Source organism: Chitinophagales bacterium, from assembly GCA_041392475.1.
Taxonomy (GTDB): Bacteria; Bacteroidota; Bacteroidia; order Chitinophagales; family UBA2359; genus JAUHXA01.
Map to the genome: position 1 here is coordinate 1 of JAWKLZ010000002.1, position 115343 is coordinate 115343.

Annotated in this window: 96 protein-coding genes and 2 tRNA genes (1 of these 98 running past the window's edge); 59 read left to right on the plus strand and 39 right to left on the minus strand. The window is 38.1% G+C overall.

The window, feature by feature from the left end:
* The coding region (locus tag R3E32_13530; protein MEZ4885749.1) for a glycosyltransferase family 39 protein at positions 1-1439 on the minus strand (1439 nt) is incomplete at its 3' end.
* A 237-nt stretch (positions 1440-1676) separates the two neighbouring features.
* Here R3E32_13530 and R3E32_13535 point away from each other — a divergent pair.
* A complete protein-coding gene (locus R3E32_13535; protein MEZ4885750.1) occupies positions 1677-2387 on the plus strand; it encodes a PepSY-like domain-containing protein in 711 nt (236 codons plus the stop codon).
* Between the two features lie 125 nt (positions 2388-2512).
* On the opposite strand, the gene R3E32_13540 is transcribed toward R3E32_13535, so the two are convergent.
* Positions 2513-3406 (minus strand): ROK family protein, encoded by an 894-nt coding sequence (locus R3E32_13540; GenBank protein ID MEZ4885751.1) that lies wholly within the window; start codon positions 3404-3406, stop codon positions 2513-2515.
* A 64-nt stretch (positions 3407-3470) separates the two neighbouring features.
* Entirely contained in the window at positions 3471-4823 is a 1353-nt protein-coding gene (hemN, locus tag R3E32_13545; protein ID MEZ4885752.1) for an oxygen-independent coproporphyrinogen III oxidase, read from the minus strand.
* A gap of 371 nt (positions 4824-5194) precedes the next feature.
* Between hemN and R3E32_13550 the strand changes: the two genes are divergently transcribed.
* From R3E32_13550 to R3E32_13570, 5 genes are all read left to right on the plus strand, one after another.
* Positions 5195-5698, plus strand: coding sequence for an Hsp20/alpha crystallin family protein (locus R3E32_13550; protein MEZ4885753.1), 504 nt, complete (start codon positions 5195-5197; stop codon positions 5696-5698).
* A 224-nt stretch (positions 5699-5922) separates the two neighbouring features.
* Entirely contained in the window at positions 5923-7380 is a 1458-nt protein-coding gene (locus tag R3E32_13555) for an arginine deiminase family protein (protein ID MEZ4885754.1), read from the plus strand.
* Between the two features lie 62 nt (positions 7381-7442).
* Positions 7443-9389 (plus strand): arginine--tRNA ligase, encoded by a 1947-nt coding sequence (gene argS, locus R3E32_13560; GenBank protein ID MEZ4885755.1) that lies wholly within the window; start codon positions 7443-7445, stop codon positions 9387-9389.
* A 333-nt stretch (positions 9390-9722) separates the two neighbouring features.
* On the plus strand, positions 9723-10898 hold the full coding sequence (locus tag R3E32_13565) for a hypothetical protein (GenBank protein ID MEZ4885756.1): 1176 nt from the start codon (positions 9723-9725) through the stop codon (positions 10896-10898).
* A gap of 185 nt (positions 10899-11083) precedes the next feature.
* On the plus strand, positions 11084-12805 hold the full coding sequence (locus tag R3E32_13570; protein MEZ4885757.1) for an FG-GAP-like repeat-containing protein: 1722 nt from the start codon (positions 11084-11086) through the stop codon (positions 12803-12805).
* 266 nt (positions 12806-13071) lie between these two features.
* On the opposite strand, the gene R3E32_13575 is transcribed toward R3E32_13570, so the two are convergent.
* The 3 genes from R3E32_13575 to R3E32_13585 form a co-directional block, all read right to left on the minus strand.
* On the minus strand, positions 13072-14406 hold the full coding sequence (locus R3E32_13575) for a discoidin domain-containing protein (GenBank protein MEZ4885758.1): 1335 nt from the start codon (positions 14404-14406) through the stop codon (positions 13072-13074).
* 146 nt (positions 14407-14552) lie between these two features.
* Entirely contained in the window at positions 14553-16736 is a 2184-nt protein-coding gene (locus R3E32_13580) for a CHAT domain-containing protein (protein ID MEZ4885759.1), read from the minus strand.
* Positions 16726-17532, minus strand: coding sequence for a tetratricopeptide repeat protein (locus R3E32_13585; protein ID MEZ4885760.1), 807 nt, complete (start codon positions 17530-17532; stop codon positions 16726-16728). Before R3E32_13585 ends, R3E32_13580 begins: the two co-directional genes overlap by 11 nt.
* Before the next feature lie 214 nt (positions 17533-17746).
* On the opposite strand from R3E32_13585, the gene R3E32_13590 reads away from it, so the two are divergent.
* Positions 17747-18430 carry a hypothetical protein gene (locus tag R3E32_13590; protein MEZ4885761.1) on the plus strand — a complete coding sequence of 228 codons (684 nt, stop codon included), beginning with the start codon at positions 17747-17749 and terminating at the stop codon, positions 18428-18430.
* 213 nt (positions 18431-18643) lie between these two features.
* Here R3E32_13590 and R3E32_13595 read toward each other — a convergent pair whose 3' ends face one another.
* A complete protein-coding gene (locus R3E32_13595) occupies positions 18644-19027 on the minus strand; it encodes a type II toxin-antitoxin system VapC family toxin (protein ID MEZ4885762.1) in 384 nt (127 codons plus the stop codon).
* 2 nt (positions 19028-19029) lie between these two features.
* The gene (locus tag R3E32_13600; protein MEZ4885763.1) at positions 19030-19263 is read right to left on the minus strand and encodes a DUF2281 domain-containing protein; all 234 of its coding nucleotides are present in this window, start codon (positions 19261-19263) and stop codon (positions 19030-19032) included.
* Between the two features lie 485 nt (positions 19264-19748).
* Between R3E32_13600 and R3E32_13605 the strand changes: the two genes are divergently transcribed.
* From R3E32_13605 to R3E32_13620, 4 genes are all read left to right on the plus strand, one after another.
* Positions 19749-21347, plus strand: a complete 1599-nt coding sequence (locus tag R3E32_13605) for an AAA family ATPase (protein MEZ4885764.1) — start codon at positions 19749-19751, stop codon at positions 21345-21347.
* Between the two features lie 192 nt (positions 21348-21539).
* On the plus strand, positions 21540-27947 hold the full coding sequence (locus R3E32_13610) for a gliding motility-associated C-terminal domain-containing protein (protein MEZ4885765.1): 6408 nt from the start codon (positions 21540-21542) through the stop codon (positions 27945-27947).
* Between the two features lie 130 nt (positions 27948-28077).
* Positions 28078-29220 (plus strand): amidohydrolase, encoded by a 1143-nt coding sequence (locus R3E32_13615; GenBank protein ID MEZ4885766.1) that lies wholly within the window; start codon positions 28078-28080, stop codon positions 29218-29220.
* A 65-nt stretch (positions 29221-29285) separates the two neighbouring features.
* The gene (locus R3E32_13620) at positions 29286-29555 is read left to right on the plus strand and encodes a hypothetical protein (GenBank protein MEZ4885767.1); all 270 of its coding nucleotides are present in this window, start codon (positions 29286-29288) and stop codon (positions 29553-29555) included.
* On the opposite strand, the gene R3E32_13625 is transcribed toward R3E32_13620, so the two are convergent.
* The 5 genes from R3E32_13625 to R3E32_13645 all read right to left on the minus strand — a co-directional run bounded on the left by R3E32_13625 (position 29506) and on the right by R3E32_13645 (position 34212).
* A complete protein-coding gene (locus R3E32_13625) occupies positions 29506-30039 on the minus strand; it encodes an AbfB domain-containing protein (GenBank protein MEZ4885768.1) in 534 nt (177 codons plus the stop codon). The two genes, R3E32_13620 and R3E32_13625, sit on opposite strands and share 50 nt — an antisense overlap.
* Entirely contained in the window at positions 30036-31166 is a 1131-nt protein-coding gene (locus R3E32_13630) for a tectonin domain-containing protein (protein MEZ4885769.1), read from the minus strand. The genes R3E32_13625 and R3E32_13630 overlap by 4 nt, the downstream gene beginning before the upstream one ends.
* A 533-nt stretch (positions 31167-31699) precedes the next feature.
* Positions 31700-32395, minus strand: a complete 696-nt coding sequence (locus R3E32_13635) for an AbfB domain-containing protein (GenBank protein ID MEZ4885770.1) — start codon at positions 32393-32395, stop codon at positions 31700-31702.
* Positions 32361-32537 carry a hypothetical protein gene (locus R3E32_13640; protein MEZ4885771.1) on the minus strand — a complete coding sequence of 59 codons (177 nt, stop codon included), beginning with the start codon at positions 32535-32537 and terminating at the stop codon, positions 32361-32363. Before R3E32_13640 ends, R3E32_13635 begins: the two co-directional genes overlap by 35 nt.
* 88 nt (positions 32538-32625) lie before the next feature.
* The gene (locus R3E32_13645) at positions 32626-34212 is read right to left on the minus strand and encodes a methylmalonyl-CoA mutase family protein (protein MEZ4885772.1); all 1587 of its coding nucleotides are present in this window, start codon (positions 34210-34212) and stop codon (positions 32626-32628) included.
* 213 nt (positions 34213-34425) lie between these two features.
* Between R3E32_13645 and R3E32_13650 the strand changes: the two genes are divergently transcribed.
* The gene (locus R3E32_13650) at positions 34426-34626 is read left to right on the plus strand and encodes a hypothetical protein (GenBank protein MEZ4885773.1); all 201 of its coding nucleotides are present in this window, start codon (positions 34426-34428) and stop codon (positions 34624-34626) included.
* A 374-nt stretch (positions 34627-35000) separates the two neighbouring features.
* Complete coding sequence (locus R3E32_13655) at positions 35001-37130, plus strand: tetratricopeptide repeat protein (GenBank protein ID MEZ4885774.1); 2130 nt, start codon at positions 35001-35003, stop codon at positions 37128-37130.
* 15 nt (positions 37131-37145) lie between these two features.
* Here the strand turns inward: R3E32_13655 and R3E32_13660 are convergent, their stop codons facing one another.
* Both R3E32_13660 and R3E32_13665 read right to left on the minus strand, forming a co-directional pair.
* A complete protein-coding gene (locus R3E32_13660) occupies positions 37146-37787 on the minus strand; it encodes a chloramphenicol acetyltransferase (GenBank protein ID MEZ4885775.1) in 642 nt (213 codons plus the stop codon).
* A 139-nt stretch (positions 37788-37926) separates the two neighbouring features.
* Positions 37927-39351 (minus strand): lipase family protein, encoded by a 1425-nt coding sequence (locus R3E32_13665; GenBank protein MEZ4885776.1) that lies wholly within the window; start codon positions 39349-39351, stop codon positions 37927-37929.
* Between the two features lie 214 nt (positions 39352-39565).
* Between R3E32_13665 and R3E32_13670 the strand changes: the two genes are divergently transcribed.
* From R3E32_13670 to R3E32_13745, 16 genes are all read left to right on the plus strand, one after another.
* A complete protein-coding gene (locus R3E32_13670; GenBank protein MEZ4885777.1) occupies positions 39566-40213 on the plus strand; it encodes a hypothetical protein in 648 nt (215 codons plus the stop codon).
* A gap of 112 nt (positions 40214-40325) precedes the next feature.
* A complete protein-coding gene (locus tag R3E32_13675; protein ID MEZ4885778.1) occupies positions 40326-40571 on the plus strand; it encodes an AbrB/MazE/SpoVT family DNA-binding domain-containing protein in 246 nt (81 codons plus the stop codon).
* Positions 40562-40891, plus strand: a complete 330-nt coding sequence (locus R3E32_13680; GenBank protein ID MEZ4885779.1) for a type II toxin-antitoxin system PemK/MazF family toxin — start codon at positions 40562-40564, stop codon at positions 40889-40891. Before R3E32_13675 ends, R3E32_13680 begins: the two co-directional genes overlap by 10 nt.
* A gap of 10 nt (positions 40892-40901) precedes the next feature.
* Entirely contained in the window at positions 40902-41366 is a 465-nt protein-coding gene (locus R3E32_13685) for an NUDIX domain-containing protein (protein ID MEZ4885780.1), read from the plus strand.
* A gap of 32 nt (positions 41367-41398) precedes the next feature.
* Positions 41399-41758, plus strand: a complete 360-nt coding sequence (locus tag R3E32_13690; protein ID MEZ4885781.1) for a cupin domain-containing protein — start codon at positions 41399-41401, stop codon at positions 41756-41758.
* The gene (locus R3E32_13695) at positions 41755-42093 is read left to right on the plus strand and encodes a hypothetical protein (GenBank protein MEZ4885782.1); all 339 of its coding nucleotides are present in this window, start codon (positions 41755-41757) and stop codon (positions 42091-42093) included. The genes R3E32_13690 and R3E32_13695 overlap by 4 nt, the downstream gene beginning before the upstream one ends.
* A 38-nt stretch (positions 42094-42131) precedes the next feature.
* Positions 42132-42773, plus strand: coding sequence for an MIP family channel protein (locus R3E32_13700; GenBank protein ID MEZ4885783.1), 642 nt, complete (start codon positions 42132-42134; stop codon positions 42771-42773).
* The gene (locus R3E32_13705; GenBank protein MEZ4885784.1) at positions 42770-44020 is read left to right on the plus strand and encodes an MFS transporter; all 1251 of its coding nucleotides are present in this window, start codon (positions 42770-42772) and stop codon (positions 44018-44020) included. Before R3E32_13700 ends, R3E32_13705 begins: the two co-directional genes overlap by 4 nt.
* A 49-nt stretch (positions 44021-44069) precedes the next feature.
* Complete coding sequence (locus tag R3E32_13710) at positions 44070-46745, plus strand: two-component regulator propeller domain-containing protein (GenBank protein ID MEZ4885785.1); 2676 nt, start codon at positions 44070-44072, stop codon at positions 46743-46745.
* 470 nt (positions 46746-47215) lie between these two features.
* A complete protein-coding gene (locus tag R3E32_13715; protein MEZ4885786.1) occupies positions 47216-47521 on the plus strand; it encodes an HU family DNA-binding protein in 306 nt (101 codons plus the stop codon).
* A 110-nt stretch (positions 47522-47631) separates the two neighbouring features.
* Entirely contained in the window at positions 47632-48504 is an 873-nt protein-coding gene (locus tag R3E32_13720; GenBank protein MEZ4885787.1) for a tetratricopeptide repeat protein, read from the plus strand.
* Positions 48505-48622: 118 nt separating this feature from the next.
* Positions 48623-50173 (plus strand): Rne/Rng family ribonuclease, encoded by a 1551-nt coding sequence (locus R3E32_13725; protein MEZ4885788.1) that lies wholly within the window; start codon positions 48623-48625, stop codon positions 50171-50173.
* Positions 50174-50483: 310 nt separating this feature from the next.
* Entirely contained in the window at positions 50484-53447 is a 2964-nt protein-coding gene (locus R3E32_13730; GenBank protein MEZ4885789.1) for a SusC/RagA family TonB-linked outer membrane protein, read from the plus strand.
* A gap of 142 nt (positions 53448-53589) precedes the next feature.
* Complete coding sequence (locus R3E32_13735; protein MEZ4885790.1) at positions 53590-55137, plus strand: RagB/SusD family nutrient uptake outer membrane protein; 1548 nt, start codon at positions 53590-53592, stop codon at positions 55135-55137.
* Between the two features lie 300 nt (positions 55138-55437).
* Entirely contained in the window at positions 55438-56937 is a 1500-nt protein-coding gene (locus R3E32_13740; protein MEZ4885791.1) for an ISNCY family transposase, read from the plus strand.
* A 410-nt stretch (positions 56938-57347) separates the two neighbouring features.
* Positions 57348-57614, plus strand: a complete 267-nt coding sequence (locus tag R3E32_13745; protein MEZ4885792.1) for a hypothetical protein — start codon at positions 57348-57350, stop codon at positions 57612-57614.
* Positions 57615-57723: 109 nt separating this feature from the next.
* Here the strand turns inward: R3E32_13745 and R3E32_13750 are convergent, their stop codons facing one another.
* The 5 genes from R3E32_13750 to R3E32_13770 all read right to left on the minus strand — a co-directional run bounded on the left by R3E32_13750 (position 57724) and on the right by R3E32_13770 (position 63807).
* A complete protein-coding gene (locus tag R3E32_13750) occupies positions 57724-58494 on the minus strand; it encodes a hypothetical protein (GenBank protein MEZ4885793.1) in 771 nt (256 codons plus the stop codon).
* Between the two features lie 98 nt (positions 58495-58592).
* Positions 58593-59657, minus strand: coding sequence for a 3-isopropylmalate dehydrogenase (leuB, locus tag R3E32_13755; protein ID MEZ4885794.1), 1065 nt, complete (start codon positions 59655-59657; stop codon positions 58593-58595).
* 39 nt (positions 59658-59696) lie between these two features.
* On the minus strand, positions 59697-62327 hold the full coding sequence (locus R3E32_13760; protein MEZ4885795.1) for a hypothetical protein: 2631 nt from the start codon (positions 62325-62327) through the stop codon (positions 59697-59699).
* Positions 62328-62831: 504 nt separating this feature from the next.
* The gene (gene msrA / locus R3E32_13765; GenBank protein ID MEZ4885796.1) at positions 62832-63392 is read right to left on the minus strand and encodes a peptide-methionine (S)-S-oxide reductase MsrA; all 561 of its coding nucleotides are present in this window, start codon (positions 63390-63392) and stop codon (positions 62832-62834) included.
* A gap of 22 nt (positions 63393-63414) precedes the next feature.
* Entirely contained in the window at positions 63415-63807 is a 393-nt protein-coding gene (locus tag R3E32_13770) for a methionine-R-sulfoxide reductase (protein MEZ4885797.1), read from the minus strand.
* A 116-nt stretch (positions 63808-63923) separates the two neighbouring features.
* On the opposite strand from R3E32_13770, the gene R3E32_13775 reads away from it, so the two are divergent.
* Positions 63924-64493 (plus strand): 3'-5' exonuclease, encoded by a 570-nt coding sequence (locus R3E32_13775; protein ID MEZ4885798.1) that lies wholly within the window; start codon positions 63924-63926, stop codon positions 64491-64493.
* Positions 64494-64595: 102 nt separating this feature from the next.
* Here R3E32_13775 and R3E32_13780 read toward each other — a convergent pair whose 3' ends face one another.
* A complete protein-coding gene (locus tag R3E32_13780) occupies positions 64596-66365 on the minus strand; it encodes a BatD family protein (GenBank protein MEZ4885799.1) in 1770 nt (589 codons plus the stop codon).
* Between the two features lie 201 nt (positions 66366-66566).
* On the opposite strand from R3E32_13780, the gene R3E32_13785 reads away from it, so the two are divergent.
* Both R3E32_13785 and R3E32_13790 read left to right on the plus strand, forming a co-directional pair.
* Positions 66567-67142 (plus strand): TMEM175 family protein, encoded by a 576-nt coding sequence (locus R3E32_13785; protein MEZ4885800.1) that lies wholly within the window; start codon positions 66567-66569, stop codon positions 67140-67142.
* Between the two features lie 37 nt (positions 67143-67179).
* On the plus strand, positions 67180-69804 hold the full coding sequence (locus R3E32_13790) for a family 20 glycosylhydrolase (protein ID MEZ4885801.1): 2625 nt from the start codon (positions 67180-67182) through the stop codon (positions 69802-69804).
* Between the two features lie 127 nt (positions 69805-69931).
* Here R3E32_13790 and R3E32_13795 read toward each other — a convergent pair whose 3' ends face one another.
* The 4 genes from R3E32_13795 to R3E32_13810 are packed head-to-tail and all read right to left on the minus strand — an operon-like array spanning position 69932 to position 77078.
* A complete protein-coding gene (locus R3E32_13795; GenBank protein MEZ4885802.1) occupies positions 69932-71101 on the minus strand; it encodes a hypothetical protein in 1170 nt (389 codons plus the stop codon).
* A gap of 10 nt (positions 71102-71111) precedes the next feature.
* The gene (locus R3E32_13800; protein MEZ4885803.1) at positions 71112-73022 is read right to left on the minus strand and encodes a hypothetical protein; all 1911 of its coding nucleotides are present in this window, start codon (positions 73020-73022) and stop codon (positions 71112-71114) included.
* Positions 73019-74617, minus strand: coding sequence for a restriction endonuclease subunit S (locus R3E32_13805; protein MEZ4885804.1), 1599 nt, complete (start codon positions 74615-74617; stop codon positions 73019-73021). Before R3E32_13805 ends, R3E32_13800 begins: the two co-directional genes overlap by 4 nt.
* Position 74618: 1 nt before the next feature.
* Positions 74619-77078, minus strand: a complete 2460-nt coding sequence (locus R3E32_13810) for an N-6 DNA methylase (GenBank protein ID MEZ4885805.1) — start codon at positions 77076-77078, stop codon at positions 74619-74621.
* 381 nt (positions 77079-77459) lie between these two features.
* On the opposite strand from R3E32_13810, the gene mqnE reads away from it, so the two are divergent.
* The 3 genes from mqnE (at position 77460) to R3E32_13825 (ending at position 80287) form a co-directional block, all read left to right on the plus strand.
* Complete coding sequence (gene mqnE, locus R3E32_13815; GenBank protein MEZ4885806.1) at positions 77460-78638, plus strand: aminofutalosine synthase MqnE; 1179 nt, start codon at positions 77460-77462, stop codon at positions 78636-78638.
* Positions 78639-78875: 237 nt separating this feature from the next.
* On the plus strand, positions 78876-79496 hold the full coding sequence (locus tag R3E32_13820; protein MEZ4885807.1) for a histidine phosphatase family protein: 621 nt from the start codon (positions 78876-78878) through the stop codon (positions 79494-79496).
* A 35-nt stretch (positions 79497-79531) separates the two neighbouring features.
* Positions 79532-80287: a menaquinone biosynthesis protein gene (locus R3E32_13825; GenBank protein MEZ4885808.1), complete on the plus strand. Its 756-nt coding sequence runs from the start codon at positions 79532-79534 to the stop codon at positions 80285-80287.
* 910 nt (positions 80288-81197) lie between these two features.
* On the opposite strand, the gene R3E32_13830 is transcribed toward R3E32_13825, so the two are convergent.
* Positions 81198-82544 carry an NAD(P)-binding domain-containing protein gene (locus R3E32_13830; protein ID MEZ4885809.1) on the minus strand — a complete coding sequence of 449 codons (1347 nt, stop codon included), beginning with the start codon at positions 82542-82544 and terminating at the stop codon, positions 81198-81200.
* A gap of 109 nt (positions 82545-82653) precedes the next feature.
* On the minus strand, positions 82654-82974 hold the full coding sequence (locus R3E32_13835; GenBank protein ID MEZ4885810.1) for a metalloregulator ArsR/SmtB family transcription factor: 321 nt from the start codon (positions 82972-82974) through the stop codon (positions 82654-82656).
* Between the two features lie 102 nt (positions 82975-83076).
* Between R3E32_13835 and R3E32_13840 the strand changes: the two genes are divergently transcribed.
* The 3 genes from R3E32_13840 (at position 83077) to R3E32_13850 (ending at position 89108) form a co-directional block, all read left to right on the plus strand.
* On the plus strand, positions 83077-84723 hold the full coding sequence (locus R3E32_13840; GenBank protein MEZ4885811.1) for a hypothetical protein: 1647 nt from the start codon (positions 83077-83079) through the stop codon (positions 84721-84723).
* A gap of 371 nt (positions 84724-85094) precedes the next feature.
* Positions 85095-87995 carry a TonB-dependent receptor gene (locus R3E32_13845; protein MEZ4885812.1) on the plus strand — a complete coding sequence of 967 codons (2901 nt, stop codon included), beginning with the start codon at positions 85095-85097 and terminating at the stop codon, positions 87993-87995.
* Positions 87996-88220: 225 nt separating this feature from the next.
* On the plus strand, positions 88221-89108 hold the full coding sequence (locus R3E32_13850; GenBank protein MEZ4885813.1) for a DCC1-like thiol-disulfide oxidoreductase family protein: 888 nt from the start codon (positions 88221-88223) through the stop codon (positions 89106-89108).
* A gap of 74 nt (positions 89109-89182) precedes the next feature.
* Here R3E32_13850 and R3E32_13855 read toward each other — a convergent pair whose 3' ends face one another.
* Both R3E32_13855 and R3E32_13860 read right to left on the minus strand, forming a co-directional pair.
* Positions 89183-89695 (minus strand): DNA topology modulation protein, encoded by a 513-nt coding sequence (locus tag R3E32_13855; protein MEZ4885814.1) that lies wholly within the window; start codon positions 89693-89695, stop codon positions 89183-89185.
* Between the two features lie 44 nt (positions 89696-89739).
* Positions 89740-90228, minus strand: coding sequence for an Lrp/AsnC ligand binding domain-containing protein (locus R3E32_13860; GenBank protein ID MEZ4885815.1), 489 nt, complete (start codon positions 90226-90228; stop codon positions 89740-89742).
* A 423-nt stretch (positions 90229-90651) separates the two neighbouring features.
* Between R3E32_13860 and R3E32_13865 the strand changes: the two genes are divergently transcribed.
* From R3E32_13865 to R3E32_13880, 4 genes are all read left to right on the plus strand, one after another.
* Positions 90652-90782, plus strand: a tRNA-Asp gene (locus tag R3E32_13865).
* A 54-nt stretch (positions 90783-90836) separates the two neighbouring features.
* A tRNA-Asp gene (locus tag R3E32_13870) sits at positions 90837-90967 on the plus strand.
* 201 nt (positions 90968-91168) lie between these two features.
* The gene (locus tag R3E32_13875; protein MEZ4885816.1) at positions 91169-91549 is read left to right on the plus strand and encodes a hypothetical protein; all 381 of its coding nucleotides are present in this window, start codon (positions 91169-91171) and stop codon (positions 91547-91549) included.
* A 269-nt stretch (positions 91550-91818) separates the two neighbouring features.
* Complete coding sequence (locus R3E32_13880; GenBank protein ID MEZ4885817.1) at positions 91819-92949, plus strand: hypothetical protein; 1131 nt, start codon at positions 91819-91821, stop codon at positions 92947-92949.
* Positions 92950-93173: 224 nt separating this feature from the next.
* Here R3E32_13880 and R3E32_13885 read toward each other — a convergent pair whose 3' ends face one another.
* The gene (locus tag R3E32_13885; protein ID MEZ4885818.1) at positions 93174-93926 is read right to left on the minus strand and encodes a CDP-alcohol phosphatidyltransferase family protein; all 753 of its coding nucleotides are present in this window, start codon (positions 93924-93926) and stop codon (positions 93174-93176) included.
* Between the two features lie 111 nt (positions 93927-94037).
* Positions 94038-95339 carry an aminopeptidase P N-terminal domain-containing protein gene (locus R3E32_13890; protein MEZ4885819.1) on the minus strand — a complete coding sequence of 434 codons (1302 nt, stop codon included), beginning with the start codon at positions 95337-95339 and terminating at the stop codon, positions 94038-94040.
* Between the two features lie 378 nt (positions 95340-95717).
* Between R3E32_13890 and R3E32_13895 the strand changes: the two genes are divergently transcribed.
* Positions 95718-96332: a PKD domain-containing protein gene (locus R3E32_13895; GenBank protein MEZ4885820.1), complete on the plus strand. Its 615-nt coding sequence runs from the start codon at positions 95718-95720 to the stop codon at positions 96330-96332.
* An 89-nt stretch (positions 96333-96421) separates the two neighbouring features.
* Here R3E32_13895 and R3E32_13900 read toward each other — a convergent pair whose 3' ends face one another.
* On the minus strand, positions 96422-96565 hold the full coding sequence (locus tag R3E32_13900; GenBank protein ID MEZ4885821.1) for a hypothetical protein: 144 nt from the start codon (positions 96563-96565) through the stop codon (positions 96422-96424).
* 5 nt (positions 96566-96570) lie between these two features.
* Here R3E32_13900 and R3E32_13905 point away from each other — a divergent pair, with 5 nt between their 5' ends.
* The 5 genes from R3E32_13905 to mnmD all read left to right on the plus strand — a co-directional run bounded on the left by R3E32_13905 (position 96571) and on the right by mnmD (position 99941).
* Positions 96571-96849: a transposase family protein gene (locus tag R3E32_13905; GenBank protein MEZ4885822.1), complete on the plus strand. Its 279-nt coding sequence runs from the start codon at positions 96571-96573 to the stop codon at positions 96847-96849.
* A gap of 139 nt (positions 96850-96988) precedes the next feature.
* Complete coding sequence (locus R3E32_13910; GenBank protein ID MEZ4885823.1) at positions 96989-97585, plus strand: transposase; 597 nt, start codon at positions 96989-96991, stop codon at positions 97583-97585.
* 316 nt (positions 97586-97901) lie between these two features.
* The gene (locus tag R3E32_13915) at positions 97902-98435 is read left to right on the plus strand and encodes an RNA methyltransferase (GenBank protein ID MEZ4885824.1); all 534 of its coding nucleotides are present in this window, start codon (positions 97902-97904) and stop codon (positions 98433-98435) included.
* Positions 98436-98538: 103 nt separating this feature from the next.
* The gene (locus R3E32_13920) at positions 98539-99237 is read left to right on the plus strand and encodes a methyltransferase domain-containing protein (protein MEZ4885825.1); all 699 of its coding nucleotides are present in this window, start codon (positions 98539-98541) and stop codon (positions 99235-99237) included.
* Positions 99238-99254: 17 nt separating this feature from the next.
* Positions 99255-99941, plus strand: a complete 687-nt coding sequence (gene mnmD, locus R3E32_13925; GenBank protein MEZ4885826.1) for a tRNA (5-methylaminomethyl-2-thiouridine)(34)-methyltransferase MnmD — start codon at positions 99255-99257, stop codon at positions 99939-99941.
* Positions 99942-100170: 229 nt separating this feature from the next.
* Here mnmD and R3E32_13930 read toward each other — a convergent pair whose 3' ends face one another.
* The 7 genes from R3E32_13930 to R3E32_13960 form a co-directional block, all read right to left on the minus strand.
* Positions 100171-100440 (minus strand): Txe/YoeB family addiction module toxin, encoded by a 270-nt coding sequence (locus tag R3E32_13930; GenBank protein MEZ4885827.1) that lies wholly within the window; start codon positions 100438-100440, stop codon positions 100171-100173.
* Between the two features lie 9 nt (positions 100441-100449).
* Positions 100450-101220, minus strand: coding sequence for a hypothetical protein (locus R3E32_13935; protein MEZ4885828.1), 771 nt, complete (start codon positions 101218-101220; stop codon positions 100450-100452).
* A gap of 103 nt (positions 101221-101323) precedes the next feature.
* A complete protein-coding gene (gene serS, locus R3E32_13940) occupies positions 101324-102598 on the minus strand; it encodes a serine--tRNA ligase (protein MEZ4885829.1) in 1275 nt (424 codons plus the stop codon).
* Positions 102599-102836: 238 nt separating this feature from the next.
* Positions 102837-103262: a globin family protein gene (locus R3E32_13945; GenBank protein MEZ4885830.1), complete on the minus strand. Its 426-nt coding sequence runs from the start codon at positions 103260-103262 to the stop codon at positions 102837-102839.
* A 466-nt stretch (positions 103263-103728) separates the two neighbouring features.
* Positions 103729-104976: a competence/damage-inducible protein A gene (locus R3E32_13950; protein ID MEZ4885831.1), complete on the minus strand. Its 1248-nt coding sequence runs from the start codon at positions 104974-104976 to the stop codon at positions 103729-103731.
* Between the two features lie 245 nt (positions 104977-105221).
* Positions 105222-106496: a CotH kinase family protein gene (locus tag R3E32_13955; protein MEZ4885832.1), complete on the minus strand. Its 1275-nt coding sequence runs from the start codon at positions 106494-106496 to the stop codon at positions 105222-105224.
* Positions 106497-106804: 308 nt separating this feature from the next.
* On the minus strand, positions 106805-106945 hold the full coding sequence (locus R3E32_13960) for a hypothetical protein (GenBank protein MEZ4885833.1): 141 nt from the start codon (positions 106943-106945) through the stop codon (positions 106805-106807).
* A gap of 571 nt (positions 106946-107516) precedes the next feature.
* On the opposite strand from R3E32_13960, the gene R3E32_13965 reads away from it, so the two are divergent.
* The 11 genes from R3E32_13965 to R3E32_14015 form a co-directional block, all read left to right on the plus strand.
* Complete coding sequence (locus R3E32_13965) at positions 107517-108242, plus strand: hypothetical protein (protein ID MEZ4885834.1); 726 nt, start codon at positions 107517-107519, stop codon at positions 108240-108242.
* Positions 108243-108260: 18 nt separating this feature from the next.
* Positions 108261-108668, plus strand: coding sequence for a lipocalin family protein (locus tag R3E32_13970; GenBank protein ID MEZ4885835.1), 408 nt, complete (start codon positions 108261-108263; stop codon positions 108666-108668).
* 82 nt (positions 108669-108750) lie between these two features.
* On the plus strand, positions 108751-110433 hold the full coding sequence (locus R3E32_13975) for a hypothetical protein (GenBank protein MEZ4885836.1): 1683 nt from the start codon (positions 108751-108753) through the stop codon (positions 110431-110433).
* 10 nt (positions 110434-110443) lie between these two features.
* The gene (locus tag R3E32_13980) at positions 110444-111208 is read left to right on the plus strand and encodes a hypothetical protein (GenBank protein ID MEZ4885837.1); all 765 of its coding nucleotides are present in this window, start codon (positions 110444-110446) and stop codon (positions 111206-111208) included.
* Between the two features lie 5 nt (positions 111209-111213).
* Positions 111214-111990, plus strand: a complete 777-nt coding sequence (locus R3E32_13985) for a hypothetical protein (protein MEZ4885838.1) — start codon at positions 111214-111216, stop codon at positions 111988-111990.
* A 129-nt stretch (positions 111991-112119) separates the two neighbouring features.
* Positions 112120-112479, plus strand: a complete 360-nt coding sequence (locus R3E32_13990) for a lipocalin family protein (GenBank protein ID MEZ4885839.1) — start codon at positions 112120-112122, stop codon at positions 112477-112479.
* The gene (locus R3E32_13995; protein ID MEZ4885840.1) at positions 112476-112715 is read left to right on the plus strand and encodes a hypothetical protein; all 240 of its coding nucleotides are present in this window, start codon (positions 112476-112478) and stop codon (positions 112713-112715) included. The genes R3E32_13990 and R3E32_13995 overlap by 4 nt, the downstream gene beginning before the upstream one ends.
* 1 nt (position 112716) lies before the next feature.
* Complete coding sequence (locus tag R3E32_14000; GenBank protein MEZ4885841.1) at positions 112717-113829, plus strand: hypothetical protein; 1113 nt, start codon at positions 112717-112719, stop codon at positions 113827-113829.
* A gap of 27 nt (positions 113830-113856) precedes the next feature.
* A complete protein-coding gene (locus tag R3E32_14005; GenBank protein MEZ4885842.1) occupies positions 113857-114270 on the plus strand; it encodes a lipocalin family protein in 414 nt (137 codons plus the stop codon).
* A gap of 92 nt (positions 114271-114362) precedes the next feature.
* Positions 114363-114758: a hypothetical protein gene (locus R3E32_14010; protein ID MEZ4885843.1), complete on the plus strand. Its 396-nt coding sequence runs from the start codon at positions 114363-114365 to the stop codon at positions 114756-114758.
* Between the two features lie 279 nt (positions 114759-115037).
* Positions 115038-115343: the 5' portion of a hypothetical protein gene (locus R3E32_14015; protein MEZ4885844.1), read on the plus strand. Its footprint extends 930 nt past the window's final position; the window shows 306 of its 1236 coding nt (coding positions 1-306); it begins with the start codon at positions 115038-115040; the stop codon falls past the right edge of the window.

Sequence of the window (115343 nt, forward strand, 5' to 3'; positions counted from 1 at the left end):
CGTACAAGTCTATTACCTGCAATACGCTCTTTTTGATATGTTTCTAATAGTGATTGCAGAGAGGGAGGTATTTTTTTTGCAGAATGAACTTCGTGGGTTCTCCAAGACCAAGTCCATACCAAAAGTGCATTTTTATTTTTACCAAAGGCATGTAGATTAACCATTGCATATTTCGGTTCTTGTACAATCACAACTGTTTCAGGGAATACCATACTGAGGTATCCTCCCAATAAAACCTCATCGGTAACAATGAGGTCAATATCGTTCTTTGCTATAATGGGCTGCAAATCTTCACAAAACTGCTCGTGTGGGAGGTTTAGGCGAATGGTTTTTTGGAAAAAGTAGGGAAATACTGCAATGCGCATCACAACAATGATGAGAATGGTAGCTGATGCTAAATAAGCCATTCGTTGAAACAGCTTCCAAGTTTTCGAGGGTATAGAGTAGGGGTAACACTTCAATAGACAGTATCCGGGGAAAAAGACAAAGAAGGGCTGCATCCATCTTTCATGAAAAATAGTGGCATTGAAGATAAGGACTGCAAAAACCAACTGTCCAATAACCAAGAGAAAAAAGTACTCAAAGAAAGCTATCCATTCGCTTTTGGTTTGGGATGCTGATTGAAGCCTACGGAAGTGGGTCAAACCAAAAGCGACTAAAAAAACAGATAAAAACGATAAGAGATTGACCAATAAAACTTGTAGCCCCAAGACTTTTGCCATCCACATAGAATCATTGCTGGTAGAGCCTAAATCAGAACTTACTCCACCTGCCAACTCCCATATATTTTGCCAAATCCATGTGAAATGTGGGCCAATTATTGAAGCTGTTATGAAAAGAGTTACTAATGTTTTTGATGTGATCAAGATGCTTCTACCTTTGGGCAGTAGTAATAAGGCAAGACAAACACTGGACATGAAAATCAAGAAATTGTATTTAGACAAAATACCCATAGCAAGTGTGAAACCCAATAAAACATAGTACTTCCATTGAGGCTTTTGCCAAATTCTTTCCAAATATACCATGCTCCAAATGCTTGCCACTGTGACCAATACGGTATGTGTATGCCGCAAGGATTCGGTTGAAAATTGGGCTAAGAACAGAGAAAAAATTACTGCTCCAAATCCTATTTTTTTGTTTTGGCTCATGCGACTGAAAATCAAAAACAGGCCATAATAGCTCATCAACATAAGCACCATTCTGAAAAAAACATACACCCAGTGATGGTTGCCAAAAACTTCAATCAAGGCAATGTTTGTCCAAGTATAGAGAGGTGGCTGGATGTCGTAACCCAATAACAACCATTGGGATAGATAGGATTGTTCTGATTCGTCGATTTCAATACCCGTTGAGAATAGAAGCCTCGTCAAACCCAAAAGCAGCACGAAAATACTGATTGAAATCAAAGCCGTTTTATTGTTAACATTTTCTCTTTTCATAGAAAAGATTTTTTGCCACAAAAGTATTTTTTTTTGAAGGGATGAAGCAACCTTTCCCACATTTTCTGCACCACTTTTGGTGATAAAAGTTTTTGATTTATCTGCAAAATCTGTGTTTTGCTTTACCAAACTTACCTTTATGTAAACATCTATTTTACTAAAAAACACTGTTTTAGTGCATACTTGGTCTGTATAACCAAGTATTTTATTCTATCACTTTCTAAATTTTTAGTACCGATGAAAAATATCATTTTTTTCGTATTGTCAATTGTATGTGTGGGTTTTATGACTTCTTGCGACAAAGAAGAGGTTTTGTCTGCAACCGATGAAACTGTAGAACAAATCATTGTGAGCAGCAACAAAACTACTTTGGAGGATGCCGACATTCCTATCGAAATCACCAACTATGTAGCTGCCAAATTTCCTAACAATTGGATTGAACAGGCACGATTGGCTTCAGGTTTGGGCTATGAAGTATGGTTAGACGACTATTCAGAAGTATTTTTTAGTACAGATGGCGAATTTTTGAGAGAAGGTGCGCCTCGTGGCAAACATGGCAGACGTGGCAATTTTGGAGAGTTGATTGCATTGGAGGATTTACCTACTACGATTACCGATTATGTGACAGCGAATTATTCTGATGCAACGATTGAACGAGCAAGATTGGGCGATAGAGGTTATTTGGTGGGTTTGGATACTGGCGTTTCTTTGTTGTTTGATACCGAAGGTAATTTTGAAGGTGAAAGAACCTGTGGTGGAGGTGATGGTGATAGAGGACACAATGTGGCAATTGAAGATTTACCAAGTGCCATTACTGACTATATTGCAGCCAATTATCCCGATACTGCCATTGAACGAGCCAAAACCTATCCCGATGGCTATAAAGTGAAGTTGGAGGATGGCACTAAGTTGGCATTTGATACAGAAGGGAATTTGTTGGAGTTATAAATATGGATATTATTTAAAATCATAGACTTCCAAAATTTTTGCTTTGAAGAAGAATTCCTACAGAAAAGTATGACCTACCTTCTAAGTATATATTTCGGAAGTCTTTTGTTTTTACAGTTTGTATTTTAAATCCCAATCAATGCCGCTCCAATCACCCCTGCCGAATCTCCCAAATGATGCTGCACAATCGGTGTTTCCAAACTATCACTAAAAACGTGCTGTCTGACCTGCTCCACACCCTCGGTATAAAGCTCAGGAATATTGGACACCCCGCCTCCAATAACAATGATGTCAGGATCCAAAATATTGATAAGGTTGCTCATGGCTCTGCCAAAGTTGACAAAAAACTGCTGCATAAATTCAACCGCTTTCGTTTCACTCAATCGATAATTAGCTACAATTTCTTTGAGTTTCAATTTTTGTTGATAAATGCTTTCGTACAATATTTCCGCACCACCACCACTGATATAGGACTCCGTACAACCTTTGTCACCACAATAACAAAGCGGCCCATTGGGGTCAATGCTCATGTGACCCCATTCTCCTCCAATGCTTTGCAGCCCCGTCAAAACTTTTTCGTCGAATACAATACCACCGCCACAGCCCGTTCCCATAATCACTCCAAAAACCAATTTGTTGCCTTTACCCGCTCCAAGTAGTGCTTCTGCCATCGCAAAGCAGTTGGCATCGTTTTGAATCGCTACCGAGTGTTGCAGCAATGCCTCCAAATCTTCCTTCAATGGCTGACCATTCATACAGACCGTATTGCTATTTTTGAGCAAACCCGTTTTTCGAGAAACTGCTCCCGGCGTACCAATGCCAAAAGTATGTGCTTGCTCTCCAATATGAGCGGTCATAGTCTGGTACATTTGATGAATGTTGCTCAAAATGTGCTGATAACCTTTTTCACGCTCAGTAGCTATGCGTTCCCGAAAGAGTTCTTGCCCGTTGCCATCCAAAATGATTCCTTCAATTTTAGTGCCTCCCAAATCAATGCCCAAACGGTATATATTCTCCATGCTATTTGTCTGTCATTTTTTGAAGGATAAAAATAAGAAAATTCTCTTGCTAAAAATTTCAATACTATACAACGTTACTAAAAAGCTGCTTATTCGGTTGTTTTGCCCAATATCTGCTATCCAATGCCATACAAATATTTCGGATAAAAGGCTTTCCGATTTGATTTACCTTCAATTGGAAATCGTCCGTTGAAAGCAAACCATCTTCTATCATGGGTTTCAATCGCTCCAAACCTTCGTACAGGGCATCACATTGAAGGTTTTCATCTAACCAATCTGTTTGATAGTTGCAAATCAAATTGAGAATATGCTGCCGCAAAACCTGGTCTTCCTTGTGAAGTAGATGCCCTTTTACAATCGGAAATTCACCCAATTCAACTCGTTTTTGATAGGCTTCAATGGTTTTTTCATTCTGCACAAAAGCAGTCCAACTATCACTAATCGAGGATGCGCCCAATGCCAAATTCAGCTTGGTATTGAAGGGGGTATAACCCATAAAATTTCTATGCAAAACCTCTGTCTTTGCAGCCTTGTAGAGGGCATCTGTTGGGAGGGCAAAGTGATCCAAACCTATTTCGCCATATCCCGAATCTTCCAACAATTTTTTTCCCAATTCGTATAAATCTCTTTTTGCCTGACCTGTCGGCAAATCTTTTTCGGAATAGGCTCTTTGGCTCGGACTGACCCACGGCACATGGGCATAACTGTAAAAAGCAATGCGGTCGGGACGCAGTGCGTTTACCTTCTCAAAAGTCGACAGAATGTGGGTAGGAGTTTGGAGAGGTAAGCCAAAAATCAAATCAAAATTGATAGAATCATAGCCTAGTTCCCTTGCTTCAATCACCACTCTTTCGACATCTTCGTAGGTCTGTTGACGGTTGATGATTTGGAGAATCTCGTTGTCAAAATCTTGTACGCCAATACTGATTCGGTTGAATCCACAGGCACGTAAGGTAGTAAGGTGTTGGAAAGTAGTGCTGGAAGGATGTGCTTCAAAACTAAAATGATGCGTGCTACTCAATTCTACTCCCTTCAAAATTTCTCCAATCAAATATTGAAGGTAGGTAGGCTGAAAAAAAGTGGGTGTTCCGCCTCCCAAATGGAGCTCCTTCAAAATGGGTTTTTGAGGAAAAATCGCCAAATATTGTTGCCATTCCTTCAATAGGCTCTCAATGTAAGGCTGTTCTACCTGGTGGTTTTTGGTGATGCGCTTATTGCAGCCACAGTAAGTACAGAGGCTTTCACAATAGGGTAGGTGAATGTACAAGCTGATTTCACTGTTTTCTACAAAAGAGTTTTGAACGCAGTTAATCCATTCTTTTTGGCTTGGTGGAGAGTCTTGCCAATAGGGAACGGTTGGATAACTTGTATATCTCGGAGCGGGTACATTGTATTTGGATAACAAATCTTGTTTCATTGCGACTAATTTTTCCTCAAATATAGTGGGACTTCCGTTGAGGAAAACTGATAATAATCAATTCAAAACATGATTTTATCCCAATGTTGTATGATAATGAATAGTATAGTTTTTTAAATGCTGCAAGACACCACGAATCGAGAATGGTTTGGAAAATAATTTTTTTTGCCATTGATTTTGAATGTATTAAAACTCACATCAGCCAGATTGTCACTTCTCTTTTTGCAATTTTCGCCATTCTGTCCTTGTTTTCCTTCTTCAATCCCAATGGTATAAAGTTTGACTAAGAATAATAGACCCATTGACAACATTGCAGCCGATATAACTGCTTGTAGTCATGTTTATTTAATTTTCCTTAAACAAACCGTAATATGATACACAAAGAATTTAAAGATCTTGGCGATATGATTGACCAAGTATTGAATGAGATTCCCAATTTTTTGGAGAAAACACATAAAGAAAGAAAAGAAGCCATGCGTGATTTCTTCAACAATGATTTTGACAAGCATTTTGATTTTCGCAACCGTAGCTCCAAGTATGGCAGAAGAGTTGCGAGAATGAATGTGGTAGAAAATGCCGAACATATTCAGATTGAACTATCTGCAGCAGGTCGCTCAAAAGCAGATTTTCAAATCAACCTTGAAGACAATCAAGTTTTGGTGATTAGTGCTGAAAGTGTGGAAGATGCGAAAGTAGAAGGAGCAACAACAATTCAAAAAGAATGGGGCTTTCCTGCCTTCAAACGGACTTACCCTATTCCTGATAATGTGGACACCAACCAAATTTCAGCCACATACGAAAACGGTGTTTTGACAGTCACGCTTCCTAAGAAGAAAGTAGAAAAGAAAGAAAGTATTCGCATTGAAGTTATCTAAGTGATTTCGTTTACTCATTGAAGGTAATCCAAAATTCAATTGGTTTTTATCTTCGGAAGAAGCCTAAAATAAATTCTTATTTTAGGCTTCTTCTATTTTACTGAACACCAAAGTGTTTTTTTTGATTTTGAAGTAAATTTTCATTTTGGTTTTCGTTTTGATTTGTTTTTTAAAGATTTACCTTTGCAGTTTTCCTAAAACAAACTAGAGAAAACATTTTTTATATGGAAACCAAACAGAAGGTTCAGGTTTCTTCCGAGATAGGAAGACTGCGGAGGTTGCTGGTACATAGCCCTGATGTAGGTATTGGGAAGGTGATTCCTAGTAAAATGCACAATTGGCTCTACGATGATATTGTGGATTTACACAAAATGCGCTTGGAGTACAATGAATACATACAAGTACTGCTGTGGCTGTTGGATCCAGAAAAAATTGAAGGAAAGAAAATCAATGCTGCTTTCTTTAAGCCTTCAAAGTCGACCTACTTCAATTCGGACAAAGTAGTGGAAATCGAGCATTTATTATTGAAGGTATTGACTAAAAGCGAAGAAATAAAAAATCAATTGGTTACGCATGTTTGTGCTGCTGAAAAATGCAGTTTTGCAACCATGCAAAAATTGATGAAATTACCCCTCGAAAAATTGGCGAGGGTATTGATTTCGGGGGTTATTCCCGATGAGGATATTTTTGTATTTCCACCTGTACCCAACCTTATTTTTACCCGTGATATTGCGATTACAATCAACGATCATTTGTTGCTCACCAAACCGGCAGAAAGAGCAAGAGAACGGGAAGCGATTTTGACGAAATACATGGCCTTTTATGCTTTGTTTGATAAAGTAGATGGCGATTTTTCGGATAAAATCATTGAACTTCAAGAAGATAAAAGTTTTTGGCTGGATGATCCTGACCAGAAAGCAACAGTGGAAGGTGGAGATGTGATGATGATCAGTCACGATCATTTGGTGATCGGATGTAGCGTGCGTTCTTCTCCTGAGGGGGTTAGAAAGGTCATCAAACAATTGTTTGAAAAAAACGTGGTAAGCAAGGTATCAGTAGTGACGATTCCTGCAAAGCGAGATTATATGCACATTGATACCGTATTTACACAGGTGAAACGCAATATGTGGGTGGTATTTGGCCAATTTCTGGAAAACAAAGAGAATGGTAGTGAAATAGATATTGTGAAAACGCTGAAAAGCAGTAAAAAACAGAAGCGAGATACCATTAAGGTCACTCAGTTTGTGCGTAAAAACACGGCAAAAGGATACAAGTTGAAGATAGATGGCTCCTTGTCTTCTCTCAAAGCTTTGTTGACTCAGATAAGTGTGGAAGATTTTGGTTGTAAAAAAGAGGAAGTTGACATTATCTTGTGCGCTGGTGGAAAGACTCCGTATGATGAGCGTGAACAATGGACAGATGCCTGCAATTTGTTGGTACTGAGGGAAGGTGTGGTAATTGGCTACGACCGCAATAAAAAAACAGAGGAGGAATTTGCGAAACGGGGTTTTCAGGTGATTCATGCACTGGATTTTATTGACTTAATGAATCTGGGCAAATCTGTGGACGAAGTTTTGCACAAGGACACTTTGATTGTTTTTTCTTCTTCGGAACTTTCCCGGGCAAGAGGTGGTTCGCATTGTATGAGTATGCCACTTTGGAGAGAGGAGGTGGAGATTTGAGGAGAAATCAAGTGTAAAATCTTAAACAATACAACAAAAAGCAATTTAACAATTAATTGGCAATGAGCAATTTTAGCATCGAACAACAACTAAAGGAAGCTACTGTAGAGGCAGTGAAGAATTTATTTGGCGTAGAAACAAGTACAGATCAAATAATTGTAAACGATACCCGCAAAGAATTTGCAGGAGATTTGACGGTAGTAGTGTTTCCTTTTGTGAGATTTGCTAAACGTTCTCCACAGCAAACGGGAGACGTAATTGGGACTTATTTGCAAGAAAAGTTTGACTTTATCACAGGCTTCAATACCATTCAGGGTTTTTTGAACTTGAGTATTGCAGATAGTCATTGGCTGCAAATCTTCAATGCGATGTGTAAAGAGATAGACTATGGTCAGCATCCTTCAACAGGCAAAAAGATTGTGCTGGAATATTGTGGCCCAAACACCAACAAGCCTTTGCATTTGGGGCATATCAGAAATATGTTGTTGGGTTATGCTACGGCAAATATTTTGATGGCAGCAGGTGATGAGGTGCATAAGGTGAATATCTACAACGATAGAGGAACGGCGATTTGTAAATCTATGTTGGGTTGGCAAAAGTATGCAAATGGTGCTACGCCTGATTCAACGGGGATGAAAGGAGATCATTTTGTAGGAAAATGGTATGTGAGGTATGCTACGGAGTTTGGCAAGGAATACCAAGCATGGCAACAAACAGCAGAAGGTCAACAGGTTTTTGAGGCTTGGAAACAAGATGAGAGGTTGGTTAGGAAGACTTTGAAGGAAATCGAGGCTGCTAAAAAGAAAGCGGAAAATGAAGGAAAGGAAATCAATGAGGCAGATTATGAACTTCAAAATTACTTCTTCAAAAAAATCTATGAGCAGACTTACTCCAATACGTATAGCAAATTGGGGGCGGAAATCGCCGAAATGTTGAGAAAATGGGAAGCAAACGACCCTGAGGTAAGACAACTTTGGGAAATGAACAATCAGTGGGTATATGAGGGTTTGGAAGAAACTTATAAAATAATAGGGGTTGATTTTGAGAAAGATTACATGGAATCAGAGAACTATTTGCAGGGCAAGCAAGTGGTTTTGAAGGGATTGAAGGAAGGTATTTTTTACCAAAAAGAAGATGGCTCTGTATGGATTGACTTGGAGGATATGAAGTTAGACCATAAGCTACTGTTGAGAAAAGATGGCACTTCGGTTTACATCACACAAGACATTGCAGTGGCAGAGAATCGCTATGCAGACTACCAAATGGATGACTCTATCTATGTAGTTGGTGACGCACAAGCCTATCATTTTCAGGTATTGAAGGGTGTATTGCAGAGAATGGGTAAACCCTATGCCGATGGTATTCACCATTTGGGCTATGGTATGGTGTTTTTGCCATCGGGTAAGATGAAGTCGAGAGAAGGACAAACGGTGGATGCGGATGATTTGATTGCTCAAATGATTGACATGGCAAGAGAACTTACGCAGGAACAGGGTAAGATTGCAGATTTGTCACCTGATGAGTTAGAAGGATTGTATAAAAAGTTGGGATTAGGAGCATTGAAGTATTTTATTTTGAGAATTGGGGCGAAAAAAAGCTTTGTTTTTAACCCAGAAGAATCCATTGATTTTCAAGGCGATACTGGCACTTACATTCAATACAACTATGCACGATCACAAGCCATTTTGAGAAAATATAATAAAGACGATTACCAACAAGACTTTTCGTTTGACAATGGCATTGAAGACTTGGAAAAGGAGATAATCATGTTGCAGTACAAATATCCATCGGTGGTATTGGAGGCGGCAACGAATTACGACCCTTCTATCATCACAGCTTATGCTTACAACCTAGCAAAAACGTACAGCAAGTTTTGGGCAGCACATTCTATATTGGGCAATGCAGACGAAAAAGTAACGGCTTTTAGAGTCGCTTTGACTGCCAACAATGCCCGCCTTATCAAATCTGCCATGAATCTTTTGGGCATTGAAGTACCGAACAGAATGTAATAAGAAAATAAAAATACCAAACAATCGTTTTTAATATGTGCAATCGGTCATAAGTTGAACAGCTATTTGCTAATCATCGCATTAGATCGCTTTATTACCAACGTAGCATACAAACAAAGCCCCATTAAACTTTGCTTCTATGCGTTTTGTCTAAACTAAATTGACCTTATGCCATCAAAGTTTAGGTTGTTTTATTGAAAAATAACTTGACTATTAAATTTTAAATCATATTTGAATTTTTCACCTCAAAATTATGTTGTACAGAAAAGAAATTCTACCTTAACCTTACGCATTGTATCAGTTCACCCAATTAAAAATTAGGAGGTAGTTATCATGTCAGAACCCAATGTCACAACCCCGACAGCAAGCGAAAAACCATTGACCACCCGAGATAAAATTCTTATCGGTGGATTGGGTGCGCTTACTCCAATTGTCATGAATTTATTGGTGATTGATTTGGAGAAATTATTGATCAACATCACTGCAATTGCAGTTATTGCCTATGTAATCAAAGTAGCAATTTTGTTTTATATCGGAGGAATTGTTGCCTACTTGAACAAAGATGAACACAAACCCATCAAACTCTTTCAGTTGGGGATCTATGCACCTGCCATGATTATTGCGTTTATGAACACAAATCCACTTCAAACGAATGTTGAAGACTTGCCACCAGAAGTAACCAATCCTATTGAAAAACAAATAGTTGTACCGCCAAAAAACAATGACGATGTAGATACTGTGAGTGCCATCATTGAAGATTCCCCCTCTAGAATTGTCTCTGCTTCTAACAAAAAAGAAATAGTATTGTCCGAAGCTGATAAGCAGCGAATTGCGAAAACAAGTTTTGCAGAGATTGTAAAAACCTCTTCAAACGTTGCAGCTTCAAATTTTAGAATAGCAAGCGATTTCGCACAACCTTTTATTCAGAAAGACAGCATGCCTGCTGCCTTAAGATTGAAGTTTTCCACGCTTTTAGATACACTCATCCGAAGTTTTCGGGTAAGTGATTCGGTTTTTGTTGCACCTGTTATCAAGGCCCTTGCCGAAAGAGATATGAAATACTATGATGAACTACTACAAGATATTAGCAACGAGAAACAAAAAATTGACCAAATAAAACTGCAAGACCCTTCTATCCATGAATTCAAATATCCCAAAGAAACAGTAAGTGAGCAGTTTTTCAGAGGTTTTTTTGGTTGGGAATCTGATCGTCTTTGGTTTGTCGTCACTGGAAAATTTGAAAAAAAATCAGATGCCATTCGTCATGCTAAAATATTGACCAAAGAAATGAATGAAGGTGGTCTGATGCCTGTCAATGAATCTCCAATAGATACATTGATGATTCCGAGAATTTACAAGCCTTATGGAAACATTGTTCCAGAATATTGTGTAGTCATGGGTAATAACCTCAACTTGGAAATGGCAAAGAGACTTAAATCTCGTTTGATCCGTAGAAAACTACCGTCATTGACAGAGGACAATGTGGAACTTTGGAAACTCCCCTACTAAACAAAATATTTGGACTCAATATAAAAACCCCTTTAATTTTAGAATTAAAGGGGTTTTTATATTTATTGAAGTCCTGAAATTTGCTAAATCTTTTTGACATTGGTAAGCTATATTGCACTATATTGTTACACACAGTCACGTCAAAGCTTAATTTTTGTATTTTTGATTTGTTAAAATTGAATAAAATGATGAAACAATTACTGTACTTTTTCTGTGCTTGTCTTTTTGTAAATGTTCTGGAAGCACAAGTTCCACCTGCTTATTTCACCGATATTTCTGAAATAGCTGGATTCCGCAATACGGGAAACAATCAAGGTGTTTCGATTGGAGATTATGATAATGATGGTGATGACGATATCTATGTATCGGTACGAGGCGGAGTGAACAAATTGTTTCAGAATATGGGAAACGAAAGATTCATGGATGTAGCCAAAACAGCAGGAGTAGCGGTTGAAGAGAGTACTTTGATGAGTGTTTGGGGGGATTTGGACAATGATGGATATTTGGATCTATTTGTCGGTAATTATAATCAACCCAATCGGCTGTTCCACAATATGGGAGATGGAACTTTTGAAGATATTAGTGTGACAGCAGGCATTGGAAATATCAATCGTTTGCAGGCAGTGACAATGGGTGACATAGACCGTGATGGCTGGCTCGATATTTATGTAGCCAATTTGTCTGAGCAAAATTTGATGTACAAAAACAAGGGCAATTTAACCTTCTCCAATGTGGTCAGTCAATCGAACACAATGGATATGCTGGTTGCGATGGGAACGATTTTCTTCGACTATGATAATGATGGCGACCTTGACCTCTACCTCACACACGATGCCAATCAAGCCTCTATTTTGTACGAAAATGATGGCACTGGTAAATTTACCGATGTCAGTGTGGTTTCGGGTACCAATGTAGCCATTCAGGGTATGGGTATTGATATTGCCGATTTTGACCACAATGGCTTTTTGGACATTTATGTTACCAATTTGGGGCCTAATGTACTTTTACTGAACAACGGCGACAAAACATTTACCAATATTGCCGAAAGTGCTAATGTCGACAATGCTGGAATGGGATGGGGAGTTTCTTGTTTGGACTATGACAATGATGGGTGGCAAGATATTTATACGGTGAACAACTATAATTTTGCGCCCTATCCAAATCGCTTGTACCACAACAATGGAGACAACACTTTTGAAGTAGTGAGTTATGACTCTCCATTGGAGGCGAAAAAAGTAAGTTATGGTACAGCCTGTGGCGACTTTGATGGTGATGGTTTTGTAGATATTGCGCTATCAAATTGGGGTGATGTGGGTTTGCAACTTTTTAGAAATGAAATGATTATGGGCAATTGGGTAAAAATCAAAACGACTGGCACAGAAAGTAACCGCTCTGCAATTGGTTCTCGCATACAGATTTACCACAATGGCAGTATGCAAATGGATGAAGTGATGGCGGGTAGCAGTTGGACTTCACAAAGCAGTGCTACTTTGCATTTTGGACTGGCAGAAGCTTCAATGATTGATTCTCTAATGATTCGTTGGCCAAATGGTTTGGAGGAAATGTACTACAATTTGGATGTGAATCAAAGCTATCACTTTACAGAAGCAGAAGGTGTTGTCACTACAATTGAAGAAAAACCGACTCCTATTGAATCCATTCACCTGTTCCCAAATCCTTTTAGCAATGCTTCAACCATTGAAGTGAATTTACTGCAATCGGCAACAATTACTTTGCGGCTGTATGATTTGAAGGGTCAGGAAATTGCAACTTTATTTGAAGGTGATTTGCAAGCAGGAAAACATGTTTTTGAAGTAAATAAACAAACATTAAAGGAAAACGGTGTCTATATTTTTCGCTTGGAAAGTGGGAGCGAAATAGTGACGAGAAAAGTGGTGAAATTTTAACCTGTTTTTTCGTTAAACAAATAAATTCGAGGTCGAAGATCTGAGAAAATTTCTTATTTATCAATTAATTACTTGTACTCGTTTGTAACGAGTGCCATACAAATGCATTGCAAATACGCAGGAGTTGACACACCTCCACCTCCAATCAAGACGATAAAATAATAACAGATTAGAAAACTTCCATTTCAAAGCTAAAACAAAGAAAGGGTAGTAAGCCTCAAAACTTACTACCCTTTCTTTTTCTTTATTCTTATCTAAATTCCCTATCAATTCAGTTTTGCAAATACTTGTTTGATTTCATACAAGGCACTTCGGTTGACGCTTACTTTTTTGGTATGTAAATCCAACTGTATTCTTGCGCCATCACTCTTGGTCATATAAACCGACCATTCATCTCGACCTGTTTCGGTGAACGTAGCATGTACACCACCACGTCCGCTTTTCATTTCTCTCCATGTTTTATCACCCGTTTGTTCAAATCTACCTGCTTCTCGTCCGCCATATTCCACATAATTCACATTGTAGCCATTGATAATGAACTTGGCTTCTGCAACGGTGTATAAAGGATTTCGATTGAAGGTGATTTTTTTGGTGTGTAAGTCCAATTGAAGTCTTGCCCCATCACTTTTAGTCAAATAAATCGACCATTCATCCCGTCCTGTTTCAGTGAAAGTAGCATGTGCTCTGCGGCTGCCTTTTTTGTATTCAATCCACTTATTGCCACCACTTTGTTCAAAACTACCCGATTCAGAACCTGTATAAGCGACATAGTTGGCACTATATCCATTTAGAACAAATTTTGCTTCTACAATTTGATACAGTGAACTCCGATTAAGGCTCACTTTTTTGGTGTGCAAGTCCAACTGTATGTTCGCACCATCGCTTTTTCTCAAATAAACAGACCATTCATCTCGCCCTGTTTCGGTGAAAGTAGCATGAGGATTGCGGCTACCTTTTTTGTATTCAATCCACTTATTACCACCACTTTGTTCAAAACTACCCGATTCAGAACCTGTATAAGCGACATAATTGACATTGTACCCTTTTATTATGTTGACTGATGGAATGGAAGTTGGGGTAGGCTCAGTTTTTTGTCCAGCATAAATCTCTACTTCTGCCAAAGATAGAGGTGCACCTGCTTGTCTAAAAATACGTACATAGCGACCCCGAGCATTTTTGTTGTGAACAATCGGATTGGCTTGACCTACTTTGAAGTCTTCGTGATAGGCATAATAATCACTGATTTTGTGTGCTTGCCAATCGGTTGCCATAATTGGGTTTTCAGATACCAAAATGTAGATGTCCTTCAATCTATCCATACAACAATCCGTGCGGTTGAAGATTTTAATAGTACCGATGTCATATACTTGACCCAAATCTACTTCCCACCATTGGTTTCGGTCATTTCTTTCGGTATGTGTAACAGAACCAGCATTGTAATTTCCATTTGTATTACCGTCCACTGCTCTTGATGCCAAACCACCATATCCTGTTGTTGATTGTCGTACTGTCTTTCCTTTGGCAAGGTTTTGAGCGAAAACATTGTTGTCAGCGAATAAGAAAACAAATAATGTGGCTAAAATAATTGTGAATTGTTTCATGATAAAAAATTATTCAGAAGTTATAATGAGATTTAATAATTGGCTGAACATCTATTCTTTCAACCTTTCGCCTCATTAGACGATACTTCAAAAGGGTTTCCGACAAATTGAATAATTTTTATTTCAGTTTTTTGAAATTCATTTTTTCACCCTCCAATCAACGCATACCCCGCCCAATCTTCAGGCGTTTTCAAACTTTGCTGAATCAAAGCCAACTTCGCTTTCCGCAAAGCACTCGCATAACTTTCTCCTTCAAGGATGTATTTGAACAAAGTCTTGACCAACTCTCCACTCGATTCGTCGGGAACATCAAAATGTGTGAAAACAATATTAGAAGCTCCTGCATATAAAAAACCTCGATTCATCGCCATCATGCCTTCTCCCTTCGCTATTTTCCCTACACCACTGCTGCAACTGCTCAATACGACTAAATCGGCATTCAATGGAAGGTGATAGGTTTCGGAGGTGTGCAAAATGTAGTTTTCTGTTGTGTTTATGTGTTCAGGTGTTTGTAGAGACGTTTTACTAAAACGTCTGTACGTATTATCTGCGATTTCCGATTCCTTAGTGTCTGTCCTCTTGCTTATCTCCTCTGACTTCTTTGGCGAAGCCAAATAAATACCCGATAAATTTTCATTTCCATCCTGCACATAGCCATGTGTAGCAATCAAAACATACTTGTGATTTTGTACATTTTCGAGCAAGTTTTGTTTGTTGGCGGAAGCATAGAGAAAAGCTTTGGCATCCAGAGCTTGGGCTTCAAAGAGATTGAATACATCTTTGACTTCGTTTTCGGTACTCGGTAGATTGTCCATTGCCACTTGTCCTGCCCGATTGGAGCGCAAAACCCTCGTTTTGCCTCGATTGGTCGCAATCGCCAACTCTGTTTGCTCACCTTCTCCACTTGTTTTTCCTTCAAAACTCACAGGCGCAAAGCCTATGAAACTCGGTGATTGTGTGGCAGTTTGGGCGTGTCGTTTGATGCTATTCAAGAGTAAAGTGGCGGAATAATGGTAGCTGATGTCGAAGTTTTTGATGACATAAGGCAGTGCCGAAAAGTCTCTTTTTTCCAGCACCATTTGCCATTCATTTTCCTGCAATTGTCGGCGGTCTATCAGCGCATCGAAGGGCAAAGTAGCGAGTAGGTCGTGGGGAATAATGGTCAGTTTTCCGTTGGTGTTGTTTGGATATTCCTTCAAAGCGGGCAGCAGCAATAGGTCAAATAAATTGCCTGCTGCTTCGATGTATTCTGCTATGTCGGCAAGGGTGATGGCATCTTGTAGATCTTCAATGAGTTGGGCTAAGTTGTCAGGGCGGTCGAGTTCGTGGATTTGGTAGGTAGTGGCTGTGATGTGGAAGAGGTAGATTTTTTTTGGGGTGAGATGGTAGGAGAGGATAGTTGGATTGTTAGATGGTTGAATTATTTTATTGCTATTCGTAGCCCACGAATTAATTCGTGGGTTATGGATGGTTTGAAGATGACTTTGAAGGTCTTGAGTAGTGGCAGTCTCCAATTGGTATTTGAGTTCGTAATATTCGGGATAGTCTTTCTCAAATTGTTCAATGAGTTGGTCATATTCTTGTTGGTAGTCAAAGTGTTGGCTTTGCCATTCTCTGATTTGGGTTTCGTCTTTTTGCTCATTTTTGAGTTCTTCCTGTTGGATGCGTTTGTCGAGATAGGTGAGTTCGATGCGGAGGTCGTATTCTTGCTGTAGGAGTTCTTCTGGAATGTTGGCGGTGGCTTTGGCTTCGGTGTCTTTGATACCTGAAAGTAAAAGTACAGCTTTGGATTGTTCGGAGTAGTGGAATGGGAGGTGAGAAATGGGAAATTGGGAAAAATTCCCCTTTTGAAGCGGGTTAGGGAGATGTTCGAGAATGTTTTGAGGCAAAGAGGATGTTTGGGCAGTTAGCAAAGCTGCTTCAATTGCTCCATCAAATAGGGTTGTGGCTTTTTCGGCTAAAACCAATTTGCTGCCTTCGGCTTTGTAGCCTTGTCGCATTTCGGCAATGAGTTCGGTGGCTAGGTGATAGGCGGATAGGGCGGCTTGTAGGTCTTTTGGGGTTTGGGTTTCTTCGGTGTAGTATTGAAGGAAGGTTTGGGCTTTGGATTGGAGAACTTCTAATAGAACGGGTTGGGAAAGGCAGTTTTGGAGTGTTGGATTTTGGTAGTAGTCGGTTTCATTGAAGTTGGGGAATAGGGATTGAAGGGCGAGTTGGTGGTGTTGGAAGGATTTGGGATAGTTTTTTTGGAGGTAAAAAACTTCAGCAAGACCTTTGAATATTTCTGCCGTAGTATGGTGTTTAATGCCTAGTGATTCCTTAGAATTCAATAAACTTACTATTTAAGTGTTGAAGCGATTTATTGTAATTTTTTATTTTTAAGTATGCAATACTTAGACCTATATGAGTATTTATAGTTCGTAGATGATTTTTACTGAATATATTTATTGTAATATCCAAACTTTTGCTTAATAGATATATTGCTTTTTTAAAAACGCTCTTTTTAGTGTAAGCATATCCTAAATTATTATAACTTTCTGCAATGTCTGGATGTTTTTCTCCAAACAACTCTAATCTAATATCTAAACTTTTTTGATAGTTTTTGATCGCAGTTTGATGATTCTCTATATAACTATAAACATTACCAAGTGCATTGTAGCAACCTGCAATGTGAGGATGTAACTCTTCCAATATTGAAAGCCGAATCTTTAAACTTTTTTGATAAAAACTGATAGCCTTTTGAGTATCTCTTAGCTGAAAATATACTAAGCCAATGTTATAATAACTAACTGCGATATTAGCATAATCCTCTATATCAATATAGATAAATAAACTTGCTTTATAAAACTCTATCGATTTCTTATAACCACCTTTAATCCAGTTGATAATACCTAAGTTAATATGGATAAAAGCTAATATTTTTGGTGCCTTATTCAGCTTGTTCATTACTATATTTAAAGATAAATTGGCTTTTTTTTCGGCTTCCTTAAGATTACCACTTCTCCACAATATACTACACCATTCATTCAAACACTCCACATACCCCTCCCAATCTTCCGCTTCCTCAAAAATTGGAGCGATTGCTTCCAATACTTCAATAGCATCGGCATATTTTCCATCTTGCATTCAAGTAACAAATGCAAATTTTAGGAGATACAAATAGGGAAAAAAATAAAGAGCCAAAAGGTTTGATTCTTTTAGCTCTCGAAGGTTAAAGATTCCTATTTCTTGTCTCGTCTAAAAGCATAAAATATGATTCATTTAACCGAGTACAAATATACACAATTAGTTTCAGCAAATCGGTGTGGGTAAGTTTGAATTTATTTTTGAGTTTTACTAAATGGATTTTTCGTTATCTTTACTCAATGCAGACATCTTTACAAAAAATCCTTATTGGCAAACCAACGGAATCGAACTAAAAGACCCTGATAATTTTGGACTTATCGTAAGCGTCAAACAAAAAGAGCTACAATCGGAGGACGCAACTACCCAACTTATCAAAGCAAAAGGAATCCATACTTGGGAACAGTTTCTCAACTATGTAAAGAACATCCCTTATGGAAGAAATTCGGATAGAACCGATTTTGAATTGGTGGTGAAAGAGAACAAAGGCACTTGCAGCTCGAAGCACGCACTGACAAAACAAGTAGCTGATTTAAACCAAATTGAAGGTGTTCAACTGATAATGGGAATTTATAAAATGACCCAATCCAACACCGAAGGAATCGGCAATCATTTGAAGGGAAATGCTTTGGAATACCTACCCGAAGCTCATTGTTATCTAAAAGTAAACGGCAAAAGGATAGACCTCACCAACCCTACATCCGACATCCAAAAAATACAAGCCGACATAATCGAAGAGCAGGAGATAGAACCTTTTCAAGTCGGAGCATACAAGGTGGATTTCCAAAAAGCATTTCTTAGAAATTGGCGGGAACAGTTTGGTTTGAGTCTTTCTTTTGATGAAATTTGGGAGGTGAGGGAGAGGTGTATTGGGGAATTGGGGGAAAATGGCTGTAATTGAGGAAGTCAGGTTGAAGTAGATTAGTGCTGAAAGGAAAAATTCGTTTTTGAAGAATACTTCATGGTTTTGATTTCTTATCGCAGAACAGGGTTTAAACCCTGTTCTGCGATAAGAAACAACAATTTTTATATAGTGTTTCATAAAATACAATTGCGAAAAACCACAAATTACATTTTGAACCTTAATAAAGTTTTCAAGTGTGAATTGTATCAACTACCACAATATTTTCACAGGATATGCCTCAAAATAAGAATCTTTTGTAATGACATGGATATCTTCTGTCATAGCTTGGGCAATAATCAACCTATCAAAAGGGTCTTTGTGGTGAAAAGGCAAAGTTAAAAGAGGCTTCAAATGTGCAAAATCAAAGTCCAATACTAGAATATTATGCCTTGCAAGCATAGATTCTAAATCTTTGAACTCTATGGAAATATCAAGCTTCTTCAAACTCAATTTGATAACCATTTCCCATAAACTTGCTTTGCTGACAAATACTTGATTGTTATCATTGTCAATAGCCTCAATTGCTTTGGATGATAATTGTCTATTGCCTTCAATGTACCAAATCAAGGCGTGTGTGTCTATCAATACATTCATTGCTACATATATTCTTTAAAGTCCTCCAAAGGTGCATCAAAATCATCTGATACATAAGTAAATGTGCCTTTTCCAAAACCAAATTTTCGTTTAGTGGTATTGGTTGTGGCTTGTTCTTTAGACTTTGGTAAGGCTGTCGAACTATCAATTATCACCTGCAATGCTGCCAACAAATCTACATCTTCAATTTGAGCGATTTTTTGATGAAGCACTGCTTTTAAGCTTAAAGTTGTCATACTTTATGTGTTTTAGTGAAGAAACAAAATAAGTTGTGGATTGGTTTCTTCTAAAACCCTAAAAAAGTAAAGGGCAAAAGGATAGACCTCACCCATCCTACATCTGACATCCGAAAAATACAAGCCGATATAATCGAAGAGAAGGAAATTGAACCTTTTCAAGTGGGCCCATACAAGGTGGATCTCCACAAAGCATTTCTTAGAAATTGGCGGAAAGAGTTTGATTTGAGTCTTTCGTTTGATGAAATTTGGGAGGTGAGGGAGAGGTGTATTGGGGAATTGGAGAAAAGGAATTGTAATTGAAGGGGGAAAGTTGAGAAGGCTTGATTGGAGGGGATTATCGTTGATAGAAAAATAAATCATGTTTTTGAATCTTTGAGTAACAATGATTTTAATTAAATGAATATTTATTGATAACTTTGCAATATTACTTTTGTTAATGTATAGAAATAATTATTCTTTCATTTTTTATCAGAAAATAAAATATGTCTTTCAACATAACATTTCCAAATAGAACAGGGACTAACGAAAATGAGATTCTTGAAACTGAAAACAACATTGTCTTAATAGGCTCAAATGGAGCAGGAAAATCTCGATTGGGTGTTTGGATAGAACAGCAACTTCAAAATCAAGTAACAGTCCACAGAATAAGTGCTCAAAAAGTTCTTAATATACCTGATTTTGCTCAATTAAAGAGTTTAGAGGAGGCAGAAAAAGGCTTACGATGGGGAAGGTTTGACCAAATTGCAGCTATTGGTAGGAAAATGGCTGACAGGTGGGGGGGTAAGCCCGCAACATTTCTATTAAATGATTACGATAAACTCTTATCGCTGCTATTCGCTAAAAATTCAGAGCGAAATAGGCAACATACTCAACAAACCCGTGAATCAGAAGGGTATATACCAGTTCCAGATTCGCCTATAGATGTAATTATTAGGATTTGGTCATTCATTATGCCACATAGACAAATTATTTTTGATGATAGTAAAGTCTTAGTGAAAAAAGAAGGAGGACCTGATTACCATGGTAAAGAAATGAGCGACGGAGAAAGAGTTGTACTCTATTTAATAGGTCAATGTTTATGCGCTCCTGAAAATTCAGTATTAATAATTGATGAGCCTGAAATTCACCTTCATAAATCGTTGGTTGATAAACTTTGGAATAAAATTGAAGAGCTATCACAAAACAAGCTACTTATTTACATTACACATGACTTAGACTTTGCTTCGTCAAGGGCAGATGCACATAAATTTTGGATTAAAAATTACAATGGTAATGACTTATGGGAATGGGATGATGTACCAACTGATGAAAATTTGCCTGATGGATTGATACTCGAAATTATAGGGAATAGAAAAAATGTAATCTTTACTGAAGGGGACAATGGCAGTTTGGATACTACTGTATATCAACTTGTATATCCTGAACATCACATTATACCAAGAGGTGGAGGTGAGAAAGTAATTGAATCGACAAAAGCACTTCGTGCTAATACAAGCATCCATCATTTAAATACATTCGGCTTAATTGATAGTGACTACAAGGAAGAAGAGGAAAAAGCAGCTTTATTAACACATGGAATATTTACAATACCCGTTGCAGAAATCGAAAGCCTTTTTTGTTTAGAGTCTATACTTAGAATAATGGCTGACCATTTAGAGTTGAATGCTGACCAAAAAGTAAATGAAGTCATTGATTTCTTATGCACTTCTCTCAATAACGAATTTGACACTCAAGTATCTTCAAAAGTTGAAAAAATAGTTGAGTATAAACTTGGTGCATATTCTAAAGAAAGTCATACCCAGCAGGGCATCGAGGACGGATTACAAACCACTTTAGGGAGAATAGATATTGCTTCAATCTACGCTGAAACTGAAACAGTTTACAGAGAAGCTATTAACCAGAGAGATATTCAAAAATTGCTCTTAATTTATAATAGAAAGAGTCTTCCCGACAGAATATCATCAATTTTTGGTTTAAGGAATGGGCAATATGGGAAACTACTAATTAGACTTTTAAAAGGCTCAAGAAAAACTGAATTGATTGAAGCACTAAAAGAAAAATTACCGATAATAAATGAATAATCCCATAGAGATTGAACATCAATAGAAATACCTCTGATATCACAGATGCTTATGAGTTTCATACTCATAAATTTGCTATTGATGTCCTTTTTAAATAACTATCATGTTTCAATAATTATCCAAAAAAAACTCCCCCCTCCCCAAAGGATTCCTCCAATTTAATTGTCTAAAGAAGAAATCAACTTCTAAAAAATGAAACAAATTTTACTTCTGTTGACAATTTGTCTTTGCTTTGTCCTATCTCAAACCGTTCATGCTCAAACCGTTTGCCCCGACCCCTTACCTGATAACTACAACACTACTACTCCAGGCTGTACAATTTGTGATTTTCCCTTCACAGGTAGTAATTATGATTACACTGTCTCAGGGGTAATAGCTAATGGAGATTATGGATGTGGAAACCTCATCTGGGACAACGACCAATTCTTTGTTTTCATCGCCAACGACCCTTGCGTTTCCTTCACCGTAGATGCCTACAACTGCAATGCCAATACAGTTCCTCCATTTTTGGTGGGATTGCAGGGATTTATCTTTGATTTGGCTCTGACAACTACCTACGACTGCCATTTAGGATGCTGTATGGGCGGACCTGGAGGGTCAGGCTGCGATGCCGATAGTCCAGCTTTTACGATTGCAACTTGTGGATTAACGGTCGGAACGGCCTATTACTTAATCATTGACGGATGTGCTGGCTCGGAATGTGATTATACCGTAAGTGCAACAGGAACACAAGGCGGAGATTTCGTCACCATTTCACCGACAGGCCCTTTCTGTACCGATGAAGGCATGGTGACATTGGAAGGAAGCCCTGCAACGGGTTCGACAGGAACAGGTGTTTGGACAGGAGATGTCAATGCCAATGGGGAGTTTGACGCAACTGCTTTGGGCGCAGGCAACTATTCCGCAACTTACACTTTCACGAATACCTATGGTTGTGAAGGAGACCAAACCCTGAATTTTGTGATTGGAGAACCTCCTGTGGTCAGCATTGACCCTGTCAATCCACTTTGCACCAACAGTCTTGCCTTCAATCTAAGCGCCTCACCAGTTGGAGGTACTTGGGGAGGAGTCACGACGGATGGCGTTTTCGCTCCTGCCATTATAGGTACTGGTAATCATAGCGTTACCTACACAGTAGTCGATGGAGGATGTGTGGTTACCGAAGAGATTTTTATCACCGTCAATGCAAATCCTATTGTAGATATTGGACCTCTTAGCAGTTTCATTTGCGCTCAAGACGAAGCAGTCGACCTCATAGCGACACCAGCAGGAGGGATTTGGAGTGGCAATGTAAATGCGAATGGAACCATCAACCCCGCTTTGGGAGAAGGCTCTTATTCGGCAACCTATACCTTTACCGATGCCAACAATTGCTCAGGTTCTGACATCATCAATTTTGACATATTCCCTGCTCCAACAGTAGAAATTCTTCCTCAAGCATCTCTTTGTCAAGGTGATACCATTACAGCTTTGATAGGTATTCCCGATGGAGGTATTTGGGCGGGAGATGTAAACGAAAACGGAGAAATTGACCCTGCCATTTTGGGCGAAGGAGATTTTGTTGCAATGTATGAGATTACAGACTCCAATGGTTGTACAGGTACTGCAAATCTGGACTTTACGATATTTCCTTTACCGATTGTAGAAATAACACCTCTTGATACCGTCTGCCAAAACGACCCAATAACTACTTTGACTGTCTCACTAGAAGGAGGTACTTGGAGTGGAAATGTAGATGAAAACGGAGGTTTTGACCCCGCCATTTTGGGCGCAGGAGATTTTACAGCCATCTATGAATACACCGATGAAAACGCTTGTAGCAACAGCGATACATTGGATTTTACCATTCAACCGATACCTATTGTTTCCATTGAAGCGGTTGGAATATTTTGTGAAGATGACGGAGTTGTTCTTTTGACCGCCAATCCCACAGGAGGCGTTTGGAAAGGTGCTATTTCGGAAACGGGCGAGTTCGACCCACAAATTGCAGGTATCGGCACACACACAATTACCTACACTTTTACCGATTCTTTTGGCTGCGCCGAAATGGACGAAATCAGTATTGAAGTATTTGCCAATCCTATTGTTACTTTTCTTTCGCCAAGCGAATATTGCCCAATAGATGAACTCCTTCAATTGGAGGCAGAACCCATTGGAGGAACTTGGAGTGGAGATGTGGACTCCAATGGTGAAATCAATCCCAACCTTTTGGGTGCAGGTGATTTTACTGCAATATATACCTTCGCCGATTCCAATAACTGTACTGCTACCAATAGCCTTCAATTCACCATTTTTGCAGAACCGACCATCACCTTCGACAATACAGGTCCTTGGTGCTTGGAAGCATCTGCCCAAACCATTGTAGCAGAACCCAGTGGAGGGATTTTTTCGGGCGCAGCAGACCCAACAGGCGAAGTCGTGCCGCAAGATTTGGGCGCAGGTTTTCACGATGTCAATTACCTATTTACAGACGAAAATGGCTGCATAACAGACACGACCTTTGCCATTGAAGTATCTGCAACGGTCACGATTCAGATTGATTCCTTGCCTCCTTTGTGTTCGGATGGCGCAGTGGTGCAGCTTTCTGCCAATCCGACAGGAGGAACATGGAGCGGAGCAGCAAGCGCAACAGGCGAAGTTGACCCCGTTGCCTTGGGAGTTGGCTCACATACAGTCACCTATGAAGTCACCGATGCGGACGGATGTATGTTTAGTGGTGAGCGAAATATTGAAGTAATCGCCCCTACCAACATCGAATTTTTGTCCACCGAACCCTTTTGTTTGGAAGACGTGACCACGATTGTAGAAGCCACTCCAACAGGCGGTTTATGGTCGGGCGATGTCAATGAGTTTGGCGAATTTAATCCCACAACGCTCGGTTCGGGCGTTCACGATGCCACCTACACCTACACCGATTTTGCAGGTTGTGTGACCACTGAATCTTTCACTTTCACCATTGCAGAACCTTTGGAAATTGTATTTGACGACAGCGTTTTTTGTCAAAGCGAAACAGGTTTGGTGACTTTAAATGCTTCTCCTTCAAATGGCACTTGGTCGGGAGACATCGTTTCACCAAATGGTGAAATCGACCCTTCAATCCTTGATTTGGGAGAATATGTTGTCACCTATACGGCGCTTCAATTGCCTGAAGGTTGCAGCGTTTCGGAAGACCTTACGGTTTCGATTATTGGCGTGACGGATTTGGAGATTGTGGGCGATACCAGTTTTTGCCAAACATCGGGCATCCAAACTTTCACGGCTACGCCATCGGGAGGTACTTGGAGTGGAGTAGCCGATGCGTTGGGCAATGTGGATGTTTCTGCACTTTCAGTAGGCACGCACGAAGTGATTTATACGGCAACTTCTGACGAAGGCTGTGTTTCGACTGTCAGTCAAGAAATCACCATTGCTGCTCCACCAACTGCCAATCTTTCTGGAAGTCCTACGATGTGTGAAGGGGACGAGGCAAATTTGGAAATTGTATTGACGGGAATCGCTCCCTGGACGGTCACCTATACTTTGGAGGGCGGTACCGAAACGTCTTTTACGATTGACAGCAGCCCCTATGAATGGACGGTCAATCAGGGCGGTGAATATGTTTTGGTAAGTGTGGAAGATGCCAATGGATGTGCTGATTCGGCAATCGGAACAGCAACGATGACAGAATTGCCTCCTTTGCAGCTTGTCAATATTTCGAGCAACTGCAATGGCACAAATACAGGTTTTATTGTGCAATTTGAAATCATAGGTGGCGACCCTGCAAGCTATACCGTGTCGGGAATTGCAGGAAATCTTAGTTCGGACGCACCTTATGTTTTTACGAGCGAAGACATTCCAACGGGCGACACCGCCAATTTTACGGTCAGTGACGACAGCCCTTGTGACGACATCAGCGATGCGGTGACGGTTTTGGATTGTTCTTGTGAGACAGATGCGGGGAGTTTGCAAGTCGATGGTTTTGAAGTCTGTGTAACCGAAACGGTAACAGTTTTTCACAATGCGGATGAGTTTCTGGACGAGAATGACACGCTGCTGTTTGTGCTGTATGCTGGTACACCCAACAATGTAGAGACGGTTTTGGTGCTGACAGACGGAACGACTTTTGGTTTTGACGATGCCTTAATGGATGCAGGTGTGACCTATTACATTGCAGCGGTTGCAGGGGATGGCGACCTGATTGATGGAATTGATTTGGGGGATTCGTGTTTGGATTATTCGACAGGAATTCCTGTGCTTTTCAATGCCTTGCCTACGGCATCGCTTGGCGCAGACCAAACGATTTGTGAAGGTGACGAAGTGACTTTTGTTTTGGAATTGGAGGGCGAAGCTCCTTTTACGGTGACGCTCAATGGTGGAATTGTCTTGACGGATATTCCGAACGGGCATGAATACACCATCAGCCCTACCGAAAATACAACGATTGAAGTGGAAATGGTATCGGACGCAAATTGTGAGGACATTTCGACCAATCAAGTGAGTATTACCGTCAATACACCGCCATCAGCAGAACTCACGCCAGAGGTGAATATCTGCAATACCGACCAAAACAACGACCCTACGACTTTGAATTTGAACGATTTAATCACTAGTGGAGATGCCACGGGAACTTGGGTGGATTTGGACGCTTCGGGCGCAATCGGCACATTGCCCAACTTGGACTTCAATGGTGTAACGGCTGGCGACTATACCTTTGAATATACAACAGCAATAGCTCAAGCTCCTTGTACAGATGTTTCTTATGTGATTACGGTGCAGGTCAATGATTGTTCTTGTCCTGATGTCAGCACTTTGGGCGCAGGTCCATTCTGCAATGACAATGCTACTTTGGATTTGGCGACCATCACTTCTACAAGCGAACTTGGAACTTGGACCATCACGAATGCTCCTGCCAATGCTACCGCCACGATTACAGACAATACCTTCAATGGAGACGGTTCAGTGACAGGTGATTATGAACTGACTTTCACTTTGACGGAAACACCTCCTGCGGGCTGCCCAGGCAATTCTGTTCAAACGATTTCGATTGCGGCAGTGGTCAGTGCAGGTACTATTTCGGAGGCGATTCAGATTTGCAATGATGGAGTGGAATTGGATTTGTTGGAGCAATTGACAGACGCAACGATTGGCGGAACTTGGACAGATGTTTCTGCAAATCCTGCAACGGGCTTCTTAAATGGTGGTATTTTGACCACCGAAAATATTGCAAGTGGCACCTACAATTTTGTGTATGAAGTGGCAGCGGATGCGCCTTGTTTGGGAGATAGTGAGGAGGTCGTGGTCGAAATAGACAATCCTGTGAGTGCGGGTTCTTTGCTGCAAAATGTGGCTTTGTGTGACGGTACAGATACAACGGTGAATTTGTTTGACTTGATTGAAAACTTTGACTTGGGTGGCACTTGGACGGATGTTTCACCGAGTCCTGCAAGCGGCTTCAATGCGAATGGTGAACTGACTGTCAGTAGCTTGGATAGTGGAACGTATCTGTTTGAATATGCCGTGAACAGCAATGGAATCTGTACAAATGAGCAAGTGACGGTGGAGGTGAGAATGGACGAAACGCCGATTGCGGATGCAGGGGAAACGAGTCTTTTGACCTGTGATGAGCCGACTGCAATGATTGGAGGAACAGGCTCTTCAACGGGCGCAAACATTATTTATTTATGGTCGGGAAATGTGGAGGATTCGATTGCCGCCACGACAATGACCAATTTTTCAGGCATTTATACGCTTACCGTAACGGATTCGCAAACAGGTTGTGCGGCTACAGATTCGGTGACGATTACACAAGAAGGGGCAATTCCTATTTTGTCGGCTGTTGCTTTTGAGGTGAGTTGTTTTGGGGTGAGTGATGGACGGATTGAAGTGGAAAGCGTGACAAGTGGAGTTGAGCCTTTTCAGTATTCACTGGATGGAGACGAATTGGGTGAGCAAACAGTATTTGAGGGTTTGGAAGCGGGAAGCCATACGGTAGAGGTGGTGGATGCGAATGGCTGTACGGACGCTTTGACTTTTGAGATTGTAGAACCCGAAGAATTGACGGTTTCATTGGTATTGAATGTGGCTTCTAATGTGATACAATTGGGCGATAGTGTGCAAATTGTTCCGACATTGGCGGGTGCATTTTCTGAATTTAATTGGACTCCTTTGGGCGGTTTTGAGGCTTGTGATGTGGCATTGGATTCGGTGGCTTGTTTGAATCCGTGGGTGCAGCCAACTGAAAACACAACTTATATGCTTTCTATTGCAGATGAAACGGGCTGTACGGCTGCTGCAAGCATTGATGTGTTGGTAGAAACGGAAGTGAAGGTAATTGTGCCTACTGCTTTTTCTCCAAATGGCGATGGCATCAACGATGAACTCCGCCTTTTTGCCAATTCAAGTGTGTCTCAGGTTCAAACGTTTATGATTTTTGACCGATGGGGCGAGAAGGTGTTTGAACAAAACAATTTTGACCCGAATGATGACGCTGCTGTTGTAGCTTGGGATGGTGTGTATAAGGGCAAGGAAATGGGGATTGGGGTGTTTGTGTTTTATGCAATGGTGGAGTTTCGAGATGGGAGTTTTGGGGAGTTTCAGGGGAATGTGAGTTTGGTGAGGTAGGGATTACCGTCGAAATTAGAGTGTGGGTCGTCCTGAAAAAAGTTTACACTTAAAAAATATGTACTGAAATAGAGTTACGGTCAAAAAACCGTCCTAAATTGGGGTGACAGTGGTAAAATAAAAGAAAAAAATGGAAACCATGCTCCAAAAAATCAAACAACTCCGAAAAGAACTCCACCAAAACCCCGAACTATCAGGCTGCGAAATCCAAACAGCCCAACGAATCAAAACATTCCTACAAACCTACCATTCAGCTACTGCAATCATCGAGCAAATAGGAGGGCATGGTTTGGCAGCCGTATATGAGTTCCCACAAAAAGGAGCAACCGTAATGATTCGATGTGAATTGGATGCACTGCCAATTGAAGAAAAAAACGCCTTTGATTACCAATCCAAAACAAAAGGCGTTTCCCACAAATGTGGGCATGACGGACATATCGCAATGGTAGCAGGTTTGGTGTTTTGGATAAAAGAACAAGATTTCTGTTCAGGCAAAATCATACTGTTGTTTCAGCCTGCAGAAGAAACAGGCAAAGGAGCTTTTGAAGTGCTGCAAGACCCAAAGTTCAAAGCCCTCCGACCTGATTATATTTTTGCCCTGCACAACCTTCCTAACGAACCCCTCCACACCATTCTCACCAAACCCAATAGTTTTTCGGCAACCGTTCAGAGCATGATTGTTCACCTCACAGGCAAAGAATCCCACGCCTCCGAACCCGAAAACGGCACCAATCCAGCTTTGGCAATGGCGGAGCTTATCACCGAATTTTCAAAACTCAATAGACAAGACCTTCAAAGCGAGAAATTTACTCTCCTCACTCCAATTCACATCAACATGGGGCAAAAATCCTATGGTATTTCGGCAGGCGCAGCAGAACTGCACTACACCTTGCGAGCATGGACAGAGGAGGTAATGGCACAATTGAAGGAAACATTGCAGCAAATCTTGAATCGAATAGGGATGCAATACGCATTGAGCTACACCATAGATTGGCTCGAATATTTTCCCAGCACCACCAACGACCCTTTCTGCAATGAGTTTGTGGTAAAGGCTGCAAGAGCAAATGGTTTGGACTGCAAAGAACGAGCCTACCCATTGAAGTTTGGAGAAGATTTTGGATGGTTCTCCAAACACTACAAAACAGCCATGTTCGGTTTGGGAGCAGGTATGGATTCTCCCGCCTTGCACCATGCAGACTACGATTTTCCCGAAGAAATCCTTGAAACGGGAATGGGTATGTTCAAAGAGATTATACAACAAATTATCAAATAGACACTTAAACAGAAATAACACAATGGCAATACTTATTCCTAGATTCAAGTGACAAATACATTTTTTTGGGAAGCGGCTATGGCATGTTTCAATCCCAAACACCAAATTGGTTTTTGGGTAATTTATTGGCAGATGTTGAAAATGGAGATGCCAAAGTTGTATGTGCTTGTGATAAAGAAGGCAAGGTGGTTTGGCTACATTCAGATAAAGTTGAAGTTGTGAGCATTGATGGGAAATTGCCTTCTGAGTATTGTCTAAATCGGGATTTTATTTTATTCGTATCCCTTAATTTCTACATCTTCCTCTGGTACGTGAATTTGGGTTTGGATTTGTAGGTGATTTAAACCCGTACAAGGCCACTGTTGGTCTAAAGGTTGCATTGTTTTTGAATGTCTGTATGTCTGCACCTGGTTGGGCAATAACCAAGTTAAAATTGTTATTGCTAATAAAGTGCATCGGATAGTTGTAAGATTCAAAAGATACCATGGTTGAGTTCCCCAAACCTTTGACTACCTTAAAACTCGCATCTTGATTGAACAAGTCATCTCCCTGTGCTTGCTGCAATTTTAGTTGGAAGTTTTGGTGTCTTAAAAAATACCCAGGATATTCTAAAGATTCAAAAGACACGGTATTGTCTCCTGCCAAACCTTTCACCATTTTGAAGCTGCCAGCCTTGTTGGCTTGAATAGATTCATCTTTGGTGATTTTTCCAATAAATCCTTGATAACAAATGAAATAACAAGGATTATCTGCTGACAACATCGTGCTATGGCTTGTAGAAATAGTAGGAACTGGTGCAGGTGCAGGATTTGATGTCAACTTCCAGCCGGTCTTTGATATCCAGTAGGAACTGGTGCAGCAGGTGCAGGTACTGGTAGAGCTGGAGCTGGAGCTGGAACAGAACTACCATTACCCCATCTATAAATATTATCCGCACTGTTCACACCCCATACATTTATGTCATTACCAACAGAGATTTGCTTCAATTTTCCAGCGACTTGTGTCCAGTTGCTGCCATCCCATTGGTAAATATCATCGGCACTATTCACACCCCATACCTTGCCGTCAAAACCCACTGAAACGTGTTTCAACTTGCCCGGTATATTAGTCCATTTGCCACCATCCCAACGATAAATATCATCGGCACTGTTCACACCCCATACCTGACTGCTACTCCCAACAGAGATTTGCTTCAATTTGCCCGGTACATTGGTCCATTCACTGCCATCCATGCGGTAGATATTGTCTGCACTGTTCACACCCCACACAGCACCGTCAGAACCTACCGAAACATGCTTCAATCCTCCGGGAACTTGCTGCCAGTTGCTGCCATCCCAACGATAGATATTGTCCGCACTGTTCACACCCCAAATATGATTCATGCTACCAGCAGAGATTTGCTTCAATTTGCCCGGTATATTGGTCCATTTACTGCCATCCCAACGATAAATATCATCGGCACTGTTCACACCCCATACAGTACCGTCCGCAGCCACTGAAACGCACTTCAAACCACCAGGAATTTGTTGCCATTTACTCGCAATAGGTTGAGGTGCAGGAGCAGGAGTTGGCACAGGACTGCCATTACCCCATCTATAAATATTATCCCCGCCATTTGGCCATCGGTAATTTGCTCCCGAAATAGCCACAGCATTTTCCACATTCGGATCGTATTGTGCAGCTGGGCCGAGAACAATGTCACCTTCATAAATAGCAAGGTTATCTACTATTTCCACTTCAAATTCTATTACCTCATCTCGCATCGGCAAGGTTGACCTTACACTACGCACACTCCGATCGGATGTGTTGGGACTGTATTGCTCTACATCTTGTTCATTTTGAGGAGAGTTAGAAGATGCAGTTCTGCTGTCTCTTTGAGCTGATAAATCGGTTGTCATCAGACAACCAAATAGTAATAGTGATAAAAAAAAATTAAAACGATTCATAATTAAAAAAATTTAATGATAAAGAAAATAAATACTTCTATTAGACGATTTTGGTAGGTTTGTTCCGACAGGATTGATGAAGTTACAAAAGAAACCGTAAACAAACCCTAGATTCAAGTGACAAATGCAACTTTTTGTTTTCAAAATGGAAATCAATATCTAACACAACGATTAAGAGTAGGCATGTTTTTTTTCGTTTATAATGAGTGAGTTATACCTCTTCACCATAGATAGAGGTAGTTTTTTTGTGAACAATCTGCCGTCTACTGCTTATGTAGTAGGCGGTTCTTTTATAATGAATTAACGTTTTCAATTAGCCATGTGCATGAGGAAAAATGAGATACAATGAGTTCCCATCTAATAAATATATGGAATTGAATCCTATAAAAAAAACAGCCCATGCTTTGTATAAAGCATGGGCTGCTGGTTGTTATTGCAGCAAGAAAAAGCAAAGCCTCAAGCTATTTTTCGTAGAATCAATATCAAAAATCACTCCTTCAAATTGCTTTTGGCAGATAGCCTTCTTCTAATACTCAATTTCGTCCTCTTCCTCTATTAGTTGGATTTGTAGGAGATTGGAATCCAAATAAAGCCCTTGTTGGTCTAAAAGTCGCCTCTTTCTTGAACGCCTCTATATCTCCTTCTGGTTTGGCGATAACCAAGTTAAAATTGTCATTGCAGATAAAGTGCATCGGATAATTGTAAGATTCAAAAGAAACCATCGTTGAATTCCCCAAACCCTTGACTACCTTAAAACTCGCATCTTTTTTAAACAATTCATCAGGTGTCGCTTGCTGCAATGTTATTTGGGATTTTTGATTTCTTAGAAAATAGCCAGGATATTCTATAGATTCAAAAGACATCGTATTGTCTCCTGCCAAACCCTGAACCATTTTGAAACTACCTGCTTTGTTGGATGGAAGAGATGCATCCTTGGTGATTTTCCCAGTAAAATTTTCATAGCGAATATAGTATTTGGGATTACTAAGCGATTCAAAGGAATAAGGATTCTCTGCGGTCAACATAGTGCTGAGACTGGTAGAAATAGCAGGGGTAGGGGCAGGAGCGGGTTTTGGAACAGGTTGGCCATCACCCCATCTATAAATTTTATCCGCACTATTTACACCCCAAATATGTTTGTTACTTCCAACAGAAATTTGCTTCAATTTGCCCGAAACTTGCCGCCATCTGTCGCTATCCCTTAGGTAAATGTTGTCCGCACTGTTCACACCCCAAAATATTGGAGAAAAAACTCAATGTATCTCCTTTCCAAATCAAAATATCGGGTTTTGGGTTGATAGAATGACATTCTATTGACAGTAGTAGCAACAGGGCAATCAGAATAGAGTAGCCCATTTTGAAGTCTTTCATTATTTCTATCTATTTTCAAAAAATAATAAAGTACAAACTTTTAAAGTCACCAAACGCATTGAATTATCTTCTGTTTTCAACACAAATATTACCCCAAAAACTCCCCAAACACCCCTCTCAAAACATCCGAAACCTCGCCAAGTGTAGCCTCATTATCAACAGCTTCCACTACCGCAGGCATCAAATTTCGACCATCCTTTGCCCGTGCTTCAATCTCCTTCAAACAAGCTGCCACCTTAGCCGAATCCCGTTCCGCCTTGAGCGTTTCTAATTTTTGCGTTTGAATTTGACGGATAGAGTCGTCAATGCGAAGCAGAGGGATTTTTTTGTCATCCTCAGTAGTGTACTTGTTCACCCCCACCAAAATCTTTTCTTGGCTTTCAATCGCCTTTTGGTATTCATAAGCCGAACGAGCAATTTCTTCCTGCATATAGCCCTCCTCAATCGCTTGCACAGAACCACCCATTGCATCAATTTTTTCGATGTAGGCCCAAGCAGCATCTTCCACTTCATTTGTGAGATTTTCGACAAAATAGGACCCCGCCAATGGATCTACTGTATCCGTTACACCACTTTCAAAACCAATAATTTGCTGTGTTCTCAGCGCAATTTTTGCAGCCTCCTCAGTCGGCAAAGACAAGGCTTCATCGTAGCCATTCGTATGCAAAGACTGCGTACCACCCAATACCGCCGCCAAAGCTTGCAGCGTCACCCTCGGCACATTGTTGAGGGGTTGTTGAGCTGTCAAAGTAGAACCACCCGTTTGGGTATGGAATCGGAGTTTCATTGCCCCTTCATCCGTTGCGCCCAAATCTTTGGTCATTTTTGCCCACATCCTACGAGCCGCCCGAAATTTAGCAACTTCCTCAAAAAAGTTATTGTGGGCATTGAAGAAAAACGACAAACGTTTGGCAAACACATTGATGTCCAAACCTACTGCCATTGCAGCCTTCAAATAGGCTTTTCCATTCGCCAAAGTAAAGGCTAATTCTTGCACTGCCGTAGAACCCGCTTCCCGAATGTGATAGCCTGAAATGGAAATCGTATTCCATCGAGGCAGTTCTTTGCTGCAATATTCAAAAATGTCAGTGATGATACGCATAGAAGCTTTCGGAGGATAAATATAGGTGCCTCTTGCAGCGTACTCCTTCAATATGTCGTTTTGAATTGTGCCTGTAATTTGCTTCAAATCAGCCCCTTGCCTTCTTGCTACTGCAATATACAACGCCAACAAGATGAAACCCGTAGCATTGATGGTCATTGAAGTGCTGATTTTTTGCAGTTCGATTCCTGCAAAAAGTGTTTCCATATCTCGGATAGAGTCAATCGCCACACCCACTTTACCGACTTCTCCTTCCGCAAAATCATGATCGGAATCGTAGCCAATTTGAGTCGGCAAATCGAAGGCAACCGACAGGCCAGAAGTTCCTTGCTGCAATAAATAATGGTAGCGTTTATTGGATTCTTCGGCAGTCGAAAAACCCGCATATTGACGCATCGTCCACAAACGGCTGCGGTACATTCCCGAATGAACACCACGAGTAAAAGGGAATTCACCTGGTTCTTCTACTACTTGATTGACAGGCGGATAAGTTGCTTGTATTTCGATGCCCGAATCGGTCAAAAATTGCTCCTTGCGTTCTTTGAAGATTTTTTTGGGAGGGATATGACTCATAAGAGATGTATTTTTTGGTGTAAAAATTTAATAGATTATAGTATCATTTACACACTGCAAAGATAGACAAAGTAGTTTTTTTGTTCAGTCTCTACAAACTTTAAATGATTTGGAAATTTTAACAGCTATTGGAATGGTTTTTGAACTGTCATGTTTATGTAATGAAAATTCATTTTTTCATTTTAATCTGTTTTCAATCAAATACTTTTCCCAATGACAAATTTACTCAAATTCGCAATTCAAAATCCAGTTGTTGAAGTTATCCAAGAATCTACTGCAAACCTTCAAAAAGGTGGAAGAAGATTCATCACTACTTCTTACAGTACTTTTGCTGCCAAACGTGATCAATTGCAAAACCAACAAGCTTGCATGTGTATTACTCATGTCGGAAATACTTACTGTATTGAATGGTAAAATATTTTTTTCACTCAAAATATATCTTGAAAAATGACAAATTTAGAAAAATTCCAAACCGAAAATCCTTCTGTTAAAACTATAGAGGAATCAACTCAAACTATTCAGAAAGGTGGTAGAAGAAATTCGATTCTCCCTCCATTATTAGGAGTTCATTTACACATGTCAATAGGCACTACAACTTTTTGTTTGGATTGGTAATAGACATTACTCTATAATAATTCAAAATTAAAATCCTTAATTGAAATGGAGAAACTGATTCTTAATCAGGCAATTTCTTCATTTCAATTATTGTTTTATATGAATTGTATTTAACCTAAGCACTTTCCAAAATTAGTAAACGATAAATCGTCTGCTTCTCCCTTTTAAACATTATGGAAAATCGGTGGATACTATTTACGTATTTGTTCTTTTTTGCTACTCTCAACATGATGGCAGATCAGAACATTGGCACTGTAAGCAATCAGAAGATTGAGAACAGTGTGGTAAGGGATAGTATATCTACCTTATTGGAATTGTCCAGTCAATACTCTTACAGCGATCTTTCCAAAGCCATTGAATATTCAGCCTTAGCAGAAGAATTGGCAACACAAGCATCTTTACCTTTAGAACATTTTCGTATCTATCGCACACTCGCTTTTATGTACGAAAACAACAACAACTTGGACAGCGCTATCCATTATTATCACCGTACTTTGGATATTGCGTCAAAAGAAGACAACCCTCAAAAACTGCTACTGAAATCCTATACCGACTTAGCAATTGTTTATAGAAGAATGGCGAATTATGCGCTTAGCCGTGATTATCACTTGAAAGCTATGAAAATTGCCGAGGAAACGGGTAATCAGGTTGCCTTGGAAAATGCCTATCACGGCCTTGGAACTACATATAGAGATGTGGGAGATTACGAAAGAGCCATTCAATATTATTTGGAGGCCATTCAACTCACCGAAAAAAGAGGTGACAAACCCAATATGGTCAATACCATGCAGTTTCTGGCGATAACTTATGCCGAAAGCTCCAATACAGAATTGGCATTGAAAACCATTGAAGAAGCTGCTGCAATGGCTTACTCACTCAAAGACACAGTATTGATAGGAATTGTTGCCTTTGATTATGGTAAAATATTAAATTTGACGGGAGATACCGAAACGGCTCTTCAAAAATTTGAAGAGTCGCTTACTTATTTTGAGTTGATGCAACATAAACCTTTGATTGCACGCTCATTACTCTACATTGCAGATGTTTATACCGAGCAAAATAATTACGAGCAAGCCAAAATTTATTTTGATAAGTGCTTGCAATACGAACCTTTTATTTCCAAAAAAGGACGTGCAGATCTTCACTCCAAATTGGGCTACTTGCATCATTCGGAAGGAACAATCAATAAAGCAATCGAAGACTATCAAAAAAGTTTGGAAATTGCAGAAGCATCTGGATTCAAAGATTTTTGTCAAAAAAGCAATTTGGGTTTGTATCAGATTTTTTCCGAAAAAGGAGAAACGGATAGAGCACTTCAATATTTGGAGGCATACACAGAATTTAGAGATACCTTGTTGAGTGAGGAAAAGGTGAAAAAAATTGCAGAATTGGAGCTAAAATACGATGCAGAAAAGACAGAAAAAGAGATTCGAGACTTGAAACTCCAACAAAGTCGCTTTTTGATTATAGGAATTATTGCCCTGTTCTCCTGCATCTCTTTTTTCTTGATTTATATCCTTTATTCTGCTCAAAAGAACAATCGGGCCTTGCGGAAAAAGAACGTAGAGATTGAAGAAAAAAATATACAACTCAAAGAATCCAACGAAATACTACAACAGTTTACTTACGTTGCAGCACACGACCTCAAAGAACCTCTGCGAAATATCGGTAGTTTTGTGAATCTCCTTCAAAGAAAATTTGGTGGCAATTTCAATGCAGAAGCCAATGAGTACATGGATTTTGTGACCAAAGGAGTCCAACGGATGAACAAACTATTGAGTGCTCTTTTGGAATATTCTACGATTTCGATTCAAGGCCCCAATCAAGAACTGACCAACACCAAAAAAGTGCTGAACGAAGTAGTCGACAATCTTCAATATGCGATTGACTCCAAAAAAGCGGTAGTCGAATACGATACCTACCTTCCCAATATTCGCATGAATCATTTGCACCTTACCCAAATTTTTCAAAACCTTATCAGCAATTCGCTAAAATATTCAGATCAAAATGCTCAACCTCACATCAGAATTGCAAGTCAAATCACTGATTCTGAACTTCGATTTGAAGTAGTCGACAATGGCAAGGGAATTGACCAAGCACATGGCAATAAAATTTTCAATCTGTTCTATCAGTCCGAGAAAGACTCACAAGCCAATGGAAGTGATTTGGGTCAAAATTCTGGCATCGGGCTTACAATCTGCAAAAACATTGTAGATAAATACAACGGTCAAATTGGCTTTCAATCCGAACTTCAAAAAGGAACGGTCTTCTATTTTGCTTTTCCGATTTCGATGGGGGCTTAGTAGAAAAGTCCTCCTCTACCTCAACAACCGCTCTGGTGTATCCAATAGGTCCTGAAAATGTTGGTAATACCTTCCCACATGTACTCCATCTACCAATCCATGATGTGCTTGAACTGCTAGTGGCATTTTGATGCATCCATTTTCTTCAAAGTATTTTCCCCATGCAATTCGAGGCACAGAATCTATTGAAGGAGTGTGCATCGGATGTTGAAAACTGGTGAAGGAAAACCACGGTATAGAGGATAAAAACAGTAAATTGTCTTGTCCAGGCTCATCTTCAAGCGTTGGATTGAGTTTTCGGAAATCCATCACCTCTGTTGTGTGCTGTATAAAAGGTTTCAATTCGGGCTGATAATTGACCGTACAAAAAGTGAAAACATCTTCCATATCGGTCATCACCGTAAACGAAGGATGTACTCGGTCATGTACCACAACTTCTTCTCCACGAATCCGATAACGAAACTCCTTGATTGCATTGGCAGTATTTGCCACAATATAGACGATGGTTTGGGTGAAAGGAAGTTGGGACTTTTTGATGAAGGCTCGAAAGTGGGTGATGTCGACATTCGCACAAAAATTGACATGTGGATTCGCCATGTTTTTGAAAAACTCGAAGTGTTTTCGGCGAGACCATTGTTCTAAATTGAGAAAGTGCATAGCTTATTTTTTTGGAGTTCTTTGTCAATTTTTGTGGAAACAGTAAGGACTTCGGAAGTTTTATTTCCCAAAAGGTGAATCATCCTATAATTTTTCAACATCTAAACTTCCGAAGTCTATTTTCACAAAAAAAAACAACTCAATATACCATCATTTTACCCCGATAAACATTCTCTCCACGTACTTCAATCAAATATATGCCGCTTGTCAAATCACTGCTATTGAAGGTAATCTGACTGCTGTGAATATTTTCTTCAAAATAAACCATTTTGCCGCTGATGTCAGTCACTACCATTTCATAAGCTGTTTGTTGTGGATTATCAAAGTGAATTTGAGCCACACTGAAGCTTGGATTGGGAATGATTTGAAGAGAAAGGTAAGTATTGGAAGGACTGAAAATACCTGTTTCGACACAGCCTGTTTTCCTTTCATCAAAGAAGGCTTTTGAACCGAACAGTGCAAAGGTGGCACAAACACTATGGGTAAACATTGCTCCTGCACTGACTGCTTCAACATTGGTGGCACCATTGGCTTGCATGGTTTCTAAAGCGGTGATGCTGTTGGAAAAAGGTACTTGCTCATCGGCTTCGCAGTAGTACATACGAATTGGAGCAGTTGGCAACCAATCATATACGTCATTGTCTCTAAATGCTACTCGATAGGGATGATTTTCGTTTGTTCTCACGGCTTCCAAATACGCATCTTGAAAGATTTCATTGGGAACATTGGGCATTGCAGCATGGACTTCACTCATAAAATGCGTGCCATCAAAAAGAGGTGGCAAAGTGGTATCGTAAGGAGCTTTTAAGGCATCGGATACATTTTCGTAGAGATTGCCATACGCTTCTTGGTAGGCAAACAGCAAATAAGGAACATAACCACCTGTGCTATAAGGCTTGTCTTCTCCAATATCGCTGAAACTGGTGGTAGAGAGGTCATAAGGGCCTGAACCTGGTGAAGAAGCGGTTACTGTGAACTCATTGGTAAATTGCTCTTGCATGGTTTTGTGGGTAGCCATTGCTGCGTGCCCGCCTTGTGAATAACCTGTCAAAAACAATTGGTCGTTGAGCGGAACATTGTTGGTCGCTGCATATTCTCGCACTGCCCGCACCATGTCAATAGTGGCACTTGCCTCACTTGCTGCATGAACATAGGGATGCAATCCCGGAGAATCACCCATTCCCAGATAATCAGGTAAAATAGCTACATATCCATCTGCTGCTGCAAAATAGCCCACCAATATTTCGCCACTCAATCGAGAAGGCACATTGTTTTTCTCCAGTACGGTTCCATGGTTGTAAACCATCACTGGAAAACACAGGTTCTCATCATCGGTTTGTGGCAAGACCATTGCGCCTGATGCAATCGTGGATTCACCATGCACATCTACGGTGTTGTAAATGAGTTTGTAAACCTCTACGCCATAGGTTGCTCCAAAAACACCTTCTCCTGCGAGTTCAGTGTTTGTAAAGCTGGCAATCAGTTCGGTTGAGACAACTTTTTGTCCAAATACTGTGGGCATGGAAAGGCAAATAGCCAAGAATAGGTAAAGTATTCGTTTCATAAAATGGGATTGAATTGTTTGTTAAATTAAATGCAAATATGGTGGTTTTTGCCGATTGTTTTTGTATTGTAGAGAACAGAGAAACGTTTAAATACAAGGAATAGTTGAAAGTCAAATTGGTTTTAGGATTGATATTCTTTTTTGTATCTTCATTGAAATTTTGGGTCAAATAATTCATCATAATTATTGAAGAAACCAGCAAATCATATTCTCTATGAATTACAGCATTTCCCCTGCAAACGTAGCCGCTTTTATAGCCATCCTTTTTTCGATATACAATTACAGACCAAACGTTCAAGGCGATGGATATGTCAATTTTGGCATTTTTGTTTTGATCATTGTTAGTGTTGGAGTGCTGATAGCGGATTTTTTACTTCAAAAATTCACCCACAATTATCCGATGTTGGTGAAAGTTGAAGGGGTTATTTTGCTACTGTTGGTGCTGATACCCACACTCTCACATCGAGTGAAAACTTTTGTACTACCAGAAAACTTTACTGCTGAGTATGTAACAACGATTTATGAAGTAGAAAATGCTCCTCCATTTTGTTCAAAATGGACACGCTCTTACAAAATTGAAGTGCCTGCAAATGGCATTTTGGTTACATCTATTTCTTTGGAAAATGATATCGCCAATACCAACATACAATCGCACACAGGAACGGACTTGAACACCAATGAATCTATGGTTAGATGGTTGCCGTTTGATGGGAACACCTTAGAATGTGACGGAAAAATCTATCGCTATCAAAGCTGGAAAATAGCTGACCCAGAAAAGGTATATCATCGCTCTGAGGGAGAAATAAAGGCATTGAAACAACATTTGACTGAGCATTGTGAGGTAATATTAAATAAAGGGTGAAATGGAGGAAACGGGATTAGAGTATTTGTAGTTCAGTGGAAACGCTCTTGTAAAATTCAATCAAAATGGTTAAATTCGTAATTATTTTGTAATTACATTAATGGTGTTAAAAATGCAAATTTCAGTAGTAAAAATTGGCAATTCCAGGGGAATTCGCTTGGCAAAAAATATTTTGGAAAAATACGATATTCAAGATAAAGTAGAAGTCGTATTCAAAGAAGGTTTTTTCATTGTCAAGCCTGTGAAGAAAGTGCGAGAAGGTTGGGAGGCTTCTTTCAAGCAGATGGCAGAAAATGGAGACGATGAGTTGTTGATAGACGATGTGTTTGAAGATGAAAACTTTGAAGCATGGGATTAATATTGAACCAATACGATGTAGTAATCGTGAATTTAGACCCAACTATGGGAAGTGAACTTCGCAAAACAAGACCTTGTGTTATTTTGTCGCCTGATGAAATGAATAAATACCTAAAAACCATCATTATAGCTCCTATCACTTCTAAATCTAAGTCTTATCCTACAAGGATTCTAATTGAACTAAGAGGGAAAGAAAATTGGGTGGTCATAGACCAAATTAGAACGATTGACAAAAGAAGGATTCACAAAAAAATGGGGCGGCTGAAACCTATTGATATTCAGAATATAAAAGCTGTTATACAAGAAACTTTAGTAGATTGATAATTTTACCATGAAATACCGCATCACCTCCAGAGGCATCCTGCAACACAACAACCAAATCCTATTTGTCTGCTACGACATGGGTGGGAAACAATTATATGCACTGCCAGGTGGTCAGCAAATCATGGGCGAAACTTTAGCGGAATGTGTGAAAAGGGAATTTCAGGAGGAAACGGGATTGGAGGTCGAAGTGGGAAATTTGGTTTTGGTCAATGAGTTTATACAGGAAAGCAGTGATTTTGTGGAGGATTGGAAAGAAGGGATTCACCAAGTCGAGCATATTTTTGAAGTAACTTTGGTTTCGGAGGAAGCTATTGAAGGAGCGGGAACAAATTTTGACCCCGGAATGATTGGCATACAATGGATGGATAGGGAAACATTGCCATCCGTTCAATTTTACCCAGAACGAGAGGTGGCTTGGTTTTTTGGGGAGAAAAATGGGAGTGAAGCATTTTATCGCTCAAAACGTTATTGAAGAAATAATCATTGATAATTAACTTAAAAGCTATGCAAAAAGTAAACATCGACAGCAAACTTGCTTTATTTTCTGATCATTGGAATCCTCGAATTGTGGGGGAATTGAATGGGCAACATGTCAAATTGGCGAAACTCAAAGGAGAGTTTGTTTGGCACAAACACGATGAGGAAGACGAGCTATTTTATATATTGAAAGGTGAACTGCAAATGGAATTTCGAGATAGAACGGTGGTATTGAAGAAAGGGGAATTTTTGATTGTGCCGAGAGGTGTTGAGCATCGACCTGTGGCAGAAGAAGAGGTTTCTCTTATGTTGTTTGAACCTGTGGGAACGGTCAATACAGGGAATGAAAAGAGTGAATTGACAAGAGAGGAATTGGAGCAGATATGAACTACCACAACAAAAAATTTCGAGCCATTCAGAATACTGCAAATGGTGAAACTTCGCAAGACACAATTTTCTTGTATCAACAACAGGGAGCTATTTTGACAGCTGAATACTCTGGAGGCAACATTTTGAAAGGGCATTTGATGGGTTTGGTAGATGAATATGGAAACATCGAAATGAGCTACCACCAGATAAATCAGGCGGGTGAGTTGATGACGGGTGTTTGCCATTCTACACCCGAAATATTGCAAAATGGGAAGATTCGACTGCATGAAAAGTGGACTTGGACTTCGGGAGATGGCTCGAAAGGGGAATCTATAGTGGAAGAAGTGGAATAAAATTAGAATATGGGTATTTAAAATAAATATGAAAAGCCATGCGTAAATACTTATCTGAATTTTTCGGGACTTATGGATTGATTTTCTTTGGAACGGGCGCTATTGTGGTGAACGATTTGACAAATGGAAGCATCACACATACTGGAATTGTCATCACATTTGGGTTGATTGTGATGGTGATGATTTATGCTTTTGGTGAAATATCGGGAGCGCATATCAACCCTGCTGTGACCATTGCTTTTTGGTTCTCAGGACGTTTTGCAGGTAAAGAAGTAGCTCCCTACATTTTGGCTCAATTGGTGGGCGCATTGTTGGCAAGTGCGACCTTGTTGCTGCTTTTCCCGACTCATGCCACTCTTGGAGCGACCCTTCCCTCTGGCACAGCTTGGCAGTCTTTTGTATTGGAAGTCATTCTGACCTTCTTTCTGATGTTGGTGATTATGAATGTTTCGACAGGTTCAAAAGAAGTGGGAACAATGGCAGGTATCGCTATTGGAGGAATGGTGCTGCTTGAAGCCATGTTTGCGGGCCCCATTTCTGGCGCATCTATGAATCCTGCCCGCTCGATTGCACCTGCCCTTTTATCAGGACACTTAGAACATTGTTGGATTTATCTTACTGCTCCCATCATAGGTGCAGTAGGGGCTATAGGAGGTTGGAAAATAGTGAAAAGGGAATGAGTAACATTCATGTATTTGAAAAAAACGGTCAATACTTCAAATTTTGCGCCTATGGTTTTCTGAAAAACCTGCGATTTTTTGATGCCTTCTTGCTGTTATTTTTTTTAGAAAATGGCATTTCTTACACCCAAATAGGGGTTATTTATGCCACTCGTGAGATAGTCATCAATTTTTCGGAGATTCCCACGGGTATTCTTGCCGATACATTCGGTCGCAAAAGCTCATTGATAGCTGCTTTCCTCGCCTACATTCTTTCTTTTCTGATTTTTTATTTTTCCAGCGATTTCTATTTATTCCTCGTTGCCATAGTACTGTATGGCATAGGGGATGCTTTTCGTTCAGGAACGCACAAAGGCATGATTATGGACTATTTGAAGCTAAATGGTTGGCAAAATCAAAAGGTAAATTATTATGGCCATACCCGTTCTTGGTCACAGACAGGTTCTGCCATATCTTCACTTTTTGCAGGAATATTGGTACTTTATACAGGCACTTATCGCAGCATTTTTTTGTACTCAGTACTCCCTTATCTACTCAATTTTATCAACATATATTCCTATCCCAATGAATTGAATTTCTCTTCTTCCAAAAAAGAAAGAGAGGAGAATAAAGTCAAGGGAATCGGAATCTGGCTCACCTTCCAATCTTTTGTGGAAGTTATTAGAAAACCCAACGTATTTCAAATTATCAACTCCGCCGCCCTTCACACTTCTTTCCTAAAAGCGGTGAAAGACTACATTCAGCCATTGATGGTTCACGTTGCGTTATTGATTCCTTTTATGATGAACATGGAAGAAAAAAGAAAAAGCGGATTGATCATTGGAGTTATTTATTTTTTTATCTATTTGCTGTCATCTTTTGCTTCCAAAAATGCTGCAAAAACTGCAAATCTAAAATGGTCCAACCTTCCAAGACTAACTTTACAAGCGGGATTCATTGCAGGAATTATGTGTGGTTTTCTTTACACCTACGAATGTTGGATACTTTCTCTATTGACTTTTGTTTCTATTTATGTAATAGAAAATCTTCGAAAACCCTTGCTGACAGGCGACATTGCAGACAATGTACCACACGACATCCTCACCTCAGTCCTTTCAGCCCAGTCGTTTTGGGGAACGATATTGGCCTCCATTATTGCCCTTTCATTAGGCATTTTAGTAGATAACTTTGGAATCGGCATTGCTTTATCAGTCGTTTCCAGCTTTCTTTTATTCGGTTATTTTCTTTTTGAAAAAACAACAAATTAATAGTACATTCACAGAAAGAATAACATTTAGCAAATATTTCCTTCAACTGTTGATAGTCATTTACTTGAAAACCCATTTTTTCTGCAAATATTTTCCTCTTTTCTTCCTAACCTGCTGCTTGCTATTTTACTGCAATGTTAGCTGGGCGCAAAAGGTATCTTATTTTCACTATGAAGTAGCTAATGGTCTGCCAAGCAATGAGATATACCATATACTGCAAGACGAAAAGGGCTATATTTGGCTAGCCACTGCAATGGGAGCATCTCGCTTCAACGGACGTGAATTCACCACCTTCAATACCTCCAATGGACTGTCCAACAACCATGTACTGGACATCAAAGAAGACATCATTGGGCAAATATGGCTTTTGACTGCCGATGGAAAAACGAGCCACATTGAAGGAAACAAAATCATTGAAGAAGAAACCCTTCTTTTTGGAAACCAACAAATTAAGGCAGGTGATTTGATTATTGACTACATTACATCCCTCCTACTGCGCCGTGATTCATTGCAGCGGGATATTCTTCCCAACCAAAAAGACTATCCCACAAGTTGCGAATTCAAAGAAACAGAAAGAAATGTATGGATAGGTACTTGGGGAGGAGGCGTTTACCACTGCCGCAATTACAAAACCGATAGCCTCAAAATTGAACAATACTTGCCTCACAAAACCATCACTTCCATCCTCAAAGACCGAGAAGCGAACTATTGGTTCACCACGCTCGACGAAGGCGTTTTCATGCTTTCCAATAGACACGTTAAAACCTATACTATAGAAGACGGTTTGGCTTTTGATGATATACATTCCATTGCCAAAGATGCCCAAAGACACCTTTGGTTGGGGAGCAGCAAAGGTACACTAACCGAAATTGCGACAAATGGAACAGTAATAGACAATTACAGTGTCAGCTATTCCTTCAATGCTTACAATCGAGTAAACGATATATTACTGCAGAATGATCGAAAATGGTTGGCAACAGATGAAGGGTTGCTATTTTTCACTAAAAATACAGATTTGTTTGTGGTCAATTTAGTACCCACAAAAGAAATTATCAGCACTGAAAAAGAGCGTTTTGTGTGGGCCGCAAGATACCAAGACCCCATCAAATTTGACACCAAAGAAGGCACTGCCATCTTTTCACTCCCTTTATTGCAAGTGAGTAGTGTGTGTGAAGATTTGAAGGGTAATATTTGGATTGGCAACACACAAGGTTTGCACTATTACAACCAAGATAGTCTGTACTTTCTCCAAGATTCTTTGCTTCAAGAAAATATCAGCAGTTTGGCAATCAATAGTGAGAACCAACTTTGGATAGGCACAGACGGAAATGGAATTTTATTGGCAGATATTAGCAATCCGAGTAATCCAAAAATTTTGCTGCAACTCCAAGAAAAATATGGCTTGATAAGCAATATATGCCACAAAATTTTTGTGGATAAAAAAGACAATGCTTGGATATGCACCAATAAAGGTTTGAATCAAGTTACATTTAACCCTAAGACTTCCAAATTATCCATCCAAAAATACACTACTTTAGAGGGTCTTCCTTCTAATCACCTACACGATGTGCTGGTAGAAAATGATACCGTATGGGTAGCAAGTAGTTCAGGTCTTAGCTTTTTTGATAAAAATATTTCTTCAATACACACGCCGCCTTTGATTCACATCAGCCAAATACAAGTTTGGTACCAAGATACAGTACTTCAAAAACGCTATGATTTGGCTTTTGACCAAAACAACATCAAAATCAGCTATGATGGACTCTCCTATAAATCACAGGAAAATATGCGTTATCAATACAAAATGATTGGAGTAGATAAAAAATGGGTAGTTACAGATCAAAATGTGATTCAATACCCTACACTAACTCCTGGTGCCTACCTTTTTAGTATTTATGCCATTGATAAAGATGGTAATAGAAGCCTGCAACCTGCTCAAATACAACTATATATCGCTCGACATTACACCCAACAAGCATGGTACAAAACATTGGTTGCCCTACTCATTTTAGGCTTATTGTCAATTGTAAGTTATTACATAATTAAATACTTCAAAGAGCGGAGTGACCTCAAAAATAGACTATTAGAATCAGAACAAATGGCTTTAAGAGCGCAAATAAATCCGCATTTTATTTTTAATTCGTTGAATTCTATTCAATATTTCATTACAGAAAATGATAAAAAATCTGCTAATTTATATCTCTCCATTTTTGCTGAACTGATTCGCAAGGTATTAGAGAATTCAAAGAAGTCAAGTGTTCTTTTAGAGGATGAAATAGAACATATATATCTATATCTTAATATTGAATCCATGCGCTTCAAAGATAAATTTGAATATCAAATAGATGTTGCTGAAAACATAGAAATTAATGATATTTATATACCACCTATGTTAATACAACCATATATAGAAAATTCTATCATACATGGATTATTGCAAAAAAAAGAAGGTTTACGGCAACTGAAGATAAAATTTGAACAGAATGAAGAAATTTTAATATGTATAATTGAAGACAATGGCATAGGAAGATCAAAGGCTGCTGCTCTTCAAAATCGGAGTATTGCAAAATCTCAAATAGGGACAACGAATCCAAGTAAGCGCTTATCCATCCTTAATAACCTTAGCCGCCGCAAAATTGACATAAAAATAATTGATTTATATGATTCCAAAGGAAATTCAAAAGGAACGAAGGTGAAATTAATAATTCCAATTATGGAAAATTAATTTATTTTTTCTACTTTGGAGCAAGAATTTTACTATGTTATTTTTTTTTCTCTAATTTCTATTTTTGTACTATTGCATAAAATGCAATTTACATTGTATAGAAATAAACATTACCATCCATAATTTATTTTTTTTAAAGTGATAAATACACCTTTTTAGGTATAATTTAACTTGTTTTTCCCCAAATTTTAATTTATTTTTTATTTATTCTTATAAACACTTTAAAATGTGATGATTAAAAACAATTAAACATCCTTTTATCAATATAACACTCTTAACAAAACCAACATAAAACCTTACTTAGCAATACTTTTTTTAAAAAAAAATAAAAAAATATACGTTAAAGAAAAAAAATTAGTTTACCTTTGTTGTGATGATTTACTTATTTTATTTATAAAAATGAAAGGAGTAGATTTTATCTTTCATTTTATTTCTAACTATTTTTTATTAATTACTAACAGGTTTTTACTATGAGAAAAGCAGATTTAATTGCACGCATTGCAGAAAAGACAGGCGTGCCTAAAGTAGATGTTTTGGTTTCTTTAGAGTCTTTCTTCAAAGAAGTTAAAGAAGCCCTTGCAGAAGGAGAAAATGTTTATATCAGAGGATTTGGTTCTTTTATAACTAAAAAAAGAGCTAAGAAAATCGGTAGAAACATTAAAAAGAACATTGCTATTGAGATTCCTGAGCACCACATTCCTGCATTCAAACCAGCTAAGATTTTTGTAGAAAATGTGAAGAACAGTGAAACACTTAACAACCAGTCTGAGGACTAGTTTCGCATGGCTTCTTATCGATAAGAAATGGAAAGGCTGGATAGTGATCATTATCCAGCCTTTTTATTTTTATTGCTACCTTTGCTGTTTAAAAAATAAAAAAAATCAGCGTGGATAAAAAGCAGCTATTTTTAGTAGGTACTGGGATTCTACTAGTTTGTTTGTTGTATTTTGGCGGAAATAGAAAAGCTTCTACGTCTAATGCTTCCAACAACATTGCAGAAGATACCCAACAAAAAGAACAAAGTTTAGCTCAAATTAATTTTGACCAATTATCTGATAATCTAAAAAAGAAAATAACTCCCGAGCAGAAAGACAGCATAGAATTATTAGAAGTCAAAATGGAAACACATAAAGATTCTTCTAATCAGATGCGTGCCGAAATCTACAAAGAACTGGGAGATAGCTGGGAAAAAGCCCAATATATAGAGTTGGCATCCTATTATTTTCAACAGGCCGCCAAATTAGATTCTATAGAATCAAGGTGGAAGGAAGCAGGTGAAAAATTGGCATTTGCATTTAGGATTTCTGGAGATTCAAGCATGAGAGCTTACTTAGTAGAAAACACAGTTGCAGCTTACAATAATGCAGTAGTGTTTGACAGCACCAATTTAGACTACCAAATCGAATTGGCTTCTACTTATATTGACGGTTATGGCAATCAAGGGCAACAAGTGATGAAAGGAATATTTATGCTTCGAGATATTACTCTAAAAGATTCCACCAATGCTAAAGCAAATTTATTGTTGGGTCAAATGGCTATAGTTTCGGCACAATATGACAAAGCAGTCGCTCGATTACAAATAGTTATCCAAAAAGAGCCCACCAATGCACAAGCGTATTATTACCTTGCAGAGGCTTATCTAGGGCTAGATGAAAAGGAAAAAGCAATTGAAGCATACAAAGACTGTAAAAAATGGGTGAAAAATCCTACCTTTGCAGACCAATTGGACAAGTACATAGAAAAACTTCTAAATTCTTAATTTTAAATTAGATACATATATGCCTTGCGGAAAGAAACGAAAAAGACATAAAATAGCGACACACAAGCGTAAAAAACGACTTAGAAAGAATAGACACAAGAAGAAGAAATAACCAGTTTTGAATAGAGACTTAATTGTAAACTCCACTACTGAGGGTGTTCATATTGCTTTATTAGAAGATAAAGTATTGGTAGAGTTGCATCAAGAACAGTCCAATAACCGATTTGCAGTTGGTGATATCTTTATAGGTAAAGTCAAGAAAGTAGTTCAAGGACTCAATGCTGCGTTTGTAGATATTGGACATGGGAAAGATGCTTTTTTACATTATACGGATTTAGGTCCTCAAATTCGCTCCTTAAAAAAGTTTATTGACGAAGGCTTATCTGGTAATCGTAAACAACACCTGTTAGATAATTTTGGATTAGAAACCGACATTGTCAAAACAGGTAAAGTGACCGATGTATTAGAAAAGCGAGATGTCGTATTGGTGCAGGTTCTAAAAGAACCTATTTCATCAAAAGGGCCTCGTTTAAGCTGTGAAGTCACACTTGCAGGACGCTTTATGGTTTTGGTTCCATTTAGTGATGCGGTTGCTGTGTCCAGAAAAATAAAACAATCTGAGGAACGAGAGAGACTTAAAGTCTTAATAGAAAATGTGAAACCGAAACATTTCGGAATCATTGTGAGGACAGCTGCTGAAGGTAAAAAGCTGGCTGATCTTCATGAAGATTTGAACGACCTTCTATCAAAGTGGAAAAAGATTCTAACAGAACTGAGTACTACCAAAGCTCCTCAAAAGGTATTGAGTGAACTTAGTAAACCTTCTAGTATTCTACGTGACCTATTGAATGCGTCATTTACAAATATCATTGTAAATGACGCAAATTTAGCAGAAGATTATAAATCTTACGTATCAAGCATTGCTCCTGAAGTTGCAAAAATCGTGTCTTTATACAAAGGCAAAGCTCCTATTTTTGATTTTTACAAAATAACCAAACAAATAAAGGCAGCTTTTGGCAAGACCGTAAATATGGCAAGTGGTGCTTACTTGATAATCGAACATACCGAAGCACTGCATGTTGTTGATGTGAATAGTGGTCATAAAGTGAGCACTGTTCAAAATCAAGAAACTCAAGCACTAACAGTTAATTTAGAGGCGGTTAATGAAATCTCTCGACAACTTCGCCTAAGAGATTTAGGGGGAATCATCATTATTGATTTCATTGACATCAAAGACCCTGATAATAAGAAAATGGTTTACAGACGCATGAAAGAAGCCATGGAATTAGATAGGGCGCGTCATACCATACTCCCTTTGAGTAAGTTTGGCTTAATGCAAATTACTCGTCAAAGAACTCGTCCAGAAATTAAAATTTCTACTTCTGAAGTCTGCCCTACCTGCAATGGAACAGGGAAAGTAAAAGCAACAGTATTGCTAATAGACGAGATTGCAAATAACCTAAGTTATTTGCTCAACGAAATGGATTATGAAGACTTACAACTGTCTGTCCATCCTTTCGTAGAATCCTACCTTACAAAAGGATGGAGATCAAAGCAAATGCAATGGTTTTGGCAACACAAAAAATGGGTCAAAATTCTTGCGAATGACAATTACTTTCTTACTGAATATCATTTCTTTGATGCCCAACACGAAGAAATAAAGTTGTAAAACTCTAAAAAAACAGAAATAAATTTTATTTTTGTTTGAAGTAAAATGAGTACATTTTAGTACTTACCTACTCTATAATTATGCAACAATAGAGAGCAAGCCCATATATCCTACTAACCTTACATAAAGTTTTATCCAAAATTTGAGAAGTAAACTCTTATTGTTTTAGCTTTCAAAAGAAACACACAAAACAATAAGAATTTACTATGTAATCTTTACAATGATTTTTTTATAAAATTTTATTCTTTATTCAAAACCATAAACAAACATGATGATGAAAAAACTTTACGTTTTTGCTAAGCAGTTTTTTATGCTTAGCATGCTAATGGTCACGACTGTTGCTTTTGCGCAGGAGAAAACCATTACAGGTACAATTACAGATGGCGATACGGGGGAAACTCTCCCAACTGCGAATGTAGTTGTGAAAGGTACTACAACAGGTACTGTTACAGATTTTGATGGTAAATACACTCTCAAAGCAAGTGTAGGAGATGTATTGGTATTTTCTTTTGTAGGTTACGGAGCCGAAGAAGTAACGGTTGGAGCATCAAATGTAATTGATGTTGAGCTTTCTGCCGGTCAAGACTTATCAGAAGTAGTTGTAATTGGCTACGGTACGGTAAAAAAAGAAGATGCCACTGGTTCCGTATTGGCCATTTCTAGCGATGACTTCAATAAAGGAGTCAATACTTCTCCTGAACAATTGATTCAAGGTCGAGCTGCAGGTGTTCAGGTAACTTCTTCAAGTGGAGAACCTGGTGCAGGTGTGGATATTCGTATTCGTGGTGCATCTTCTGTACGTGCGGGCAATGACCCTCTAGTTGTATTGGATGGTGTACCTTTGGGTGGCAGCGATGTAAGTGCGGGTTCAGATGTAGGTGCAGGACGTTCTTCGGCTCGTAACCCATTGAACTTTATCAACCCCAACGACATTGAAAGTATCAGTATTTTGAAAGATGCTTCTGCCACAGCGATTTATGGTTCTCGTGGTGCAAATGGTGTTATCTTAATTACAACCAAGAAAGGAAGCCGTGGCGCACCTGAATTGAGCTTCTCTGCTGCATATACTACCAGTACTATGCCTGATAATAGAAAATACAATCTATTAGATGCCGCCACTTTTGCATCTGAATCTGGTATCAACTTGGGAAGCAATGTAAATGCATTTGATGAAATTTTGCGTACAGCAGGTACCAAGAACTACAATGTAAGTTATGGCGGTTCATCTGAAAATGGTGGACGTTTCAGAATGTCTTTGGGATATTTAGACCAAGAAGGTATTATCAGACACTCTGGATTGAAAAAATACACGGCCAATTTGAGTGTTTCCCAAAAACTACTAAATGATAGATTGACTTTAGATGGTAAATTATTGGGTAGTTTTGTAGAAGATGAAGCAACAGCTTTGTCTGACAACGTAGGTGCAGAAGGAGATTTAATTATTTCTGCTTTGCGTTGGAATCCTACTCGTTCATTTACCAATCCTGATGGTACTTATATTCAACCTAGTGATAACGAAAGAAATCCACTGGCTTTCTTGGACTATTACAATGACTTTGCTGAAACTTCAAGAATTTTTGGTACCATCTCTGCAAACTTCAATATAGCTGAAGGATTAGATTATAAATACAACTTAGGTATTGACCGTTCTGAATCTGCAAGAAGAGTGTCTGTTTCGAGATTGATGAATACCAACTTTGCCAAGGGTTCAGGAGGTGTTGCAAGTATTGAAGGCATTCAAACATTTTCTCAATTGCACGAACATACTTTGAGTTACGTCAAAGATTTGAACGACAACGTAGGTTTGAATACAGTTGTGGGATATGCCTATCAAAAATTGAGCAGAAAAGGAAACACTCAAAGAGCAAACGGATTCCTTGTAGATGATCAAGCTCTATATACTGCTAATTTGAACTTCGCAAATGCATTCCCTGCTGCACTAAATAAATCTTTTGAAGAACCTGACAACGTATTGCAGTCTTTCTTTGGTCGTGTAAACTTGACCTTGAGTGAAAAATACTTGATTACTGCAACAGTTCGTGCGGATGGTTCGAGCCGTTTTGGAGAAGGAAACCGTTATGGTGTATTCCCTTCTGCTGCTTTTGCATGGCAACTATACAAAGAGGACTTTATTCCTGATGCTTTTGACGATTTGAAATTGAGAGTTGGATATGGAGTAACGGGTAACCAAGAGTTCCCATCAGGTTCTGCTCAAAGCCAATACAAACCTACCGACAATGGTAGTGGTATTATCCAAACAGTGGTAGGTAATCCTGATTTGAAGTGGGAGTCAACTTCTCAATTCAACGTAGGACTTGACTATGGTTTTGCAAATTATAGAATCACAGGTTCTATTGACTGGTACACTAAAGAAACAAAAGACTTATTGTTCAGAGTCACTGCAGCACAGCCTGCTCCGAATGTTTTTGTATGGAGAAATATTGAGGAAATTACAGTCGAAAATACGGGTATTGACTTCAATATTGACGCAATCGTTGTCGACAATGACAAACTTCGTTGGGATGTTGGTTTGAACTTGAGTATATTCGACAACGTTGTAAAAGGTGTTTCTAATGTATTCCCTGATGGTATCCTCACAGGTGATATCAACGGACAAGGTTTGTCTAACCAGAGAGCGCAGTTGATTTATGACAATCAGCCATTGTACTCTTTCTACCTACCTGAATTTGTTGGTTTCAATGCCGAAGGTAATGGTGTATATGCAGACTTGAACAATGATGGTTCGGATACATCCAGTGGTATTGTTGGCCCAGGAAATGGTGATAGAGGTTTTTATGGAGATCCAAATCCTGATATGAACATCGGTATTAGAACTTCTCTTACTATGGGTAATTTTGATGTTAGCGTGTATGGTTATGGTTTGTATGGCCACCAAGTATTTGACAACACCGCTTTGGCGTTGTTCAACCGTGCTGCTTTGAATGGAGGAGCGAATGTGGATGATAGAGTTTTGAGTTCTGGTCAAGGAGCTAGCGATTCTCCAAAACCTTCTACTTTGTTTTTAGAGGATGCAGATTTCTTCCGTTTGGCGAACTTGACAGTTGGATACAATATCCCTTCATCCGTAGATTGGTTGAAATCTATCCGTGTTTATGCAACAGGTCAAAACTTATTCTTATTGACTGACTACAATGGATTTGATCCAGAGGTAAACAAGAACAAAAATATTGACGATGTACCTTCATTTGGTATTGACTACTCAACCTATCCAAGAGCAACATCATTTACTTTTGGAGCTAATTTTGTATTCTAATTCCAAAAAAATGTAGTTCAAAAGTCAAATTAAATAAGATTCTGTATGCTTTCTTACACAATTCAATACAAGCCTTACGAACTTTTTTAACTTGATTTTATTAAATTGCAAAGAGTTTTAATTTCAAAAATTATTTAGTATCATGAATAAATATTTTTCTTATATTTTAATCTTCACATTAGCCTTCTTGATTCTCCCAAGTTGTGCCAATTTGGATGAAGAAATCAAAGATGGTTTCACAGTCATCGAAGAAGGGGATGCTGATCCTGCACAATTGGTGCAAGGAGCTTACAACGGGCTTCGTAACCTACAGACCCAAGAAGAAATGGGTTCCATAATTCTCCATACAACAGATGAAATGGCAGGGCCTACAAGAGGTCGAGATTGGGATGATGCTGGTATCTGGCGTGTATTACACACCCACTCATGGACAACTGCTCATGCTTATATAAACAGGCTATGGAAATCTTTGAATACCAATTCTTTCAGTGCTTTCAATGCCTTGTGTGCAGGTGCAACAGGACAGACCAAAGCAGAAGCAACATTTCTAAGGGCATTACATGACTTTTACATTTTAGATACTTTTGGTAAATTACCAAGACGAGCTTGTGGTGAGAACTTGGTTAATCCACCTTCTCAAATTTTAGGTCGTGCAGAATTACCAAGTATTATTATTGGTGAATTAGAAGCAGAAATAGGAAACCTACCCGAAGGTGGCAATGCTGCCTTAGCAAATAAGGATGCTGCCTACGCACTTCTAGCAAAAATATACTTGAACAAAGCGGTTTATGCAGCAACTGGGGCTGATGGAGGTGCATTGGAAGGCCCTTATAGCTTTGATGCTGCTGACATGGACAAAGTAATTCAATATTGTGACAACATCATTAACAGTGGTCGTTATTCAGTAGATGACAACTATTTTGACAACTTTGTTCCTGACAATGGCGAACAATCAAGTGAGTTAATTTTTGTTTCTGAAAATACTTCAGGAGCAGCAGCAGGTAATGTTCGTTGCTACTTTCACATGACTACTCACTACAACCAAAACCCAAGTGGATGGAATGGTTTTGTAGCTCTGACTGACTTGTACAACCTATTTGAAGAAGGAGACAAGCGTGTAAAAGCAGAACTTCCTCTTTTTCAAGAAGGTAATTCTGGTCTAAATGCAGGTTTTTTGGTAGGACAGCAATACGATGTAGATGGAAATCCATTACAGGACAGAACTGGTAGTCCTTTGTCATTTACACCTGATTTTAAATTGACAGAAACAGGTTCTAACCTTGAAGTAACAGGTATTCGTTGTATTAAATATCCTGTTGATTATACTGTTCCAGGAGATCTTGCGGATAATGATTTTGTCATCTTCCGATTTGCAGATGTATGGTTGATGAAAGCAGAAGCAATGATGCGTAAAGGAAATACTGCTGCGGCTTTGGATATGGTGAACACACTTCGTGGAATTAGAGGAGCTTCACAATTGGGTTCTCTTAGCGAACAAACACTATTGGATGAGAGAGGAAGAGAATTGTATTGGGAAGGTTGGAGAAGAAATGACCAAATTCGTTTCGGAACTTACTTGGGTACATGGCAAGAAAAACCAAATCCTTCTTCAGCAACTCGTTTGTTGTTCTGTATTCCTGGTGAAGCAATTTCTACCAATCCTAACTTGGAGCAAAATCCAGGTTACTAAATATTGCTTATATGACAGAGCATAATATTAGTAACTGAGTGATTATAAAACGCACAGTTTAAATATTATTCTCAACAAAGAAACAGGTTGTTCTATATTTTAGAGCAACCTGTTTTTTATATAGTGCTTGAACGATAAGGCACAAATATTTGATATTGATTAAAATAAAGAGCTTTTTTTGCTTGAATTTTATAGTAGAAATTATTATCTTAGCAATTGCAATATTTGTATAATGTTAATTACGAATCAAATGATGATTTGTCTGTCTATGAGATTCGTGTAAAAAAGTATTACTATCTGATGCGTAAAGAATTTGAAGCACAATTACAATTGGATTCGATTCCTATTGGAGAGGTAGAAATAGATATGCGAAGCCGTCATGAGCTACCTCAACTATTAGCAGGATTACAGCATATTTTCACGAATGAAGCACTTCGAACAGCCGTTCTGAAAGTTTTATCTGAGGCTATTTTGTCAGAAAAAAAAGCGACGGGTCGTTTGGGAATGAGTTTATGGGAATTATTTGTTTTGGGTTGTTGCCGTCTAAATTTAAATATAGATTATGATAATCTACATGATTTATCGAATAATCACCATTCACTTCGAGGGATATTAGGTGTAGCAACGAGAGGTTATCTACCGAATGTAAAACATTATTGTTTGCAAACAATTAAAGATAATGTTGGTTTACTTACTGAAGATAACCTTAATGAAATCAATAAAATAATAGTTAATGAAGGTCATCAATTAAAAAAAAAGGAAGGTAAAATTTTAGAGTTGAATCTCAAAGCAGATTCGTTTGTAGTAGAACGTCATATTCATTTTCCAACCGATATCCGTTTATTGTGGGATTGTGTACATAAATGTATTGGTTTTATAAAGCTGTTAAAAAGCGTAGTAGACATATCAGGATTACGTAATTATAAATCAATACGTAAAAAAATAAAAAGATTATATACGCTTACAGCAAGAATACATAAACGAAAAGGTAATAATTATATAAAACGCCTTCAAGATTCGACAGAGGAGTATTTGGCAGCAACCTATCCTTTATTAAAGAAAGTGAATGATTTAGTAGAAGCTTTGAGTGAAATAATTGATTCAAAACCTCACTTAGCAACAAAGTTAGAAAGCTTGAAATATTATCGAGATATGTTAAAAAAACATATCGATTTGGTGGATAGACGTATTCTACAAGGCGAACAAATTCCTCATTCGGAAAAGGTATTTTCCATTTTTGAACCTGAAACGGAGTGGTTGAAGAAGGGCAAGGTGCACCCAAATGTAGAATTGGGGCATAATGTGTTGATTGTAACTGACCAATTTCACTTTATTGTTTATCACAAAGTAGCTGTAAAAGAACAAGATAAGGATTTAGTGATTCCATTAGGGAAGGAATTACAGGAACGCTTCAAAGAAAAGTGCAAATTGTATAGTATTAGTTTTGATAAAGGTTTCTGGCTGAAATCAAATAAGGAAGCGATGGAAAAAATATTCGATATAGTTGTGATGCCTAAAAAAGGAAAACCAACTATTGCTGAGAAAGAGGCGTACCAGGCAGATAACTACAAAACTTATAAGCGTAAACATAGTGCAGTAGAATCAAATATTAATGAATTGGAACAGGGTGGTTTGGATAAAGTAGCGGATAAGGGCTTGGATGGCTTCAAGAAATATGTGGCATGGGGAGTATTGGCTTACAATTTAAAGCGATTGGGCAGATTGTGCATGGAGCAGCAAAAAGCGAAAGCCAAGAAACTGCAAAAAGCGAAAAAACGAAAGCTCAAAAAAGCCTCTTGAGTTTCAAAATAGGCTTTTCTTTATAAATTGTTGATAAATAAGATTTTAACGTATTTCATAGGGGATTGTCTGCTCCGAAATGAGCGCAATGCAATGTATATCAGTAATTTAGAAAGAAATTGCCTCAAAACTCAAAAAAACATTCTCATAGATGTTTTTTTTTAATCTGTTTTTAATAAAAAAGCCTGTTTTCGTTCAGGCACTATATATGACAATCTCACTTCAAAATCTTCTCTAATTTTACTGCACATCAGATTATTTGAATGTATTTAGTTTTGTTTTTCTGTCTTGTAAGTTGGACGATGGGCTATTGTTCTATGATAGGACAAATGTGTTACAAAACAATATGTACTTAATTTTCTTTGGTTTGAAGGAAATCATTATCTTAGCTATCAAAAATCAAGAGCAATATGTTGAAAACATTGTGGCAAAAAGTACAATCCTACAAACGTGAAGAAAAAGGGGAGAGTCTTCGTCAAGCGAGTAAAAATTTAGGGATTCCCAAAAGTACACTTCATTATCAAGAGCAACCGTCTATCGCAACGGATAGACTCTTTGGGAACCGATTATTGGAATACACAAGGAGGGCAAAATTTCTTAAAGCGGATGATTATCAGCGTAATTTATACATTTGGGGCTATCCGTCTAAAGTTGGACAGATACTTATCTTGCTTTAACTGTGGCTGTGGAGATTCCTTTAAGAATCAAATATTTCTAGAAGCAGAATAAAGCGATAAGACCAACTCCCCTAGTAGTTGAACTCCTAGGGAGTTCTGAATAGGTATTTCAACGCACCTTTCCAAACCCCAACAGATACCCGACTTCAAACGACAACATCGAACCATTGCTATAAAAATCAACTGTTTCCACCCTGTTTCCATTTTCCACATAATACAACTCACCTACAATTGGAGGAGCATCTCCACCGCCTTTTCGATAGTTGAGACCAAATCGAAGCATTCTGTTGGAGTTTTTGCCAATCGTTTTTTCAAAAAATGCACCGAAGACCCAAAAATGGTTGTTTGTTTGATATGCCTCATAGTCCATATTCAGTCCTGTCAAACACCCTCCAAATACGGCAGGGTCTGGTTCTTCACAAGTACCTGTATTTGAACCACTATCATAAGGATACCAAGTTTTGCTATATCCTACTAAAGCACCGATAAATTTTGTGGAAGTTTTGCCAATTGGTCGTCGAAACAATACGTTGCCTCCAATATGTGAGTTGCCATCCAAACCGCCAATACCACCTTTAAAATTGGGTATATTTCCCGTTTGAAAGAAGGTACTGGGCGAAGCCTCATAACTTTTATTGTGGTACCCGCCAACAACTTGTAGGCTCAAAGAAGGCGTAAAGCGATAGCCTACAAAGGCTTCGGCAGGAAAAGGAAGGTTAAAACCCCAACGTTGGGCATCTCCAATGTTTTTGTCGAGATGGGTAACAGTAAGGCATACACCAACAGATGCTCCTGCATAGAAAGGCTGGTTTTGGGCTTCAATGGAAGAATATTGAAGGAGGAAAAAGAAAGATAGGATGAAGGTAAGTATTGATTTCATATTGATAGTGATTTTTAATGTTTGATAAAACAAATTTGTAAATATTTTTCATGCAGTTTGTTTTATATTTCATTAGAAACAGGGGGTAACAATGCTAACTAATCCTCCGCAACAATCGCCCGACAAATCCAATCTCCCACCTCCGAAGTGCCATAGTGAATCTCCTTGTTCAAATCCTCAGTCACATACCCTTCCTTCAATGCCTTATCCACCGCCACACGAATTGCAGCAGCTTCTTCCAGCATATCCAAATGCTCCAAAAGCATGGCAGCCGAAAGAATTGTCGCCATTGGGTTCGCAATATTTTTACCCGCAGCCTGTGGATACGAGCCGTGAATGGGTTCAAACATGGCAGTTTTATCGCCTACCGAAGCAGAAGGCAGCAAGCCCAAGGACCCCGCAATCACACTCGATTCGTCCGAAATAATATCGCCAAACATATTGCCTGTCACAATCACATCAAACTGCTTGGGCCACAAAATCATTTGCATAGCCGCATTGTCCACAAACAAATAATCGACTTCAACATCCCGATATTCCGCTGCAATCGCTTGAAACTGTTCCCTCCAAAGCCTCGAACTTTCCAGCACATTTGCCTTGTCAATGAGCGTCACTTTTTTGCGGCGTTTTTGGGCAGCTTTGAAGGCAAGATGCACGATGCGTACAATTTCATGGGCATGGTACATACAGGTATCGTAGGCACTTTCACCGTCATTCAACCTACCTTTTTCACCAAAGTAAATACCGCCTGTCAGTTCCCGATACATCACCAAATCAACTCCTTGTATGCGTTCTTTCCTCAATGGCGACAAATCCAACAGTGCATCATAGGCAACCACAGGACGGATATTGGCAAACAAACCCAGCTCTTTTCGCAAACGCAACAAACCCTGTTCGGGGCGCACTTTCGCACTTGGGTCGTTGTCATATTTGGGGTGTCCGATTGCGCCAAACAAAAAAGCATCGGCATTGACACACACTTCCAACGTTTTGGCAGGAAGTGGGTCGCCCGTTTTGTCAATCGCAATCGCTCCCACATCTGCATAATGGTAGTGAAACTCATGCCCAAATTTTTCGGCAATCACATCCATCACCTTGATTGCTTCGGCTACTACTTCTGGCCCTATTCCGTCACCAGGAAGGACTCCTATATTTTTTACCATCTTTTTGAAGTTCTTTTGTTAGTGTTCGTTACGTCAAAATTAAAACAAAAATCCCGCTCCAATCGTCAATAAATCATCTTCTTTCGACTTACCATAGGTCACTCGAAAAACTGCCATTCCAAAAGGTGCAAAAAACACCCCACCGCCATACGCATGGTGCATCACAGTTGAAGTATCATCTTCTACCCAAACACGTCCAAAGTCATTGAAGAGAATCATTCCCACTGTGGTAGGCAGAATATAGTTGTTAATATCGAACAGTTTGATTCTGAGGTCAGTATTTTGGAAGAAACTGGTTTGACCAGAATATCGGAATCTTCGTCCTCCCCTAAAGTTTTGGATATTGCCAAGCGTATTGGCTTGAAAAAACTCAAAGTCACCAAAATTGTGTGCCCCTCCTGCTCTTACTGCAAAAACAGCTTTTTTACCAAGTGGCAGATAACCTTTTAGTTCACCTCCCAATCGTAGAAAACTTTTGTCTTGATTATTGTCGATGCGGCTATTGTAACTCACATCTAAGTTGAATATACCTCCTTGAAGTGGCATCTGAACACTATTGACACGTTGGTATTGATAGGCCAATTTTGCACCGACATACTGACTTGCAGTAAAATCTTGTTCGGTCAATCCTGATTCATCCGTAGCCACAAATCGCCCCTCTGTTTTTTCTATATCGGTCCACTGATATTGCGGTCCAAAAGAAATAGATTGACGTTCCATGTTCCATTTTTGTCGGATACTGGGATAGAAATTAATTTGTTGTAGTCGCACCCTATTGAAGTCATTTTCATCTTCCTCTCCCTCAGGTATAAAAGATGCACTAAATTCTGGTGTTTCGTTGCCCAAACCAAAGAAATTGCGGGTTGCATTGGGATAACTTACATCCAAATCCAAGTTCAAATTCCACTTGCCAATTGCGTCCGTAAAATCTCCATTGTACCTAAAATTGAAGGCATCAGCACCCAAAGAAGCATTCCCAACAATCATGTGTTTGGCTGCATAGGGTTCTTTCCTAAAGCCGTGTGTCACAATCGTTATACCTCCTCCTAATAACAATCCATCATCAGGGTTTAAGCCAAAAAATAGAGCTGGTGTTACCACATTGTTTTTAAACTCCTTTCGATTGTAGTCGTTCACCATTGAATCCTTTGACATCTTATTGACCATTGCACCAGCCGATTGCAGTTTATTGCCCTCTTTGGTGTCGTAAATCTTTATTCTTTTGCCATTGCCAGTTGTTTCATCCACAAATTCGTCATTGCCTTTTCCGCCAATAATGCGAACCAAAATATTTCTATTGCCGTCTCCTTTTGCAGTAAATGTATCGTCCTTTCCCAAGCCAAACAAGCGAATTTCTTCGGTTTCTTCAGCATAAAAGATACGGTGGTAAAAAGTACCTTTATCCTCTTCTTTTTTCTTAGACAACTTTGTTACGGTCACTTCTACATCATTGTTGTTCAAAAAATTCACTTCAAATTCTTCTTTGTCATCTGAACCCACAACGGTTACTATTTTGGACAATTCATTGTACAATCGTTCTGCTGTATTAACCAATAAATCTCTGCGAGACTTGAGTTTACCGATAATATCTGCCCCGTCGATAGGAAATACTTCTTCGGGCATATCTCTAATCGCTGCTTCAATGACTTCATCCGTCAGTTGAGTTTGCATGACTTTGGCAATATCGAGCCATTCTTTTTTGCTAATGCGGGTTGTAAAAGTGCGGTCAAAATGCCGTCCATTGAAGGCGATTCCTGCAATATCTCGGATTTCATGGTCAAAACATTGAAATTTACGCATTCCCCATTTCCGATTGGTCAATGAAGGCAGAATACCGTCAAATTTGTAAAATGCCTGATCCCTATCTCTTGGAATCGGACGATAAACTTTACCTTTTCCTGTGTCTATTTCAGCCCAACGCCATTGATCATCGTGTCTGTCCCAATCGTTGATAAAAATATCAAACAAGCGGCTACGTACCACAAAAGTTTCATCTACCACATGGTCATGGTCTTCTTGTATCTTTTCCACCACATCATCCGTACCTTCAATGTCTTTGGCATTGCCAAAAAATGGGCGGTCTTTTTCGTTGCCATTGGGTCTTTCTTCAAATAGGTACAAGCGATTCGCAAAAGTTTTTTGAAACTCTTCCAAATTCGGATCTTCACCAATGAATACATATTTAGGATTGGTGTGGTAAATACCGATGGCTTCTGCCATGCGAGGAATAGCAAAAGCACCATAAGGATGTCCTGCCGAAATTTGATCTTGAATCAAATCCACTGCAAAGGTTTCTTTAAACTCCTCCGGAACTACCGAAGAAGGGTCTTTGTCAATGGTTCGGAGTACAAACTGATTTTCGTTTTCATTCTCTAATCGCAGTGAAAGTGTCTGCATTCCTCCACCTTTTTTGATGGGTTTCAAACCTCCTTCTACTTCTCCCAATTGAATAATGGGAATTTTGACGGGTGTAGTCCAAGCATCTCGATAGTGTTCTCCAAAAAAAGCACGTTTTCCTTTTCCTGCTTTGTAGTGTGCACCTGCAGGCATCGTGACAGTGCCATCGTCATTGAAGGTGGGTTCTACTATAATTCTCTCTGGCGCACTGCAACTTGCGGTTATCAAAAGAGCAATTACGAATAGACCAGATAGTGTAGTAAGTTTCGTCATGTTCTTAAGTCGTTTTTGATTGTGTTGTTGTATGGCTTTATGGTTGTATGGTTATCATAGTTTTATGGTTTTATGGTTTTATGGTTATCATAGTTTTATGGTTTTATGGTTGTATGGCTGTATGGTTATCATAGTTGTGTGGCTTTATGGCTGTATGGTTATCATAGTTGTGTGGCTTTATGGTTGTATGGTTATCATAGCCATCAAGTTTAGTAATTAACACAAGCATTAAGTCTTGAACAAGAACAAATAATAGGAAGGAAGCTTTCTTATAGTTCCTCTGTATAGTGTGCTTCTTTTTTATTAAAACTTCCTGTTCAAAGTTGTATGAGAAACAACAAAACCTTAGCTTGACGGCTATGATTAATTAATATTTTTTCAAAATTACATTTTCAGCAATTCAGCAATTCAGCAATTCAGCAATTCAGCCATTTAGCAATTCAGCCATTTAGCCATTTAGCCATTTAGCCATTCAACCATAAAGCAATTCAACCATAAAGCAATTCAATTCTTGTACTCCTCTTTCAATTTATGTGCAAATTTTTTCTTCATTTTTTGCACTTTCGGATTGATGACATAGGCACAATAACTTTGACTTGAATTCTGATTGAAGTAGTTTTGGTGGTAGTCTTCGGCAGCAGAATAGTTGTCAATTGCTTCAATTTCGGTGGTAATCGTGCCACTCCAAATACTCGATGCTACTTCTTTTTTCGATTTTTCTGCAATGGCTTTTTGGGTTTCGTTGTGGTAATAAATGCCTGACCTATACTGCGTACCTACGTCATTACCTTGTCGGTTAAGAGTTGTAGGATCGTGTGTAGTCCAAAATACTTCGAGTAGTTCTTCAAAGGTAATTACCGAGGGGTCAAAGGTGATTTGTGCAACTTCGGCATGTCCTGTATCTCCTCCGCAAACTTGTTTATAAGTTGGATTCTGGACATGTCCATTCGAGTAGCCCGACACAACTGAATAAACGCCTTCTAACCTTTGAAAAATGGCTTCAACACACCAAAAACAGCCTGCACCTAAAGTAGCCACTTCCAAACCTTCTTGTTTATTATTCATTTTTTGTTGATTTTGTGATTATTCAATTTCCGTCTTTCACCACTGGCAATGCTTCTCCTTCGGGAATAAATCTCATCGAAAGGGAATTGACACAATGTCGGGTGTTTTTGTCGGTTAATCTTTCTCCAACAAATACATGCCCCAAATGTCCCCCGCAATTGCTACACAAAATTTCTGTTCGGCGACCATCTGCATCGGTTTTCTTTGTCACAGCTCCCTCAATTTCATCATCAAAGCTAGGCCAGCCACAACCTGATGAGAACTTATCTTTAGAAGAATAAAGTGGCGCATCACATTGACGGCAAACATACGTACCTTCTACTTTGTGTAGATAATATTCTCCCCTGAAAGGCATTTCTGTGCCTTTGTAGTTAATGATTCTTTCTTCTTCAGGGGTTAATTTATTATATTGCATAGAAATCCTATTTTTGATTTTGACAAATATAGCCTATTAACACCAAAAACCAAATTTGGGTTTATTACGAGTTTTTGTTTTTAATTTAGCTATCTATTTAAACTTCAATACACACTATGTATTTATTTTTTGATACCGAAACAACAGGTTTGCCCAGAGACTGGAAAGCTCCTGTTACGAATGTAAACAATTGGCCCAGACTCGTCCAACTGGCCTGGGCATTGTATGACAATGAGGGAAATATGGTTGCACAAGACGACCAAATTATCAAACCTATTGGGTTTAGAATTCCCATTGGAGCATCAAATGTGCATGGCATTACCACCGAAAGAGCAATGGCAGAAGGAGAAGAGTTAATATCTGTTTTGTCTAATTTTGAACAAAAAATCCATCAATCTACCTATTTGGTGGCGCACAATATGAGTTTTGACGAAAAAATCATGGGGGCAGAATTTTTGAGAAATGGATTTCGAAATGTGATTCCTTCAAAAAATCAAATTTGTACGATGAAGGCTTCTACTGATTTTTGTAGAATAGCAGGGCCTTATGGCTACAAATGGCCTAAATTGGAGGAATTGTACTTCAAACTGTTTGCAGAATCTTTTTCGGATGCACACAATGCTGCAGCGGATATTGCAGCTACGAGTAGGTGTTTTTGGGAATTGAAGCGGCTTGGGGTGCTTTGATTTTGTACGGAGGTTTTGGTGTTTTGGTGTTTTGGTGATACTCTCAACAATTCTACAATCATACAGTTTTACAATCTTTCCATCTCACAATTCCACAATCATTTAGACCGTTTCCTCCAAATCTGCAATTAAATTTTGCGTATCGGTGTAAGTTCCCTGCAAATTGTCTGCATCTGCAACAGGAGCAAAAAGTGCCATTTCACAATAGCGAATGGTCGCTATCAGTTTGTCAATCATTGCAGTCGGAACGTTTTTTGCCTCCAACAAACTGCGGATATTGTCCTTCGACATATCGGTAGTTTGCAGGTTGAGTTTATCGCTTAGGTAGTCCCAAATTGTTTTGATTACTTCGTTGTAAAATCCCTGTTTGTTGTTTTCTTTCATCCATTGTTCGGCGGTTGTCAATCGTTTGCTGGCTACTTGCAGTGCTAGCTTGCGCTTCAATGAAACGGTGTCGGACAGGATGGCTTCTCGGCGGCGATGCCATTGAAGAAAAACGGGAAAAATCAAAAATGGCAAGATAAAAAGTATCCAAAACCATAAGGAAGTGAAGGGTTGTCCTGCTTGCTTTTTATGAAGCGTAGTTTCCATTTTAAGCGGACGAATATCCGTATCTGTGGCAGTTTCTTCGGGTAGAGTTGTGCCGTCTCCTTTCATCACCACGAGTTTGTATTTTTGACTATTGGTGATATTGTAGGTTTGGGTTTCGGGATTGAAGTAGCTAAATTCAATGGGGCCAATATCGTAGCGACCTTGTTCATTGGCGAGAATGTCGTAAGTGAAAGTTTTGCGGCCTTTCACTCTCCCATTCTGCTCATAAGTGCTTTCCTGTATTTCTGGTTCAAAGGTTTCCAATCCTTCTGCCACCTTCAATATTGGAGCCTCCAGTAATTTGACATTGCCTTCTCCTCCGATAGCAATGGTCAATTGTACAGTTTCACCTTCTCGAATGGCACTGCGGTCTATTTTGACAGTCATTTCGTAATCTCCTACCCCTCCTGCAAAACTTTCGGGTTTATCTGTTTCGGGAAATGGGAGAATGTTGATGTCTAAGGTATCGCTAGAAAGACGTACTTTTTCTTGACGATAGGAAGGGAAAAACGAACGGCGATTGCCTGTGGGAATTCGTACAACGATTTCAACTTCCATTGGAGTAATGGTAAGTGTACCTGAACGTTGTGGAAAAAGAGCATATTCCTTCAAATCATAAGTTCGATAAGATACGCTGTCTATCATTTCGATGTTGCCTGCTTCCAATCGAGGGGGCGTAAGGTCTTGTACCCAAAAACCTGTCAATTGAGGTGTTCCTGTGATGGTATAGTCGGTGACATCGAGTGCAGTATAGAGGCGGTAATAGGCATCTACTTGCTGACCTTGATAGGCGTTGAGGGTGTCGGTGATGATTCGCAGAAAAATAAGCGATTCTATGTCTTTGACATCGGCAGTAGGTGCAGGTGTTTGCATTTGTCCTTGTGCTTGTTGCTGTTGTTTGTTTTGCCCCGAACCTTTGGCTACTACGACTTTCACCTTTGCGCTTCTCAATGCTTTCCCATTACTGTTGACAGTGGCTGAGGGGATGTAAAAAACGCCTTGTTTCTTTGGCATCAAATAATAAATGATGCTGGCGGATTGGGTCATTTTGCCGTTGATAATTTGAACGGATTGCTGTTTGTTCGGGCCGCTCACTACAAAAAAGTCGGACAAATCGGGTGCTTGAAAATCATCCATATTTGCATTTTGCAGGGTATAGCTGATTTCAAATCGATTGTCTTCGGTCACTTGCACACTTTTGGGATTCACATCAAAGGTTTGTGCTTGTAGGTTGGATACGGTGAATAAACAGAAGAAGAATATAAAGATAGCTTGTTTCATTGCGTGTATAAACTATTGCTGAACTGTTTACAAAAGTACGGTTTTTCTTTTGGTTTGGCTTGATTTAGTTGTGCTTTAGATTCTTTTGGTGTTTGGAGGGAAAAGTAGTATTTTGGTTTCTATATGAAAGTGACGTTGATGAATTTGACAAAACATTTTAGGGATTTTTCTTATAGGAAACTTTGACTAAAAATTTAAAATATGACAACCAATAGATTAGAAGCATTTAGTGATGGCGTATTGGCCATCATCATCACGATTATGGTATTGGAAATGAAAGTTCCTGAGGGAACAAGTTTTTCGGCACTCAAGGATGTGTTGCCTGTTTTCCTAACCTATGTTGGGAGTTTTATTTACATAGGCATTTATTGGAACAATCACCACCACTTAATGCACGCAACAGGAAAGGTGAATGGTAAAATTCTTTGGGCGAATTTGAATTTATTGTTTTGGTTGTCTTTGTTTCCTTTTGTAACAGGTTGGATGGGAGAAAATCATTTTGAGAAAAATCCAGTTGCGTTATATGGCTTAGTTTTATTCATGGCAGCTATTGCCTACAAACTATTGAGTTATGTGGTTATTCAAAATGAGGGTGAATCTTCGATTTTAGCAACCGCCTATAAAGGTGACATTAAAGGAACATCATCCATTTTCATCTATTTTATAGGAATTTTGGCATCCTATTTTTTTCCTGTTATTAGTATTTTATTGTATATCGCAGTGGCGATTATGTGGTTTATCCCTGACAAAAGAATTGAAGTGACTTTGAAGGACTAAAAATATTTACCTTTCTACTTCAATCAAAAACCAAAATATGAAACACTCCATTCCTTTATTTGTCACAATCTTTGGCTTTTTGTTCTTATTGTTATTTTCCTGCAATGAAAATCAACAATCAATTACTCCAAAAAAAGTAGGACACAATCTCTATTCTGCAAAAGATTTCACCCTCAAATGGAAACTCCTCACCAATTTTGCGGATAAAAAAGAGGCGCAATCTTTGGCACAATTTACACTCATCAACCGCAGTGACCATACTTTAGAAAATGAAAACTGGGCGATGTACTTCAATCAGTCGCCACGCAAAATAGTGAAGGATTCTGTGACAAACAATGTACTGATTCAACAAATCAATGGTGATTTTTACCGAATATCACCTACCCAAGATTTTGAATTGCAGAAAGGAGATACCTTGACGATTCAATATGAAATGCACGGTTCGATGATAAAAGTTGCCGATGCTCCTTGTGGTGTCTATATGGTCTTCAATGAAGGCAAAGACAATCAGGCAATTATTCCGATTGAAGACTACGAAATTGAAGCATTTAATACGCCCGAACAACTCAACCGATTTACCTACGACCAAACACCGATTCCAACACACGCTTCCATCTTTGCAGATAATTCTAAACTGAGTTTGCTGCCTTCAAAGGACTTATTGAAGGTCATTCCAACGCCATTTCAAGTCGGCAATTCTGTGGGAACGATGGAGATAGACCGTTCTTTTTCGATTCAACATGAGGTAGGTTTGCGGAAAGAAGCCCTGTTTTTGGCGCAAAAAATGGAAGTTGTTTTAGGCGCAAAAATGCGAATTGAAGTCGGCAATACCAAAACCCGTAAGGCGATTCACCTCAAACGTGATACTACATTGCAGGTCAATGGTGTAAGTACAGAAGCCTACCATTTGAAGTTTACAGAAGACGAAGGTATCAGCATTACAGGCAATGATGGACACGGGATTTTTTATGGTATTCAAAGCCTTCTTGCTTTGTTGCCCGTTGAAGCCTACAAAACTCCAATGGAAACCCTCAAAATTCCCATGATTACCCTCTTGGATGCCCCCCGTTTTCCGTATCGAGCCATTTATTTGGATGCCGCCCGAAATTTTCATAAAAAAGAGGCCATCTTCAAAATGCTGAATATCATGGCTTTTTACAAACTCAATACGCTTGTTTTGGGCTTGAGCAACGATGAAGGATGGCGATTGGAGATTGAAGGTTTAGCAGAATTGACTGAAATTGGAGCGTTTAGAGGTCATACACTGACGGATACAGCTTTTCTACATCCGTCTTATGGTTCAGGGGCTTTTACTGATGCCGAAAAATCGTATGGAAGCGGTTATTATTCTCGCCGTGATTTTATCGAAATTTTGCAGTATGCACAAGACCGACATATTAAGGTCATTCCTGAAATCAATTTTCCTGGTCATGCACGGGCAGCCGTCAAAGCGATGAATGTACGTTATGAACGATTGAAGCGAGCAGGGAAAGAGGAAGCGGCTAAGGAATTTTTGTTGGTGGATTTGGCGGATACGTCACGCTATGAATCGGTGCAACATTATCCCGACAATGTGGTAAATATCTGTCAGTCTTCTGCTTACCGATTTTATGAGAAGGTGATAGATGAAGTTATCAAACTATATCAACAAGCGGGAATGTCTTTAACTACTATTCACACAGGCGGCGACGAAGTGCCTGATGGTGTGTGGAAAGGTTCACCTGCCTGCTACGAATTAAATCGAAGAACAGACGAAACTGCTGTTGATCCAGATTTGCGGGTCTATTTTGTGCGTGGACTTGCTCAGATGTTTGCCGAGCGCAATTTGACTTTGGCAGGCTGGGAGGAAATCGCCATGAAAAAAGATACGAGTGGTCGCTACATTGCGAATCCCGATTTGGTGGACAATAACTTACTGCCTTATGTGTGGAACAACCTTTGGGGCAATCAAGATTTGGGCTATCGTTTGGCAAATGCTGGTTATCCTGTTGTTCTCTGCAATGTAACCAACCTTTATTTCGACTTAGCTTATGACAAACATCCCGAAGAACCTGGGCAGTATTGGGGCGGTTTTGTGAATACCCGAAAGGCGTATGAGTTTTCGCCCTACGATGTGTTTCACTCAACGACACACGACCCGATGGGTAGGCCTTTCGACATTGTGGAAGACTACAAAGACATGGAGAGGCTACTGCCTGAAAATCAAAAAAATATCATTGGTATTCAGGCGCAACTTTGGAGCGAAACCATCAAAGGGCAGGAGATGCTGGAATATTACCTCCTTCCCAAAATGATTGGTTTGGCAGAAAGGGCTTGGGCTGGGCAACCTGAATGGGTTCGAATCGAAAACGATGTATTGCGTGAAGCGGCGTTGGAAAGTGCGTGGAATGTGTTTGCAAATACACTTGGACAGCGTGAGTTGCCTCGCTTGAATTACATTTTCAAGGGCTTCAATTTCCGTGTGCCACCTGTGGGTTTTGTGGTGGGTGAGGATAGTTTGTTGCGGGCAAATGTGGCTTTTCCTAGTTTGCAGATTCGCTATACTACGGATGGAAGTGAACCGACTATGGAGTCGGAATTGTATCGGGATTCATTGAAGGTTGGAGAAAATGTGAGAATGAGGGCTTTTGATTTGAGGGGAAGGGGGAGTTTGGAGTATTGAATGTTTAAACTTTAAACATAACAAGACGACTTATGATAAATTAACCTATTTAAAATCTCTAAAGAGTATTCGTGAAAATTTGTAACTATATTAAAAATATGTCTTGTTTTTTTTGAATCACCTCACTTCATGGGGCGAAATATCTCGATAGTTCCTCAAATTCATCAGTATCACTCAAAACACAAGTCAAATAACTATTTTGAACAACATAACCTGGTTTTTTTCCAAACTTTGCAAACGTCTGCTTTTGTTTATCAATTAACATTTCTTTTAACTCATTGTCATTAAGGAATTGGTAGAGTCTTCTTCTTTCAAGGTTTGCTCGTTCAGATAACACAAAATCAACAATGTTTTCCTTTTGAATCCGTAATCGGTCAACCCATCTTTCATTCAACTTAAAAACTTTATTCAAACTATTCATTTTACGGGAGGGCATTCCATCACTATCTGTAAATTCTCCTATTTTTGATACACCTTTTTGGTCTCGGTACACTTTTAAATCAAGTTTTTCTAAAACAGTTCTTTTATAAGGATGGAAAATGTTTGCTAATGGAGCGTCGTTATGGTCATCAATAATATCTCTATCGCCTTTGAAAGAACGATTACAATAAACACATAAAGGGAATAAATTATATGGATGGAGCGACAAAAATGGATACTTTGATTTTGGTAAAAAATGGTCGGCATCATCGTAAATTTTAAAGTCTATTACATCCGAGCGTTCCCTATCACATGCGGAACATACATTAAATCCTACGTTCTCACTCCAATAAGAAGCAATAAATCCATCTCTATCTAATTTTTTTGAGCCTCCATGAATAGCTGCAATGAAACCCGCAGCTAACAAATCCTCATAAAAAGTAATCATCAAAAGCTTAATCAATTCTTGATTATTCTTTTCTAAATCAGGATATTTAAATCGGAAATCAGCATCATTCAACTTATCCGCAAACTGAATATCATTATCAAAAGCTGATAAAGTGGCTATACCCTCTTGTGAGTTTTGCTGGTAATAAGCAGTCAATTTTTCAAGACCTGTATGAATAGTCGTTTTTTTCTTAGGAGGTAAATTCCCATTGTTATCTTTTTTAGTAGGCTGAGACCACAATTTTTTCCAAAACCAAGCACCTCGGTCATCTCCAAAAATAGTTTTAATATTATTTTCATTATTGACATCATCTGCTATGAATGGAAACTGATAATCTCCTTCACAAGCAGCCCTTAAAACTTCTCGCTGAAATTTAACAATCTCCTCTAATTGAGGAACACAACTCGGCAGATTAACTTTGTGTAACATGGGATTGTTTTTATAGTTTTTGTAAAGCTCTTAACCGACGACGAAACTCGAATTGATAATACCCTTCACCAATATTATCCTCTAAGGTTAGCAAAGCATCAACAACTGTTACCGTATCAGTTTGCTTAACTTTTTCTACATAATTCTTAACACTAATCAGGATTTTTATCAAATAGGCTTTTAGTTCCTTATCATCGCCATAATCATGTGGAAGTTGGTCATTAACTTGGGCTTCCTTGATGTATATAACCAATTGATTTAGTTCAACACTTTTTTCTAATTTCTTTTTAGAAATATTTTGTTGCCATATTGCATCTACTTCTTTTGGCTTAGTTGCCAACATCAAAATTAAATCTAAAAATTCTGCTGCTCGTTGCCCAACACCTTCAGGCGCACCAAAGATTTCACGCATAATTACCGTAGGAGACGCTCCAAATGTATCAATATAATTTTCTATAAAATGTGCCTTTCCTCCTTCTACCTCAAATTTCAATCTTGTTACTTCTCTTCTAAATACATCAGTAAGTGCAATACTCGAATGGGTAGTAATCACAATTTCGTTGTGTCTATCTCTTAGACTATCATCAATTACATCCACAATTCGCCTTTTCCATACATCATTAAAATGGGTTTCAGGTTCATCCAACAAAGCCAAAACATCATCTTCTCCTTTTAGCAAATGGAACATTGCCATCCTTCCCAAAAACAGTTGCTCTCCATCACTCAACCAATCATATAACATCAAATCTTTTACTCCTCTTTTTTTCATGGCAATAACAACGCCTTCCAAAATTCCCACCTGCTGCCAATGGTAAAGCGTTTTAAAAATATCAAAAGAGGTAATTTCCTTTTCATCTTCTTTAAATGCTTTTATTAAGGCATCTACTACTAAGTGTTTTCCTTGTTTCTCCCGTAAATCAAATAGTACTGTTCTTTTATTGCCAGGTTCGGGTTCTCCGATTACTCGTGAAGCAACCTTATAGATTTTTTGCATTTTAAATCTATCTGAAGGCATCAAATCGTCGGGTTGAAAATTGATTTTTAACCCGATAGTTACAGGATACCGCCAGCCAATTTCATTTAATAATGGTCTAAATCCACTCTGTAAATAATTTTCTACTATTGCATCATCCCATTTTTTTAATAAAATATCTTCCTCGGCTTGATTGGTCATTTTCTTAAAATCCGTTGCTGCTTGCATTAGTGTTACCGCCAATACAACCAATCTTAATTGTTCAGCATCAATAAGAAATCCGTTAGATAAAGCATTTTTTTCTGATTGATTATTAATATCATAAGTAGTTAAATTGTCTGCGGCTTCCACTAATCCCTGCTCTCTTAAATATTGTCGTTCTTTTCCAACCTCCCAATTTAAAGGTCTTTCCTCTACTTCCTCTAATTGAGGAATGCTTAATGTCAGTAAAGGCGGAGAAAATATTCTTTTCCACGGGGGAATTACACCTGATGTGTAAGCAATAAATGCTTTTGGCAAGAAGTACTCCCTATCCGAAGCAGTTCCTCTAAATTTTTCAAATTCAATATCTGAAACTTCATTAAGTAAGTTCTCCCAGTCATATTTTTTGTCTTGTGGCAATCCTTCTTTAAATCTTATTAATTTTAATTCTGCACTATCTGTTTCTTCTTGCTTCTTTTGATATTGCAAAAAAATAGTTCTTTTATCTTCTCCTTTTCCAAGGTCATACACTAAGGTTACATAAAAAGGTAATTCTGCTGATGGAAAACGTTCAATTGTAAGAAAAATTTGGGCTAAGGCTTGTAATAATCTACTTTTACCACTTCCATTTACGCCCACTACAAAACGAATGGCACAAGCCCTTCCCAACACCATTTCCTGCCAGAAAGGGATTGCCAAGTCCTGCAACGGTGGCGCATCTCGAAGACTTAGGTAACGTAGCCTCATATAATCGTCTCTTTTTCCAGATTATCCATATCTGCCAATTTTGTATCATCCTCTTCTTTTAAAGAACGATAAGCAGCAGTATAAAAAACATGACCAATTTCTCCTGGAGCAACTGGAATATTAACGGATTTAATTAATCCAATTTCTGCTAATAAATCCAAATTGCGTTGTACTTGGTTAGGAGGTAAATCCAAGTCGTTAAAATCATTTTCTGCTAAAATGTATCCTTCTGTTCCTTTGATACTGTCTAAAATTTCTTGCTGATCTTCACTTAGATAATTGATTGTTATTAACAATAAATCAGTTGATTCATCGGTTTGAAGAATAGATTTAGAAGTAGATTTTAATTGTAAAGTTTCGTCTCTTAATTTGGCGTGAGTGGTTATAGAAAATTGCTCTTTTTGACGAAAACCTTGGGTTAGCTTCCCTGTAAAAGCTTGGATTTTCAGAGAATCATTAAGAGTTTCCAATCTTTTATTTGAAAAAATAGCAGCATTTCTTAATAGAAAATATTGTTCATAAATTAAATTTAGTTTGTCTATCAAATCTTTAGGAGGAACTGGAATGCGTATTTTTGCTAAATGATTTAATCCAATCGTTGGTTGGGTTTGTCCATAACTTAATTTAATTATATCTCTCATACCTCCCATTGGATGTCTTAAATATGATGACACATATAATGGTGAATATCCCTCATTTAATCTAATGATAGCTACATTTTGACTTACATATGCCTCACCTATATCATCTGAAAATAGAGCAATCTTTCCAGTTGAGCCAACAATTGAAATTAAAATATCATTTGCAAAAATCAGAGACCTCTCTTTAGCAGCTGTATCAGGAGGAGTAATCATTTGAGGGTTATCTGAATTAATTTCTCCATTAGAAATATCTTGTACTCTAATAAATCTTGCTCCTTGGTCTGAATAATATTTACTCCATCCTCGTGAACCACTCGTTATTTTTGTAGTCATTTTCTCCAAAGGAATTTTTCCCCAACTATTTAAAGCGCCTTGGTCTCTCAAAAAAATATCATAGAATAAATCAGATTTAAGTTGTTTGATTTTTTTATCTGCCAATTTCCGCAACTCCTTCAACCTCTCTGCTTGTTGCAAAATTTTTACAATTGCTTTTTGTTCGGGTAGAGTTGGAATATACACAAGTGAGTTTGCTAAATCCTTTTTTCTAATTTGTAAAAAAGTAGTTCCTGTTCCTTTATTTATAAATCTTTCTTTGTTCAATTTCAGCCAATAATAAAGAAAAAAGGTATCGACCAGATTTTCATTAGCTCTTATTCCTGCAACTCCTCGACCCAAACAGTATTCTTTATCAGAAAAATTTAACTCTCCAATAGTTGCCCGAATACAAAATATAATATCATTTTTTTTACTCAATGAAGTTGGTGAGGTAGTCCACCGTTTTGTAGTTGGGTACAATTCTCCTAAATCACCTGCACCTGCGATAAAAGGTACTCCATTTTCAGAAGAATTATAACTCTTTCCATCTGGTGCTTGTCCCATGATAATTGTAGCAACATCAGATAGTTTCCTGATTATCCAAGATGTTGGTATCTCATTTTTGATATTTTCCACCATCTTAATTTTCTTGAACCATTGTTAATAAACTATCTAATCCCACCAAAATCTCCTTTTCCAATCCCTGAATAGCTTTAATTATTTCCGCAGGCGGCTCAATATCATCAATTTCCAATTCAAAAGGTTTATATCTCCCAGCCGAAATATTAAAATCATTCGCTTCAATACAATCAATATCCAAGGCATCAGTATTCAACTCCTCTTTATCTTCATCAAATTGTGCTGTGATATATTCAGGGCGAACTTTACCATTTGCGTCGTGACTGCCCTTTATTGAACCGTCTTCATTTTCCCAAGCTTCCTGTTCTACCCACACTCGAACAGGTGCATACCAACCTTTTCGAGTTTCCAATAATTCTTCTTGCGGAAGTGGTGGACTGCTTTTTAACATCACATCATAGCCATCCAATTGAGCAAATATTTTAAGCAAATCCATTACTTCAGTTTGCCAATCATTTTCGGTATCACTTCCTCCAATGCCTGTTAAGCTTTCATCATTGACAATAGCAGAAGTCCATTTTTTTATCAAATCCAAAATATAACTATCTGCTTCATCCTGACTGATTTTGAAAGCCTGACGACCAAAGCCGCCTTCCCGATTATAGGCTTCTTCTAAAATTTTCTCTCGTTGTTCCTTGATTACTCTGATGAGTTCTTTTAATTTCTCATCAAATGCTTTTTTTACCACTCTGCGTTTATCTGCCTTTTCCGTTTTATTAGCATTTGCTTCTTCTGCGTCTGCTCTTGCCTGTCCTACAAAATCGTGGTACATTTGCTTTAATTGACTTGTACCCTTTTTAGTAATAATTACCTTAGCTTCTTCAGGGTTGGCAGGTAAAGGCTCACCATTATTTTCAGTAGGAAAGCGTTCATCAATACCTAATATTTCACCTTCTCTTTCTGCTAAATGAGGAAATAACTCTACTACTTTATCATCTACTACTCGCCACCGAGCAGGACTAATTTCAGGTTGATAATAAGTTTTTGGATTAGATGTTTCGTTATCATACTTATATTGAGCATCCCAAATATCATTGTCGGAATTAGGTTGTTCAGTCCGTTTTTTGTCGAGTGTATAACCATCGGCAGTTATTTCATAAAACCAGACCTTTTCAGAATTAGGAGCATCCGTTTTATTAGTACGAGGTTCACATTTTTCAAAATAAATAATAGATGTTTTAACCCCACTATAAGGCTCAAATACACCTCCTGGCAAGGAAATGACAGCGTGCATTTTATGCTCCAACAATAGTTCTTTTCTAAGTGCTTTATGTGCCAAACTTGACCCAAATAATAATCCTTCTGGTACAATTACCGCTGCTTTTCCACCAACTTTTAATAAATCTAAAATCAGCCAGATAAATAATAATTCTGTCTTATCAGTTATCGGTTCTATATCATCTGTGCCAGTTATTCTCTTATTTTTTGGATTTGGCGGAAACCTATTTCTATGAATGTCGCCTTTATCAATACTGCCAGAATAAGGTGGGTTTGCTAAAATATAATCGTAACTTATGCTTTCTTCATCGGGCAGAGATTGACTAAGCGCGTCTCTACGCTCAATTTTTGGATTTTCAACACCATGCAAAATTAAATTCATCCATCCGATACGAACCATTGTTCTATCCATGTCATACCCTACAAAATTCTGTCCTGTAAAATATTGCTGTATCTCTTCTTGCGTAGGATTTTTTAATCTATGCGGTGTACCGTTCCATTCATAAACAATTTGTTCGGGCGGTGTTAATTGTTCTCTCAAATACTGGATACTATTGACCAAAAAGCCAGCCGTTCCAACCGCAGGATCCAAAATCTTTGAACCAAGTTCAGGTTTTAATAAATTGATTAAAAATCGTATAATATGGCGAGGCGTTCTAAATTGTCCATTTTGACCAGAAGATTGGATGCGCTCCAACATATGTTCAAAAATATCACCCATTAAATCTGCATTTGCACTACGGCTGCCCACATCTTGAAAAAGTTCATCAATAGTTTTGATAGCTGCTTGAAGCGTCCGCTCTTTTTCTTTTGGAAGTTGGAAAAAAGCATCTTCCATATATCGAGTAGTAGAAAGTAACTCATCGCTTTCTCCACTCAATTTTTTCAAAGTCGTATCTAACTCTCTCAACCAAGGAAATACAATATCTCTCAAATGTATTGGGCTTCCTTTTTCTTTTATTACACTCCACTTACAAGAAGCATGACCATGACAAATCTCATTATCTTTATCATAATTATCATCTCCATGATGTGGAAGTTTACATTTTTCATTCCCAAAATCACGAGAACTGTAAATAGAATGCAAGCCGTTTTCTATTCGTTCTGCGTCCAATATTTCCAGTTGCTTGAGAAAAATCAAATAGGTGATTTGCTCAATAGAAGTAAGTGGATTGGTCATTCCAGATGACCAAAATTTTGTCCAGAGACTATAAACTTTTGAGCGTATTTTTGGTGAAAGCATGTTTAAAATTTACAATATTTTTTAAATATATATTATATATAGGTGTCGGATTTTAGTTGGAGAATAATAAATAGTCTAAATATTGCTTATTTTGAATTTTCCAAACTTTTGTAAATGTAGTAAAATATCATCACACTGCAAATCCTATATGAGAGACAATTTATCGAATTTTCAGAAAATTTTGAAAATTCCTTTTTTTGCAGTAAATTGCCTATTATCCTTCAATTTTCCTAAACTTTGATTTTGGGAACTTGTTGGAGAGATACAACAATTAGGAATTTAGGTTTTCTCAAGAATCCCATACAAACAAAAAATTCCTTTTTTGTAAGAATTACACATAAGAGCTCCAAAATACAAACACATAAATTACAGCAAAGAAAAATGTTAGAAACCATCATCAACAATCCCACTTTAGATCCCCGCTTCAAACGCATTGCTGAAAAGGTGCAAGATGGAGAACGTATTGATTTTGAAGAAGGTGTCCTTTTGTACGAAAAGGCAGAGTTGGGCTATTTGGGTGCTTTGGCAAATTACATACGTGAGAAAAAGCACGGAGATATGACCTATTTCAACCGCAATTTTCACATCGAACCTACCAATTTGTGCATTTATACCTGCAAATTTTGTTCGTATTCTCGATTGATTAAGCAGCGAGATGAGGGTTGGGTATATACAGAGGACGAAATGATGGACATTGTGAAAAGTTACGATGGTAAGCCTGTCACAGAAGTGCATATCGTTGGAGGCGTATTGCCACACATGAATATGGAATTTTTCACAAGTTTGATTCGCCGCATCAAGGCGCACCGCCCTGATTTGCACATCAAAGGTTTTACTCCTGTCGAGCTGTTTTACATGTTCAAAAAAGCCAAACTGAGCTATACCGATGGTTTGCAACAATTGAAGGATGCTGGCTATGAGTCCATGCCTGGAGGCGGTGCGGAGATTTTTGACGAGGAAATTCGAGAGATTATCTGCAAGGATAAGTGCAATTCAGAGCAATGGTTGGCGATTCACGAAGCAGCGCATGGACTGGACATTCCTACCAATGCAACGATGCTGTATGGACACATCGAAAAGTACCATCATCGAGTCGACCACATGAATCGCCTACGCACTTTGCAGGACAAAACAGGTGGTTTTAACTGCTTCATTCCATTGAAGTTCCGAAACTCTAACAATGAAATGTCGCATATTCCAGAGGTGAATGTGCTGGAGGATTTGCGGAATTATGCGGTAGCTCGTATTTACATGGACAATTTTCCGCATTTGAAAGCATATTGGCCTATGATTGGCCGAGAAACGGCGCAGTTGTCTTTGGCTTTTGGAGTAAATGATATTGATGGTACGATTGACGATACGACAAAAATTTACTCTATGGCGGGTTCAGAAGAACAAAACCCTGCTTTGACAACCAAGCAACTGGTCAAATTGATTAAAAATGTGGGTCGTCGTCCTATTGAAAGAAATACGGTCTATGACACATTGAAGGACTACACAGACGAAGTTTTTGAAGAACCGAAAGATGTTTTTATAGATTTGCCTGTGATTAATAATTGAGAAGAGGGAAGGAGGAAGTGAGAAGTAGGAAGAGGGATGATAGTATTTCATTGTTATTAGACTTTGGACGAAGGAGCAAAGCTGCAAGAAGTAAGGGTTTAATTGATTGATAACCGATTGTTTGTTTCCAATTGCGTCAATGGGTTAAAATTTTGATTATCAATTTTTTATATCTCGCATCTTGCTTCCTACTTCTTTCGTCCAAAGTCCAAATTGTTAATGGTTTATAAAAAATATATGAATTTAGTAAAAGAACTTTTTGTTGTTAGACACGGAGAAACGGATTACAACAAGGCGGGAATAGTGCAAGGAAGGGGTATTAATTCTTCTTTGAATGACAAGGGAAGAAAGCAAGCACAGGCATTGTTTGAGGGTTACAAAGACCATGCTTTTGATGCGATTTATGCATCTGCTTTGGTAAGAACGCATCAAACAGTTGAACCTTTTGAGGCTTTGGGATATGAAATTCTGAAATCCCCAAATTTGGATGAGATAGATTGGGGCGTGCATGAAGGGAAGAGAGGAATGCCTGAACTAAGGGAAGAATATAGACAAATCAATCAGGAGTGGAATAATGGGAACTACCATGCGAGAATTGAAGGAGGCGAAAGTCCTTTCGAAGTGCAAACTAGGTTGAGGTTATTTTTTGATGACCTTCACCAAAAGGGTCATGACAAGGTATTGATTTGTTCACATGGACGGACTTCTCGTATTTTATTTTGTTTGCTTTTGGGTTGGGAAATGTCTGAAATGGAGGGTTTTATACACCAAAATACAGGAGTGGCAAAATTGGTGGCGGCTGGCGAAAAGTATGAATTGGCTTTCTACAACAATGTGGAACATCTGGGTGATAGTTAGTTAGCGAATCATCAAACACCAATAAACAAAAAACTATGTATAAATTATCAGCTGTTTCTTATCTCAATACAAAGCCATTTTTGTTGGGTTTAGAAAATTCACCATTGAAGGAGGTGATAAATCTCGAATTGGCGATACCCTCCAAAACGGCAGCGCATTTGATAGAAGGGAAAGTGGACATTGGTTTGGTTCCAATAGCTATTTTACCGCAATTGCCTCAGTACGAAATTATTACCGACTATTGTATTGGTGCTGTTGGAGCAGTCAAAACGGTGGCTATTTACAGTCAAGTTCCATTGCAGCAAGTGAAAACCGTTTATTTAGACTATCATTCTCGGACTTCCATACGACTCGCTCAGATATTGTGTGAGCATTATTGGCAAATATATCCCAATTTTTTACCTGCTTTCAATGGATATGAGGATAAAATAAAAGGAGATGCTGCTGGAGTAATCATTGGAGATAGAGCTATTCGATTGGCAAAAGACTACCAATATGAATATGATTTGGCAGAAGCTTGGCAAGAGTTTACAGGATTACCCTTCGTATTTGCAGCGTGGGTGGCTCGAAAAAAGATAACTTCTGATTTTGTAGAAGGGCTCAATGATGCATTTAGAAATGGCATGTCCAATATAGAAGAAGTAGCAGCATCTTACCAAAGTCAATATCCAAATTTTGATGTATTGACTTACCTTCAAAAACATATCAGTTATGATTTAGATGCATCAAAACGGGAGGCATTGGAGTTGTTTCTTAATTATATTGAATCAGATGTACCTGAGTTGGTATAACAATGGCAAGGCACAAAAGTAATTGTCAATGTATTAAAATATTGACAACCAAACACATTTACCTAATTCCTCTTGACTGCTACTTATAAATCATTGTGAGAAGGCTTGCTTTTCTAATAAAATTAGTGTATATTTGAAAACCATCGAGGAGTAGAAAAATATCCTCATTGGTACAAAAAGTAAATCAAGTTTGCTTAATTTTGCATTTAATAACTCACGTGGACATTCCAATACTGCTTGCTAGACCTAACAGGAATAATATTGGTGACACGCTTAGAGTCTCTAGAGCGGGCCTCAATTCTGACTTGTCAGAACCTCTTTAAGTTTTATTAAAGAGCAAGGGGATTATCGAAAGATATTTAGCATCTCCATAAATGAATTAAGAGGGCTACGACAAGCCCCTTTGTTTGTTTGCGTGAGTTTATTTTTTTCAAAGGCTATTGAAGTTTCGGATAAACTTCAATAGCCTTTTTTATTTTTTCTCCAACTTGTTTGCAAATGATGGCATTAGCAATCATTCAATAAAAAATTTTTTTTCTCTCAAAAAAGAAACATATTTGCCTCCATTCAGTATAAGAATACAAACGCAGACATTATTATGACAATTTTAAATATCCCAACCGAATTCTTAAACAATATATTCCAAGGACTGTTTGGTAAAAAAACACCGACAAAAACTGTAACGTTGAGTCCTCAGAAAAGAATCGTTCCTATGTCAGACGAAGAATATGCGGCAAAAGCTCAGAAAGCCAATATTGACTTCAATGATATGTATGCGTACAACTTAATGATGTAAAAAACATTAAACAATAATACATTGAAGCCAAAAAAATAAACTTTATCTTCAACTCCTTCAAAATAAGTACAAAAAGCCAAACTAAAAATAGTTTGGCTTTTTTGTTTGTAAAGATCAACAACAACCCTCTGCTTTCTTTTTCTTCAATGTTTCCCCACCACAACAAGCACCTGCAATTACTTTCAATGTTGAAATTGGTTGAGCAACCCCACAAACCCCTGTTTCAGGCAATACCAAATTTACTTTTTTCGCTGCTTTCCAATCCCCCGCCAATGCTGCAACTACCGAGCGAACCTGTTCATACCCCGTAGCCATCAAAAAAGTCGGCGCACGTCCATAACTTTTCATACCCACCACATAGAAATCCTTTTCAGGTTGCTGCAATTCTACCGCACCATGAGGGGGAACCGTACCACAAGAATGTACATTGGGATCAATCAAATCAGCCAGAGCAGGCACACTTTCCACCGCGGGGTGAATATCCAATCTAATTTCCCTCAGAAACGAAAAATCAGGGCGGCTACCCGTGCAAGCAATAATTTCGTCTACCCCTTCAATCACAGTCATTTCATCCTGTTGGAGGCCAATTACGTTCAATTTTCCTTTATTTGCTTCAATTTGATGCAGATGAAACCCCGTATGTAAATGAAGTTTTTCTTCTTGAAGTAGTCGCTCCAGTTTTTGACCAATCGCCCCACGAGCAGGCAGCTGATCCTTTTCTTTTCCGCCAATCACCGCATCCACATTTGCTTTGCGAATAACCCAGTGAATATGGGTATTAGGGTAATCATTTGTCAACTCTGAAAGATGAAACAATACCTGTGCAGCAGAATGACCACTGCCTACAACTAAGATATTTTTATTGGCATAGCGTTCTTTTGCCTCCTCCAAAATAGGTGGAATCCCGTAAAATATGTTGGAAGAATTTTCGGATTCTCCCATTGCCAAAACACCTCCTGATCCCGCTGGATTTTGACTTTGCCAAGTACCCGAAGCATCAATCACTGCACGCACTTCAAAACGTTGGTATTGTCCGTTGTGTAAAGTCTGAACCACAAAAGGTTCTCGCTCTCTATTTTGGGTTTTTAGCTTGTCCAGATTTTTTCGATTGATGGCAATGACTCGGTGATTTCGGTAAATATAGGGAGCGATTGAAGGAAGTTCACTTAAAGGCTCTAAATAGGCTTCTATTAATTCTTTTCCAGTGGGAAGTGATTTTTTATCAGGTGATTGCCAACCGTTTTCCTTCAATAATTCAACCGCTGCTGCGTCCAAATTGTATTCCCACGGAGAAAAAACTTGAACGTGTTCCCAACTTTTGACATTTGCAGCAATGTTATTTTTCACTTCAAAAAGTATAAATGACATATTCCTTTTGACAAGGTGTGCCGCCGCTGCTAAACCCACTGGGCCTGAACCAATAATAGCGACTGGAAGTGCTTGAATGTTTAATGTTTGCATGATGTAATTATTTTAATCGTTTATCGTAAATATAAGATTAAATGAACAAAATAAATTTTATTCCGTTTCAAAATATAATAAAATAGAATTTTGCCAATCTCGATTGACTTCAACAACAGTTGTGAGGCAATTGAAACAGTTTAGAGAAATAGTCCTGCATTTCCTGCCACGTCTGATTGTTTACACAATAACAAACACGAGGGCCATCAATTTCTCCTTCAATCAAACCTACATTTTTCAACTCTTTTAGATGTTGAGAAACAGTAGATTGAGAAAGAGGAAGTTCTTCTACTATATCACCACATATACAGGATTTTTTGCTAATCAGTAATTGAAGTATCGCAATGCGTGCAGGGTGGCTCAAAGCTTTGGCTAAAGCGGCCAGCCGAATTTCGATAGGAGAAAACTGATTTTTTTTGGAGTAAGCCATATACAAGATTAATCGTTTATCGCAAAGATACGATAATACTAATTAGGAAACAAATTTTTTTTGGAGTAACTTTGTATGATATACCAAGTAAATTTATAGTTTATGAAATATTTGCTTAAAATCATTACCTTATTTAGTTGTTTTCAACTAATCACATTTTCTTTACAAGCACAAAACGTTCAGTCTTATAGTGTACAATTGGGTGCTTTTCAGAAACCCAATATGGATGCCTTTAATAGCATAAAGGAGATTGGACCAATACACCAAGAAAAAACAAAATCAGGTTTGACAAGGGTATTGCTTGGAGAGTATGCACAAAAAAAACAAGCAGAAGTCTCCTTGAAAGCTGCTCAAGACAAGGGTTTTGGAACAGCGTTTGTTATTAGACGCATGATTGCAGAAGAACCTAAGCCTTCAACGGTAGATGATACGAAACCCAAAAAAGAGGAGGATATTATAAATGTAAGTGAAAACTATAAAGAAGATCCTCCTAAAAAAGAGGTTATAGACAAACCTATTGGTACAACTACCACAACTGAAAAACCTATGCCTGAAGACAATAGCGTGCTTCCAGATGAGGTGTATGTAGTACAATTGGCTGCTTTCAAAAGCAATGTCCCAAAGAAAGAATTTGAAACATTGAGCAAAGATGCTAGTGTTTACAAAAATAGCGAAGGAGATTGGACAAGAGTTGTTTTGGGTGCAAAAGAAAAAGCGGAAGATGCAAAAGCTCTAATTGATGCGGCAAAAAAAGCGGGATATGCTCAAGCATTCGTAAAAAAAGTAGCTTCAAAAAAATTGGAATTACTTTTTGAATCAAAAGTAGTTACACCTCCAACAGAAAATAACAAATCTGATATTGAAGAAGATGATGATGGAGAAATACTAAAAGCGGATGCTGAAAATGATACCAAAGATGAGGAGATGATAGTTGATGTAGTCGATAACCGTGATGAAAGTGGAAAACCGCTTCCTATGAGTGATAAAATGGGTGCTGCTGCCATCGCAAATATTGACCTTATTGACGAGATCAATTGTATAGGCTGCAATGAGGCAGAGGATAAAATCACCATCGAAGGAACTATTTTTCCAATTAGCGATGATAATTTACTCTTAGAAGGGCGCATGGCTTATGTAGGTGATATGTATTCTCAAACATTACTTTTGTCTTCAACAGACGGAGGTAAAAATTGGAAACAGGTAGTAGCTCCTGATTTTGGCTACGAAATCTTACACCTTGATTTTGTGGACGAAAAAGTGGGTTATTTGATTAACTTTTGGGTAGTGGAAGGTGCGGGTGACCTGAAACTCTATAAGACTACAGATGCTGGCAAAAGCTGGAATTTTATCAGTGCTATTCCTAAAAACGATTTCTTGTGCCTACCACTTATCACCCAATTCACCGACGAACGCAATGGTTTGGTGATATATGAATGTGATGTGCCTGACCCAGGATATTATGCTTGGAGTACCATCAATGGCGGACAGAAATGGGTTTCGATTGGCAGCATTACTGAAGAAGACTATCAGGCTTTCCTCAAAAATGCAGCAGATACCAAACGCAAAAAAGAATTGGCCAACGATGAGTTTACCAATGTAGTAGGCAATTCGAGTTGGAGACAAGAAACAACCGACAAATTTATCATCATTTCTAAAACCAATGACAAAGGTGAATGGAAGGAAGTGAGCAGATTGAAGCGAAACTACAAGAAAATCAATGGCGAAATAACAGCGATTGATGGCCAATAAGGCTGAAAAATCTTAAAAATTTATTTTCATAGGCGTAAGAGCAAAAAAGTTCTTGCGCCTATTTTTTTTAGTGATACCCAATATTACTAAAGATTGCTGCCGAACAGTGTTTACCAATTTTAATGGAATTGTTATCCAAATCAATAAAGGCGAATAAGATAAGTTAATCGAATAACTTTAGTCAAATATCCTATCGAAAAAAACCAAACTCCTTTTTGCTTCGTATGTATTGAACGCTTTACCAAAAAACCACAAAAGCGAAAAAATAAATACCAAAATAACCCAATACTTATCTTACCTTTTTATTTCTAAAACCTGCCTTTTAGTCATTATTAATATTATTATTTAAAATAAATCTTAAAGAAATTAAAATGAGAAAATTTTATTACTTTCTCCTACTTTGGATATGTATGTTTGCCCTATCCGAGCATACTGCTTTTGCGCAAGAACTGAAAATTAGAGGTACGATTACAGAAGAAAATATGACAAACAAGCCTATTGAAAAAGTGCTGGTATTTGTGAAAACATGGGCTTATATCAAAACGTACACCGACAAAAACGGGAAATATACTATCGTTATTCCTGAAGAACACCCCAAGTTAGTGTTTGTGAAAGATGGTTACGAGCCACAAGAGATAGAAGTTGGAGTGTTTGGAGAAATTGATGTTGTATTGAAAAGAACAAGCAATCCAATGAACCAGATGAGTGTGACATCAGGTAAAAATGCAGAACGAACATTGGATGCTCCTGCCGATATAAGTATCATCAAATCAAGTGATGTTAAAATGGTCAATGCCGTTTCGCCTACTGATTATTTGAAGGGAACTCCTGGCATAGACATCATGCAAACCAGTCTAACTACTTCAAATGTATCTATTCGAGGATTCAATAATATATTTACAGGCACTGCCCTCACAATGGTTGACAACCGAATCGTACGAGTACCTGCTCTTCACTTCAATGCCAATCAGTTATTTTCATTTAACAGTTTTGACATCGACCACATTGAAGTCTTAAAAGGCCCTGCATCAGCCTTGTACGGACCCAACAGTTCGGGAGGGGTTATTCACTTCCTCACCCTTTCTCCTTTAGATATAAGAGCTGATCACAGCACTACAGTTAGCACAGGCATAGGCATTCGTGCAAGCATTGAAGAACCCATCATCCCACTACCTGCCAATACCCCTTTTGACCAAGGCAGCAAATTGATTTCGATGACCTCATTTAGGCATTTGGGCAAAATCAAGACCAATCCTAATAGACTTTTAGAAGTTGGCTACAAAATTTCGGGGCAATATCTAAGCGGCAATGGGTGGAGCTTTAATGATCCTAACGAACCCAAAACCATTGTGAAAAACCGTTATACACTTGAAGGAAAAGAAACCGTGGGAGAATCTGTTAGCAATGAACGTGACAATACCGAAAGAACTATGTTTTTAGATGGGCGAATGGATTTTCGCTTCAATAGAAATACAGATTTGGTACTCTCCTCAGGTATTAGCAACTTTTCGGGTATAGAAATGACAGGCGTTGGAGCAGTGCAAGTAGCAGATTGGAGTTATAGCTATTTACAAGCCAGATTGAATTGGAAATCTTTGTTTGCGCAAGTATATACCAATAGAAGTTCGGCAGGCAATACCCATTTACTTTGGACAGGTACAATTCTAAAAAGTAGCTCTCAACAATATGTGGCACAAATTCAAAACTCTAGTAGTATCTTCAAAAATAGGGTGAATCTTTTGTATGGATTAGATGCCATGTTCACTCGCTCTGATACCGAATACAGTATTCATGGAAGCAATGAAAACGATGATGCTATCAACGAATATGGCGGCTACTTACAAGCAGGTTTTGATGTCAACAGTCAAATAAAGTTATTGGGAACTTTGCGAACTGACAAAAATAGCTTTGTTGACGAATGGTTTGTATCTCCTCGTGCTGCAATCATTTACAAACCTGCTCAAAACCATACTGTGAGGGCTACATACAACAAGGCTTTCGATTCACCAAGCCCTTTGAACATATCAATAGACATTACTGAATCGGACGATATTTTTGATTTTCGTACTACCTTGGGTCTGCAATCTGGTATTGGTGTGAAAGCATCAGGTAATAGAGGCTTGCAGTTTTCTTACGGCAGCAATGGTTTGCCACAATTCCGAACACCTTTTGCTCCTTTGCTGAATCAAAGTGAAAGTACCTTTTTTAATCTAAACGACCCTTCCATCTCCAACATTGTATATGCCTATGCTCGACAAGGATTGTTGCAGCAGTTTCTACAAGCAGGAATGGCCCCTTCATTGGTAGAAATGTTCAGCAGCAATTTATTACCCGAATATCTTGTTGGAGTTGAACACAATCTAATGAGCCTGACCTTTGAACAAGATTTTCCTTACAAACCTGTATCTCCTACTTCAATTGAAGATGTTGCGAAAATTAAGAATACAACCACACAAAGTTATGAATTGGGTTACAAGGGTATTATCAACAACAAACTAACCGTTTTTGGCAACCTCTATTATACCCATATCTCAGACGTTATCAGCCCCCTTCAAATCATGACTCCAAATGTATTTTTAGAACCTAATTCGGTCAGTCAATCCCTTGTAAACGGCATTTTCTACAACCTTCAAAATCCAGAGAATGGCCCATTGCTGGATATTTTGACTCAATTGTTAGATCAAGCAGACGGAAGTACCATTCCTATTGTAGGCAATAGCAATGGTTCGGGAATTGATGAATTGGTCACACTTTTGACTACCTCTGCTGCCAGCATTCCCCTTGGAACCGTCAGTCCTACCAATGAGAACAATCCAAATATGGTCTTTTCCTACACTAACTTCGGTGATATATCCTTATGGGGTACAGAGCTTGGTTTTTTGTATGAAGCCAGTGATAGATGGTTAATCAATGGTAATTATGCTCATATGAGTAAGGATCTATTTGAAGGAGAAAAAGGAGAAGTACTTTCCCTAAACGCTCCTAAAAATAAGGTTAACATTGGCGCACGTTACCACTTCAACTCTGGGTTAAACATTGGCTCACAATTCAGATGGCAGAATGCGTTTCACCTGCAATCAGGTATTTACATTGGAGAAGTACCTGCTTATCAAGTTGTTGATTTGAATCTTGGCTATACTTTTCCTGGAAGCAAAGGAACCTACCTTTCTGTTAGTATTCAAAACTTGCTTAATGAGGTACACCAAGAGTCGGTAGGTGCACCACAATTGGGAAGATTGACAATGGTAAGACTTTCACATACATTTGAATAACAACCATATTCCAACATCATTTGTGGAATATCCTGAAGGGAAGGGGCTTTGAAAAATTAATTTCAAAGCCCCTTTCTCTTTTTGTCAGAATAGAAGCTTCACATGAATATAAAGTTATTTTCTGAATTTTCAATAAATTTTGAAAATTCAGAAAATTAGCTTAAATTGCAATAGCAACTACTTCAATAATTGAACTCTATTCTCCTTTTTTAAAACCCATTAATCATGAAAGCAACTGCAAATAAAGCCATCATTTACGACGATACCTGCCCATTATGTGTTTGGTACACAAGTGCTTTTGTCAAAACAGGAATGTTAGAAAAACACAACCGCATTTCCTTCAATGAATTGACAAACAAAAGTGACATTGCAGCGAATATGGATATTCACCGCAGCAAACACGAAATTCCTTTGGTAGACTTGAAAGGAGGTGAAACCTTGTATGGATTGGATAGCTTGGAGTTTATTTTGAGCCAAAAAATGCCTTTTATTGCTTGGTTGCTTCAATTTCGCCTCATTCGTGCTTTCTTCAAAACCTTCTACAACATTGTGTCTTACAATAGGCGGGTCATTGTGGGTGCTGCAAAAACACAAACACAAACACAAACACAAACACATAGCTACGACTGTACGCCAGATTTTCATGTAGGTTATCGCTTGATTTACATCTTTTTGGCAGTATTGGTGAGCATTTTGGGAGTTTATTGGTTTGCAAATGGAATGGCGGAAGCTTTTGCTGTACCTTCGCTTGCTTATTTCAATTTTGCGACATTGATGATTGCAGTCATAGCTTGGGGAATTTATTTCTGTATGGCTTTTTTATCTATACCAAACAACCGAACCCGCATCGAATATTTTGGTCAGTTGGCTACAACAATGCTCATGGGCTTGGGTATTTATATCGTGAGTATGGGTATTGTAGCATGGATACCGAATGAAGTTATTGCTATTGGTGGAGCTACTTTTGCCATTGTCGCAAGTTTTGGGGTGATGTGTCAGGCGCATTTTCGACGATTGAAGGTAGTAAATTTGGCAAATTGGCGAATGATAGCTTGGATATTGAGTTTTTTAGTGGCTGCGCTTGTTGTTTTAAGTAGTTTATTGTCCATATAATCAATTATATACATATATTTTTTTACACACTTGGTTTTGAAAATTGAACACTGAGGTGTAGATACGGAAAGTTTTTATGGAGAGGAGAGTTTTTTTAGAAAGTTCGCAATTTCACCATCACTTTTTAGGATATAGATTGTAACCTCTTCTTTTGCAAACTCCAATAAACGCAACATCTTTGGGCGGCTTCGTTGGGGAAATTTCCACAGATAGGTCAAAAATTCTACAGAGATTTTTTCTGGACAACCCTCTGCCATGCTTGGACGGTCGCTACCGTGGTATTGAAGGTTTCTTTTTAGGACTCTTATGATGCACTTCCATCTCGGAAAATCCAAAAAAATGACGGTATCGGCTTTGGCCAACCTCATTTCCAAGGTATTAGAATAATTCCCATCCATTATCCACATTTCACCATCCATCAAGTGCTTTATTTTTTGTTCCCAATCAGGTTTGGTGGGTTCCACCCAGTTTGCACTCCAATAGTGTTGGTCTAAATGAATGAGAGGAATTTGCAAGATTTTTTGCAGTCGAATCGATAGCGTAGATTTACCTGAGCCTCCACTGCCGATGATAAGTATTCTTTTCATTCAGGTCCAGTAAATTGTAACAATGGTTTTGAGTTTTATTTTTTTTAAATTATTTCTATCTCTTCTTCAATAAGTCTAATCGGACGGTTGATGGTTTCTTCCAAAGAAATAAACGTTTCTGTACGTTGAATACCTTTGATGGGTTGTATTTTATCGTGCAATACTTCCTTGAGGTGATTGGTGTCTTTGCAGATGATTTTGACGAACATACTATAAGTACCTGTGGTATAATTCAGACCTATTACTTCGGGAATGTTCTTCAATGCAGTTGCAACATCATCATACATAGAACTTTGTTGAAGGTAAACACCTAAAAAAGCGGTAACATCATAACCTAATTTTTCGTGATTGACCACGAGTTGATGTCGTTTGACAATTCCCATTTGTTCCATTTTCCGCATCCGCACATGCACCGTTCCTGGTGATACATGGAGCAATTCTCCAATTTTTGTATAGGGAATTTTAGCATCTTCCATCAAGATTGATAATATCTGAAGATCTAAATTATCAATATCATAATTTTTCTGTTCCATTAAAAGCTAATTTTATCATTTTTTCAATAAAAATGCAAATTATTGAATAAAATGTAAATTTTAAAGCATTTCATTAATAAATTTGCAAGAAATGTTCGTTTATATTAACTTTGTGATTGTAAGCTGACGGAAGTTAAACAAACAATCATTTTTTTAATATTTCGTCTATCAATACTGTAAGGTGATGAAATTGGCAGCCATGCCCTCTTGTCTCGGGGGTGGAGATTTCGGATAAATCTTTTCGCATTAGCTAAACGCAAAAGACTAACAACTTCGTGAAGGTTCGAATCCTTCTCTTACAGCCTAATCGTTCTTTGTTTCAGTGACATGAGTTGAATAATATGAGTGATGGAAAATAAAAAGACGCTAAATAACCAAAAATTATCCATCATTCCTAATTTTTCAATTTCATTCACGCAATACTGTAAGGTGATGAAATTGGCAGACATGCCCTCTTGTCTCGGGGGTGGAGATCTTGGATAAATCTTTTCCGCATTAGCTAAACGAAAAAGACTAACTACTTCGTGAAGGTTCGAATCCTTCCCTTACAGCCAAACCGTTCTTTTTTTACTGAATTTTCCAACTGTTGAACAACTTCAACAGCACACTGTAAGGTGATGAAATTGGCAGACATGCCCTCTTGTCTCGGGGGTGGAGATTCTGGATAAATCTTTTCCGCATTAGCTAAACGAAAAAGACTAACTACTTCGTGAAGGTTCGAATCCTTCCCTTACAGCCACTAAACCTCCAATTCGATACACAGAATTGGAGGTTTTTTCATTTTAACATCACACAACGGGAGATATTTAGAAACCCTCCCTTAGTCCTGCAATCAAAAGTAAATTGATTTGGCGTGTTTAAATAATCGTCCTACAAAAAAGGTTCTACTAAAAAGTAGAAAGATGTGTACATTTAGTTTTTTCGAGAAAACGAACTACACATGAACACTTTATTAGCAGAACCAAGTTCTTTGACAAAATCGTATAAATTTATCCGCCGAGCAGATATAGATTCAGATTTACGCTTAAAAATAGGGATAATCGGCTATTTTTTCAAACAGCATGGGCAAATCACGAGATTATCAAGAAAATATTCGGTCTGTCGCACCTTTGTTTATGAATTAATAAACCGCGTAGAAACTCGTTTGGACGGACTATTTGAAGCATCTATTGAAGCGAATTTGATTTGTGCTGAAAAACGAGCTGAGTCGGTGCGAAAAATTTTGGAGTTTCGTTTGATAGGCAAATGTAGTTTGAATTCGATTAGTGAATTCATTGGTTTATCAGACCCTATACTACCTTTAGACTTTGGACAGATTTAGAGTTATCAAATACTTGAAAAATGCTTGTTTTCAAGTATTTGACAGTTAGTTTTTTGTGACTCAAACCATTATTTGGACTCTTGAACTTATGGGGTAATTTTCAAGAGTCCAAATAATGCTGCCTTAAATGGTTGGTTTAATCGTAACTGGTTCAATACCATACAAAATTTGTAATCACTAAACACAAATTTCGTCCAAAGTCTAAACTACCTAATTCTACTTGCTTTATTAGCAAGACATTGAAAGATTTAGGTTCAAGATTAGGGAAGATGGTGATATGGAAAGGGGCAGTACATTATGCAAGTGACGAGATTTACATGATAGGTCATCAACCCGTGTTAGTGACGGTTGATCCTGTGAGCAGTGTTATTTTACGCATGGAATTGTTTGAAGCCTTGACGAAAGAAGCTTGGGAGAATCATTGGCAAGCATTGGAAGATGCAGGTATAAAATGTTTGGGTTTAGTGAAGGATGAAGGCGTATTGATGAAAGCTGCTCATGAAACATCTCATTCAGCGATACCTGTTCAAACGGATAGTTTTCATGCAATTAGCCATCGTTTGGGCGTATTTGTGGCTCGCTTAGAAAAAAAAGCATATAAGGCTATCGAAAAAGAATACAAACAGAAGGGAGTGGCTCAAAGAGCTGTTAGTGTACGGGTAAAAGCAGCTAAAATAGCAAAGTATGAAAAATCTTGCGAACAAACCATCGAGGCAATAGAGCAATATGAGCAGTTTCAATTTCTCTATACTTGTATCTACAATCAACTGAATTGTTTTGATTACAGGTACAATGCTCGCAGTCGTGTTCAGGTAATTGAAGAAGTAGCCTGTGCCTTGCAATGTATGAAAGAGTTGAATATTCCAAAACTGGACAAGGAAATTAAAGCCATTGAGAAGTTACTACCCAACTTATTTGATTATTTGCCAAAAGCTGGACTCATCCAATCTCAGTTACAACAAGAATTGGGAATCATTCCCGCTTATTTTTGGATATATGCTTGGCAAAATGATAAGAAAAATCGGAAAACTAAAAACAATCAGAAAGCTAAGTATTTCAAAACAAAGGCTTTGACTGCTTTAGAATTACTCAAAGAACACTATGAGACAGAGGGTAAATCAGACATAGAGTGGCAGGAACTCAAAAAATATGTCTTTGATAAATTAGATGCTATTGTACAAAGTTCCGCTTTAGTTGAAACTATCAATTCTCTACTAAGACCTTATATGGATAGTGCTCGTAATCAAATATCGCAAGAACAACTCAATCTGATTCGATTTTACCTCAACCATAGGGTCTATAAAAGAGGCAAGAGAAAAGGCTACTCTCCTTTTGAGTTACTCTCAGGTAAAAAGATAGAGAAGAATTGGGTCGAACAACTTTTGACCATAGTAGGCTAATTATCTGCCTCCACATAAATGGTGCTTTATTCTTGGTAGGAAACATTTGTGCTTTCCTACTTTTTCGAGCTTAACTTTATGCGTAAAAGTGTCCACTACTTTTGACCTTTTAGGAAACACGCCAATATTTTAGAATCGAATTCAAATATTGAAGTATCGAGAACTGTTTATCAGTATGCTTTTTAATTGTCATTGTCATTTATTCATTAGTTTTACCACATACTTCAAAGCTTAATCGTTTCCACTCGTTTGCTCCAATACACATTGTCCACCAATACCAAGAACAGATAAACAGGTGCAATCAATGCTGTACCTGCCCATCCAAAAATAAAGACAGCAGAAAAGCTGAATACCAAGCAAATCAATTGAAGCAAGTTTGCTTTGAAGCCACGTTTCTTAAATTTGAAGGAAAACATGGGAACTTCTGACACCATTAGATAAGAAATCAGGAGAGTAAGCGTGTAAAGAAAATAGAGGTTCAGAATGAATGGTTCAAAGGTAGTAGCATAACGCACATCGTTGATAACCCAAATCAAAGAGGTAATCGCACCCGTAGCAACAGGAGTGGCCAAACCCAAAAACTTTTCGGTTTGCCGTTCATCTACATTGAATTTTGCCAATCGAATAGCCGCACAAATGGACACCAAAAAAGCGGGAGCTAAATAGAATAATTCTATTTCTTCAATGCCTTTTGTTTTTAAATAAGTGATTTCGAGCATTTTGTAGAGTGTAATCCCAGGGACAATCCCAAAGCTTACCATATCTGCCAAAGAATCCAACTCCTTACCGATTGTAGAAGTCACTTTCAACAAGCGAGCTGCAAAACCGTCAAAAAAATCGGCAAAACCAGCGGCCAATAACAAGAAAGGAACGGCAATCAAACGATCATCGAAAGCAGCTACAATCGCCAAGCAACCCAAAAAAAGATTGGTCAGCGTCAGAAGATTGGGAATATATGTTCTCTTAAAGAATTTCACTCAGTTGGGTTTTTCGTTATCTTAAGAACGCTTCAAAAAAACTCTACAAAATCAATTTCATAAATAAGGTGATTTTGAAGTGCATTTTAAATCTTTATTTTCATTTGATTCTTAAAATGGCATACTCACCAGCATCAACTCTTCAATTTCTTCTACTTCAACAGGAATATTTGCCATCAAATCAACAGGGGCACCATTTGTGACTAAAATATCGTTTTCTATGCGGATTCCCAAATTTTCTTCTTGGATATAAATTCCTGGCTCACAAGTAAAAATCATTCCCGCTTCCATAGGGCGGTAGCGATGTCCTACATCGTGAACATCTATGCCTAAGAAGTGGGAAGTGCCGTGCATAAAATATTTTTTATACAAAGGTTTGTCTTTGTCTTGATTCGCAACCGCTTTTTTGTCCAATAGTCCCAGTTGAATCAATTCAGATTCTACAATTTTAGCGACTTCCTCATTGTAGTCCTTTAAGGTGATACCAGGTCGCAGCATTTTTGTAGCTTCGTTTTTGATTCGCAATACTGCATTGTAAACTGCTGCTTGCCGCTCGGTAAAACTGCCATTGACAGGAATCGTGCGGCTCAAATCGGCTGCATAGTTGGCATATTCTGCTCCAAAGTCCATCAACAAAACGTCCCCATCTTTGCATTGTTTGTTGTTGTCAACATAATGTAGGATGCAAGAATCTCCACCCGAAGCAATGATAGAAGGATAAGCTGCACCTGTGGCACGATTGATTAAAAACTCATGTAGAATTTCAGCTTCAATTTCATATTCATATACCCCTGCTTTTACAAACTGCAATACCCTTCTGAAGGCTTTCTCGGTAATATTGCAGGCGTGTTGAATCAGTGCTATTTCCAAATTAGATTTCACTGCACGCAGTTCGTGTAGGATAGGAGCAGCACGATAATATTGGTGAAGGGGATATTTTTGTCGAAGTTCATGAACAAAACGCATTTCTTTATCCAACACAGGAGAGGGAACTCTGCCATGTTCATTGAGATTGAGGTAGCAGTTTTCTGCCAAAAACATCAATTCGGGGAGATAAGTCCAAAGTTGGTTTGTCCAAAAGATTTTATCTATGCCAGAGGTTGTCTTCGCTTCTTCAATCGAATATTTGTGCCCTTCCCAGATAGTAAGCGTTTCGTTGGTGCTGCGGATAAACAGAATTTCCCGCATTTCTTCACGGACGCAATCTGGAAACAAAATCAAAATGGTCTTTTCTTGATCAATGCCTGACAGATAAAAAAGATCTGGATTCTGACGAAAAGTGTGGTGACTATCCGCACTGCGGGGCATTTCGTCGTTGGATTGGAAAATGGCGATAGAGTTGGGCTTCATTTTGGCAACAAAGCGGGCTCTGTTTTCTTTGAATAATTTATTGTTGATAGCCTCGTATTTCATGTAGGAGATTGTTTGTAAATTGATTTACAAGTTTACAACAATTCTAAAATCTTTCAAACTTTTGATTTTTTTTCCCTTTTTTTATTTTTTTTTGAAACTATTTATAAAAGAACTCCGTAAATATAATTGTGTAAACAGTAAAGCTTAAAGAGTTAACATTATTTCAAAAAATTACCATTTTTGGACCTTTCTATTTCAATATAGAAAGGTTTTTTTTTGCCATCTTCGATGCCTTTTTTTAGCTCTCCTTTATTAACCATTTGAAATCCAATATATTAATTGCCTTTTGTTATATTATTCAATCTTTTTGTTGAAATATGAAACTACTGTGACAAAAAAGGCGTATATGAAGATAAAGAATAACAAGTCCCAAAGCCCATGAGAAACTTATTACTTTTATTAATCACCCTTTTTATCTTCAATACTGCATATGCAGATTGTGATTTAAGCCCCAAATTTTCGTATGCTACCAAGGGCTTGAAAGTTAGTTTTGATAACAAATCGAAAGGAGATTACAACGAAATGGAATGGCAGTTTGGAGATGGAACAACATCCTTTGACAACCATCCCAAACATACTTATGAAGAAGCAGGTATTTATGTTTTCTCATTGACGATTTCTAACAATGAAGGATGCAGCGAAACCTTTGAAGGTAAAGTTTATGTGTTTAACATTCAGCACAAAAGAGAAACAAAACCAGTTGAAGAAGAAGTTGTAGAACACGTCAATGTATTGGCAAGTCTTAGCAACTATCCTAATCCTGTTTCTACGCACACTACCATGTCTTTTGAAGTGAGTGAATCGGCAGATGTTCAAATCAATCTGTATGACATGATGGGAAGATTGATTGACATAGTGATGCCTAAGCAAAATGTATATGCAGGACGACATGAATTAACCTACTATCGTCGAAACTACATCTTGCCAGGTACTTATCTTATCACAGCAATCAGTGACAATCGCAGATGGACCCGAAAGATGATTGTACAATAGTATTGGTCGGAAAGTAATAATATCAAATCATTTTTTGGGAAAATAAAAAGGGCAGTCAATTTTGACTGCCCTTTTTGCGTTTTTGCATCTTACTCCACCGTCACCGACTTCGCCAAGTTTCGAGGTTGGTCCACATTGCAGCCCCGCATCAGCGCAATGTGATAGGCTAGCAATTGAAGGGGAATAACCGATAAAATTGGAGTCAAAGGCTCCGCTGTTTCAGGAATTTTCACCACAAATGGGATTTCAAGGTATTGCGAGTATTTATATATGTGGAGCATTAGTGATTCCTTATAAAAAGAAACGTGCTAAAAAAAGTGTCAATAATGAACTAACAATCGAACAAAAACAATATAACAAAGAAGTAGGTAAGCAACGTATTGCAGTGGAGCATAGTATTGGAGGAATGAAACGTTATCAGATATTAGTTAGAAGAAATCGTTGTAAATCTAATATTCACGTCAATGATATTGTAGTAATATGTGCTGCTCTCTGGAACTTTTCTATTACTACATAAGTAATTAAAAGTCAATTTACAGCAAGTCTATTAATAATCGAATCAAAATGATTAAAAGAAGAGCCTTTGGCTTTGATGATTTTGAGAGGTTTAGGAGACGAATTTTAGTCGAATTTATGGATTTCCACTAAAACCTTCTATGAACCTGAAGTACAAGTGTTTGACTGCTGGTGATAGCCCAGTGAACCATACAGGCAACACCATCGAAGGTATCAGTAAAGTTCATGACCATTATACCGTGGTGGTGGATTATAAAGGTATGGAAGTCAAGTTGTTTTTTGTTAGGTATACTAAACGAAGCAAATGGAGACTTTTACTGACTACCCAAACAAGCCTTCGTTTTACTCAGGCTATGGAAATCTATGCTATTCGATGGTCTATTGAGGTCTTTTTCAAAGAAGTAAAGCAACTTTTAGGTATTCAAAAATGTGCTTCCAGAGATTTTGATGCTCATATTGCTCATACCACTTTAACTTTGATTCAATATGTTATGTTGAGTTTGCATAAACGCTTTTCAGATTATGAAACGATTGGCGGCTTATTCAGAGCTATCAGAGACCAATATATTCAAGCAACGATTGCTCAAAGGCTGTGGCAAATCATGATTTCTATTCTCACACGATTGGTTCAAAAGATAGAATGTGATATGGAACTGGTCTTGCAGTTAATTATTCATGACAACGATTTCAGGCAATTATTTTCGGGTATGGTGCAGCTTAAAGTACAAGATGAATAGGAGATAAGCATTTGTTAAGAACCTAAATGGAAAATACAACTAAGTGTCTTATTTACAATTATTTATAATCTATCAACATCTATAAATATCTTATATTAAAACATAAAAACAATTAACTAACAAATGCTTACTTTTTTAAGTAGCGATGCGAAACTTAAACTAAATACATTCAAATAATTTGATGTGTAGTAAAATTTAGCAACGGTTCGATGTTATCGTTTGAAGTCGGGTATGTGTTGGGGTTTGGAAAGGTGCGTTGAAATACCTATTTTTACTACTTAATTTTCCTCATACTTACCAACAAGTAATATCGGATATGCGAAAGTGGTCTATGAGTGAATTGAACCGCCTGTCGGTCAATGAATTCAAAGAAACAGTCAAAACACCTTTGATCATCATTTTAGACAATGTGCGAAGTGCTAACAATATAGGTTCGGTATTCCGAACGGCAGATGCTTTTGCGTTGGAAGCCTTGCATTTGTGTGGCATCACTGCCTGCCCTCCTCAAAAAGACATTCGCAAAACGGCCTTGGGTGCAAGCGATTCGGTTCAGTGGACCTATTGGAAACAAACCGTTGAAGCAGTGCAGTCATTGAAGGCTGAGGGCTACCAAGTCATTGCGATTGAGCAAGCGGAAGGCAGCATTTTTTTGCAGGATTTTGCAGTTGAGCCACAGGGTAAATACGCTATTATTTTTGGGCATGAAGTGAATGGAGTAAGTGATGAGGTGATGGAATTGGTGGATGCGTGTATCGAAATTCCTCAATTTGGCACCAAACATTCTCTCAACATTGCGGTCAGCGTGGGCGTAGTTGTATGGGATTTGTTTGCCAAAATAAAGTTTTCCTAACCGACCAGATATTTGTTAGCAACGCTTCAAAAATAACTTTACAAATTCATTTCATAAATAGCTGATTGCAAAGTATATTTTTAATTTTCATTTGTTTGTTACCATGCCTTTCACAACACCCGTTCCATATCGCCCTTCCCTTTTTCGACGTTGGCTGAGTTATGTTTGGGAACAACAGATCCAAACGACCAGCAGTGTGTTCAATCCCTATTTGGAGGTGAGTTTGAGCAAAGGGCGTTTTCAGTTGAGCACCGAAAATGCAACCTATTCTTTTGAGGATTTGTATGACAACTACTTCAAAAGCTTCAACAAATACCATGTAGAAAAGTACCAACTGCAAAAAGTGTTGATATTGGGCTTGGGTTTGGGAAGCGTGGCTTCGATGCTTTCAAGTCGGTTTCAGCAAAACAAAACGCACTTTTTTGCAGTAGAAATTGATGAAGTTGTAGTCGAATTGTGTCGCCAATACCTTGACCCAGAAGTATCAAAGCGATTGACCATTTTTTGTGAGGATGCCTACGATTTTGTGGGGCGTGATGATTTGCAATACGATTTGATTGCAGTAGATATTTTTTTGGATGATTTAACGCCTATGAAATTTAGAAGCCTCGATTTTCTGCAAAATTTGAAGCGACTGATGCGTCCGAATGGGCTGCTTTTCTACAATACGATGACGATTTCCAATAGCTCTTACCTTCAATCGCACCATTTTTTTGAAGAACGTTTTTTACCCGTTTTTCCGAATGCTGAAGTGTATCAAATGGAAGCGAATCGGATGTTGGTAGTTGATTCTAAAGTTTAATTGAATTAGAAAATAGTATGATTGCTCCAAAACTCATCACAACCGCCGATGGTTCTCATTCGCTTTTTGTTCCCGAACTCAACGAAACTTATCACTCCAAACATGGAGCTATCCAAGAATCGAATCATGTATTCATTGAAGCGGGGTTGAAGTCTGATGAAGTAAACCTGCAATTGAAGTCGATAGATACAACATTGAAGGTTTTGGAAATGGGTTTTGGCACAGGTTTGAACGCTTTTTTGACCCTTTTTACCTTTCCCCAACGCATCATTCACTACACAAGTTTAGAGGCTTATCCAATTGATTATGAAACGGTACGGAAGCTCAATTACGCTGATTTATTTGAACAGGAAGGAGGAAGAAAGATTTTTGAAGCCTTGCATGATTGTGCTTGGAACGAACCTGTTTCGATTACTCCTAATTTCCAATTGACTAAATTGCAGCAAAAATTGGAGGAGGCGATATTGCCGCCCCATCACTTCAATGTGGTGTATTACGATGCTTTTGCGCCCGAAGTGCAGGCGGAGTTGTGGACAGAAGAGGTTTTTGAAAAAATCTATGCGTCTATGCAGTCGAACGGCATTTTGACTACTTACTGTGCGAAAGGAGTGGTGAAGCGGACTTTGAAGAAAGTGGGCTTTGAAGTAGTGGGATTGCCAGGCCCTCCGGGGAAAAGGGAGATGACGAAGGCGGTGAAGCTCTAGTACAGCATAAAGTAAATAAATGGCAACTTAAAAATTTCAACATCAAACTTCATACATCATGTAATCCTAAATATCACATCTGCCTGATAATGTATGCAAAACAGTTATTGAATATGGTGTATATATGATGTGCGATAGACAATATTTGATTTTGATTTGTATCATAATTACTAAACAGCTACCGTTTATCTAATTTGAATACAAGAATTAAAAGAGCAACTTAATGGAATTACTTGTCGCCATAGTGACCATAACAAGATGCAATCTCAAGGTTCTCATCTTCAATCCTATAAATGAGCCGATGTTTTGGTGTAATTCTTCGAGACCACCATCCCGATAAATCTCCTTTGAGGGCTTCTGGTTCACCAATTCCAGTGTAAGGGTTTTCCATGATGTTCAAAACCAATTCCCATACCTTAGCTAAATATTTCGCATTTTCTTTCTTCAATTTTGGAATATCTTTTTTGAATTGGTCTGATAAGATGATTGGATAAGACATGAGGCACTTTTATTGTTGAAGCAAGTGATGTAAGTGTTCTTTTGTGGTTGTTTGAACAACAGTCGCTTTGTTTTCCATTGCCGTGGTTGCTGCCAATATTCTCATGCTATTTAAGTAGTTGCTTTCATCTTCTTCCTTTGGATACCATAAATTTATGAAAATGGCATAAGCACCGTACCGAACGATAGTTTGTTTCAAAAATGGAATCAATTCATTTTTAATGCGGGATTTGCTAAAAGAAATTTCATCTGTCAAAATCAAATCTGCTAAAATCAAAGCAAATTCTAACTTCAAAGATTCATCCATCCATTTTTTTGAATATAGAGGATTTGGGAACAAATAAAAACTTGCTATAATTTTATCTGACAGGGAGGAAGTAGTAGTTGTTTGGTTCAGTTGGCTAAAATTGGAAATATTAGCAGATTCGAAGATTGAATTGGCAATGGTATGGTTTAAAGCCAGAATATCGCTCAAAGTATCATTCAATAAGGGATTTGTTTGGTACTGAATGTTTTTAACGATTTGTTTTTGAATAGTTTGCAAATAATCTGATAGTGGTATATTCTGTTTTGAAGTCCACTCTAAAACATCACATCTTAGTTTGAAAATATTAGGAATCAAGGAGATGGCCACTACTTCTACTCCATCTTTATGAATTCTACTTTTGATAGAATTTACAATATCTTCTACTTTTGATTGAAGTATGGTATTAGAAGGATTGTAAACATTTTGGTGAATACCTACTATTAATTTCCCGACAAGATTAGGAGATGCAAACATAATGTTTGAGTTTTTATGAAAATAAAGATAGGTTACCGCTTAGGTCGCCCCTAAGTGATAACCTATCTTTTAACATCAAAAAATTGCTTAAAGTTTCTGTCTATCAATCAATGATATCAAATCCCGTATAAGGCCGCAACACTTCAGGAACCACAATGCCGTCAGGCGTTTGGTTGTTTTCCAAAACCGTTGCCACGATTCTCGCCAAAGCCAAAGCACTACCGTTGAGCGTATGTGCCAAACGCATTTTTTTGGTTTCGTTGTCTCGGAATCTTAGCATCATGCGGTTGGCTTGAAATGTCTCGAAATTAGAAACAGAGCTAACTTCCAACCAGCGTTTTTGAGCCGCAGAGTAGGTTTCAAAATCGTAGGTCAAGGCAGAAGTGAAAGTAGCATCCCCACCACAAAGGCGCAAGATTCGGTAAGGTAAACCCAGTTTTTGAAGGATACTTTCAACGTGTTGTACCATCTGTTCCAATACTTCATAGGATTTTTCGGGATGCGCCAATTGCACAATCTCAACTTTTTCAAACTGATGTACCCGATTCAATCCCCTAACGTGTGCGCCATACGAACCTGCTTCTCGACGGAAACAAGGCGTATAACCCACCAATTTGATTGGGAAATCTTCTTCCTTCACAATCGTATCTCGATAGATATTGGTCAAAGGTACTTCGGCGGTTGGAATCAAAAACAAATCATCGGCGGTAACATGGTACATTTGCCCTTCTTTATCAGGCAGTTGTCCTGTGGCATAAGCAGATGCTTCGTTCACCATCAAAGGCGGCATGTATTCTTGATAACCTGCTTTGATTGCTTCGTCTAAGAAAAAGTTAATCATCGCTCTTTGCAGTCGTGCACCTTTGCCGATAAAGACAGGAAAACCTGCTCCTGCAATCTTTGTTCCCAATTCAAGGCTCACGATGTTGTATTGTTCAAACAGTTCCCAATGCGGTTTGGCATCTTCACCCAAATCGGGATGTGTTCCATGTTCTTTCACCACCTCATTGTCGTCCGCACCATTGCCCATTGCCACACTTTCATGGGGTAAATTGGGGAGTACAATCAGTGCATTGTGCAGTTTTTCTTCCACCACTTTCAGATCATCCAAATAGTCTTTGATGTTGTCCTTCAGTGAACTTGCCTGCAATTTCAGTCTTTCTGCCTCTTTTCCTTTGCCTTGTTTGTAAAGCATAGGAATTTCCTTTGAGATGGATTTGCTTTCATGTTGAGCAGCTTCCGACACCTGTTGGAGTCTGCGCCTTTCGGCATCCAACGCAATTACTTCATCTACCAATTCCAACTGTTTGAAATTCTTGACCTTCAATCGTTCTTTGACAAAATCAGGCTCTGTTCTAATGAGGTTTATTTCTAACATTCTCTAGAAAAATGAAAAGTTTAAAATATGATAATAAATTAAGGAGGCTATAAAAATGAAAAGTTAATTAATAAGATACTGTATTTCAGCAAATTATTCTTTTTAAAATATCATTTTACTATATGCATCCTTCTAAGAATCGCAAATTACTGCAAAAAAGTTCCAATTTTAAACTTTAACCTTTCCTTTTTTCCTACATCACCTACTTTTTAGAATAGTTCATGGGTGTATTTCTCTTTTATGCTGTCACTGCAATGGCTTCTTGATGCGCTGCAATCATCACCCCTGAAAGTATTCCATAAGCTGTTGCCCAAGCATTTTCTAAATCTTCATTCCATACTTCGCCAAGTCCTTGCTCCAATGTCCATAGTAACGCATTCCCAACAGCCGTATAATGTGCTACTTCAACGCCATAATCAATGTGTCGGACTGCTAACTTTTGGGCGGTAGGAACAATTTGCTCCAATCGAGTTAAGTTGTTCACAATCAAGCCCAACATGGTCATTAGTTTTTTAATTTGCTCAGATAAATCACCTCTGAAAAGATGCCGTAAAGCGGGAGTTTCGTCAAACAAACGTGTATAAAAAATACTTCCTGCGGTGTCCGCAATGGGGGTCACCAATTTCCAAGAATCTTGAATGAGTAAAATCTGTTGATTTGTCATCAGTCTATGTTTTTTAAGGATACAAAAAAATAATTTCGCTCCCATAGACGTATTGCAGTGGTTATTTAGGATAAAAAAAGATTTTAAACTTTACGTTCCATCTCTATGATATGCCGATTATCTAACATTTCTTTCCTTTTATCGAATAATAGCAATCTCATTAAGCATATACTTTTATTTTTGTTGGAAACAAAACGCAAGTAATAGTAATTATTGTAAACGTTCTTTTCTCCATGAAACATTCATGACAGTTGTGTTGTGAATGAATAGTACCCCATTTAAGCTCAGGCTTTTTAGTGTATTCCGAGTGACGAAAATGAGTTGTAAAATTTATTTTCCTATTCATCGGATGAAGTATTGATTGACTTCAATGGATACGCTCATCCGATGATTTTTTTTGAAGGAAATATAGTCAACTTTATAGAGAAACATAAAAATTTTACCCTACTGATTTAAGCACAAAAACCTACAATATCCCCATTATCAACCGCCTCACCAAAGCCAAGCCCATTGTTGCAGAAATACCAATGTTAATCATCCGAGAAGCGGGAAAATTGTAGTGCCTTGTTACCACTTTTTCACGACTTGCCACTGCCAACCAAACCGTACCAACAGGTTTTTCGGGAGTGCCACCGCCAGGTCCTGCAATACCCGAAACGGCAATCGAATAATCGGTGCCAAATTGGAGGATAGCACCTTGCGCCATCTCTTTGACCGTTTCTTCGCTCACTGCACCATGCGCCTGAAGGGTGCTTTCTTTTACGCCCAACACCTTCATTTTTAGTTCATTGGAGTAAGTCACCGCACCGCCCATATAATAAGCCGAACTGCCAGGAATAGCTGTGATTTTGTGGGCAATCAACCCCCCTGTGCAACTTTCGGCAGTGCTCAAAGTGGCGTTTTTTTCCTTCAATAAATTGCCAATCACTCCCTCCAATGTATCGGTATCGTGCCCAAACGCATATTTCGGATACATGATGGCTTTGATTTGGTTGGTGTAATGGCTGACTTCCTCCTTCAATTGGTATTCGTCTAGTCCGCTTGCGCTCAATCGAAGGCGAAGAATGCCGAGATGGGGGAGGTAAGCGAGCTTGATGTGCGGTGGCAGGTTGTCCTCCACGTCCTTAATCATTTCTGCAACAATGGACTCGCCCAAGCCTGCACACAGCGTCGTTTGGTGGATAATGATGGGGGTATTGAACTGTGCTTGTATGCGTGGAATGACTACTCGGCGCATGAAATCTTTCATTTCGTAGGGAACGCCTGGCATCGAAACCAGCACTTTTTCGCCTCGCTGAAACCACATAGCAGCAGCCGTTCCCTTCAAATTGCGGATGACCTCACAGTCTTTGGGTAAGTAGGCCATGCTTTTCACACTGTCCAAAAGCGGACGTTGGCGTTTTTCGTAAAAAGACACCAAATCTGCCATGATTTGTTCGTCCATTACCAACTCAGTATCAAAGTATTCTGCCAGTGTTTTTTTGGTGATGTCGTCTTTGGTAGGACCCAAACCGCCTGTAATCAACACAATTTCTGAGTCATTGAGTGCTTTGTCAACGGCTTGAACGATGTGTTCTTTGCTGTCGCCAATCGACAATATTTCATAGACTTTCACACCGATTTCGTTGAGCTTTTCGCCCATCCATGCGGAATTGGTATCTATGGTTTGACCTATCAGGATTTCATCGCCGATGGTGATGATGGTTGCTTGCATATTTCTATTTGGATTTTTTAACGCTCGCAAAGGTAATTTTTATTGAACATAGAGGTACAAACAATAGTTCGTGCAATTTTTAATGAACACAGAGGCACGGAGGCACAGAGTTTGGGTTATCAAATAATTAGTGAAATAAAATTTATTTTCTAAACTGTTGATAATTAAATTATTGTGATTTTTACACGAACTATTGACAAAGACACAGCGTTTTATTTGCGTTTGTAATTTGAATTGAACTTTCACTACATCTCCAACTGCTGCTCCAAAAACCTTCTTCTTCCCTGCATCAATTCCAAAATTCCGACCGATTTAGTGTTGCCATCCAAATTTTCGGTAGTAGCAAGGTTGTTTTTGAAGGCTTCAAAAGAATAGAGTTTGTTGGGGTCATTTTTGACTTCTACTTCAATGATTCGCTGCAATTCTTTTGCACGTTCTGCATACCAGCCACTTGTGAAATTTTCGGACAAGATGGTTTCCATGAAGGTGATGTATTTTTGGCGGTAAGCAGGTTTTTTTAGGAGTTGGTGAATCAGTGGACGTTGGGGGTTGTTTTCATGCAAAAACGGGTCGAGGTTCTGCATTTCATAGAGCGATAAGGAATTTTTTTGACCACTGTGGTTGAAGCCTCCAAATGCCATATTCAAATCCCAAACAAGCGGCTGAAATTGCCCTGTTGCGTCTTGATAGAGGTAATAATTGTGGGAAAACAAACCCGAATAACTATCCAAATTGATAACAACACTATTGAAGGCCAAATACTTCAATGTGGCATCCACATTCAAAACCGTAGCGATTTTGTCAGGTTCGTTGTTCAAGGTATAAATCATTTTGAGCAATTCTTTCCAATCGTTTTCGGATTTGCTCTTCAATTGGAACTTTATTTCATAACATTTGGGATTGTCGCCAATATACTCCAATGTGGCCCCTTTCAATGTTTTGCAGCCCGATGCTACTGCTTTGCTTTTATCGGTATTGCATTTGAAGAAAGGTTGTTTTTTCCCTTCTCCAAAATACCCCTTCAAAAACTTGCTGTCAATGGATTCTACATTGGTATATAAGCCATGATACTTGCCATTGACATACACTTTGGCAAAATTGGCTTTTGGAGCAGGCATGTATTTTCGAGCGATTTCATAAGCCAATACTTCTCTCACAAAGCTGGGATCTCTAAAAGCATTCGACAACTTAACCGTTTCGTTTTGTTGGTAGTTTTGGTCTTTGATTTTGTAGTCCAATTTGATGTTGAAAGGCTTTTTTTGTTCTACCGCATTGAAGGAACTGTTGCCTTTGTAGCGAACGCCTACACTATCAAAGACTTCTCCGTTGATGCTGACCTTCACCAACAAACGTTCCTCTCCTTTTTCCTTCAAACTCGTCAATATTTCGTGCCAATTGGACTGCGAAAAAGTAAGGCGAATCTCTTGAATTTTGTTGGCATCGTAGAAATCTTGGGCGGATAAGTAGGTGCTGGCAAATAGAAATAAACAGGTGACAATGAAATAGATATATCGATTCATAATGGGGTGCTTTTGAAGTGAATTGAGGTGTAAAATACGGATTCTTATTTGTTCTTTTATAGCGTTGAGTGGGAAATTGTAAGCAAAGTTACTTTTCTATGCAAAATAAGACCAACACATATTTTTAGAAAAATCACTTTTCAGTAAAAAGTAATTTTAAGTTTCGCATCGCTACTTAAAAAAATAAGCATTTGTTAGTTAATTGTTTTTATGTTTTAATATAAGATATTTATAGATGCCTATAAGTTATAAATAATTTTAAATAAGTCACTTAGTTATATTTTTCCATTTAGGTTCTAAACAAATGCTTATCTCCTATTCATCTTGTACTTTAGCTGCACCATACCCGAAAATAATTGCCTGAAATCGTTGTCATGAATAATTAACTGCAAGACCAGTTCCATATCACATTCTATCTTTTGAACCAATCGTGTGAGAATTGAAATCATGATTTGCCACAGCCTTTGAGCAATCGTTGCTTGAATATATTGGTCTCTGATAGCTCTGAATAAGCCGCCAATCGTTTCAAGCTTTTCTATTGAAAAGGTTCATAAACTCGGGCTAAAGCATCTACAATATTATTTTTTTTCAGTAGGCTTTTAATTTCGTGTACTTTTTGTATCTTGCAATCAGGCAGCATAATTTTTGTATTTTGTTTATAGTGAATCAAATATACATATTTTATGCTGTTTTTCCTCTTTAACAAACAAGTTAATTTTCTTCAAAACACTTTGTATGTAAATAAATTATAAATATTTATTTATAGTAATTATAGTGACGAAAAAGTGCTTTCCTTAAATGGAATTCGAGATTTAGGAGAGTAATTCACAAAGATTTAGCTCATTTAAGCCGATTGCATATAATTGTTTTAAGCCTCTTTTTCAGTAAAAAAGTAGGTGCGAAACTTAAGTAATAATAGCCCTATAACTTTTGCTAATACAAGTTTAAGAATAATAGGTAGTAACCCTGGGATGCAATCAGTTAATACAGTTGTTGTTGTAAAATAAATTATATATTCACATGAAATCAAAGGATAAGAATATTTTAAGAGGTAAGGTGATTTCAAAGTTATATCCATATTACGAGGAAAAAGGATTTATATTTAAAAAGACAATCGCTAATTTTGTTAAGAATGATTTTTGGGTTCTTTGGGGGGAAGCGAGTACGCATATTGATTCTTTAGTATTTAGACCTCAATTATGGGTATTCAATGAATCCATAAAAAGTATAATGATAAAGGTTTTTAATAATAAAAACCAATTGAATAGTGTAATTCATCGAGGTCAAAGTAATGAGTTTGCTCAAGAAATGGGAATAAAAAAATTTAAAAACTCTCGTTATAATTATAAATCTGAAGGAGGAGAATCTTATTTCTATAACATAGAAATGGAAACGAATTTATCTCCTATCATCGCAGATCATATTGATTTTATGGACAAAGTTGGTATACCTTTTTTTGAAAAAAATAATACTTTGAAAGGTATAGATGAATACTTGAATAATAGAATACTAAAATTGCCATGGGAAATTCTTAAAGAGAATAATTTAAGTAACCTTCTGGTTCATCCTTTGCATAAAAGAGAGGTTCTGTCAGGGATAATTGCAGCACATCTTATTGAGAACCCTAGATTAAAAGAATTGACAGATAAGTATATCTATATATTTAATGAAAATAACTACATCTTAGATGATTTAAAAAAGATATTACTTTTTTTTGAAGATTACCAAAAACCTATATCAATTTAAAAAACCAACCAAAAAAAAATGAACAAAATAATCACCCTTCTAATCCTCAGTAGTTTACTATTCGCTACCTCTTGTAGCAAAGACGAGGAGAATCCGAAGGCGGAATTGTTGAGCAGTACGGCTTGGAAGATAGTGGCGGGCTCGGTAGGTGGTTTGGAGGAAAGTCTAAGCGATTGCGACTTTGACGACCGCTACTACTATCGTTCGGATGGTACGTATGAATACAACAATGGGGCGGAGAAGTGTTTTTCGGATGACCCCGAGGAAATTACTTGGGAGTTAGCGGAGGACGGCACTCAAATCCATATTGTAGCAGGTGGTGACGACCAAAATGTGGACATCCTCGAACTGACCGAAACCCGCTTGGTTTGGGAGACGAGTAGTTTTTTTGGGACATTGAGGCAGGAGTTTGAGGCAGTGGAGTAGGATGTTGAAAAACAGAATGTTATTTTAAAAATAGTTTGGTTTACTACGGTTATGGAAATTTGAAGAAGTACCAAAAATCTCTATGTATCTCTATTTATTTGTGAACATTTTAAAATTAGCAAGACATGAACAAACTTTTTACACTTATTTTTTTGGTTTTTTGGCTGCTACCTCCGATTGGGTGGTGGGTCAGGAGATGGTGTTGGTGAAGGAGGATATTGGTACTGTAAATAACCTCAATTTACTTGCTTCAGAACAGATTGATGATCAGTGGTTTTTTATGGAAGCCGATGCTGCTAATAATGATTTATGGCTAACTGATGGCACTGAAGAAGGAACAAAAAAACTATTGGAAGACAATGTTTTTGCATTTCGTTCCAGAGCTCATTTGTATATGGGAAGTTATCAAGGAATGTTATACTTCGCAGCAACAGATGCCGAGCATGGAGTAGAAGTTTGGCGGTCTGATGGAACTGTAGAAGGTACAAAGTTTTTTGCAGATTTGGCAGAAGGTACGGAGAATAGTCACCCTGCTGGTTTTGTAGAATTAAATGGACAATTATATATATGGGCATATATAAAGAAAGAAGATGGTGCTACCTATAGTCAAGTATGGCGAACGGACGGAACTAATGTTGAAATGATAAAAGAGATTTCTGTATGTGAAAATACCTTCAATGATTATGAATTTACTTTGAAGGAATACACAATTAATCAAAATGATATTTTATTCACATTAGGAGCAGAATCAGGTGGTGTCCAGTTTTGTCTATGGAAAACAGATGGAACTTCCGAAGGAACAATGTTGGTTACGGAAACAAGTACAGCAGATGGTCCAGTAGGGCTAATTACGGCAGAAAATAATATATCCTATTTTATTGCTATTGCACAAGTAGAAAATTTAATTTCCAACTTTTTATGGCGTTCAGATGGAACATCCTCGGGAACTTATCCTTTAAAACCAGGTGTTGGAGTAAGGAAAGCAGGAAATCAGTTATATTTTTTTTATCAGCCTGATTTTTTCGATGATAACATTGAAATTTGGGTTACAGAAGGTTCAGAAAATACTACTAATTTAGTAAAAATACTGCCCTTGCCTTCTTATGGTAGTTTAATAGGATTTCAAGAGAAGTTATTCTTTGTTTTTGACGATGAAGAACATGGTCGGGAATTTTGGGTGTCCGATGGGACTGAAACTGGAACAACTATACTTACAGATATTAATGTGGGAGAAGGGGACAGCAATCCCCGAAGCTCAATTGTAGTAGGCGATTATTTGTATTTCATTGCGAATAAAAATGTTGAGAAATTTCTAAAACCATATCAATCTCATCATATTAATCCCGTAGATTTGTTTAATGATGTTGGTGGAACAGAAAGTACTTTTTTGTTTATGTTTAAAACTTTGGAGGATAAGATGAATAGTAGTACAAATTCAGTTGAAAAAGCAAATTTAAAAAAGAAGTTAGAATTGAGGAGAGATTTTTTTGGAGGGTTTGAAAATGGAATTATGCTTCCTCATAAAAGAGGAGTGAATACAATTCATGCTTCACATCCCAACTATACTACGAAAATTAGAAATCATATGAAAGCTGAAAAGGAAAAATTAGAAAAGACAGGAGATTACGATGATGATGAGTTATTGGCTGATGCATTATTTAAGGAGGCAGAGAAAATTGCCAAAGGAATCAGAGAAGAACTTATAGAACAATGTTTATTAGGAAATAAAAATGTAAACGAAGTATTGGATAATTATACTTTTTAAAAAGAGATAGATGAAATATTATAAAATTACTAATTCAAAAGAATTTGAGTTGTATTGCGTAGGGATGCCCTATGAAGAGGAGGAGCGTCTTAGACTGTTTGAAGAAAAAAAAATTGACTATATGTATGCTTGGAATAAGCCAGAAATAATTCAATTCATATTGTGGAAGTATAATGTAAGAAACAGTTTTTACAATCCCGCTTCATTTTGTGATTTTCATGAATGGGTAGGTTCTTCCTTACACAATCCTCCTATTAGAGGGCAAATTGACGGAAGAATATGGGTGATTAGTCCAAAAATTAAGAAAGTTATTGAAACGTTTAGAATGCCTGATCATCGTTTTTATGAGGTTGAAGTAAAGGCTCTACACTCGCAAGAAATTCGAACGTATTATATATTTCATCTATTATTTTCGCCTTATGATAAATTACTCTACGAAGAAATAAGTTTTAGTGTGGAATACACAGATTCTACAAAAAATGAAAAGACCATTGAGGCTTTTAAAAAAGGATATGTTCAATCAAAAAAACATTGGTTTGATATTAGGAATACTATAAGCGAGGCGAATAAACATTTGTCTGTAGAAATGTACCCCAATGAATTTATCTATAAGAAAGGGTATGATATATTATGGGGAAAAATGGGCCCCATAATTTTTAATGAAAAAGTGAAGGCTGCTTTAGAAAAAGTGGATTTATTAGGAGTAGAACTCAAAGAATGGAATGAATATCCAATTATTACAGGGTTTTCAAGTAAGAATTCTCAAAATATTTGACAATTATGAATCTATACAGACCGACAGCGAGTTATCGAGACATTTTTGACCATAGGTTTACGGAAGCCTCAATGAAAGATTTAGCTTTATTGAGTAAAGGAGAAGATGGTTGGAGGGAGTTTATGCAGAAAAAAGTTACTTTGAAAATAAAGGCAACAGATAGGGGAGCATGGTGTACGAATTATTTTGGAGGAATCCCTGATTGGTTATTTTATCATCATAGAATGCTTCCAGAGAAGGAGTATCCACTACAGCTCAACAGGATGGTTGTGGTCAGTGAAAAAGTAAAAATCGTTTTAGAGCAATATTGGCTACCACCTGCTCATATATTTATTCCAGTAGAAGCTGAGGTTACTATAGTACGTGATGCTGTAAGAGCATCTGAAGCAAATAAGGCAGAAGAAGTAATCAGAAAGCGATATTATGTATTGTATATGCCTATTTTAGAGCAGTTTGAAGATATATATTTTCCGTCATTAATAATTACTTTTAATTATGAATATGATATATATGATAGAAGAGAACTTCGAGTATGTCATGGAGGAGAAATTTCATCCTATGAAGAATTAGTTGAGGAATATGAGCGATTAAAAGCCAAACATACTTTTGTAAAAGTAAAAGTTTATGGAGACATCGTTTATAAAAAACCTTATGATTTGGTTTTCATTGATCGTTTGATGGTCAGGAAGGAACTTAGAGAAGCACTTTATGAATCAAAACTAAAGGGAGTTGTTTTCCAAAGAGAGGATAATCAACAAATGCGATTTCATTTGGAAGAGTAAGTATAATTTAATTACAAACATTCAAAAACCAAAAAAAAAATGAACAAAACAATCACCCTTTTAATCATCAGTAGTTGACTATTCGCTACCTCTTGTAGCAAAGACGAGGAGAATCCGAAGGCGGAATTGTTGAGCAGTACAGCTTGGAAGATAGTGGCAGGTTCGGTAGGTGGTTTGGAGGAAAGTCTAAGCGATTGCGACTTTGACGACCGCTACTACTATCGTTCGGATGGTACGTATGAATACAACAATGGGGCGGAAAAGTGCTTTTCGGATGACCCCGAGGAAGTGATTGGTACTTGGGAGTTGACGGACGATGGCAACAAAATCCATATTGTAGCAGGTGGCGACGACCGAAATGTGGACATCATCGAACTGACCGAAACCCGCTTGGTTTGGGAGACGAGTAGTTTTTTGGGGACATTGAGGCAGGAGTTACTTTTCCTCCTAATGATTTTCACCAACAAATGCCAAATGATTTGTTTTTGATAAAAAATATAGATCAATTGAAATGGTTGTTTAAGACTCCACCTACTCAAGCGGCTATTACTAATGCGATGAATAATATATTACCACAACTTAATGATATGTTTACTCAATCTAATAATAAAGCTTTTCTAAGAAGTGTTTTTGGAATGCAGGATGGACAAAGTCAGATTACTTCACAAAATATTACTTACTTTGTAAGTAATCATTGGATTAATATAACTTCTTTACCACAATAATATGAAAATAGTATATTCTACACAATATCAAATATCTAATTATAATACTGTTAGCAATTGTTTAAATTATTTGATTTTTGTGGCTTATAATAACACAGGACAAAATTTGCATGAAAGAAATCGTCATATTATTTGTTTTGATTTGGTTGAATCTAAAGATAAATGGAGTTTTCCTATTACAGATTTCATTCCTTCTAACTACGGAGGTATCGTTGAAATTTTTCCATTTAATTTTGAATGTTTTTGCTTTACAGCAGATGGCGTTAGTTATTTTACCAACTACGAGAATGGGAAAGTACTAAGAAAAACACACCACTATCCTATGTATTGTAGTGAGGATATTTTCTTGACTATTAGATTAAAAGAAGATAAACAAGAATTTATTCGTCTTCAATTAGAAAGTGATACAAAACTTGAATTTGAACTATGGTCAACAGAATATGAAGGTAGAGGTAATATTATCTGTGTGACAAAAGATAAATTTATTTTTCAAGATTGGGATAGAAGGATTGCTAATGCACATTCCCTACTTACAGGAGAAAAGGAATGGACTTTTGATTTTGGTAGTTTGGGGACAGACTATTGGGGGGAAAGACTACAAATAACAGGGGAGGTAAGTGCTGTGGAAGATAAAATAGTTTTGCCATTGAGTGACCGATTGGTAGTGATTGAAGAATCACGAGGAGAAGTAGTATGGGATACTTCCTCTAAAGGTATTGGACTTGGAGGTAAAAACACTGTTGTTGTTGGAAATGTAATATATGCCTTTAATTTGGAGTTTATTTACCAATTTGATGTATATACTGGAGAGGTCTTAGAAAAAGTCAGTTATGCTGAGGAATTGAAGAAATACAAAGTTCCTCGTGGTGAACGTTTATTCTTGGTCAGTGATAAATACATTATCATGGCAGTAAGATTGGAGGGATGGATTCTATTTTTTGACAAATCCACTTACAAAGTTGTCGATAAACTATCTGCAAATGATTTCTACGGAGATAAATATGAATCTATAATTATTGCTGATATGCAACTGATTAAAGATAAACTTTTGGTAAGAGATGGTGGATTAAAGTTGCATATCATTTCATTAGAAGATGAATCAGTGTCTATATAATTATATAAATTCAACCAATCAAAAAAAATGAACAAAACAATTACCCTTTTAATCCTCAGTAGTTTACTATTCGCTACCTCTTGTAGCAAAGACGAGGAGAATCCAAATGCCGAATTGTTGAGCAGTACGGCTTGGAAGATAGTGGCAGGTTCGATAGGCGAATTGGAGGAAGATTTAGACGATTGCGACTTTGATGACCGCTACTACTATCGTTCGGATGGTACGTATGAATACAACAATGGGGCGGAGAAGTGTTTTTCGGATGACCCCGAGGAAATCATTGGTACTTGGGAGTTGGTGGACGATGGCAACAAAATCCATATTGTAGCAGGTGGCGACGACCGCAATGTGGACATTATCGAACTGACCGAAACTCGCTTGGTTTGGGAGACGAGTAGTTTTTTTGGGACATTGAGGCAGGAGTTTGAGGCGGCAGAGTAGGGAATATCGAACACTGAATAACGAATATCTCTGTTGTTTACAAACTGGATGGTGTCCAAAAGGTGGTGGCTATTCATAAGAAACATGGGGAGATGGTTCTTCATGATGTAGAGGGAATCATAAAATGGGCGGTTGTGCAACCCTTAGAGTATCTTGCCGATTTTGCTTTGTATAAATGGATAGACAACTATCATTTTGGTTCAGAACTGCAAGTACTAACACCTTCGGGGGTTAAAATTCCCATGAGTAGTTTTGATATTTATGAGTTGATTGGTGAGGCGAATAATAAATTTAGGTTTTACTTCTCAAAAAATACAAAAGGAGGTGGAAATGGCGGAGGTGGAGGTGGACCTCCGAAACTACCTATCATAAAGAAATTAGAAAGTTCGTTGGGCTTAAATGAACAACAGGCTCAAGATTTCTACAATGGGTATGGTAAATTTAATACTCCGCCAAGTCCAGAAAGAAACCTGCAAATTGAAAATTAGACTTGTACGGATTTGATTATGATAGAGTTATGTGAAAAGTGATTTGTTGTGTGCAATTATTTTCCTCTTGAAAAACATTTGTTATAATCAAAATATAGGACTCTTTTTCAAAACATTTGTTTATGAGTGTTTTAAGCATAAAATAATAAATCATTAAATATTTTCAATAATTTATTATTCACTGATTATCGAGCCGAACAAGTCTATTATCTTACGACTAAGAACACTGATTTTCCCGCTGCAATAAAAAATGATCCTGATAAGATTGAGTTTTTGGAGATGCTTTCTGAGAGATTAGGAAATAATCCTGGAAATGAAAATATTTTGAAGACCTTTGCAGGAGGGGCTGACGGAAATGGAGGAAATGTGTTGATTGATGCTTGGAAGGCGATTAAGAATAAGGATGGGGATATTTTTGATTTGATGGATGGGTGGGAGACTAAGAAGTTTAGGGATTTTTATGAGGATTTGAGGAATAAAGAGGATTTTAGATTAGGTATTTTTGATAACCCGAAATTGGTAGATACATGGGATTTCTTGGATACCAAACTACCTACAAATCTCCGTCATTATGCAGCGGATTTA

Coding starts and splice junctions, on each gene's coding strand:
- R3E32_13535 (MEZ4885750.1), top strand. CDS start 1,677: ATGAAAAATATCATTTTTTTCGTATTGTCAATTGTATGTGTGGGTTTT.
- R3E32_13540 (MEZ4885751.1), bottom strand. CDS start 3,406: ATGGAGAATATATACCGTTTGGGCATTGATTTGGGAGGCACTAAAATT.
- hemN (MEZ4885752.1), bottom strand. CDS start 4,823: ATGAAACAAGATTTGTTATCCAAATACAATGTACCCGCTCCGAGATAT.
- R3E32_13550 (MEZ4885753.1), top strand. CDS start 5,195: ATGATACACAAAGAATTTAAAGATCTTGGCGATATGATTGACCAAGTA.
- R3E32_13555 (MEZ4885754.1), top strand. CDS start 5,923: ATGGAAACCAAACAGAAGGTTCAGGTTTCTTCCGAGATAGGAAGACTG.
- argS (MEZ4885755.1), top strand. CDS start 7,443: ATGAGCAATTTTAGCATCGAACAACAACTAAAGGAAGCTACTGTAGAG.
- R3E32_13565 (MEZ4885756.1), top strand. CDS start 9,723: ATGTCAGAACCCAATGTCACAACCCCGACAGCAAGCGAAAAACCATTG.
- R3E32_13570 (MEZ4885757.1), top strand. CDS start 11,084: ATGATGAAACAATTACTGTACTTTTTCTGTGCTTGTCTTTTTGTAAAT.
- R3E32_13575 (MEZ4885758.1), bottom strand. CDS start 14,406: ATGAAACAATTCACAATTATTTTAGCCACATTATTTGTTTTCTTATTC.
- R3E32_13585 (MEZ4885760.1), bottom strand. CDS start 17,532: ATGCAAGATGGAAAATATGCCGATGCTATTGAAGTATTGGAAGCAATC.
- R3E32_13590 (MEZ4885761.1), top strand. CDS start 17,747: ATGGATTTTTCGTTATCTTTACTCAATGCAGACATCTTTACAAAAAAT.
- R3E32_13595 (MEZ4885762.1), bottom strand. CDS start 19,027: ATGAATGTATTGATAGACACACACGCCTTGATTTGGTACATTGAAGGC.
- R3E32_13600 (MEZ4885763.1), bottom strand. CDS start 19,263: ATGACAACTTTAAGCTTAAAAGCAGTGCTTCATCAAAAAATCGCTCAA.
- R3E32_13605 (MEZ4885764.1), top strand. CDS start 19,749: ATGTCTTTCAACATAACATTTCCAAATAGAACAGGGACTAACGAAAAT.
- R3E32_13610 (MEZ4885765.1), top strand. CDS start 21,540: ATGAAACAAATTTTACTTCTGTTGACAATTTGTCTTTGCTTTGTCCTA.
- R3E32_13615 (MEZ4885766.1), top strand. CDS start 28,078: ATGGAAACCATGCTCCAAAAAATCAAACAACTCCGAAAAGAACTCCAC.
- R3E32_13630 (MEZ4885769.1), bottom strand. CDS start 31,166: ATGAATCGTTTTAATTTTTTTTTATCACTATTACTATTTGGTTGTCTG.
- R3E32_13640 (MEZ4885771.1), bottom strand. CDS start 32,537: ATGAAAGACTTCAAAATGGGCTACTCTATTCTGATTGCCCTGTTGCTA.
- R3E32_13645 (MEZ4885772.1), bottom strand. CDS start 34,212: ATGAGTCATATCCCTCCCAAAAAAATCTTCAAAGAACGCAAGGAGCAA.
- R3E32_13650 (MEZ4885773.1), top strand. CDS start 34,426: ATGACAAATTTACTCAAATTCGCAATTCAAAATCCAGTTGTTGAAGTT.
- R3E32_13655 (MEZ4885774.1), top strand. CDS start 35,001: ATGGAAAATCGGTGGATACTATTTACGTATTTGTTCTTTTTTGCTACT.
- R3E32_13660 (MEZ4885775.1), bottom strand. CDS start 37,787: ATGCACTTTCTCAATTTAGAACAATGGTCTCGCCGAAAACACTTCGAG.
- R3E32_13665 (MEZ4885776.1), bottom strand. CDS start 39,351: ATGAAACGAATACTTTACCTATTCTTGGCTATTTGCCTTTCCATGCCC.
- R3E32_13670 (MEZ4885777.1), top strand. CDS start 39,566: ATGAATTACAGCATTTCCCCTGCAAACGTAGCCGCTTTTATAGCCATC.
- R3E32_13675 (MEZ4885778.1), top strand. CDS start 40,326: ATGCAAATTTCAGTAGTAAAAATTGGCAATTCCAGGGGAATTCGCTTG.
- R3E32_13680 (MEZ4885779.1), top strand. CDS start 40,562: ATGGGATTAATATTGAACCAATACGATGTAGTAATCGTGAATTTAGAC.
- R3E32_13685 (MEZ4885780.1), top strand. CDS start 40,902: ATGAAATACCGCATCACCTCCAGAGGCATCCTGCAACACAACAACCAA.
- R3E32_13690 (MEZ4885781.1), top strand. CDS start 41,399: ATGCAAAAAGTAAACATCGACAGCAAACTTGCTTTATTTTCTGATCAT.
- R3E32_13695 (MEZ4885782.1), top strand. CDS start 41,755: ATGAACTACCACAACAAAAAATTTCGAGCCATTCAGAATACTGCAAAT.
- R3E32_13700 (MEZ4885783.1), top strand. CDS start 42,132: ATGCGTAAATACTTATCTGAATTTTTCGGGACTTATGGATTGATTTTC.
- R3E32_13705 (MEZ4885784.1), top strand. CDS start 42,770: ATGAGTAACATTCATGTATTTGAAAAAAACGGTCAATACTTCAAATTT.
- R3E32_13715 (MEZ4885786.1), top strand. CDS start 47,216: ATGAGAAAAGCAGATTTAATTGCACGCATTGCAGAAAAGACAGGCGTG.
- R3E32_13730 (MEZ4885789.1), top strand. CDS start 50,484: ATGCTTAGCATGCTAATGGTCACGACTGTTGCTTTTGCGCAGGAGAAA.
- R3E32_13735 (MEZ4885790.1), top strand. CDS start 53,590: ATGAATAAATATTTTTCTTATATTTTAATCTTCACATTAGCCTTCTTG.
- R3E32_13740 (MEZ4885791.1), top strand. CDS start 55,438: ATGCGTAAAGAATTTGAAGCACAATTACAATTGGATTCGATTCCTATT.
- R3E32_13745 (MEZ4885792.1), top strand. CDS start 57,348: ATGTTGAAAACATTGTGGCAAAAAGTACAATCCTACAAACGTGAAGAA.
- R3E32_13750 (MEZ4885793.1), bottom strand. CDS start 58,494: ATGAAATCAATACTTACCTTCATCCTATCTTTCTTTTTCCTCCTTCAA.
- leuB (MEZ4885794.1), bottom strand. CDS start 59,657: ATGGTAAAAAATATAGGAGTCCTTCCTGGTGACGGAATAGGGCCAGAA.
- R3E32_13760 (MEZ4885795.1), bottom strand. CDS start 62,327: ATGACGAAACTTACTACACTATCTGGTCTATTCGTAATTGCTCTTTTG.
- msrA (MEZ4885796.1), bottom strand. CDS start 63,392: ATGAATAATAAACAAGAAGGTTTGGAAGTGGCTACTTTAGGTGCAGGC.
- R3E32_13770 (MEZ4885797.1), bottom strand. CDS start 63,807: ATGCAATATAATAAATTAACCCCTGAAGAAGAAAGAATCATTAACTAC.
- R3E32_13775 (MEZ4885798.1), top strand. CDS start 63,924: ATGTATTTATTTTTTGATACCGAAACAACAGGTTTGCCCAGAGACTGG.
- R3E32_13780 (MEZ4885799.1), bottom strand. CDS start 66,365: ATGAAACAAGCTATCTTTATATTCTTCTTCTGTTTATTCACCGTATCC.
- R3E32_13785 (MEZ4885800.1), top strand. CDS start 66,567: ATGACAACCAATAGATTAGAAGCATTTAGTGATGGCGTATTGGCCATC.
- R3E32_13790 (MEZ4885801.1), top strand. CDS start 67,180: ATGAAACACTCCATTCCTTTATTTGTCACAATCTTTGGCTTTTTGTTC.
- R3E32_13795 (MEZ4885802.1), bottom strand. CDS start 71,101: ATGTTACACAAAGTTAATCTGCCGAGTTGTGTTCCTCAATTAGAGGAG.
- R3E32_13800 (MEZ4885803.1), bottom strand. CDS start 73,022: ATGAGGCTACGTTACCTAAGTCTTCGAGATGCGCCACCGTTGCAGGAC.
- R3E32_13805 (MEZ4885804.1), bottom strand. CDS start 74,617: ATGGTGGAAAATATCAAAAATGAGATACCAACATCTTGGATAATCAGG.
- R3E32_13810 (MEZ4885805.1), bottom strand. CDS start 77,078: ATGCTTTCACCAAAAATACGCTCAAAAGTTTATAGTCTCTGGACAAAA.
- mqnE (MEZ4885806.1), top strand. CDS start 77,460: ATGTTAGAAACCATCATCAACAATCCCACTTTAGATCCCCGCTTCAAA.
- R3E32_13820 (MEZ4885807.1), top strand. CDS start 78,876: ATGAATTTAGTAAAAGAACTTTTTGTTGTTAGACACGGAGAAACGGAT.
- R3E32_13825 (MEZ4885808.1), top strand. CDS start 79,532: ATGTATAAATTATCAGCTGTTTCTTATCTCAATACAAAGCCATTTTTG.
- R3E32_13830 (MEZ4885809.1), bottom strand. CDS start 82,544: ATGCAAACATTAAACATTCAAGCACTTCCAGTCGCTATTATTGGTTCA.
- R3E32_13835 (MEZ4885810.1), bottom strand. CDS start 82,974: ATGGCTTACTCCAAAAAAAATCAGTTTTCTCCTATCGAAATTCGGCTG.
- R3E32_13840 (MEZ4885811.1), top strand. CDS start 83,077: ATGAAATATTTGCTTAAAATCATTACCTTATTTAGTTGTTTTCAACTA.
- R3E32_13845 (MEZ4885812.1), top strand. CDS start 85,095: ATGAGAAAATTTTATTACTTTCTCCTACTTTGGATATGTATGTTTGCC.
- R3E32_13850 (MEZ4885813.1), top strand. CDS start 88,221: ATGAAAGCAACTGCAAATAAAGCCATCATTTACGACGATACCTGCCCA.
- R3E32_13855 (MEZ4885814.1), bottom strand. CDS start 89,695: ATGAAAAGAATACTTATCATCGGCAGTGGAGGCTCAGGTAAATCTACG.
- R3E32_13860 (MEZ4885815.1), bottom strand. CDS start 90,228: ATGGAACAGAAAAATTATGATATTGATAATTTAGATCTTCAGATATTA.
- R3E32_13875 (MEZ4885816.1), top strand. CDS start 91,169: ATGAACACTTTATTAGCAGAACCAAGTTCTTTGACAAAATCGTATAAA.
- R3E32_13880 (MEZ4885817.1), top strand. CDS start 91,819: ATGGTGATATGGAAAGGGGCAGTACATTATGCAAGTGACGAGATTTAC.
- R3E32_13890 (MEZ4885819.1), bottom strand. CDS start 95,339: ATGAAATACGAGGCTATCAACAATAAATTATTCAAAGAAAACAGAGCC.
- R3E32_13895 (MEZ4885820.1), top strand. CDS start 95,718: ATGAGAAACTTATTACTTTTATTAATCACCCTTTTTATCTTCAATACT.
- R3E32_13905 (MEZ4885822.1), top strand. CDS start 96,571: ATGGGATTTCAAGGTATTGCGAGTATTTATATATGTGGAGCATTAGTG.
- R3E32_13910 (MEZ4885823.1), top strand. CDS start 96,989: ATGAACCTGAAGTACAAGTGTTTGACTGCTGGTGATAGCCCAGTGAAC.
- R3E32_13915 (MEZ4885824.1), top strand. CDS start 97,902: ATGCGAAAGTGGTCTATGAGTGAATTGAACCGCCTGTCGGTCAATGAA.
- R3E32_13920 (MEZ4885825.1), top strand. CDS start 98,539: ATGCCTTTCACAACACCCGTTCCATATCGCCCTTCCCTTTTTCGACGT.
- mnmD (MEZ4885826.1), top strand. CDS start 99,255: ATGATTGCTCCAAAACTCATCACAACCGCCGATGGTTCTCATTCGCTT.
- R3E32_13930 (MEZ4885827.1), bottom strand. CDS start 100,440: ATGTCTTATCCAATCATCTTATCAGACCAATTCAAAAAAGATATTCCA.
- R3E32_13935 (MEZ4885828.1), bottom strand. CDS start 101,220: ATGTTTGCATCTCCTAATCTTGTCGGGAAATTAATAGTAGGTATTCAC.
- serS (MEZ4885829.1), bottom strand. CDS start 102,598: ATGTTAGAAATAAACCTCATTAGAACAGAGCCTGATTTTGTCAAAGAA.
- R3E32_13945 (MEZ4885830.1), bottom strand. CDS start 103,262: ATGACAAATCAACAGATTTTACTCATTCAAGATTCTTGGAAATTGGTG.
- R3E32_13950 (MEZ4885831.1), bottom strand. CDS start 104,976: ATGCAAGCAACCATCATCACCATCGGCGATGAAATCCTGATAGGTCAA.
- R3E32_13955 (MEZ4885832.1), bottom strand. CDS start 106,496: ATGAATCGATATATCTATTTCATTGTCACCTGTTTATTTCTATTTGCC.
- R3E32_13960 (MEZ4885833.1), bottom strand. CDS start 106,945: ATGATTTCAATTCTCACACGATTGGTTCAAAAGATAGAATGTGATATG.
- R3E32_13965 (MEZ4885834.1), top strand. CDS start 107,517: ATGAAATCAAAGGATAAGAATATTTTAAGAGGTAAGGTGATTTCAAAG.
- R3E32_13970 (MEZ4885835.1), top strand. CDS start 108,261: ATGAACAAAATAATCACCCTTCTAATCCTCAGTAGTTTACTATTCGCT.
- R3E32_13975 (MEZ4885836.1), top strand. CDS start 108,751: ATGTATCTCTATTTATTTGTGAACATTTTAAAATTAGCAAGACATGAA.
- R3E32_13980 (MEZ4885837.1), top strand. CDS start 110,444: ATGAAATATTATAAAATTACTAATTCAAAAGAATTTGAGTTGTATTGC.
- R3E32_13985 (MEZ4885838.1), top strand. CDS start 111,214: ATGAATCTATACAGACCGACAGCGAGTTATCGAGACATTTTTGACCAT.
- R3E32_14000 (MEZ4885841.1), top strand. CDS start 112,717: ATGAAAATAGTATATTCTACACAATATCAAATATCTAATTATAATACT.
- R3E32_14005 (MEZ4885842.1), top strand. CDS start 113,857: ATGAACAAAACAATTACCCTTTTAATCCTCAGTAGTTTACTATTCGCT.
- R3E32_14010 (MEZ4885843.1), top strand. CDS start 114,363: ATGGTTCTTCATGATGTAGAGGGAATCATAAAATGGGCGGTTGTGCAA.